This is a genomic window from Pseudomonas sp. B14(2017) (genome assembly GCF_002113255.1).
In the GTDB taxonomy this organism is placed as follows: Bacteria; Pseudomonadota; Gammaproteobacteria; order Pseudomonadales; family Pseudomonadaceae; genus Aquipseudomonas; species Aquipseudomonas putida_Z.
In genome coordinates this window covers 225985-340329 of the sequence record NZ_NEJY01000001.1, presented here as the reverse complement: position 1 = coordinate 340329, position 114345 = coordinate 225985, and the positions used below count along the sequence as shown (strand labels likewise).

Annotated in this window: 101 protein-coding genes (2 of these 101 cut by a window edge); 37 read left to right on the top strand and 64 right to left on the bottom strand. The window is 64.3% G+C overall.

All coding sequences use genetic code 11. From position 1 onward, the window contains the following. Nucleotides 1-321, top strand: the 3' portion of a protein-coding gene (locus CAG34_RS01630) for a type II toxin-antitoxin system HicB family antitoxin (protein WP_013971202.1). Its footprint begins 12 nt before the window's first position; only the last 321 of its 333 coding nucleotides appear in the window; the start codon falls outside the window, past its left edge; it ends in the stop codon at nt 319-321. Nucleotides 322-485: 164 nt separating this feature from the next. Here the strand turns inward: CAG34_RS01630 and CAG34_RS01620 are convergent, their stop codons facing one another. Continuing rightward, complete coding sequence (locus CAG34_RS01620) at nt 486-1592, bottom strand: NADH:flavin oxidoreductase/NADH oxidase (RefSeq protein ID WP_085587612.1); 1107 nt, start codon at nt 1590-1592, stop codon at nt 486-488. Between the two features lie 557 nt (nt 1593-2149). On the opposite strand from CAG34_RS01620, the gene CAG34_RS01615 reads away from it, so the two are divergent. Then, nucleotides 2150-2413, top strand: coding sequence for a DUF3077 domain-containing protein (locus CAG34_RS01615; protein WP_003258594.1), 264 nt, complete (start codon nt 2150-2152; stop codon nt 2411-2413). A 553-nt stretch (nt 2414-2966) separates the two neighbouring features. Here CAG34_RS01615 and recJ read toward each other — a convergent pair. Together recJ and CAG34_RS01600 are read right to left on the bottom strand one after the other, a co-directional pair. Next, nucleotides 2967-4676 (bottom strand): single-stranded-DNA-specific exonuclease RecJ, encoded by a 1710-nt coding sequence (gene recJ, locus CAG34_RS01605; RefSeq protein WP_085587610.1) that lies wholly within the window; start codon nt 4674-4676, stop codon nt 2967-2969. An 8-nt stretch (nt 4677-4684) separates the two neighbouring features. Continuing rightward, on the bottom strand, nt 4685-5227 hold the full coding sequence (locus CAG34_RS01600; protein WP_013971198.1) for a YaeQ family protein: 543 nt from the start codon (nt 5225-5227) through the stop codon (nt 4685-4687). 133 nt (nt 5228-5360) lie between these two features. Between CAG34_RS01600 and CAG34_RS01595 the strand changes: the two genes are divergently transcribed. After that, nucleotides 5361-6560: a CaiB/BaiF CoA-transferase family protein gene (locus CAG34_RS01595; protein ID WP_085587608.1), complete on the top strand. Its 1200-nt coding sequence runs from the start codon at nt 5361-5363 to the stop codon at nt 6558-6560. Between the two features lie 20 nt (nt 6561-6580). Beyond that, nucleotides 6581-7456: a TIGR02285 family protein gene (locus tag CAG34_RS01590; RefSeq protein ID WP_085587606.1), complete on the top strand. Its 876-nt coding sequence runs from the start codon at nt 6581-6583 to the stop codon at nt 7454-7456. A gap of 252 nt (nt 7457-7708) precedes the next feature. Here CAG34_RS01590 and CAG34_RS01585 read toward each other — a convergent pair whose 3' ends face one another. From CAG34_RS01585 to ffh, 12 genes are all read right to left on the bottom strand, one after another. Then, nucleotides 7709-7990 carry a DUF3509 domain-containing protein gene (locus CAG34_RS01585; protein WP_061303183.1) on the bottom strand — a complete coding sequence of 94 codons (282 nt, stop codon included), beginning with the start codon at nt 7988-7990 and terminating at the stop codon, nt 7709-7711. Between the two features lie 79 nt (nt 7991-8069). Beyond that, nucleotides 8070-8489, bottom strand: a complete 420-nt coding sequence (locus tag CAG34_RS01580) for a response regulator (RefSeq protein WP_085587604.1) — start codon at nt 8487-8489, stop codon at nt 8070-8072. Nucleotides 8490-8709: 220 nt separating this feature from the next. Next, nucleotides 8710-10119, bottom strand: a complete 1410-nt coding sequence (thrC, locus tag CAG34_RS01575; protein ID WP_010952565.1) for a threonine synthase — start codon at nt 10117-10119, stop codon at nt 8710-8712. 58 nt (nt 10120-10177) lie between these two features. Further along, the gene (locus CAG34_RS01570) at nt 10178-11482 is read right to left on the bottom strand and encodes a homoserine dehydrogenase (protein ID WP_046616085.1); all 1305 of its coding nucleotides are present in this window, start codon (nt 11480-11482) and stop codon (nt 10178-10180) included. A gap of 83 nt (nt 11483-11565) precedes the next feature. Then, on the bottom strand, nt 11566-12309 hold the full coding sequence (locus CAG34_RS01565) for a DsbC family protein (protein ID WP_046616084.1): 744 nt from the start codon (nt 12307-12309) through the stop codon (nt 11566-11568). A gap of 153 nt (nt 12310-12462) precedes the next feature. After that, nucleotides 12463-13359: a site-specific tyrosine recombinase XerD gene (gene xerD / locus CAG34_RS01560; protein ID WP_085587602.1), complete on the bottom strand. Its 897-nt coding sequence runs from the start codon at nt 13357-13359 to the stop codon at nt 12463-12465. Nucleotides 13360-13530: 171 nt separating this feature from the next. Beyond that, nucleotides 13531-13938, bottom strand: a complete 408-nt coding sequence (locus tag CAG34_RS01555) for an acyl-CoA thioesterase (protein WP_025337914.1) — start codon at nt 13936-13938, stop codon at nt 13531-13533. Nucleotides 13939-14032: 94 nt separating this feature from the next. Beyond that, nucleotides 14033-14383 carry a 50S ribosomal protein L19 gene (gene rplS / locus CAG34_RS01550; protein WP_003252148.1) on the bottom strand — a complete coding sequence of 117 codons (351 nt, stop codon included), beginning with the start codon at nt 14381-14383 and terminating at the stop codon, nt 14033-14035. 42 nt (nt 14384-14425) lie between these two features. Then, the gene (gene trmD, locus CAG34_RS01545; protein WP_003252146.1) at nt 14426-15178 is read right to left on the bottom strand and encodes a tRNA (guanosine(37)-N1)-methyltransferase TrmD; all 753 of its coding nucleotides are present in this window, start codon (nt 15176-15178) and stop codon (nt 14426-14428) included. A 3-nt stretch (nt 15179-15181) separates the two neighbouring features. Continuing rightward, nucleotides 15182-15718 (bottom strand): ribosome maturation factor RimM, encoded by a 537-nt coding sequence (rimM, locus tag CAG34_RS01540; protein WP_025337913.1) that lies wholly within the window; start codon nt 15716-15718, stop codon nt 15182-15184. A gap of 5 nt (nt 15719-15723) precedes the next feature. Continuing rightward, nucleotides 15724-15975: a 30S ribosomal protein S16 gene (rpsP, locus tag CAG34_RS01535; RefSeq protein WP_003259424.1), complete on the bottom strand. Its 252-nt coding sequence runs from the start codon at nt 15973-15975 to the stop codon at nt 15724-15726. A 259-nt stretch (nt 15976-16234) separates the two neighbouring features. Next, nucleotides 16235-17611 carry a signal recognition particle protein gene (gene ffh / locus CAG34_RS01530; RefSeq protein WP_013971189.1) on the bottom strand — a complete coding sequence of 459 codons (1377 nt, stop codon included), beginning with the start codon at nt 17609-17611 and terminating at the stop codon, nt 16235-16237. Between the two features lie 324 nt (nt 17612-17935). On the opposite strand from ffh, the gene CAG34_RS01525 reads away from it, so the two are divergent. The 3 genes from CAG34_RS01525 (at nt 17936) to CAG34_RS01515 (ending at nt 21537) form a co-directional block, all read left to right on the top strand. Beyond that, nucleotides 17936-18745 (top strand): inner membrane protein YpjD, encoded by an 810-nt coding sequence (locus tag CAG34_RS01525; protein WP_025337912.1) that lies wholly within the window; start codon nt 17936-17938, stop codon nt 18743-18745. Nucleotides 18746-18754: 9 nt separating this feature from the next. Beyond that, the gene (locus tag CAG34_RS01520; protein ID WP_085587600.1) at nt 18755-19960 is read left to right on the top strand and encodes a transporter associated domain-containing protein; all 1206 of its coding nucleotides are present in this window, start codon (nt 18755-18757) and stop codon (nt 19958-19960) included. Nucleotides 19961-20235: 275 nt separating this feature from the next. Continuing rightward, nucleotides 20236-21537 (top strand): MFS transporter, encoded by a 1302-nt coding sequence (locus CAG34_RS01515; protein WP_025337910.1) that lies wholly within the window; start codon nt 20236-20238, stop codon nt 21535-21537. A 139-nt stretch (nt 21538-21676) separates the two neighbouring features. On the opposite strand, the gene purT is transcribed toward CAG34_RS01515, so the two are convergent. The 5 genes from purT to CAG34_RS01490 all read right to left on the bottom strand — a co-directional run bounded on the left by purT (nt 21677) and on the right by CAG34_RS01490 (nt 24967). Beyond that, nucleotides 21677-22858 carry a formate-dependent phosphoribosylglycinamide formyltransferase gene (purT, locus tag CAG34_RS01510; RefSeq protein ID WP_025337909.1) on the bottom strand — a complete coding sequence of 394 codons (1182 nt, stop codon included), beginning with the start codon at nt 22856-22858 and terminating at the stop codon, nt 21677-21679. Nucleotides 22859-22934: 76 nt separating this feature from the next. After that, nucleotides 22935-23402, bottom strand: coding sequence for a VUT family protein (locus tag CAG34_RS01505; protein WP_003252131.1), 468 nt, complete (start codon nt 23400-23402; stop codon nt 22935-22937). Nucleotides 23403-23611: 209 nt separating this feature from the next. Next, entirely contained in the window at nt 23612-23806 is a 195-nt protein-coding gene (locus CAG34_RS01500) for a DUF1289 domain-containing protein (protein WP_024086383.1), read from the bottom strand. Then, the gene (locus CAG34_RS01495) at nt 23799-24323 is read right to left on the bottom strand and encodes a gamma carbonic anhydrase family protein (RefSeq protein WP_015269134.1); all 525 of its coding nucleotides are present in this window, start codon (nt 24321-24323) and stop codon (nt 23799-23801) included. Before CAG34_RS01495 ends, CAG34_RS01500 begins: the two co-directional genes overlap by 8 nt. 44 nt (nt 24324-24367) lie before the next feature. After that, nucleotides 24368-24967, bottom strand: a complete 600-nt coding sequence (locus CAG34_RS01490; protein WP_003252125.1) for a CoA pyrophosphatase — start codon at nt 24965-24967, stop codon at nt 24368-24370. A gap of 124 nt (nt 24968-25091) precedes the next feature. Here CAG34_RS01490 and CAG34_RS01485 point away from each other — a divergent pair, with 124 nt between their 5' ends. The 4 genes from CAG34_RS01485 (at nt 25092) to CAG34_RS01470 (ending at nt 32614) form a co-directional block, all read left to right on the top strand. Further along, entirely contained in the window at nt 25092-25643 is a 552-nt protein-coding gene (locus CAG34_RS01485) for an NUDIX hydrolase (RefSeq protein ID WP_085587598.1), read from the top strand. A 22-nt stretch (nt 25644-25665) separates the two neighbouring features. After that, nucleotides 25666-26220 carry a murein L,D-transpeptidase family protein gene (locus CAG34_RS01480; RefSeq protein ID WP_025337906.1) on the top strand — a complete coding sequence of 185 codons (555 nt, stop codon included), beginning with the start codon at nt 25666-25668 and terminating at the stop codon, nt 26218-26220. A gap of 160 nt (nt 26221-26380) precedes the next feature. Beyond that, nucleotides 26381-28063, top strand: coding sequence for a ShlB/FhaC/HecB family hemolysin secretion/activation protein (locus CAG34_RS01475; RefSeq protein WP_085587596.1), 1683 nt, complete (start codon nt 26381-26383; stop codon nt 28061-28063). A gap of 27 nt (nt 28064-28090) precedes the next feature. After that, nucleotides 28091-32614 carry a hemagglutinin repeat-containing protein gene (locus CAG34_RS01470; protein WP_085587593.1) on the top strand — a complete coding sequence of 1508 codons (4524 nt, stop codon included), beginning with the start codon at nt 28091-28093 and terminating at the stop codon, nt 32612-32614. Between the two features lie 207 nt (nt 32615-32821). Here the strand turns inward: CAG34_RS01470 and CAG34_RS01465 are convergent, their stop codons facing one another. The 12 genes from CAG34_RS01465 to CAG34_RS01395 form a co-directional block, all read right to left on the bottom strand. Beyond that, a complete protein-coding gene (locus CAG34_RS01465; protein ID WP_085587591.1) occupies nt 32822-33481 on the bottom strand; it encodes a general secretion pathway protein GspN in 660 nt (219 codons plus the stop codon). Next, nucleotides 33478-33864: a type II secretion system protein GspM gene (gene gspM, locus CAG34_RS01460; protein WP_085587589.1), complete on the bottom strand. Its 387-nt coding sequence runs from the start codon at nt 33862-33864 to the stop codon at nt 33478-33480. The genes CAG34_RS01465 and gspM overlap by 4 nt, the downstream gene beginning before the upstream one ends. Beyond that, a complete protein-coding gene (gspL, locus tag CAG34_RS01455; RefSeq protein WP_085587694.1) occupies nt 33861-34937 on the bottom strand; it encodes a type II secretion system protein GspL in 1077 nt (358 codons plus the stop codon). The genes gspM and gspL overlap by 4 nt, the downstream gene beginning before the upstream one ends. Further along, nucleotides 34934-35605, bottom strand: a complete 672-nt coding sequence (locus CAG34_RS01450; protein ID WP_085587587.1) for a prepilin-type N-terminal cleavage/methylation domain-containing protein — start codon at nt 35603-35605, stop codon at nt 34934-34936. Before CAG34_RS01450 ends, gspL begins: the two co-directional genes overlap by 4 nt. A gap of 459 nt (nt 35606-36064) precedes the next feature. Beyond that, the gene (locus CAG34_RS01430; protein WP_015269126.1) at nt 36065-36433 is read right to left on the bottom strand and encodes a type II secretion system protein GspI; all 369 of its coding nucleotides are present in this window, start codon (nt 36431-36433) and stop codon (nt 36065-36067) included. Continuing rightward, on the bottom strand, nt 36430-36867 hold the full coding sequence (gspH, locus tag CAG34_RS01425) for a type II secretion system minor pseudopilin GspH (protein ID WP_085587583.1): 438 nt from the start codon (nt 36865-36867) through the stop codon (nt 36430-36432). Before gspH ends, CAG34_RS01430 begins: the two co-directional genes overlap by 4 nt. Nucleotides 36868-36870: 3 nt before the next feature. Continuing rightward, on the bottom strand, nt 36871-37305 hold the full coding sequence (gene gspG, locus CAG34_RS01420) for a type II secretion system major pseudopilin GspG (RefSeq protein ID WP_013971171.1): 435 nt from the start codon (nt 37303-37305) through the stop codon (nt 36871-36873). Nucleotides 37306-37322: 17 nt separating this feature from the next. Continuing rightward, nucleotides 37323-38525 (bottom strand): type II secretion system inner membrane protein GspF, encoded by a 1203-nt coding sequence (gene gspF / locus CAG34_RS01415; protein ID WP_025337899.1) that lies wholly within the window; start codon nt 38523-38525, stop codon nt 37323-37325. A gap of 3 nt (nt 38526-38528) precedes the next feature. Continuing rightward, entirely contained in the window at nt 38529-39977 is a 1449-nt protein-coding gene (locus CAG34_RS01410) for a GspE/PulE family protein (protein WP_085587581.1), read from the bottom strand. Beyond that, nucleotides 39977-41740 carry a type II secretion system secretin GspD gene (gspD, locus tag CAG34_RS01405; protein WP_178080857.1) on the bottom strand — a complete coding sequence of 588 codons (1764 nt, stop codon included), beginning with the start codon at nt 41738-41740 and terminating at the stop codon, nt 39977-39979. Before gspD ends, CAG34_RS01410 begins: the two co-directional genes overlap by 1 nt. Before the next feature lie 3 nt (nt 41741-41743). Beyond that, entirely contained in the window at nt 41744-42169 is a 426-nt protein-coding gene (locus CAG34_RS01400) for a pilus assembly protein PilZ (protein WP_176240886.1), read from the bottom strand. After that, nucleotides 42166-43806, bottom strand: coding sequence for a lipoprotein UxpA (locus CAG34_RS01395; RefSeq protein WP_085587577.1), 1641 nt, complete (start codon nt 43804-43806; stop codon nt 42166-42168). The genes CAG34_RS01400 and CAG34_RS01395 overlap by 4 nt, the downstream gene beginning before the upstream one ends. 224 nt (nt 43807-44030) lie before the next feature. On the opposite strand from CAG34_RS01395, the gene CAG34_RS01390 reads away from it, so the two are divergent. Next, nucleotides 44031-46106, top strand: a complete 2076-nt coding sequence (locus CAG34_RS01390; RefSeq protein ID WP_085587575.1) for a PhoX family phosphatase — start codon at nt 44031-44033, stop codon at nt 46104-46106. 377 nt (nt 46107-46483) lie between these two features. On the opposite strand, the gene gspK is transcribed toward CAG34_RS01390, so the two are convergent. After that, a complete protein-coding gene (gene gspK, locus CAG34_RS01385; protein ID WP_085587573.1) occupies nt 46484-47449 on the bottom strand; it encodes a type II secretion system minor pseudopilin GspK in 966 nt (321 codons plus the stop codon). Nucleotides 47450-47594: 145 nt separating this feature from the next. On the opposite strand from gspK, the gene tatA reads away from it, so the two are divergent. Genes tatA through tatC form a run of 3 tightly spaced genes read left to right on the top strand, consistent with a single transcriptional unit; the run spans nt 47595 to nt 48891 of the window. Beyond that, nucleotides 47595-47828, top strand: a complete 234-nt coding sequence (gene tatA, locus CAG34_RS01380; RefSeq protein ID WP_013971163.1) for a twin-arginine translocase TatA/TatE family subunit — start codon at nt 47595-47597, stop codon at nt 47826-47828. Then, a complete protein-coding gene (gene tatB / locus CAG34_RS01375) occupies nt 47828-48133 on the top strand; it encodes a Sec-independent protein translocase protein TatB (protein WP_085587571.1) in 306 nt (101 codons plus the stop codon). Before tatA ends, tatB begins: the two co-directional genes overlap by 1 nt. Beyond that, the gene (tatC, locus tag CAG34_RS01370; protein ID WP_047594772.1) at nt 48130-48891 is read left to right on the top strand and encodes a twin-arginine translocase subunit TatC; all 762 of its coding nucleotides are present in this window, start codon (nt 48130-48132) and stop codon (nt 48889-48891) included. Before tatB ends, tatC begins: the two co-directional genes overlap by 4 nt. Nucleotides 48892-48994: 103 nt before the next feature. On the opposite strand, the gene CAG34_RS01365 is transcribed toward tatC, so the two are convergent. Further along, a complete protein-coding gene (locus CAG34_RS01365; RefSeq protein WP_085587569.1) occupies nt 48995-49306 on the bottom strand; it encodes an NGG1p interacting factor NIF3 in 312 nt (103 codons plus the stop codon). Between the two features lie 3 nt (nt 49307-49309). Then, nucleotides 49310-53209, bottom strand: a complete 3900-nt coding sequence (purL, locus tag CAG34_RS01360) for a phosphoribosylformylglycinamidine synthase (protein ID WP_085587567.1) — start codon at nt 53207-53209, stop codon at nt 49310-49312. Nucleotides 53210-53533: 324 nt separating this feature from the next. On the opposite strand from purL, the gene mltF reads away from it, so the two are divergent. Beyond that, the gene (gene mltF, locus CAG34_RS01350; RefSeq protein ID WP_085587563.1) at nt 53534-54991 is read left to right on the top strand and encodes a membrane-bound lytic murein transglycosylase MltF; all 1458 of its coding nucleotides are present in this window, start codon (nt 53534-53536) and stop codon (nt 54989-54991) included. Nucleotides 54992-55101: 110 nt separating this feature from the next. Here mltF and tadA read toward each other — a convergent pair whose 3' ends face one another. From tadA to CAG34_RS01320, 6 genes are all read right to left on the bottom strand, one after another. Next, entirely contained in the window at nt 55102-55581 is a 480-nt protein-coding gene (tadA, locus tag CAG34_RS01345; protein WP_075043916.1) for a tRNA adenosine(34) deaminase TadA, read from the bottom strand. Continuing rightward, nucleotides 55581-56963: a multicopper oxidase family protein gene (locus tag CAG34_RS01340; protein WP_085587561.1), complete on the bottom strand. Its 1383-nt coding sequence runs from the start codon at nt 56961-56963 to the stop codon at nt 55581-55583. Before CAG34_RS01340 ends, tadA begins: the two co-directional genes overlap by 1 nt. 89 nt (nt 56964-57052) lie before the next feature. After that, nucleotides 57053-58480, bottom strand: a complete 1428-nt coding sequence (locus tag CAG34_RS01335; protein WP_256573493.1) for a M48 family metallopeptidase — start codon at nt 58478-58480, stop codon at nt 57053-57055. 76 nt (nt 58481-58556) lie between these two features. Further along, nucleotides 58557-59255 (bottom strand): hypothetical protein, encoded by a 699-nt coding sequence (locus tag CAG34_RS01330; protein ID WP_256573492.1) that lies wholly within the window; start codon nt 59253-59255, stop codon nt 58557-58559. Beyond that, nucleotides 59215-59880 carry a hypothetical protein gene (locus CAG34_RS01325; RefSeq protein WP_354316173.1) on the bottom strand — a complete coding sequence of 222 codons (666 nt, stop codon included), beginning with the start codon at nt 59878-59880 and terminating at the stop codon, nt 59215-59217. The genes CAG34_RS01330 and CAG34_RS01325 overlap by 41 nt, the downstream gene beginning before the upstream one ends. Further along, on the bottom strand, nt 59877-60323 hold the full coding sequence (locus CAG34_RS01320; RefSeq protein ID WP_085587555.1) for a hypothetical protein: 447 nt from the start codon (nt 60321-60323) through the stop codon (nt 59877-59879). Before CAG34_RS01320 ends, CAG34_RS01325 begins: the two co-directional genes overlap by 4 nt. Nucleotides 60324-60500: 177 nt before the next feature. Here CAG34_RS01320 and CAG34_RS01315 point away from each other — a divergent pair, with 177 nt between their 5' ends. Then, the gene (locus tag CAG34_RS01315; RefSeq protein ID WP_085587553.1) at nt 60501-61445 is read left to right on the top strand and encodes a helix-turn-helix transcriptional regulator; all 945 of its coding nucleotides are present in this window, start codon (nt 60501-60503) and stop codon (nt 61443-61445) included. Between the two features lie 58 nt (nt 61446-61503). On the opposite strand, the gene guaA is transcribed toward CAG34_RS01315, so the two are convergent. The 4 genes from guaA to CAG34_RS01295 all read right to left on the bottom strand — a co-directional run bounded on the left by guaA (nt 61504) and on the right by CAG34_RS01295 (nt 66080). After that, entirely contained in the window at nt 61504-63081 is a 1578-nt protein-coding gene (gene guaA, locus CAG34_RS01310) for a glutamine-hydrolyzing GMP synthase (RefSeq protein ID WP_013971139.1), read from the bottom strand. A 78-nt stretch (nt 63082-63159) separates the two neighbouring features. Continuing rightward, nucleotides 63160-64629 (bottom strand): IMP dehydrogenase, encoded by a 1470-nt coding sequence (guaB, locus tag CAG34_RS01305; RefSeq protein WP_013971138.1) that lies wholly within the window; start codon nt 64627-64629, stop codon nt 63160-63162. A gap of 86 nt (nt 64630-64715) precedes the next feature. Then, on the bottom strand, nt 64716-65273 hold the full coding sequence (locus CAG34_RS01300) for a sugar ABC transporter ATPase (protein WP_075043909.1): 558 nt from the start codon (nt 65271-65273) through the stop codon (nt 64716-64718). Nucleotides 65274-65324: 51 nt separating this feature from the next. Next, complete coding sequence (locus CAG34_RS01295; RefSeq protein ID WP_085587551.1) at nt 65325-66080, bottom strand: sulfite exporter TauE/SafE family protein; 756 nt, start codon at nt 66078-66080, stop codon at nt 65325-65327. A 97-nt stretch (nt 66081-66177) separates the two neighbouring features. Between CAG34_RS01295 and CAG34_RS01290 the strand changes: the two genes are divergently transcribed. The 4 genes from CAG34_RS01290 (at nt 66178) to leuA (ending at nt 71508) form a co-directional block, all read left to right on the top strand. Further along, nucleotides 66178-67056 (top strand): LysR family transcriptional regulator, encoded by an 879-nt coding sequence (locus CAG34_RS01290; RefSeq protein ID WP_085587549.1) that lies wholly within the window; start codon nt 66178-66180, stop codon nt 67054-67056. A gap of 136 nt (nt 67057-67192) precedes the next feature. Next, nucleotides 67193-68572: an exodeoxyribonuclease VII large subunit gene (xseA, locus tag CAG34_RS01285; RefSeq protein WP_061303230.1), complete on the top strand. Its 1380-nt coding sequence runs from the start codon at nt 67193-67195 to the stop codon at nt 68570-68572. A 3-nt stretch (nt 68573-68575) separates the two neighbouring features. Then, nucleotides 68576-69403 (top strand): M23 family metallopeptidase, encoded by an 828-nt coding sequence (locus CAG34_RS01280; protein ID WP_085587547.1) that lies wholly within the window; start codon nt 68576-68578, stop codon nt 69401-69403. 431 nt (nt 69404-69834) lie between these two features. Beyond that, nucleotides 69835-71508, top strand: a complete 1674-nt coding sequence (gene leuA, locus CAG34_RS01275) for a 2-isopropylmalate synthase (RefSeq protein WP_085587545.1) — start codon at nt 69835-69837, stop codon at nt 71506-71508. Nucleotides 71509-71746: 238 nt separating this feature from the next. Here the strand turns inward: leuA and CAG34_RS01265 are convergent, their stop codons facing one another. The 3 genes from CAG34_RS01265 to zwf are packed head-to-tail and all read right to left on the bottom strand — an operon-like array spanning nt 71747 to nt 74614. Then, entirely contained in the window at nt 71747-72427 is a 681-nt protein-coding gene (locus CAG34_RS01265; protein WP_025337874.1) for a bifunctional 4-hydroxy-2-oxoglutarate aldolase/2-dehydro-3-deoxy-phosphogluconate aldolase, read from the bottom strand. A gap of 17 nt (nt 72428-72444) precedes the next feature. Continuing rightward, the gene (gene pgl, locus CAG34_RS01260) at nt 72445-73158 is read right to left on the bottom strand and encodes a 6-phosphogluconolactonase (protein WP_085587541.1); all 714 of its coding nucleotides are present in this window, start codon (nt 73156-73158) and stop codon (nt 72445-72447) included. Next, nucleotides 73145-74614: a glucose-6-phosphate dehydrogenase gene (gene zwf / locus CAG34_RS01255; RefSeq protein WP_085587539.1), complete on the bottom strand. Its 1470-nt coding sequence runs from the start codon at nt 74612-74614 to the stop codon at nt 73145-73147. Before zwf ends, pgl begins: the two co-directional genes overlap by 14 nt. Before the next feature lie 212 nt (nt 74615-74826). Between zwf and hexR the strand changes: the two genes are divergently transcribed. Then, complete coding sequence (gene hexR / locus CAG34_RS01250; RefSeq protein WP_169774905.1) at nt 74827-75690, top strand: DNA-binding transcriptional regulator HexR; 864 nt, start codon at nt 74827-74829, stop codon at nt 75688-75690. Here hexR and CAG34_RS01245 read toward each other — a convergent pair. From CAG34_RS01245 to edd, 11 genes are all read right to left on the bottom strand, one after another. Continuing rightward, nucleotides 75683-76537: a D-hexose-6-phosphate mutarotase gene (locus tag CAG34_RS01245; protein WP_013971129.1), complete on the bottom strand. Its 855-nt coding sequence runs from the start codon at nt 76535-76537 to the stop codon at nt 75683-75685. The two genes, hexR and CAG34_RS01245, sit on opposite strands and share 8 nt — an antisense overlap. 116 nt (nt 76538-76653) lie before the next feature. Next, nucleotides 76654-77946, bottom strand: a complete 1293-nt coding sequence (locus CAG34_RS01240) for a carbohydrate porin (protein ID WP_256573502.1) — start codon at nt 77944-77946, stop codon at nt 76654-76656. Between the two features lie 101 nt (nt 77947-78047). Further along, on the bottom strand, nt 78048-79202 hold the full coding sequence (locus tag CAG34_RS01235) for an ABC transporter ATP-binding protein (RefSeq protein ID WP_085587535.1): 1155 nt from the start codon (nt 79200-79202) through the stop codon (nt 78048-78050). 3 nt (nt 79203-79205) lie between these two features. Further along, on the bottom strand, nt 79206-80051 hold the full coding sequence (locus CAG34_RS01230; RefSeq protein ID WP_085587533.1) for a carbohydrate ABC transporter permease: 846 nt from the start codon (nt 80049-80051) through the stop codon (nt 79206-79208). Continuing rightward, complete coding sequence (locus tag CAG34_RS01225; RefSeq protein WP_085587531.1) at nt 80044-80952, bottom strand: carbohydrate ABC transporter permease; 909 nt, start codon at nt 80950-80952, stop codon at nt 80044-80046. Before CAG34_RS01225 ends, CAG34_RS01230 begins: the two co-directional genes overlap by 8 nt. 160 nt (nt 80953-81112) lie before the next feature. Beyond that, entirely contained in the window at nt 81113-82399 is a 1287-nt protein-coding gene (locus CAG34_RS01220) for an ABC transporter substrate-binding protein (RefSeq protein WP_085587529.1), read from the bottom strand. Nucleotides 82400-82503: 104 nt separating this feature from the next. Continuing rightward, nucleotides 82504-83754, bottom strand: a complete 1251-nt coding sequence (locus tag CAG34_RS01215; RefSeq protein ID WP_085587527.1) for an AGE family epimerase/isomerase — start codon at nt 83752-83754, stop codon at nt 82504-82506. 616 nt (nt 83755-84370) lie between these two features. Further along, a complete protein-coding gene (locus CAG34_RS01210; RefSeq protein ID WP_085587525.1) occupies nt 84371-85825 on the bottom strand; it encodes an ATP-binding protein in 1455 nt (484 codons plus the stop codon). After that, entirely contained in the window at nt 85806-86531 is a 726-nt protein-coding gene (gltR, locus tag CAG34_RS01205; protein ID WP_085587523.1) for a two-component system response regulator GltR, read from the bottom strand. Before gltR ends, CAG34_RS01210 begins: the two co-directional genes overlap by 20 nt. 170 nt (nt 86532-86701) lie before the next feature. Continuing rightward, complete coding sequence (locus tag CAG34_RS01200; RefSeq protein ID WP_075043897.1) at nt 86702-87661, bottom strand: glucokinase; 960 nt, start codon at nt 87659-87661, stop codon at nt 86702-86704. Continuing rightward, nucleotides 87658-89484: a phosphogluconate dehydratase gene (edd, locus tag CAG34_RS01195; RefSeq protein ID WP_015269093.1), complete on the bottom strand. Its 1827-nt coding sequence runs from the start codon at nt 89482-89484 to the stop codon at nt 87658-87660. The genes CAG34_RS01200 and edd overlap by 4 nt, the downstream gene beginning before the upstream one ends. 265 nt (nt 89485-89749) lie before the next feature. On the opposite strand from edd, the gene gap reads away from it, so the two are divergent. From gap to CAG34_RS01165, 6 genes are all read left to right on the top strand, one after another. Then, the gene (gene gap, locus CAG34_RS01190; protein ID WP_041506241.1) at nt 89750-90751 is read left to right on the top strand and encodes a type I glyceraldehyde-3-phosphate dehydrogenase; all 1002 of its coding nucleotides are present in this window, start codon (nt 89750-89752) and stop codon (nt 90749-90751) included. A 246-nt stretch (nt 90752-90997) separates the two neighbouring features. Further along, nucleotides 90998-91510, top strand: coding sequence for an RNA polymerase sigma factor (locus CAG34_RS01185; RefSeq protein ID WP_025337861.1), 513 nt, complete (start codon nt 90998-91000; stop codon nt 91508-91510). Nucleotides 91511-91581: 71 nt separating this feature from the next. Next, nucleotides 91582-92541: a FecR domain-containing protein gene (locus tag CAG34_RS01180; protein WP_085587521.1), complete on the top strand. Its 960-nt coding sequence runs from the start codon at nt 91582-91584 to the stop codon at nt 92539-92541. 267 nt (nt 92542-92808) lie between these two features. Continuing rightward, the gene (locus CAG34_RS01175; RefSeq protein ID WP_085587519.1) at nt 92809-95412 is read left to right on the top strand and encodes a TonB-dependent receptor; all 2604 of its coding nucleotides are present in this window, start codon (nt 92809-92811) and stop codon (nt 95410-95412) included. Nucleotides 95413-95633: 221 nt separating this feature from the next. Then, nucleotides 95634-96227, top strand: coding sequence for a biliverdin-producing heme oxygenase (locus CAG34_RS01170; protein ID WP_025337858.1), 594 nt, complete (start codon nt 95634-95636; stop codon nt 96225-96227). Between the two features lie 54 nt (nt 96228-96281). After that, the gene (locus CAG34_RS01165; protein ID WP_085587517.1) at nt 96282-96698 is read left to right on the top strand and encodes a YbaN family protein; all 417 of its coding nucleotides are present in this window, start codon (nt 96282-96284) and stop codon (nt 96696-96698) included. On the opposite strand, the gene arcD (CAG34_RS01160) is transcribed toward CAG34_RS01165, so the two are convergent. Further along, on the bottom strand, nt 96678-98105 hold the full coding sequence (gene arcD, locus CAG34_RS01160; protein WP_085587515.1) for an arginine-ornithine antiporter: 1428 nt from the start codon (nt 98103-98105) through the stop codon (nt 96678-96680). The genes CAG34_RS01165 and arcD (CAG34_RS01160) overlap by 21 nt on opposite strands. Before the next feature lie 436 nt (nt 98106-98541). Here arcD (CAG34_RS01160) and arcD (CAG34_RS01155) point away from each other — a divergent pair, with 436 nt between their 5' ends. The 7 genes from arcD (CAG34_RS01155) to gltS all read left to right on the top strand — a co-directional run bounded on the left by arcD (CAG34_RS01155) (nt 98542) and on the right by gltS (nt 107037). Then, nucleotides 98542-99969 (top strand): arginine-ornithine antiporter, encoded by a 1428-nt coding sequence (gene arcD / locus CAG34_RS01155; protein ID WP_025337855.1) that lies wholly within the window; start codon nt 98542-98544, stop codon nt 99967-99969. Between the two features lie 33 nt (nt 99970-100002). Then, the gene (gene arcA, locus CAG34_RS01150) at nt 100003-101256 is read left to right on the top strand and encodes an arginine deiminase (protein ID WP_085587513.1); all 1254 of its coding nucleotides are present in this window, start codon (nt 100003-100005) and stop codon (nt 101254-101256) included. 70 nt (nt 101257-101326) lie between these two features. Further along, complete coding sequence (locus CAG34_RS01145; protein ID WP_025337853.1) at nt 101327-102337, top strand: ornithine carbamoyltransferase; 1011 nt, start codon at nt 101327-101329, stop codon at nt 102335-102337. Between the two features lie 143 nt (nt 102338-102480). After that, a complete protein-coding gene (arcC, locus tag CAG34_RS01140; protein ID WP_003257953.1) occupies nt 102481-103410 on the top strand; it encodes a carbamate kinase in 930 nt (309 codons plus the stop codon). A gap of 55 nt (nt 103411-103465) precedes the next feature. Then, nucleotides 103466-103834, top strand: a complete 369-nt coding sequence (locus tag CAG34_RS01135; protein ID WP_025337852.1) for a DUF5064 family protein — start codon at nt 103466-103468, stop codon at nt 103832-103834. Between the two features lie 185 nt (nt 103835-104019). After that, nucleotides 104020-105528 (top strand): sigma-54-dependent transcriptional regulator, encoded by a 1509-nt coding sequence (locus tag CAG34_RS01130; RefSeq protein ID WP_025337851.1) that lies wholly within the window; start codon nt 104020-104022, stop codon nt 105526-105528. A 309-nt stretch (nt 105529-105837) separates the two neighbouring features. Beyond that, nucleotides 105838-107037, top strand: coding sequence for a sodium/glutamate symporter (gene gltS / locus CAG34_RS01125; protein WP_085587511.1), 1200 nt, complete (start codon nt 105838-105840; stop codon nt 107035-107037). Here gltS and CAG34_RS01120 read toward each other — a convergent pair. The 4 genes from CAG34_RS01120 to CAG34_RS01105 form a co-directional block, all read right to left on the bottom strand. After that, a complete protein-coding gene (locus CAG34_RS01120) occupies nt 107034-107666 on the bottom strand; it encodes a response regulator transcription factor (RefSeq protein WP_085587509.1) in 633 nt (210 codons plus the stop codon). The genes gltS and CAG34_RS01120 overlap by 4 nt on opposite strands. Nucleotides 107667-107698: 32 nt before the next feature. Continuing rightward, a complete protein-coding gene (locus CAG34_RS01115) occupies nt 107699-109045 on the bottom strand; it encodes a cache domain-containing protein (protein WP_085587690.1) in 1347 nt (448 codons plus the stop codon). A gap of 108 nt (nt 109046-109153) precedes the next feature. After that, nucleotides 109154-109357, bottom strand: coding sequence for a YbdD/YjiX family protein (locus CAG34_RS01110; protein WP_003257949.1), 204 nt, complete (start codon nt 109355-109357; stop codon nt 109154-109156). A 13-nt stretch (nt 109358-109370) separates the two neighbouring features. After that, nucleotides 109371-111428 carry a carbon starvation CstA family protein gene (locus CAG34_RS01105; protein WP_025337847.1) on the bottom strand — a complete coding sequence of 686 codons (2058 nt, stop codon included), beginning with the start codon at nt 111426-111428 and terminating at the stop codon, nt 109371-109373. Between the two features lie 473 nt (nt 111429-111901). Here CAG34_RS01105 and gcvH point away from each other — a divergent pair, with 473 nt between their 5' ends. Together gcvH and gcvP are read left to right on the top strand one after the other, a co-directional pair. Further along, nucleotides 111902-112285, top strand: a complete 384-nt coding sequence (gene gcvH / locus CAG34_RS01100; protein ID WP_003257943.1) for a glycine cleavage system protein GcvH — start codon at nt 111902-111904, stop codon at nt 112283-112285. Between the two features lie 11 nt (nt 112286-112296). Beyond that, on the top strand, nt 112297-114345 hold the 5' portion of the coding sequence (gcvP, locus tag CAG34_RS01095; RefSeq protein WP_085587507.1) for an aminomethyl-transferring glycine dehydrogenase. The gene runs 807 nt beyond the window's last position; the window shows 2049 of its 2856 coding nt (coding positions 1-2049); it begins with the start codon at nt 112297-112299; its stop codon lies beyond the right edge, outside the window.

Below are 114345 nucleotides of genomic sequence, written 5' to 3'. Positions count from 1 at the left end.
ACCTACCGCGGCTACGCCGCTCGTATCGAATACAGCGACGAAGACCAGTTACTGATCGGCCATGTCGCAGGTATTCGCGATGTGATCGGTTTCCATGGCGAATCGATCAGTGAGCTGCGCCAGGCATTTGAAGACGCCGTGGACGATTATCTTGAGACTTGCCAACGCCTGGGCCGTGAGCCACAGAAAACCTACTCCGGCAAGCTCAGCCTGCGCTTGGAGCCTACCCTTCATGCCAGTGTGGCGGCCAAGGCCGAGTTGGCCGAGAAGAGTATCAACCAGTGGGTAAGCGATATTCTCAGCAAGGCTGCCTATAGCTGAATTGAGATGCCGACGCGGTCGTTGCAGGAGCGGCCTTGTGTCGCGAAAGGGCTGCGAAGCGGCCCCAGGTTTTCAGCTCCGCCGCTGATATTGCCGGGGCCGCTTTGCGGCCCTTTCGCGACACAAGGCCGCTCCTACAACGACCGCGTAATGCTTGGGTCAGGTCAATCCCGCAGGTCCGACTCGTGAATCGGGTTGGCCCGGCTGGTGGCACGCTGGTATTGCGCAGGCCAGGTAGCTTTGTTGCCGCCCAGGTCGTCGTCGGCATGCAGCGGCCAGTACGGGTCGCGCAGCAGTTCGCGGGCGAGGAAGATGATGTCGGCCTGGCCGGTGCGCAGAATGTGCTCGGCCTGGGCCGGTTCGGTGATCATGCCCACGGTGCCGGTGGCGATTTCCGATTCCTTGCGCACACGCTCGGCGAAGCGGGTCTGGTAGCCGGGCCCGGTGGGGATTTCGGCGTTGACCGAGGTGCCGCCGGAGGACACATCGATCAGGTCGACGCCCAAGCCACGCAGGCGGCGGGCCAGTTCGACGGTTTCATCCGGGTTCCAGCCGTCCTCGACCCAGTCGGTCGCCGATACCCGCACGAACAGCGGTAACTCGGCAGGCCAGACCTTGCGCACGGCCTCGACCACCTCCAGGGTCAGGCGGATGCGGTTTTCGAAGCAACTGCCGTACTCGTCGCGACGCTGGTTGCTCAGCGGTGACAGGAACTGGTGCAACAGGTAGCCATGGGCGGCGTGGATCTCGACCACCTTGAAACCGGCCTTCAGGGCGCGCTCGGTCGAGGCGACGAAGGCGGCGATCACACCCTGAATCTCATTGTGGTTCAACTCGTGCGGCGTCGTGTGTTGCGGGTCGAAGGCGATTTTCGACGGGCCCACCGGCTGCCAGCCGCCCTCTTCGAGCTTGACGCTGCCTTGCTTGCCCAGCCACGGGCGATAGGTGCTGGCCTTGCGCCCGGCGTGAGCCAGCTGGATACCGGGCACGCCCCCCTGGGCGGTGATGAAACGGGTGATGCGTTGCAGCGGGGCGATCTGAGCGTCGTCCCACAGGCCGAGGTCTTCAGCGGTGATGCGGCCATCGGCGGTCACCGCCACGGCTTCAGTGATTACCAGGCCAGCGCCACCCACGGCGCGGCTGCCTAAATGGACGAGGTGCCAATCGTTGGCCAGGCCATCGACGGCGGAATACTGGCACATCGGCGAAACGGCGATGCGGTTGGGCAGGGTCAGCTGACGCAGGGTGTAAGGCTCGAGCAGCAGGCTCATGAGGGCACCTCCCAAGGACTCCAATGGTGATCCGGCCCGGACACTCAATTGCACGTCCCTGGCCCAGGTCCGGTCATAACTTCAGACTAGACCAGAATGGTTGGGGGGGAGGTTCCATGGGATTTGGTAGAGGTTGAACGGCTCTGTGTTACCAGCGCCATGTCTGATCAGAGTTTCAGATATCCCTTACGGCCCAGATCTGGTGAAGCCTAGGCTGAGGAAATAACCTACAAGTCCTGTCGACTCGCGTCTGATTGTTACTGGAATCCTGACTCTCTAGCCTTTGCTGGTCGCTGGCATTCAGCGGCCGGGGGTGGAATCCCGATCAATTACCGAGTAGCTGTCGTCATGGCAGTTGTGCGCGGAAGGCCGCAAAGCCTACCGGGTTTACTCGTAGCCTGGATTCCACACCGCGTACAACTGCCACCCTTCGTGTGGAATCGGAGAGGCGGTCAATCAGCAACCATACGAGTGATTGATATGAAAATGACAGTCCCTGATCCCCCCTCATTTCTTCTCCTTCGACAAAACGCTCAGAATGATCAGGAGAGGGATCAATGAACACAGACGACACCCAGTTCACCGTCGGCAAGACCACTTTTTTTCAGGGTGAAAACCAGACCCACCCATTATTTCGTATCGAAGCGGGCATTCCGTGCCGAGACGCCCGTGATCAGGCTTCGGAATTGATGGGCTATGTGCGGGAGTTGACCATCGTCGGGCTGATGGATGAGAAACCCATGATGATCTGGGCTGCGCACTATCTCAGTGCGATGGCCAAGGCGCTGATGGATGATGCCGAGTTAGGTATGGCGCGCTGAGTTTGATGTGATCATCGATCGCACATGGAGCACATTAGCCAGCCCGCCGCAGAGCCTTGTGGGAGCGGGTTTACCCGCGAAGCAGGCGACGCGGTGGATGGCACCGGCTTCGCCGGTGATCGCCGGCAAGCCAGCTCCCACAGGTACAGCGCAAGTCTCAAGCCCGCCGCAGGCCCTGTGGGAGCGGGCGTGCCCGCGAAGAAGGCGACTCAGTGGATGGCACCGGCTTCGCCGGTGATCGCCGGCAAGCCAGCTCCCACAGGTACAGCGCAAGTCTCAAGCCCGCCGCAGGCCCTGTGGGAGCGGGCGTGCCCGCGAAGAAGGCGACTCAGTGGATGGCACCGGCTTCGCCGGTGATCGCCGGCAAGCCAGCTCCCACAGGTACAGCGCAAGTCTCAAGCCCGCCGCAGGCCCTGTGGGAGCGGGCGTGCCCGCGAAGAAGGCGACTCAGTGGATGGCACCGGCTTCGCCGGTGTTCGCGGGCATGCCCGCTCCCACAGGGATCGCGCTTGGTTCACCGGCGATGGGCTGCAACGCTGCCCCGGAATTGGAGTCAGCGCGGCTCCATGTGGGCAATCATCAACTGCACACTTTCATTGCCACGGAACTCGTTCACATCCAGCTTGTACGCCAACTCGACCCAACGCACCGTCGGGTTCGGCCACACTTCGCGGTCAATGCCAAAGGCAATGCCGTCCAGCCGCACCGAGCCGCACTCGCTCTTGAGCACCACCTTCAGGTGCCGCTCGCCCACCACGCGCTGCTCCACCAACTGGAACACGCCATGGAACAGCGGCTCGGGGAAGTGCTGCCCCCAGGGCCCGGCATGGCGCAGGGCCTTGGCCAGGTCGAGGTGGAACTCCTCCACCGCCAGGCTGCCGTCGGACAACAGCCGACCGGTCAGGTCCTCTTCGCGCAGCTGGCGTCGCACTTCTTCGTCGAACGCCTCGGCAAATGCCGGGAAATTGGCCTCGGGCAACGACAACCCCGCCGCCATCGCGTGGCCGCCGAACTTGCTGATCAGTTGCGGGTGGCGCGCCGCCACAGCATCCAGCGCATCGCGAATATGGAACCCCGGCACCGAACGCGCCGACCCTTTGAGCATGCCCTCGCCAGCGTCGGCGAAAGCGATGGTCGGCCGGTGGTAACGCTCCTTCAAGCGCGAAGCCAGAATACCGATAACCCCCTGGTGCCAGTCGGCATCGAACAGGCACAGGCCATATGGCATCGACTCGACAGGCAGGTCCTTGAGCTGGGCCAGGGCCTCGCGCTGCATGCCCTGTTCGATCGACTTGCGGTCCTGGTTCAGGTCGTCCAGCTGCTGGGCCATGTCCTGGGCCAGGGCCGCGTCTTCACACAGCAGGCATTCGATGCCCAGGCTCATGTCGTCCAGGCGCCCGGCAGCGTTCAGCCGCGGGCCCAGGATAAAGCCAAGGTCGGTCGAAGTGATGCGCCGGTGATCGCGACGGGCCACTTCAAGAATGGCCTTGAGCCCCGGCCGGGCGCGGCCGGCGCGAATGCGCTCGAGGCCCTGGTGCACCAGGATGCGGTTGTTGGCATCCAATGGCACCACGTCGGCGACGCTGCCCAGGGCAACCAGGTCGAGCAATTCGCCGATGTTCGGCTGCGGCTGCGTTTCGTAGCGCCCCAGGCTGCGCAGGCGCGCACGCAGGGCCATCAGCACGTAGAAGATCACCCCTACCCCGGCCAGCGCCTTGCTCGGGAAACTGCAACCCGGCTGGTTGGGATTGATGATGGCGTCGGCGTCGGGCAACTCCGCACCCGGCAGGTGGTGGTCGGTGACCAGCACCTTGAGCCCGGCGGCCTTGGCGGCTGCCACACCGTCGACGCTGGAAATGCCGTTGTCCACGGTGATCAGCAGCTGCGGCTGGCGTTGCAGCGCCACCTCGACGATTTCCGGGGTCAGGCCATAGCCGTACTCGAAGCGGTTGGGCACAAGGTAGTCGACGTGGGCCGCGCCCAGCAGGCGCAGGCCCAGCACGCCGACAGTACTGGCAGTGGCGCCGTCGGCATCGAAGTCGCCGACGATGAGAATGCGCTGGCGCTGGTCGATAGCCTCGACCAGCAGATCCACACCGGCCTCGATGCCCTTGAGCTGCTGGTACGGCAGCAGGCGCGAGAGGCTTTTGTCCAGCTCGGCCTCGCTCTGCACGCCGCGCGCGGCGTACAGGCGGGTCAGCAAGGGTGGCAGGTTACCCAGGAATGGCAGGGTCGGCGGCAGCGGGCGAGGTTCGATACGCATGGGGTGCTTCAGCCGCGCTCACCAAGCAGCCACTCCAGCTGCACTTCGTGCTGGCCACGGTCGTCGGTGACGAACAAGGTGCCTTCACTGATCATCACGTCCCACTTGATGGTGCGGGGCATGTCGGTGGCGAGGGTTTCCAGCACCTCCTGCGGCACGGCGGCAATGCTCAGGTTCTTCAAGCCCTTGACCGCGTCCACCACCTTGTTCTGCCATACGCGCAGGCTGCCGTAGGCCAGCAGGCTGGTACGCTCGGTGCGGCGCGAGCACCAAGTCAGTCGGTCGGCGTCCGGCTGGCCCACTTCGATCCAGTGCAGGATGCGATCGTCCAGGCTCTTTTCCCAAAGCGCCGCTTCATCCACATCGGACAGGCCACGGCCGAACGACAGGTTCTCGTTGTACCACAGGGCGTAGGCCAGCAGGCGTACGGCCATGCGCTCTTCGGTTTCCGAAGGGTGGCGGGCGATGGTCTGACGGACGTTTTCGTACACGCCGCGGTCGAGGTCGGTCAGGTTCAGTTCGAATTTGTAGGTGGTGGACGGCTGGGCCATGGTCGACGGGCTTCTTGCGCAGAGAAAAAGTGACACAGTCTAACCGATACTGCCCTTCGTTGCCCCGCAGCAGTATCTGCCGCTTCGGACCTATGATAAAACCACGCATCTGCCCAGCTGCCACGGATGCCCCATGACTACGCCCAGCAAACCCCTCGCCGGTCTCAAGGTTGTCGAACTCGGCACCCTTATCGCTGGCCCGTTCGCCTCGCGCATCTGTGCCGAATTCGGCGCCGAGGTGGTCAAGGTCGAATCGCCCGATGGCGGCGACCCGTTGCGCAAATGGCGCAAGCTGTACGAAGGCACCTCGCTGTGGTGGTTCGTGCAGGCTCGCAACAAGCAGTCGCTCACCCTCAACCTCAAGCACCCAGAGGGCCGCGAGATTCTCAAGCGCCTGCTGGCCGACGCCGACATCCTGATCGAGAACTTCCGCCCGGGCGTGCTGGAAAAACTCGGCCTGGGCTGGGACGTGTTGCACGCGCTCAACCCGCGCCTGGTAATGGTGCGCCTGTCGGGCTTCGGCCAGACCGGGCCGATGAAGGACCAGCCGGGCTTCGGCGCCGTGGGCGAGTCGATGGGCGGCCTGCGCTACATCACCGGCTTCGACGACCGCCCACCGGTGCGCACGGGCATTTCCATCGGTGACTCGATTGCTGCCCTGTGGGGGGTGATCGGCGCACTGATGGCGCTGCGACACCGGGAAGTCAACGGCGGCCAGGGCCAGGTGGTGGACGTAGCCCTGTACGAAGCGATCTTCGCCATGATGGAAAGCATGGTCCCGGAGTTCGATGTGTTCGGCTTTATCCGCGAACGCACCGGCAACATCATGCCCGGCATCACGCCCTCCTCCATTCACACCAGCGCCGACGGCAAGCATGTGCAGATCGGCGCCAACGGCGATGCGATCTTCAAGCGCTTCATGCAGGCCATTGGCCGCACCGACCTGGCCGACGACCCGACCCTGGCCACCAACGATGGCCGCGACCTGCGCCGTGACGAGCTGTACGGGGTAATCGACCGCTGGGCCAACAGCCTGCCGCTGGAGCAACTGATACAGGTGCTGAACACCGCCGAAGTGCCGGCCAGCCGCATCTATTCGGCCGAGGACATGTTCAACGACCCGCAGTACCTGGCACGCGAAATGTTCCTGCAGGCCAAGCTGCCGGACGGCAAGCCATTCCGCATGCCGGGCATCGTGCCCAAGCTGTCGGACACCCCCGGCTCCACCGAGTGGGTAGGCCCGGCGCTGGGCGAACACACCGAGGCGCTGCTCGGCAACCTGGGCTACGACGCGGCGGCCATCGCCAGCCTGCGCGCAGCAGGCACGGTCTGACCCTGGCGCGGCCCTGGTCCATGCGCGCTGCCCGTTGCCTACGTCACCTGGTCCTGCTGTGCGGGCTGCTGCCCGCATTGCTGTTGCAGCCTGCCACTGCCAAGGAGCGCATCTTCTGGCTGGTGCGCGACCTGCCGCCGTTCACCATTCTGGAAGGGCCGGAAAAAGGCCAAGGGGTGATCGACCAGCTGTTGCCCCTGCTGATCAGGCAGATGCCCGAGTACGACCACAGCATCCTGCGGGTCAACCGCGCCCGCGGCATCCAGATGCTGCAGGACCTGAATAGCTTCACCTGCGACCCGACCCTGCTGTGGACGCCGGAGCGCGCCGAATATGTGCGGTTTTCCGTGCCCTCCCTGGGCGTGCTCAGTGGCGGCCTGGTGCTGCGCAAGGACAGCGAGGCGCTGGTGGCGCCTTACCTCGACGGCCAGGAGGTAGACCTGCATGCCCTGCTGAGCAAGACCCCGCTGAAGCTGGGGGTTGTCGCCGAGCGCAGCTATGGCACGCAGATCGACGCCATCCTGCGCCAGTTGCCCGACACCGCGTTCAGCCGCCACTACGGCAACGACGCCACCGCCAACCTGCTACAGATGCAACAGCTCGGGCGCCTGCGCATGGTGCTCGGCTACTGGCCCGAAGTGCGCTACCTGGTGGAGCAGCAAGGCGGGGCACTGACTGACTACCGGTTTCATCCTGTGCAAGGGGTGAACCGCTACCAGTTTCTGCATGTAGGTTGTTCGAATAGCGAGCTTGGGCGTGAAGCGATTGCGCACATCGACCAACTGCTGCCTGCCTTGCGCCGGGATGTGTTGCCGAGGTTGTATGCACGCTGGCTGGACCCGGCGTTGCAGGAAGACTACCTGGAAGAGAGCAAGCGCTTCTTCGAAGACCACTGATTGCCTGCACCGGCCCTATCGCCGGCAAGCCAGCTCCCACCTCGACCGAATCAACCTCAAGCCATGTGCAGTATCTGTGGGAGCTGGCTTGCCGGCGATAGGGCCGGTGCAGGCAACCCAAAAAAGAAACCCCGGGCGCTGGGGAAACACGCCCGGGGCCAAGCGAAAGCCCTTGGGGGCTTCCCGTGACAGCCTTGCCAGCGCCGGAGCAAAGCACTGGCCCGGCTGCCCCTACAGTGTCTGATAAACCACTCAGGCAAAGGTTCCATGGGGTTGCTGGCGCTGCTGCAATGCCGCGATCACACAGGGCTGCAAACGCCCTTCGGCGATCTGCAGGTCGCGGTGCAGGCCATCCACCAGGTCGATCAACAGGCTTTGTTCCTGCAACTGGCGCTCGCTGACCGTGCGCCGCAGGGTGATGCCGGCGAGGCGGTCATGAACGGTCAATTGGCGATTACCCTGGGCATCGGCGACGCCGAGGTGGGTCTGATAGGGGGTCAGGGCTTCGTTGAGCAGTCTGCAGATTCTTTCCATCCGGATCACTCGCTGCGTGGTGGGATATAGAGGAACTGACCAACAGACGCAGCGGAAAGTTCGTTACACCGCGGCTGCTTCAGTGAGCATGCGGGGCGGACGTGACAGTTTGAATACGCCGCCACGGGCGCGCCTGCAGTGCTTGCAGGGCACGCTGCAGGCTTGGCATCGACAGCGGCCAGGGCAGTTCGGCGAGCACCCACAGGCCCCGGTTTCTGGCCTCTTGGGCAAGGTTGTGGCGCTTGGGGGTAGCCTGGCCGACGAACAGCAAAGCGCGGGTTCGGTGCTGGTGTTCGAGCAAGGCAAGGCCGGCCCGGGTTGGCATGGCGTGGTCAAGGATCAACAGATCGGGGCGGTGATCGGCGTTCAGGCAGGCGTCGAGGTCTGCGCTGGTTTCGCTGATGCGCACATGGAACATGCCTTGGGCATTGAGGGCCTGGTGCAGGAGGATCTGATGGGATGGGCGAGCCTGGTGGATCAACACGTAGGGCTGGTACATGAGCCGCTCCTGATGGGAGGACCGGCTAAATTAGGCGTTGCGCTGGGCGGCCTGAATAGGATGTTTCTGATGGAGCAGTGGGAAGATTCGGACAATTAGGGCTGCTCCGCAGCCCATCGCCGGCAAGCCAGCTCCCACAGGGATTGCACATGACCTTGGGCCTATGCGGTCGGGGTGGGAGCTGGCTTGCCGGCGATGGGCCGCAGTGCGGCCCCGATGTTTACAGCGGCTTGCCGCGGTTGCCATGCTGGCTGACAAAGCCCTGCACAGCCTTCAGGTCATTGGCCAGCACCGTGCAACGCTCCTCACGGCTGAACAGGTCGCTGAGGTGCGCCGGCAGCTCCAGCGCCTTGCCAACACCGGCCTTCTCCACCGCTTCCGGGAACTTGACCGGGTGCGCGGTACCCAGCACCACCATCGGCGTGTCCAGGCTGCGGCGGCACTCGCGGGCGGCCTTGACGCCGATTGCGGTGTGCGGGTCGAGCACTTCGCCGGTAGCGGCGAACACTTCGGCGATGGTTTCGCAGGTCTGCTCGTCACTCACTGCCAGCGAGTCGAACAGCTTGCGCGCTTCGGTCCAGCGGTCTTGCTCGACGCTGAAGCCGCCACCTTGCTTGAAGTTGGCCATCAGTTCGGCAATGGCGCCGCCGTTGCGGCCGTGCAGGTCGAACAGCAGGCGCTCGAAGTTGGACGAGACCATGATGTCCATCGACGGCGACAGGGTCGCGTGCAGGGTTTCCTTGACGTACTGGTTGCCGCTCATGAAGCGGTGCAGGATGTCGTTGCGGTTGGTGGCGACGATCAGCTGGCTGACCGGCAGGCCCATGTTACGTGCCAGGTAGCCAGCGAAGATGTCGCCGAAGTTGCCGGTCGGCACCGAGAACGCCACGGAACGCGCCGGGCCACCCAACTGCAGGGCCGCGTGGAAGTAGTAGACGATCTGGGCCATGATCCGCGCCCAGTTGATCGAGTTGACCGCAACCAGGCGGGTGCCCTTGAGGAACGACTGGTCGGCGAAGCTGGCCTTGACCATTTCCTGGCAGTCGTCGAAGTTGCCTTCGATGGCGATGTTGTGGATGTTGTCGCCGAAGATGGTGGTCATCTGCCGGCGCTGCACTTCCGACACGCGCTGGTGCGGGTGCAGGATGAAGATGTCGACGTTGTCGCAACGGCGGCAACCTTCGATGGCGGCGGAACCGGTGTCACCGCTGGTGGCGCCAATGATCACCACGCGCTCGTTGCGCTTGGCCAGCACGTGGTCCAGCAGGCGGCCGAGCAGTTGCAGGGCGAAGTCCTTGAACGCCAGGGTCGGGCCGTGGAACAGCTCCAGCACCCACTCGTTGCTGTTCAGCTGACGCAGCGGGGCAACCGCGGCGTGGGCGAACTCGCCGTAGGTTTCTTCGAGGATCTTCTTGAAGTCGGCGTCGGCGATGCTGCCTTCGACGAACGGGCGCATCACCCGGAAGGCAAGTTCGTGGTACGGCAGGCCGGCCCACGAGGCGATTTCTTCCTGGGTGAAGCGTGGCAGGTTTTCCGGGACGTACAGGCCGCCGTCGCTGGCCAGGCCAGCCAGCAGGACGTCTTCGAAATTGAGGGCCGGAGCCTGGCCGCGGGTACTGATATAGCGCATGGGTGCAAACCTTCGATGCTGGGGCCGGGGCCGCACTGGCGGCCCGCCGGCACTATTGTTAGTTGAGCTGCTCGACGCGAATGCGCACGACCTTGCCGACCACGTCCTGCAGGGCTTCCAGGGCGACGATGGCGTCGTTGATACGCTGCTCGACCACGCGATGGGTCAGCAGGATCATCGGCACCAGGCCGTCCTGTTCCTCGGCTTCCTTCTGCATGATCGACTCGATGTTGATGCCACGCTCCGAGAGGATGCTGGCCACCTGGGCCAGTACGCCAGGGTGATCCTTGGCCTGGATGCGCAAGTAGTAGGCGCTTTCACAGGCCTCGATCGGCAGGATCGGGTGGGCCGACAGCGAATCCGGCTGGAAGGCCAGGTGCGGCACGCGGTTTTCCGGGTCGGAGGTCATGGCACGGACCACATCGACCAGATCGCCGACCACCGACGAAGCGGTAGGCTCCATGCCGGCACCGGCGCCGTAGTACAGGGTGGAACCGGCGGCGTCGCCATTGACCATGACGGCGTTCATCACGCCGTTGACGTTGGCGATCAGGCGGTCGGCCGGGATCAGCGTCGGGTGTACGCGCAGCTCGATACCTTCGGCAGTGCGGCGGGCCACACCCAGGTGCTTGATGCGGTAGCCCAGGGCCTCGGCATAATTCACGTCAGCAGTGGTCAGCTGGGTAATGCCTTCGGTGTAGGCCTTGTCGAATTGCAGCGGGATGCCGAAAGCGATCGAAGCCAGGATGGTCAACTTGTGCGCGGCATCGATGCCTTCAACGTCGAAAGTCGGGTCGGCTTCGGCGTAACCCAGCGCCTGGGCTTCGGCCAGCACGTCCGGGAAGGCGCGGCCCTTCTCACGCATTTCGGTGAGGATGAAGTTGCCGGTGCCGTTGATGATGCCGGCCAGCCAGTTGATGTGGTTGGCCGACAGGCCTTCGCGGATGGCCTTGATCACCGGGATGCCACCGGCCACGGCCGCCTCGAAGGCGACGATCACGCCCTTCTCGCGGGCCTTGGCGAAGATTTCATTGCCGTGCACGGCAATCAGCGCCTTGTTGGCGGTGACCACGTGCTTGCCGTTTTCGATGGCCTTGAGCACCAGTTCGCGGGCCACGGTGTAGCCACCGATCAGCTCGATGACAATGTCGATCTCCGGGTTGCTCGCAACTTCGAACACATCAGCGGTAATGGGGGTACCGGTAATCTGGCAGTTCGGGTTCTGCGAGCGCATGGCAATCTGTGCCACTTCAATACCGCGCCCGGCACGGCGGGCGATCTCCTCGGCGTTGCGCTGAAGTACATTGAAGGTTCCGCCACCGACGGTCCCCAACCCACAGATGCCTACTTTGACCGGTTTCACTGTGAACTCCCCATTGAACGGCCGACACCTATGCCGACCGTGAAACATGCCGTCACCCCATGACGACGGCGTACTGAATTGGATTACTTGGCCAGTGCCAGCTTGGCGACCTGCGGTGCCGGCTGGTAGCCCGGAATGACCTGGCCGCTTTCAAGGACGATCGCCGGCGTGCCGTTGACGCCGATCGACTGGCCCAGCTGGAACTGCTTGCTGACCGGGTTGGCGCACTTGGCGGCCTTGATTTCCTCACCCTCGACCATCTTGTCCATCGCCGCACGGCGGTCGCTGGAACACCAGACGGCCTGTAACTGCTGGTCACCCGGCGAACCGAGGCCCTGACGCGGGAAGGCGACATAGCGCACTTCGATACCGCGGCGGTTGAGCTCGGGCACCTCGGCGTGCAGCTTGTGGCAGTACGGGCAGGTGGTGTCGGTGAACACGGTGATGTGCGACTTGGTCTCACCCTTGGCAGGATAAACCACCATCTCGGCGGCTGGAATGCCGTTGATGAGCTTGGCAATGCCCAGGCGCTCGGTCTTCTCGGTGAGGTTGACCGGCTTGCCGTCCTGGATCTGGAACAGGTAGCCCTGCATCACGAACTGGCCGTCGCCGCTGGCATACAGCACGCGGCCGCCCTGCAGCTTGACTTCATACAGGCCGCTGACCGGGCTGCTGGCCACGCTTTCGACGGGCACTTCCAGCTCGAGGTTCTGCAACGACTTACGGATGGCCTGCTCGGCAGCGGCATTGCTGTCGGTTGCCGCAGCAACGGCAAAAGTACTGGCCAGCGCCAACGCGGCGGCGGCGAAAAACTGGGTCACGCGCATGGGAACTCCTGAAGGCGGACAGGGGCCGGAGGGCGCCACCTGCGGAAAATACGCGGTGACCGTGCGGCCCTTGGTGCAAACCGCCCAAGCCTACCACATCACACCGCCGGTGAAGGGCCTTGCAAGGACCGGTCGGCGGAACATGAAAAACATTCATCCACGCGGGTGGTGCTGGGCGTGCAATTGCTGCAGGCGGGCCTTGGCGACATGGGTGTAGATCTGCGTGGTCGACAGATCACTGTGGCCCAGCAGCATCTGCACCACGCGCAGGTCGGCGCCATGGTTGAGCAGATGAGTAGCGAAGGCATGGCGCAGGGTGTGCGGCGACAGCGGTTTGTCGATGCCGGCGACCCGGGCATGGTGCTTGATGCGATGCCAGAAGGTCTGGCGGGTCATCTGCTCGCCACGCTGGCTGGGGAACAAGACATCGCTGGGGCGGCCATTGAGCAGTTCGGCGCGGCCATCGCGCAGGTAGCGTTGCAGCCACACCACCGCCTCTTCGCCCATGGGCACCAGGCGCTCCTTGCTGCCCTTGCCCATCACCCGCAGCACGCCCTGGCGCAGGTTGACCTGGTCGAGGGCCAGGCTGACCAGTTCGGTGACCCGCAGGCCACAGGCGTAAAGCACTTCGAGCATGGCGCGGTCACGCTGGCCGATGGCTTCGCTCAGGTCCGGGGCCTGCAGCAAGGCTTCGACGTCGGCTTCGGACAACGACTTGGGCAGCGGCTTGCCCAGTTGCGGCATGTCCACTTGCAGGGTCGGGTCGATGGCCACCAGCTTTTCCCGCAGCAGGTAGCGGAAGAAGCCGCGCAGGCCGGACAGGAAGCGTGCCGTGGAGCGCGGCTTGTAGCCCTGGTCGAGGCGCCAGGCCAGGTGGTCGAGAATCAGGTCGCGGCCGGCGTCGGGCAAGCTGACGCCGTGTTCCTGCAACCAGCCGTTGAACAGAGCCAGGTCGCTGCGGTAGGACATTCGGGTGTTGTCGGACAGGCCCTTTTCAAGCCACAGGGCGTCGAGGAACTGGTCGATCAGGGGGTGGTCTAGGGCGGGCATTCGGGGCTGCTGGGTGTTGGAGGTGGGGCTAGTGTTTCACAGCACCTTGGGGGTTGTCTGTACCGGCCTCTTCGCGGGCACGCCCGCTCCCACAGGACCTCCACAGGCTTTGAATGCTTTGCAGTACTTGTGGGAGCGGGCGCGCCCGCGAAAGGGCCAGTGCAGGAGAACTCAGGCCTGGGGCAAAACCGGCACCGGCCGCTTGTCCTCGTCGATGGCGACGAAGCTGAACACCCCATGAATCGCTCGCTCGCGCCCATCCAGGTACATGTTCTCGACGAACACATCCACCTGCACCTGCAAGCTGGTATTACCCACCTTGATGACCGACCCCACCAACTCGACGATCGAGCCCGCCGGGATCGGGTGCTTGAAGTCGATGCGGTCAGTGGACACGGTCACCAGCGGCAGGCGGCAGAAGCGCGTGGCGGCGATGAACGACACTTCGTCCATCCAGGCCAGGGCGGTGCCGCCGAACAGGGTGTTGTGGTGGTTGGTGGTGTTGGGGAACACCGCCTTGGTCACGCGGGTCACCGACAGCTCGGTGCGGCGCAGGATTTCCTGGTCTCGGGTAGTCATGGCAATCACATCTTCGGGGGTTCAAAACGCAAAAAAGCAGCCCGAAGGCTGCTTTTTTCTCGCTAGGCGGCCTTGGCCACCGGGCAAACTGCACTCAGGACAGTTTTTCCTTGATGCGAGCGGCTTTGCCGGACAGGTCGCGCAGGTAGTACAGCTTGGCTTTACGCACGTCACCACGACGTTTCACGGCCAGGCTGTCGATTTGCGGGCTGTAGGTCTGGAAGGTACGCTCTACGCCAACGCCGCTGGAGATCTTGCGCACGGTGAAGGCGCTGTTCAGACCGCGGTTACGCTTGGCGATAACGACGCCTTCGAACGCCTGCAGACGGGAACGCTCACCTTCCTTCACTTTAACCTGAACGACAACGGTGTCGCCTGGTGCGAAGGTCGGGATTTCCTTGCTCATCTGCTCGGCTTCGAGCTGCTGGATGATCTTGTTGGTCATGCTGTGCTCCTAAGATGGATACGTGATCCACCATCGATACGTTTAACTATCGTCCCGCTCGCGGAGATATTCCTCGAGCAGCTTCTTCTCTTCTCCAGAAAGCGAGCGACTTTCCAGAAGATCGGCGCGTCGTTCGAAGGTCCTACCAAGGGACTGCTTCATTCTCCAACGCCGGATGTGTGCATGGTTGCCACTTAGCAACACGTCGGGAACACGCTGATCCGCATACACCTCAGGCCGGGTGTAGTGCGGGCAATCGAGCAGACCGTCGGTGAAGGAATCCTCTTCCGCCGAGTCCACATGCCCTAAAGCTCCGGGCAGCAGCCGTGTAACCGCATCGATCAGTACCATGGCCGGCAGCTCGCCACCGGAAAGCACATAGTCGCCAATCGACCACTCCTCATCGACATGAGCCTCGATAAAGCGCTCGTCGATGCCTTCATAACGACCGGCGATCAGGATCAACGATTCCTGTTCGGCCAGGCCTTTGACCGCCTGCTGAGTCAGCTTGCGGCCTTGTGGCGAAAGGTAGATCACCTTCGCCGCTGCTCCGGTCGCTTGCCTGGCGCTAACCAGGGCGTCTTCCAGAGGCTTGATTTTCATCACCATGCCCGGACCACCGCCAAACGGCCGATCATCCACCGTGTGGTGACGATCTGTGGTGTAGTCCCGCGGGTTCCAGCAAGTCACCTGAAGCAACCCCTGTTTCACCGCGCGGCTGGTAATGCCGTACTCCGTGATGGCCGAGAACATCTCGGGGAACAACGTGATGACGTCTACGCGAAGGTTACCCATCGTTTAGAAGTCCGCGTCCCATTCAACCCGCATCACGCCTGCTTCCAGGTCGATGTCGAGCACGCATTGCGCCGTATAGGGCAACAGACGCTCGCGATCATCCAGGCTGCCTGCGCAGGGCTTGACCACCATTACATCGTTCGCACCGGTCTCCAACAGGTGATCGACCTTGCCGAACAGTTGTTCGTCCTGGTTGATGACCTTCAGGCCCACCAACTGGTACCAGTAGTACTCGTCAGCAGCCAGGTTGGGCAAAAGGCTCCGCGGAATGCAGATTTCGTAACCGCTCAGAAGACGGGCTTCATCACGATCATCGAGGCCTTTCAGTTTCACGACCAGGCCCTTCTGGGAGCCACGACCGTTGACCAGCTCGACCTGCTTTACCTTGCCTTCGTGCCGAAGCGTCCAGCGCGGATAATCCAACAGGTTTTCAATCGGATCGGTAAAGGAATACACCTTCACCTCGCCGCGAACGCCGTGAACCGAAAAAATCTTGCCAACGACGATGAGGTCGTCAGCCTTTTCTGGCGTCGCGTTCATACTACTCAGGCAGCAGCCTTGGCAGCGTCCTTCAGCAGCTGAGCAACGCGCTCAGACGGCTGTGCACCCTGGCTCAGCCAGTAGTTGACGCGCTCTTGGTTGACCGACAGCTTGACTTCGGCGCCAGCAGCGATCGGGTTGAAGAAACCTACGCGCTCAACGAAACGGCCGTCACGGGCGTTACGCGAGTTGGTCACGGTCAGGTGGTAGAATGGGCGCTTTTTCGAGCCGCCACGGGCCAGACGAATGGTTACCATGTGAACATCGTTCCTATAGTCGGTGCTGCAGTTGATACAGCAGCTGGTACTGCAAATCTGAATGCCAAATAGGCACACGGGTGCCCAAAAGGCCGCATATTCTCGGGGAATACACGGACATTTGCAAATGACTTTTTCGGCAAGGCCCTGCCCTGCCGTCCAGATCTGCCGGTTGAGCCGCGAAATCCGCGGCCATTGCCCCGCCACGGCGGGGGTTCTGGGCGCCTGCCGGACAAACGGCAGGCCCCCGGAATAGGGTTTACAGCTTCGGCATGCCGCCGCCCGGCAGCATCCCGCCAAGGCCGCGCATCATCTTGGCCATGCCGCCCTTGGCGGAGAATTTCTTCATCATCTTCTGCATTTGCTTGTGCTGCTTGATCAGGCGGCCGACGTCCTGCACCTGGGTGCCGGAACCGATGGCGATACGGCGCTTGCGCGAGCCGCTGATCAGCTCCGGATCACGGCGCTCGGCCGGGGTCATGGAGTTGATGATCGCTTCCATCTGCTTGAACTGCTTCTCGGCGGCGCCCTGGGCGTTGCCCATCTGCGACAGGTTGACCCCGCCGATGCTCGGCAGCTTGTCCATCAGGCCACCGAGGCCGCCCATGTTCTTCATCTGCTGCAGCTGGTCGCGGAAGTCTTCGAGGTCGAAGCCCTTGCCCTTCTTCAGCTTCTTGGCCAGCTTGTCGGCCTTGGCCTTGTCGATGTTCTGTTCGGCCTGCTCGATCAGGCTGAGCACGTCACCCATGCCGAGGATGCGCGAGGCGACGCGGTCGGGGTGGAACGGTTCGAGGGCTTCGGTCTTCTCGCCCATACCGATGAACTTGATCGGCTTGCCGGTGATGGCACGCACCGACAGCGCGGCACCGCCACGGGCATCACCATCGACCTTGGTCAGCACCACGCCGGTCAGTGGCAGCGCCTCGCCAAAGGCCTTGGCGGTGTTGGCGGCGTCCTGGCCGGTCATGGCGTCGACCACGAACAGGGTCTCGATCGGCTTGACCGCGGCATGCAGCGCCTTGATCTCGTCCATCATGTCGGCGTCGATGTGCAGACGGCCGGCGGTGTCGACGATGACCACGTCGATGAACTTCAGCTTGGCTTCGCGGATGGCCGCTTCGGCGATGGCCACCGGCTTCTGGCTGATGTCGGACGGGAAGAAGGTGACGCCGATGTCGTTGGCCAGGGTTTCCAGCTGCTTGATCGCCGCCGGGCGGTAGACGTCGGCGGACACCACCATCACGCTCTTTTTCTTGCGCTCCTTGAGGAAGCGCGCCAGCTTGCCGGCGGTGGTGGTCTTACCGGCGCCCTGCAGGCCGGCCATCAGCACCACGGCGGGCGGGGCGGCGTTCAGCGCGAGGTCTTCGTTGGCCGCGCCCATCAGGCTTTCCAGTTCGGCCTGGACGATCTTCACGAACGCCTGGCCCGGGGTCAGGCTGCGCGACACTTCGGTGCCGACTGCACGGTCCTTGACGCTGTTGACGAAATCCTTGACCACCGGCAGGGCAACGTCGGCCTCGAGCAGGGCCATGCGCACTTCGCGCAGCGTGTCCTTGATGTTGTCTTCGGTCAGCTTGGCCTTGCCGGTGACATGGCGCAGCGTCTGTGACAGGCGGTCGGTCAGGTTTTCGAACATGGTGATCCTTTCAGGCCCAGTAAAAGCCGAGGTTTGTCAGGCGCCCAGGGGGGAATGCATACCCGCCGGGCACAGCAAGGCGGCGATTATAGCGAAGTGCGGCGGCGGCGCACACCTTGCTGGCGGCCTGGTAGATATTCGGTGGCTGTGCCGGCCTCTTCGCGGGCAAGCCCGCTCCCACAGGTACACCACCACCCTGAAGAGCGGCGCGATCCCTGTGGGAGCGGGCGTGCCCGCGAATGCCCCGACACAAGCGTGCAGTCTTCCTAGAGCGGCGGGATCTATGCCAAACTCCGTCTCTTTAAGGCTCGCCAACCAGGACTTATGTTCTCCTCACCCAGCCTCATCCCCAACCTGATCGCCGCCGGCCTATATATAGCTGCGGCAATCTACCAGGGCTCTTACCTTGCCCAGAACCGCAAGGCCGACAAGCGCCTGCTTGCCCTGCTGGGTGCCTTCGCGGTACTCGCCCAGGCCGGTGCGCTGTTCTTCCAGCTGATCACCCCGCTGGGCCTGAGCCTGGACTTCTTCAGTGCCGCCAGCCTGATCGCCGTGGCGGTCATCGCCCTGACTCTGCTGGCCTGCTTGCGCATACCCGTGGAAAACCTGCTGGTGCTGCTGTTCCCGCTGGGCGCGGTGACCGCGCTGCTGGCCCAGTTCGCGCCCCCTGGCACGGTGCCGCTGGTCAACGAAGAGCCGGGCATCCTCGCGCATATCCTGCTGTCGATCCTGGCCTACGGGCTGTTCACCATCGCGGTGTTCCAGGCACTGCTGTTGCTGCTGCAGGACCGCCAGCTGAAGAACAAGCACCCGTCCGGGCTGATCCGCAACTTCCCGCCGCTGCAAACCATGGAAAGCCTGCTATTCGGCTTCCTCTGGGCCGGCTGGTGCCTGCTGTCGCTGTCGCTGATCTCCGGCTGGCTGTTCCTCGACAACCTGTTCGCCCAGCACCTGGCGCACAAGACCCTGCTGGCCTGTGTCGCCTGGGTGGTGTTCAGCGTGCTGCTGTGGGGCCGCACCCGCCTGGGCTGGCGTGGCCACAAGGCCATCCGCTGGACGCTGGCCGGTTTCTGCCTGCTGATGCTGGCCTATTTCGGCAGCAAGCTGGTTCGCGAATTCATCCTGCATATCTGACGGCCGCCCATGGATACCCTGCCGTACGCACCGCTATTCGGCACCCTGGCACTGGCGCTGTTGTGGTCGGCGCTGTTTACCGCAGTGGATGCCGCCCGCCTGCAACTCAATGGCGCGCTGCGCACCGGCGAGGACGGCCAGCCCGTGCTGCCGGCCCAGGCCCTGGTGCTGTGCGCCAGCCTGGGCAAGCTGCTGGTGCTGGGCCTGGCCTGCCTGGTTGGCCAGCGCCATAGCGGCGAGCACGGCTTCTGGCTGGCCGGTTTGGCCGCCACCCTCGTCCTGCTGGTGTTTGCCGAATACCTGCCGCGGCGTCTGGCCCGGCGCAACCCGCAGGCGTTCGTCAGCCTCGGCACCAGCCTGCTGAAAGTCCCCCTCGCCCTGTTGCAACCGCTGGCCTACCTGCTGGATGGCATTGCCAAGCTGATCCTGCGTCCGTTCCGCGTGCAACCCACGGCCGTGGCCCTGCACCCGCAGGAAGCCGACGAGTTCGACGAGGATGAGGAACACGAAGCACCGCGTCACGGCCTGCTCGACGGCCTGCAGTCACTGGACAAGATGACCGTCAACGACATCCTGGTACCGCGCAACGAAGTGGACGGTATCAGCCTCGACGAGCCGATCGAGCGCATCATCGAGCAACTGATCGTCAGCCGCCACACCCGCCTGCCGGTGTACCACAGCGACATCAACCAGGTTGAAGCAATCCTCAATACCAAGCTGATCAGCCACCTGCTGCCCAAGGCCGAACTGACCTTGGAGATGCTGCTCGGCGCCTGCTACGAGCCCTATTTCGTGCCCGAGAGCACGCCCCTGCAAATGCAGCTGCTGAACTTCCACAAACAGCAGCGCCGCATGGGCGTGGTGGTGGACGAGTACGGCGAAGTGCTGGGCATCGTCACCCTGGAAGACATCCTCGAGGAGATCGTTGGCGAGTTCGAGGATGAACACAGCCTGGACAACCCTCACGTGCACCCGCAGCCCGATGGCACCTTCGTCATCGACGGCACCGCTTCGCTGCGCGAGATCAACCGCAGCCTGGGCTGGCACCTGCCCTGCGACGGCGGGCCGAAGACCCTCAACGGGCTGGTCACCGAAGCGCTGGAAAGCATCCCGGAAAGCGCCGTTTGCCTGAAGATCGGCCGCTATCGCCTGGAAATCCTCGAAACAGAGGACAATTGTGCCAGCAAGGTACTGGTGTGGACCGTGACCCGATAGCTATACTCGGGTCACGCTTACCCAGCCCCGCCGTCCCGCCTGCTACCCGCACCCGGCGCTCCACGGCCAGTCCGCTCCACTGACACGCCCTGCGGTCCTGCTTCAACACCCCGAACAGTGCCCGCCCCCGCCCCTATCCCCCTTGGGCTATCGTCAGTCGGGCGCACACAACAACAAAACGCTCCGGCGCCCGCGCCACCGTGCCTGCCCTTTTGCATTGCACGCCGCGGGGCTTATCCCAATGGAGCCGGACCAGACTGTCAGGGACCTATTCAATGACAACCAGCAGCACCTATGCCGAAGCGCCTGCCGCACCGGTCAACTCGCCCGCGCGGGTAGCCACCGCCAGCTTCATCGGCACCGCCATCGAGTTCTACGATTTCTACGTCTACGCCACTGCCGCCGCCCTGGTGATCGGCCCGGTGTTCTTCCCGTCCGGGTCAGGCACCGCGCAGATGCTGGCGGCCTTCCTCACCTTCGGTATCGCCTTCCTGGCGCGCCCGCTGGGCTCGGCACTGTTCGGCCACTTTGGCGACCGTATCGGCCGCAAGTCGACCCTGGTCGCCTCGCTGCTGCTGATGGGCGTGTCCACCACGGCCATCGGCGTGCTGCCGGGCTATGACAGCATTGGTGTATGGGCGCCGATCATCCTCTGCCTGTTGCGCTTTGGCCAAGGCCTGGGCCTGGGTGGCGAATGGGGTGGCGCGGCCTTGCTGGCCACCGAGAACGCGCCCGAAGGCAAGCGCGCCTGGTTCGGCATGTTCCCGCAATTGGGCCCGTCGATCGGCTTTTTGGCCGCCAACGGCCTGTTCCTGACCCTGGCCCTGGTGCTCAGCGACGAGCAGTTCCGCGAGTGGGGCTGGCGCATTCCGTTCCTGCTCAGCGCCGCGCTGGTACTGGTGGGCCTGTATGTGCGCCTGAAGCTTGAAGAAAGCCCGGTGTTCGCCAAGGCCGTCGCCCGCCACGAGCGGGTGAAAATGCCGGTGGTCGACCTGTTTTCCAGATACTGGCTGCCGACCCTGCTGGGCGCAGCGGCGATGGTGGTGTGCTACGCGCTGTTCTACATCTCCACGGTGTTCTCGTTGAGCTATGGCGTGACCACGCTGGGCTACAGCCGCGAGACGTTCCTTGGCCTGCTGTGCTTCGCGGTGGTGTTCATGGCCCTGGCCACACCACTGTCGGCCTGGCTCAGCGACCGCTACGGGCGCAAACCGGTGCTGATCGTCGGCGGCCTGCTGGCAGTGGCCTCGGGCTTTACCATGGAACCGCTGCTGACTTCGGGGTCGACCGCAGGTGTGGCGCTGTTCCTGGCCATCGAACTGTTCCTGATGGGCGTGACCTTTGCGCCGATGGGGGCACTGCTGCCTGAACTGTTCCCGACCCACGTGCGTTATACCGGCGCTTCGGCGGCATACAACCTGGGCGGCATCGTCGGCGCCTCGGCGGCACCGTTCTTTGCTCAGAAGCTGGTGAGCATGGGTGGGTTGAGCTGGGTGGGGGGTTATGTGTCGGTGGCGGCGGTGATCAGCTTGATTGCCGTGCTGTGCCTGAAAGAGACCCGCAATACCGAACTTTGAGAAAGCAGGGGCTGCTTTGCAGCCCATCGCCGGCAAGCCAGCTCCCACAAAGCCTCCACAGCCCTCAAGCCTTGTGGAGTCCCTGTGGGAGCTGGCTTGCCGGCGAAAGGGCCGCAACGCGGCCCCTTACGATCCCGGATCAGAACTCGACCTTGACCGCCTGCGAAGCACGGGTCGCCTTGGCACGCGCCGCTTCGACCGACTCGTCACGCGCCAGGCACACGCCCATGCGGCGGGTACCGTTGATTTCCGGCTTGCCGAACAGGCGAATGGCGGTATCCGGCTCGCTCAGCGCCGCACCCAGGTTGGCAAAGCTGGTCTGCTGCGACTGCCCCTCGGGCAAGATCACCGCCGAAGCCGAAGGGCCGAACTGGCGCACTACCGGAATCGGCAGGCCAAGAATGGCCCGGGCATGCAGGGCGAACTGCGACAGGTCCTGGGAAATCAGGGTCACCAGGCCGGTGTCATGCGGGCGTGGCGAGACTTCGCTGAACCACACCTGGTCGCCCTTCACGAACAGTTCCACGCCAAACAGGCCACGACCGCCCAAGGCATCGGTGACCGCCTTGGCCACCCGCTGCGACTCGGCCAGCGCCTTCGGGCTCATGGCCTGCGGCTGCCACGATTCCTGGTAGTCGCCCTTCTCCTGGCGGTGGCCGACAGGCTCGAGGAAGGTGGTGCCGCCAACGTGGCGCACGGTCAGCAGGGTGATTTCGTATTCGAAGTCGATGAAGCCCTCGACGATGACCCGGCCTTTGCCGGCGCGGCCGCCTTCCTGGGCGTAGTCCCACGACTTCTGCAGGTCGGCATCGCTGCGCAGCAGGCTCTGACCCTTGCCCGACGAGCTCATCACCGGCTTGACCACGCACGGGTAGCCAACATCGGCCACGGCCTTGGCGTAGTCTTCGTAGGTGTCGGCGAAGTGGTACGGCGAGGTTGGCAGGTCCAGCTCTTCGGCGGCCAGGCGGCGGATGCCTTCACGGTTCATGGTGAGCTGGGTGGCGCGGGCGGTCGGCACCACGTTGAAACCTTCGTTTTCCAGCTCGACCAAGGTGGCGGTGGCGATGGCTTCGATTTCAGGGACGATGTAGTGCGGCTTCTCGGCCTCGATCACCGCGCGCAGGGCCACGCCATCGAGCATGTTGACCACGTGGCTGCGGTGCGCCACCTGCATTGCCGGGGCATTGGCGTAGCGATCGACGGCGATCACTTCGACGCCCAGGCGCTGCAGCTCGATCACCACTTCCTTGCCCAGCTCGCCACAGCCGCAGAGCAGTACACGGGTCGCGGTGGGCGACAAGGGGGTTCCGATACGGGTCATTTCAGGTCCTCGAAGGCGTCCGGGGCCGCACCAGGCTTGGCGCCGCCCGCTGAAAAAGGACCGCTATTCTACACCATCAACCCGCCACGGCGGCCCGCCGGGCGCGAAATGCCATGGCCAGCCACACGGCGGTGACACCGGCGAATTTCGAGGCCATGGCGGTGCCGATCACGGCTGGGGTCAGGGCGCCGATCATGCCGAAGAAGATGAAGGTGTCCACCGGGATGCTCAGCGCCGAACTCAGCCACAAGCGGTCGCGCAGCGGCCGGCGGGTGATGCTGAACACCAGCCAGTCGATCAGTTCGGAAATGAAGAACGCGGTGGCGCTGGCCAGGGCGATGGCCGGTTCCGAAGTGACATAGGACAGCACCAGCGCCGCCAGCATGGCGACCAGGGCGCCATGGCCGAAGCGGGTCTGCACCATGTCGCGCAGGATGAACACCAGGCCGCCCCAGGCGGACCAGATGATGTCCAGGTGTGGCGCGCTGGAGAAGGCGTAGTTGATCAGCACTACGCTGCTGATGTAGGCAATCAGATAGAACATGGCGGGTAGTCTGTGGGCAAGCCGCACAGATTACCGCTGGCTGGTTCGCGGGTAAACCCGCAGGTACGGCACCAATCCATGCCTGGCGCACATCCTGTGGGAGCGGGCGGGCCCGCGAACACCGGCGAAGCCGGTGCCATGCACCGCGGTGTTTGCTTCGCGGCGGTTCGACGCCTCGACACGCCCGCTCCCACAGGGTACGCGTCAGCCTACAGGATGAGGCCGGCTTCTACTGCCCGCTCATGGCACAGCTTCAGCACCGCCCTGCGCTCGTCGTTGTCCATCCGCCCCCAGCGGCCGATCTCGGCCACGGTTCGCTGGCAACCGGTGCAGATATCCTGCTCGTCCAGCGCACAGATACTCACGCACGGCGAGGCCACCGGCCGCTCCACCACATCACTCATCGTCAACCACCAACTCCCGTGCATAACGCTGGGCATTGTGCACGTAATGCGCGGCGCTGGCTTCGAGCATGCGCTTCTGCTGTTCGGTCAGCTCGCGCACCACCTTGCCCGGCGAGCCCATCACCAGCGAACCGTCAGGGATCTCCTTGCCCTCTGCAATCAGCGCATTGGCGCCGATGATGCAATGCTTGCCGATGCGCGCTCCATTGAGGATCACCGCATTGATGCCTACCAGGCTGTAGTCGCCCACCGTGCAACCATGCAGCATGGCGTTGTGGCCAACGGTCACGCCCTTGCCCAGGGTCAGCGGCGAGCCCATGTCGGTGTGCATCACCGTGCCATCCTGCACGTTGCTGCCCTCACCAATGTCGATCAGCTCGTTGTCCCCGCGCAGCACCGCGCCAAACCACACGCTGGCATCGGCCTGCAGGCGCACCTTGCCGATCAGCGTGGCGTTGGGTGCGGCCCAACTGGTAGGGTGGCTCTCGACCCGCAGGTCGCCCAGGCGGTATTTCATGCTTGCTCCTCAGGCTGCAACGCAGACGACGGGGTTGGCCCCGCTCAGTTTTCGATGTAACGCTCAGGGGGCTGGTGCAGGCTGATGCCGGCATCGAACAGCAGGTTGACCAGTTCGACGATCATGATCGCCGACAACCCCCAGATCTTGTATTCGCCATAGCGATAGCTGGGCACATACCAGCTGCGCCCCTGGTAATCGATACGGTGGGTATGGTCGCGCGGGTCCTGGCGGAAGAATTCCAGCGGCACGGTGAATACTGCCGCGATCTCGGCATCATTGGCACGGTATTCGACAAAATCGGGGATAAGCCCGACGAATGGCGTCACTTTCAGGCCGTGCAGCGAAATCAGCGGGCTGAGTGGGCCGATCACTTCCACCAGGCCTGGCGGCAGGCCGATTTCTTCTTCCGCTTCACGCAGCGCGGTGAACACCAGGTCCGGGTCTTCCGGGTCGCGGCGGCCACCGGGAAAGGCCACTTCGCCGCCGTGGGTGGACAGGCCCTTGGCGCGCAGGGTCAGGACCAGTTCGGGCGCTTCGCTGCGGGTAATGGGCAAGAGGACCGCCGCTTCGGGGAACCGCCGGTCGGTTTCCAGTGATGCGGGTTGGTGGTTGCTCATTCGGCGAAGTAGCTCGTCCAGCATTGCGCACGCTCGTATCCAAGGCCTGCCTTGCATGATGCACCAAAGGCGCGAAGCACCCAAGCCCCGTGCGCTTGCGGCAGCACGGCCGGCGCGCCAAGATAGCCCAGAGCAAAAGGAACGACACATGAAATTCTGCAGCGCGTGCGGCCAGCCGGTCACTCAGCGGATCCCCGAGGGCGACAGCCGCCTGCGGTATGTCTGCGAGTCTTGCCAGACCATCCACTACCAGAACCCCAACATCGTCGCCGGCGTGTTGCCGACCTGGGGCAGCCAGGTGCTGCTGTGCCGGCGCGCCATCGAGCCACGCCGCGGTTTCTGGACCTTGCCTGCCGGTTTCATGGAAAACGGCGAAACCCTCGATCAGGCCGCCCGTCGCGAAACCGTCGAGGAGGCCTGCGCCCGGGTCGGCAGCATGAACCTGTACCAGCTGTTCGACTTGCCACACATCAACCAGGTGCACGTGTTCTTCCGCGCCGAACTGGCGGACCTTGATTTCGCGGTCGGTGTCGAAAGCCTGGAGGTGCGGCTGTTCGAGGAACATGAGATACCGTGGGGCGAGCTGGCTTTCCGCACCGTCACTCGCACACTAGAATGCTACTATCGCGATCGCATCGGGCAGCACTACCCCATAGGCCATGAATACCTGCCGCCGATGAACGTCTCGCCCATTACCTAGAAGCCTTCAGGGATACCGTTACATGCGCTGGTTGCTTGCCCTTTTCTGCCTTTGCGTTACCTCGGTGTCCCAGGCGGCCTTCACCGAGACCATCATCCGCAAGCCCCAGCCGGCAGCGCAAACCCCATCGCCTTCGCAGCAGGCCATGCAACCGCTGATCGACAAGGTACTGGTGATCAAGTCCGAGCGCCGCCTGCAGCTGATCAGCCGTGGCGAGCCGCTGAAAACCTACCGTATCTCGCTGGGCAAGCAGCCAAAGGGCGCCAAGGAGCGCGAAGGCGACAAGAAAACCCCCGAGGGCCTGTACTGGCTGGACTGGCGCAAGCAGAGCGACCGCTTCAACCTGGCCATGCACATCAATTACCCGAACATCACCGATGCCGCCCGTGCCACCCGCGAAGGGGTGAGCGCCGGCAGCATGATCATGATCCATGGCACGCCGATCAACGACGAGTATCCGGAGTGGTACTTCCACACCCTGGACTGGACGGACGGCTGTATTGCCATGCGTAACCGCGACATGCAGGAAGTGTGGGACCTGGTGCGGGATGGCACGTTGATCGAAATTCGGCCCTGATAGCGGGCCTTTCAACTGATGCTGTAGGAAGCTTCCCACCTCCAGGCAAGAACGCGCCTTACAAGCGCTTAGGCCGGGTACTGCATCCAGGCGAACCCCTTAGTTTTTAGCATCCACGCAGACGAGTACGAAATCCGTACATCATTTGCGGGGTGCTTCAATGCCGTTCCACATTCACCGCGCCACCTGCTGGGCGCTCACCTGCTGCCTGTCCGGTTTGCTGGCCGCGCCCCAGGCGCTGGCCGACGACCCCGCCAGCCAGCAACTGCGCGATCAGCAGCGCGGGCTGCAACAGCTGGAACAGCAACAGCGGCTGGAACGCTGGCAGCGCCAGCCCGCCCCGGCTGAAAGCCACGACACCACCGCCCCCCTCCCGCACGACCAGCGCTGCTGGGCCATCACCGGCGTACGCGTGGCCGGCAACCGCAAGCTTTCCGACTCGGCGCTAACGCCAACCCTTCGCAGGTTCATCACCCCGTGCATGGGCATTGCGGAAATCAACGGGCTGCTGAAAGCCATCACCCAGCGCTATGTGCAAGCCGGATACCCAACCAGCCGGCCTTACCTGCAGCAACCGCCACAAGACGGCACACCACTGAACCTGGTCATCGTCGAGGGGTTCGTCGAGTCCATAGAAATGGCCGGCCCCGAATTGCCCCTGTCCCTCCCCGGCGCCTTTCCCGGCCTGCTCGGGCAGCCACTGTACCTGCCAGCCCTGGAGCAAGGCCTCGACCAGCTCAACCGCCTGCGCGCTTATGACCTGTCCGCAGAATTGCTGCCCGGCGAACTGCAGGGCGGCACCCGGGTTGTCGTGCAGCCGCGCAAGGTGGCCTCGCGCGGGCACCTGGACAGCCGCTTCGACAACCGCGGCAGCGACCTGACCGGGCGTCATCGCCTGAACCTCGGCTTCGGCCTGGACAGCCCGCTGGGCCTCAATGATGACCTGCGCCTGTCGCTGAACGGCACGGTGCTCGATGCGCCCGGGCAAAGCCAAGGCATCTCGCTGTACTACAGCATCCCCTACGGCGCCTGGACCTTCGCGCTCAGCGCCAGCGAGCTGCGCTACGAGGCGCCGCTCCCCCACAGCCGCCAGATAGCCGACGGCAGTAGCAGCTACCAGGGCCTGAGCGTCGAGCGGGTGCTGTGGCGCAACCAGCAAGGCATGCTCAGCGCCAGCGCCCGGCTGGACCGCAAGCAAATGGTCAACCGCAGCGCTGGCGCGGTGATCGTCCAGCAGAGCCCCACCCTGGTCTCCGTGGAGGCGGGTATCAACCTGCTTTGGCTCCAGGGAGGCCTGTGGAATGGCTACCTCGGTGTCGCCCAGGGTATCGACGCCTTCGGCGCTGACCGCTCACCGCTGGGGGCGGAACGCCTGCGCCCGGATTTTCGCAAGTACCGCGCCAACCTGCTGCACCTGCGCCAGGGCCCGGCCAGCCGCCCATGGCGCTGGCAGAGCGAGCTGGCTCTGCAATTCAGCAATGACCCACTACCCGCCGTCGAGCAGTTGCTGGTCAGCGACGATTCGGCCGTGCGCGGGTTTCGCCTGCGTACCTACTCCGGTGCCAGCAGCGCCGCCTGGCGCAACACCGTCAGTCAGCCGCTGCCGGAGGGCTGGACCGCTCCCCTGCAAGTACGCCCCTACATCGGCCTGGACCTGGGCTGGACCCGCACTGCCGAAGGCAAGCCTTCACAACGCCTTGCCGGGGCCACCGCCGGTGCCGAACTGAGCCTGCCCGGCAGCCACCTGCGCCTGGGCTACCAACGCGCGCTGTACGCCAGCGACCTGCCCCGCCCGCTGCTGGAACCTGGCTTCTGGGTAGTGGAACTGGCCCTGAACATCTGATTCACCCACAACAAAGAGAACGAGAACATGCAAACACTCTCGCAGTCGTCTTCCCGCCCAGATACCTTGCGCTGGGCCATCTTCCTCGCCCTGCTCGGGCCCGGCGCCGCACTGGCCCAGGGCGGCCTGACCGCAACCAGCGGCCCCGGCGGCACACCGGTCATCAACGACGGCCACGGCGTCCCGGTCATCGATATTGTCGCGCCAAACACCAACGGGCTGTCGCACAACCAGTTCCTCGATTACAACGTCGACCGCTCCGGGGTGGTGCTGAACAATGCCACCCAGTCCGGGCAGTCGGAGCTGGCCGGTGCCCTGGCGGCCAACCCGCAATTCCAGGGCCAGGCCGCCTCGACCATCCTCAACGAGGTGGTCAGCCGCAACGCCTCGCTGATCGAAGGGCCGCAGGAAATCTTCGGCCGCCCGGCCGACTACATCCTGGCCAACCCCAATGGCATCACCCTCAACGGCGGCAGTTTCATCAACACCACACGCGCCGGCTTCGTGGTGGGCAGCCCCCAGTTCGAGGGCCAGCAACTGAAGTACCTCGACACGCTGAACGCCAGCGGTACCCTGCAAGTGCTCGAGGGCGGCCAGCGAAACCCCAACGGCGCCCTCGAGCTGATCGCCCCGCGCGTGGACGGCAAAGGGCTGCTGATGGCGCGCAACTCCATCGATATCATCGTCGGTCGCAACCGCATCGACAGCACCAGCGGCGAAATTGTCGAACACCTGCCCGCCAACCCGTCCAGCATCGATGCCAGCCTGTTCGGCGCCATGCGCGCCGGGCGCATTCGCGTGGTGAGCACCGCAGAAGGTGCCGGTGTGCGTGTGGGGGCATCGCAGCTGCTGGGTATCGACGGGGTCGACATCCAGTCGGCCGGCGCCCTGCAGGTCAGCGGCAAGGCCGACAACCCCGTCGAACTGCACAGCGAACAGGGCGATCTGCGGCTGACCGCTGCCGATGACCTGACCCTTGAAACCGTCGATGGGCAAGCTCGGCGAATCGAGGCCAAGGCCGGCAAGAAGCTCACGCTGGATGCCACGACCCGCGAGAACATCGAGCGCGACAGCGACAGCTGGAACAAGAAATTCCTGTTCGTCACCCGCGAAACCTACAACCGCGAAACCACCACCACCCAGCAGCAGCAACAGGGCAGCAGCTTGCAAGGCAAGGACGGCGTGCTGCTGCAATCCGCTGACGACATGCGCCTGGTGGCTGCCAAGGTGGATGCTGGCAATGAGCTGACCCTCGACAGCGGCGCCAACCTGGCCATCGCTGCCGGCATCGACAGCCAGCAAACCGAAGAGCAGGTTCGCCACCGCAAGGACTTGTGGCGCGGTGACAGCGATACCGACCAGTACAAGGAAACCGCGCAAGGCAGTGCGCTCCAGGCCCAGCGCATGACACTGAAGGCCAAGAATACCGTCGATGTGCAGGGCAGCAGCCTGCACAGCCGCGGCGACATGGCGATCGAAGCCAAGGACGCAACCATCGGTACCACCGCCCTGCAGGAGCGCGGTACCCGGCGCGACTATCGCGGCGACCTGGTATCCGGCACCTTCTTTGGCGACCGCAAGGGTAACGACAGCGAAGGCCAGGCCGTTGCCGGCAGCAGTGTCACGGCGGATGGCAAGCTGGCCGTGGTAGCTGACCAGGTTGCCATCAAGGGCAGTACCGTGCACGGCAAGAAGGACGCGGTGCTCTACAGCACAAAAGGTGCACTGGCCATCGAAGCCGACCATGGCCGCACCACCTCCACCGACCGTACCAGCGACAGCAAGCTGTTCGGCCTGATTGGCAGCGACCACGAGAACACCGAGCGTACGCAACAGGTACTTACCAGCGACGTCAGCTCGGCCACCAATCTGCGCCTGGCCAGCGCCGAGGAAATGCGCATCCAGGGCGCCAAGGTCGCAGCGGGCGGGCACCTGCAGGTAGAGGCCAAGGGCGACCTGCTGATTACCAGCGCGCAAGCGGTTGACGAGCGCGAAACCCGCAACCAGCAACGTGGTTTCACCGCCAGCGCCAAGCAGACCCAGGAGGCCGAGGATGGCAAGCCCGAGTCCCGCCAGTACTCGGCCGGCATTGCCTATGACGTCGCCACCACCAGCAGCAAGCAGCACACCACCAGCCAGGTCGCCAGTGAGCTAGAGGGCGCGTCGGTGAGCCTTGGCAGCGGGGCCCACCTGCAAGTCAACGGTTCCACGGTGAAGGCTGCCGCAGGCGACCTCGATATGCAGGCCCAAAAGGTGACCCTGGGGGCAACCCGCAACGACCGCGACAAAACCACCAGCACCACCAACAGTGGCGGCGGCCTGACGGTGACCGGTGGCATCGACCGGCTGGGCAGCTTGTTCGAAGGCCATCACAACCGCCAGGTGCAGACCGAACGCGACAGCAAGGTGCAACGCAGCACATTGCAGGCCAGCGGCGACCTGAAGCTGAATGGCGATGAACTGGTCACAGAGGCCGCAAGCGTCAGGGCCGGCAACACCCTGCAGGTAACGGCCAAACGCATCGACAACCGCGCGGTGCAGGATACCGAGGAACGTGAACAAAGCCGTGACGACTGGTCGGGCAGCCTCGGCGCCAGTGTCGAGTACCGCGACCTTACCCGCCCCATCGAACGCCTGGTGCTGGGCGAAGAAGCCGCGCGCTTCCAGCAAGCCTCCCCCGAAGACGCCATGGCGCCGCCCAGCGTTGGCGCCGACATGACCGTGGAACACCTCAAGCGCCTGGAAAACCAGCGCCGCGGCTTTGCCCAGGTGAGCGAGTTGGCCGGGGCCAAGGTCGAAGTCAAGGCCGACACCATCACCGACCAGGGCACCGCCTGGCGCGCCAACGCCGGCAAGCTGCAGATCGAGGCCCGACAACACCAGATGCAGGCGGCCGAGAACACCCAGGAAAATACCGTGCAACGCCTGGCCTACGGCGGCGATGTGCGCCTGGACACCAGCACCGGCGAAGACCTGAATGCACGCGCCGCCGGCAAAGGCGGCTCGCTGGACAAGAAGGACAGCACCAGCAGCGCCGTACCCGGCAGCCTGTATGGGCAACAGGGCATCCAGGTGCAACTGGGCAGCTCTGGCCATTATGAAGGTACGCGCATCGATGGCGGTGAAGGCAGCGTGGTCATCAGCAGTGCCGGTTCGCTGACATTGCCACAGGCAAACGACCAGACCGAACAGCAGTCACGCCAGCTCGACGGCAATGCCTGGGCCAAGGTCGGTAACCGCCCGGGCAGCACCGGCGTTGATGGCCGGGGCTACCTCGACCACGGCCAGAACCAGAGCACACAGCGCAAGGCCCAGGTGGCGCAGATCGACGCCAAGGGCCAGGTACAGCTGAGCAGTGGCGGCGACCTGTTGCTCGAAGGCACCCGCATTGGCAGCCGTGAGGCCAAGACCGGCGACATTCAACTGCAAAGCGGTGGTCGGCTGCAGGTCAAGGCGGCCAGCGATACCCAGAACGCTACCGGCGCCAAGATGGGCGGCGGCGTGGAGCTGGCGGTCAAGGCTGGCAACACCAAGGGCGGTGCCATCGGCGGCCACTTCAGCCACGGCAAGCAGGACGAAGAGGCACGCCAGGCGGTGAATGCCCTGTTCGCCAGCAACGGCACAGTGACCCTGGGCAGCAGCGCCCGCGAGGATATCGCCCTGCACCTTGAAGGTCTGCAGGCCTCGGCCGAACAGATAACCCTCGACGCATCGAATGGCGGCATGCTGGTGGAAGCGTCCTCCAGCCGGGAGCGACGTGACAACCTCGACATCACCGCCGGGGCCGGCTTCGACATGGCCAAGGGCGCGCTCGACACCCGCGGCCTGCATGGCCGCCTCAAGGTGGAGCTCGACAAGCGCGACAACCTCACCTGGAACGCCAGCGACCTGCGCGCCGAGCGCATCGACCTGCAAAGCCGTGGCGATACCCGCCTCGAAGGCGTCACCCTGGAGACGGGGCGTATCGATGGAGTGATCGACGGCGACCTGCGCATCGCCAGCCGCAAGGACAACGTCAATACCCTGAGCGTGAAAGGCGATGCCCGGCTGAGCCAGGAGAAAAACCCGCGAGGCTACGTCAACGCGGCCACTTCGGTGGCAGGGCCGCTGGGGAGCAAGGTGAATGAAAAAGCTGGCTCCGCCCTGAGCAAGGCAGACCCGGGGCTCTCGCCTACCTTCAGCCTCGACGTGTCGCACGCGCAGCGCGACAGCGTAGGCCAGCAGACCACGCTCAAAGGTAGCGACGGTATCGACCTGCAGGTTGGTGGCAACGCTCACGTGGTGGGGGCACGCTTGCAGTCGGCCAAAGGCGATGTGGTGCTCGACGCCAACTCGGTTACCCGCGAAACACTGAGCGGTAACGACTACCGCCGGGATGTGTCGATCGATGCGTCCAACTCACCGGTGGACCTGGGCACGGCGGTGGCCGAGCTGGCCAAGGGCAAGGGTGCGGCGGATGGGGAAAATGCACTGGACCTGGGGTTGTTGAGGACCAGTGGGCACAATCGCAGTGAGCAGTGGGCTTCGAGTGTGCAGGGCAAGAAAAACTGAAGCAGGCGCCGCGCTGGAGGGCACGGGCTTCGTGCCCTCTATTAGAGTTGATTGGTTGTAGGAGCGGCCTTGTGTCGCGAAAGGGCTGCAAAGCAGCCCCCGGGTTTCAGCGCATATGCACAAATTGCTGGGGCTGCTTTGCAGCCCTTTCGCGACACAAGGCCGCTCCTACACACGCCGAGCCAGCTTGCCGGCGGTAACACCTGTCTACCAGCGCAGATCCCGCTGCCCTGCCAGCGCCTGCGGCCCAAGCCACTGCACCCCACGCAGCAAAGGCGTCAGCGCCGCCTCCGGCTGCAACTCGACGACCACCTGCGCCCGTCGCGCGGGCAGGTCGACATCCACGGCCAATTCATGCTGCCCCTGCTGCGCCAGCTGCCCGCGCAGGTGCCAGCCGCTGCGGCAGTCCATTTCCAGCCAGCCCTGCCCCAGGCCCAGTGACCAGGGCTCGCTCAGGGCAAGATCGGTTACCGTCATGCGGCCTTCGCTGGCACGGCATTGCCGCCCTGCCCCCTGCACCCGCAACGTGCCCTGCCACTGGCCGACCAAGCGGTAGTCCGTCGCCACCGTCGCCTGGGCCCCCATGGCCGTCGCCTCCAGCCGCCAGCCCCATGGCCAGCCATCGGCGCGCAGCTGCCAGGCCTGGCCCTGGAAGCCGAGCTGCGCGTTCGCCTGCAAGCGCCAGGGCTGCACCGCCCAACGCAATGGCCCGACCGGCCCCAGTTGCTGCGCCTGGCCTTGCCACAGGCTGCCGCTGACCTCACGCGCTGGCAGGCCTATCCCGCGCACCACCCAACTGGCCGGCAGCTCCACCAGCAATGTCACGGCGAAAACCAGCAGCACCCACGCCACACTTCTTCGGCTCATGGCCGCACCACCAGGTCGAAGCGCAATCTCTTTTCATGCTGTTCCAGCCCCCACTGCAATGGCTGTACGCCTTCTGCACGCAGGGTCTGCAACCAGCCCTGCAGCACTCGCTCGTCGGCCACCTGCCCCCGCAGTTGCCAGGTCTTGCCCTGCGCATCGACCTCGGCCAGTTCGATCTGCCGCGCCTGGGCCGACTGTCGGAGCCGCTCCAGGTTCAACCCCGGGCCGCCTTGCAGACTGGCGGCCTGTTCGGCCAGCCCGCGCCACTGGCTGAGCTCGCGCCATTGCGCAAGGCCTGTGCGCAGGGCCAGGAAGGCCAGCAACAGGGCAATCAGTGCCCAGGCGAACTTCAAGCGATGACGCTGTATCCAGCCCCGGTTCATGAGGCTGCCCCCAGGTCGAACACCACTTGGCCGTCCTGCACCTGGACAGTGGCCCCGGCGGCTGTCGCCATGTCGCTCCATGGCGGCGAACCGCCCTCGCCCTCCAGCTGCAAGTGCCAGCGCTGGCCATCGAAGCGCACCGCTTGCAGGCGCCAGCCGGGGTGGTCACGCAGCCAGGCCTGCAACGCCGCCTGCAGGTCTTCGAGCTGGCGCGTGCGCAGCTGCTGTTGCAATTCACTTTCGCGCAGGCGCTTGAGGGCCTGCGCGGCGTGCCGGGGGCTGGCCTGCTCACCGGTCACGGCGATGACCTGGCTGCGCCAGAGTTGCGCCTGGGCCCACTGCTTGCTCAACCACAGCCCGCCCCAGACGGTAGCCAGTACCAGACAGGCCGCGAGCAGCCGTTGCTGCGGCCGGGACACCACCGGCAGCGAGCGCACCTTGCGGGTACGCTCGAACAGGCCGGGCAATGAATCGAGCGGTGCCAGCGTACTGGGCCAGTCGCCGCTCAGCGGAACCTTTTGCAGCTCCGCCCACGGTTGTTGTGGCATCTCGCCCAGTGCATCCGGCCAGGCCAGCCAGTGCTCCTGCCTGTCTTCGGCCAGCCCTTTGTACAAATACATGCCGGGTGTGCGCTGCCATTGCCAGGCATGTCCCGACTCGGGGGGCGGCAGCAGCTGTAGTTCTGCCCAGCAACGTGCCACCTGCAAGCCCCATTCGGCGCACTGCCCGCGCCAGTCCTCCAGTTGCTGACGGGCCACTACCAGTAACCGAAGATGGCCGCGCTCGCGGGCCAGGCAGGCGCATGTCACCTCGTCGATGGCCTGCAGCAATCGGTCTTCGAGCAACAACGGCCATTCTTCACGCTTGAGCCCCGGCGGTGCCGGCACGCGGAAGTAGCTGCAGGCCTCGGCAGGCAGGATCAACGCCACACGGGCCTGCAAGTTCGCCGGGGGCTCGCCCTGCCCATGGCGTTGCACAAGGCCGCCCTCGGCCAGCGCCCAGTGCCAGACAACGCCCGGTCGCAGCAACAACCACGACTGGGCCGGGCTACGCCGCCGCCATTCAAACTTCATGAGCGCCCCCACGGGAGGGCGAAGGTGCAGACATAGGGTGCTCCGTCACGCTGCAGTTCCAGACGCACGCCACGGCCGGGGTGCGCAGGTTGGTCGGAAGGCCAGGCCAGCCAGCGGCCGCCCTGGTAATAAAGAACATTCATGGCGCTGACCCGGTCGAGCCGCTCGCGCTGGACCCAGCGTGGGGTGGCGGCGGCATAGAGATCGGCCGAGCTTTCCAGCAGCAGGCGTTGCTCGCGGGCCTCGAAGCGCAGGCGCTGGCGCTGCAGGCGCGAGCCGCCCTCGGCTTCCGGCATGCCGGTGATGGCGACCCAGAGCAACTGGTTGCTTGCCGGTTGCCAGTCCAGCCAGCGGCTGGCCAAGGGCAGGCGCTGGTCGTAGACACGGCGCATTACCGGGCTATCGAAGCGACGCTCCAAGGCCAGGCAGAAATCCAGCACCGAGGTTTCCTGGGTGGTGACCTGCAGGCGCTCGCGAACCTTGAGCCAGCCGTTGACCAGGGCGGCGAGCATGATGCCGAGCACAGCAGTGAGTGCCAGGGCGACCATCAGCTCGATCAGGGTAAGGCCGGCCTGGCGGTGCTTGCTCGGCAGGGTCCAAGGCTGACGGGTATGCGCCCTCCCTGTGGGAGCGGGCGCGCCCGCGAACACCGGCGAAGCCGGTGCCATGCACCGAGTCGCCTGCTTCGCGGGCATGCCCGCTCCCACAGGGACCGCGCAAGCTTCACAATCTCTGTAACTCATGGCCGCTCCAGGGGCAGGCCGGCCTGGCGCTGCTTCACAGGCTGGATACAGGGCTGACGGGTATGCGCCCTCCCTGTGGGAGCGGGTTCACCCGCGAACACCGGCGAAGCCGGTGCCATACACCGAGTCGCCTGCTTCGCGGGCATGCCCGCTCCCACAGGGACCGCGCAAGCTTCACAATCTCTGTAACTCATGGCCGCTCCAGGGGCAGGCCGGCCTGTCGCTGCTTCACAGGCTGGATACTGGGCTGACGGGTATACGCCCGCCCTGTGGGAGCGGGCGCGCCCGCGAACACCGGCGAAGCCGGTGCCATACACCGAGTCGCCTGCTTCGCAGGCATGCCCGCTCCCACAGGGGCCGCGCAAGCTTCACGGTTTCTGTAACTCATGGCCGCTCCAGGAACACGGTGTACTGGCCAAGCGGCAGGCGCTGGTCGCGGTCGGCGAACAGCAGCAGCTCGCCGCGGCGCAGGTCGCGTACGCCGGTGCGGCGCAGCTGCAGTTGCCAGTGGCAGCGCTGGCCGCCCTGGCTCAGTTCACCGCCAACCTGGTTTTCAGCTGGCCAGTACTGCTCTACGGCAAAGCGGGTTTGCAGTTCTCGCGCGCATAGCAGGCCAAGGCGGTGTTGCTGCAGGTTGTCCTGCACCGCCAGGCGCTGGCGCAAAACCTGGCTGGTGATCACCGCCAGCACCGCAGCGATCGCCAGGGCCACGGTCACCTCCAGCAGGGTAAAGCCACGCTGATGCCGCTTCATGGGGCGACCACCACCTGCAAGCGGCCATCGCGGCTCCAGGCCCATTGCTGGCTGCCATCAGCCCAGCGCCAGCGCACGTTGCCCGGTTGCGCCCAGCCATGCGGGGTGAACAACAGGCGCGGCTGTGGGCTGGCCGGCCAGTCCGGGCGCAGCCCCTTGGGCCAGTCACCAAGGGCAACTGCTTCGACCACCCAGCCATTACCCTCGCGCCGGACGAACTCCGGGCGCTGGCCATTCCAGCGCAGCCCGCGCAGCTGCCCGGCATGCCGGGCCAGCGCGGCCTGCGCCCGGGTCTCGCTCGCCAGCCGTTGCAGCGCCTGGTCGACACTGGCCTGGCTGTTGCCGAACCCGGCCACCGCCAATCCGGTCATCAGCCCGGCGATGGCCAGCACCACCAGCAATTCGATCAGGCTGAAGCCCCGCTGACGACGCACCCGTTACAGCTCCCAGTTACCCAGGTCGGCATCCTGGCCTTCGCCGCCCGGCAGGCCGTCGGCGCCCAGCGAGTACACGTCGACCCGGCCATGCTCGCCGGGCATGCGGTACTGGTACGGGGTGCCCCACGGGTCTTCCGGCAGGCGGCGCACGTAGCCGTCGCTGCGCCAGGCCCGTGGCAGCGGTTCCTGGGCCGGCTTTTTCACCAGCGCGGCCAGGCCCTGCTCGCTACTGGGGAAGCGCAGGTTGTCCAGGCGGTACATGTCCAGCGCCTGCTCCAGGGTGGCCAGGTCGGCCATCACTTTCTGCTTCATGGCCTTGTCCTGGTTGCCCAGCACGCTGGGCGCGACCACGGCGATCAGCAGGCCGATGATGAAGATCACCACCATGATTTCCATGAGGGTGAAACCGCGCTGGCGGTTACGTCGATGCTGCATGGCAGTACTCCTTGTCGTCACAGTTGCAGGCCCTGGTTGAGTTGCATGATCGGCAACAGCACCGCCAGCACGATGAACAGCACCACGGCGCCCATCACCAGGATCATCAGGGGTTCGAACAGCGCCATGGCAGTATCGACCTGGCGGGCGAAGCCGCGCTCCTGGTCGTCGGCCACGCGCTCGAGCATGTCGGCCAAAGTGCCGCTGGCTTCGCCGCTGCCGACCATGTTCACCAGCAGCGGCGGGAACTGCTGGCTGGCATCCAGCGCGCGATGCAGGCTGGTGCCGCCCTGCACCTGCTGGCGCACCTGCTCCATGGCCAGGCGGATACGCCGGTTGCCGACGGTTTCGGTGGCCACTTGCAGGGCTTCGAGCAGGGCCACGCCGCTGCCGCTGAGGATTGCCAGGCTGCGTGCCAGGCGCGCGCTTTCCAGCACCTGAAGCAGGCTGCCGATATGTGGCAGGCGTAGCAGCAACTGGTCGCGGCGCAGGCACCAGTGCGGCTTGCGCAGCAACCAGCCGCCGAGCGCGCCGAGCAACAGGGCCAGCCCCAAAAGCCAGGGCCCGGCCTGCACCAGCCCTTGGCTCAGGCCGATCAGCAGCGATGTAATGAGCGGCAGGCTTTGCCCGGCATGGGCGAATTGTTCGGTGAGCTTGGGTACGACGAAGGTCATCAGGCCTACCACCACGGCAAGCGACACCCCCATCAACACGGCGGGGTAGATCAGCGCGGTACGTGCCTTGTGCTGCTGTCGTTGAACCTGCTCCAGGTGGTCGGCGAGGCGGGTCAGCACCTGGGCCAGGCGGCCGGACCGCTCGCCGGCCTCGACCAGCGCGCAGTACAGGCCGGTAAACGGTGCCCCCTGACGTGCCAGGCTGCGAGCCAGGCCCAGGCCTTCGGCCAACGAGCCGCGCAAGGCCACCAGCACACCGTGCAGGGCGGGCTGGCGCAGTTGCCGTTCCAGGGTTGCCAGGGCGTCGACCAGAGGGATGCCAGCACCGGTCAGGGTGGCCAGCTGACGAGTCAGTTCGCACAGCTGGGCGCGGCTCAGGCGCTGGCGCCGGGGTTGCCGGGTGCCGGCTTCGTGACGCTGCAAGCGGCGGGCGAACAAGCCCTGCTCACGCAACAACTGACGGGCATGACGTTCGCTGTCGGCCTGCAAGCTGGCCTTGTGGGTCTTGCCGGCGAGGTCGACGGCCTGGTAGCGATAGGTCGGCATGGCTCAGCCCTGCACCACGCGCAGTACTTCGGCCAGGCTGGTCTCGCCACGGGCCAGGCAGTCGCTGGCCATCGCCACCAGGCTCTGCCGGCGTCCGGCCAGGTAGTCCTGCATGGCCAGTTCACTGGCGCCGTCGTACAACAGGCCGATCAGCCCGGCATCCAGCTCGATGAATTCATACAGGCCTAGGCGCCCGACATACCCGCTGCTCTGGCACTGCTCGCAGCCCACCGCGTGGTAGCTGCTGCGCAGCGCCGCCAGCTCGGGCCACAGGTCGCGTTCCGCCGGCTGCAGCGGGTGCGCCACGGCGCAACTGCACAGGCGCCGCACCAGGCGCTGGGCCAGTACGCCGCGCAGGCACGAGGCGATCAGGAACGGTTCGATGCCCATGTCGCGCAGGCGGGTCACCGCGCCCACCGCACTGTTGGTGTGCAGCGTGGACAACACCAGGTGGCCGGTGAGGCTGGCTTGCACGGCGATCTGCGCGGTCTCCTGGTCACGGATTTCGCCGAGCATGATCACGTCCGGGTCCTGGCGCAGGATGGCGCGCAGGCCGCTGGCAAAGGTCAGCCCGGCACGCGGGTTGATGGCGGTCTGGCCGATGCCGGCGATAGCGTATTCCACCGGGTCCTCGACCGTGAGGATGTTGCGGCTGCCGTCGTTGAGGCTGTTGAGGCTGGCATACAGGGTCGTGGTCTTGCCCGAACCGGTCGGCCCCGTGGACAGCACGATGCCGTTGGGCCGCGCCAGGCAACTGCGCAGGCCCTGCAACACCGCCGCCGGCATGCCCAGGTTGCCCAGCGCCAGCAGGCTGGCTTGCTTGTCGAGCACGCGCATCACCACCCGTTCGCCGTGGATGCCGGGCAGTGTCGAGACCCGCACATCCACTTCGCGCCCCGCCGCACGCAGGGTGATGCGGCCATCCTGTGGCTGGCGCTTTTCGGCGATGTCCAGACGGGCCATGACCTTGATCCGCGACACCAGCATGGCCGACAGCGCACGCGGTGGGCGCAACACTTCGCGCAGGTGGCCATCGACCCGCAGGCGCACCACCAGGCTCTGCTCGAAGGTTTCTATGTGGATGTCCGAGGCACGCAGGCGCAGGGCCTGGCCGAACAGGCCGTTGATCAGGCGGATCACCGGGGCTTCGTCGTCGCTTTCCAGCAGGTCCTCGATGCGCGGCATTTCGCTCATCAGGCTGTCCAGGTCGACCTGGTCGCCGATGCCTTCGATCAGCGCCTCGGTGGCAGCATCGCCGGCCTGGTACAGCTGGCCGAGGCGTTCGTCGAACAGTGCAGGCTCCAGGTATTCGAGCAGGCTGGGCTGGCCGTGCACGCGCAGCAGCTCCTGCAATTGGGCGCTATCGGCGTCGTGCCGCAACCATAGCTGCCAGCCCTGCTCCGCAGGGGCCATGGCCACCCCGCTCTGCCGTGCCTGGCGATAAGGCAGCATCACCAGTCACCGCCTTCCAGCCGTGCGCGGCTGGAGGGGAACACCTGCAGCAACGGCGTAGCGTTTTGCGCATCCGCAAGGTCGGGCAACTGCAGCGGTGTGGTCTGCTGCAAGGTGCGGTACTTGTCTTCACTGAGCCCGGCCAGGCTCGGCCCATCACGCAGGATGCGCGGGCGGATGAACACCATCAGGTTCTGCTTGGTGTTCTTGGTGGCGTCGGAGCGGAACAGCCGGCCCAGGTAAGGGATATCGCCAAGCAGCGGCACGCGCTGGTCGCTGGTGCTCAGTTCGTCGCTGATCAGGCCGCCAAGGATCACCAGGCCGTTGTCCTCGACCATGACCTTGGTCTTGATCTCGCGCTTGTTGGTGATCACGTCGCTGGCAGCTGTAGACTCGGCAATCGACGACACTTCCTGGACAATGTCCAGCCGTACGCTGTTGTCGATGTTGATCTGCGGCTTGATGCGCAGCTTCACTCCGACTTCCTTGCGCTCGATGGTCTGGTACGGGTTGGCGTTGCTCTGCGTCACCGATCCAGTGACGAAGGGCACTTCCTGGCCGACCAGGATCGACGCCTCGGCGTTGTCCAGGGTCAGCAGGGTGGGCGTGGACAGCAGGTTGAAGCCGCTCTTGCCCTTCAGCGCGTTGACCAGCATGGCGAAGTTGAAGCCGCCGCCGAAATGGCCAATACCCGCCATGGCGCCGGTGGTGCTGGACAGCAAATCGCCAAGGGCCTCGTTGTCGCCGCTGGCAGCGGCCCCGCCGATGCTGGCGATGTTTACCCCGTTGCTGCCGAAATTGACGATGCCGGCACCGAACTTCTCGTCAGCGAACAGCCACTGCACGCCCAGTTCCTGGGCGCTGCTGTCGGACACCTCGGCGATGATCGCTTCCACCACTACCTGGGCACGGCGGATGTCCAGCTGCTCGACGATGGCGCGGTAGGCGGCCAGCTCGCTGTCGGGGCCGACCATGACCACGGCGTTGGTGCCTTCTTCGTATTCCAGGCGGATGCCCGAGCCACCGGCGACAGGCACTACGGGCCTGTCCTTGCCCTCTGCTTCGCCCGCACCTTCAGAGGGCGCCATGCCTTCCTGGCTGAGCCCGCGCAACACCTTGACCACTTCGCCAGCATTGGCATGGCGCAGGTAGATGACCTGGGTACTGCCGCTGCCTGGTGCGTCCTGGGGGCGGTCGAGCTGGCGCAGCAAGCTGGCGATACGTTCCAGGTTGCTGCGCCAGTCGGTAACTACCAACTGGTGCGCCGCCGGATAAGGTGTGATCACACCGACCCGTGGGTCGATCAGGGGTTTGAGAATGCCCAGCACCTGCTCGCTGGCGGCGTTGCGCACATTGAATACCCGCGTGGCCACGCTGTCGCTGCCTTCCCCCTGCTGCCCTCCCGCCTCCACCGGCACCGGCTCCAGGCGAGCGGCCTGGTCGGGAACGATCTTCACGCTGCCGTTGGGCAGGTCGACAGTGGCGTAGCCCTGGGCGCGCAGCTGGGCCAGGAAGATGTCGTAGATGGCATCGGCGTCGTGCAGGTCGACGGTGCGCACGGTGACCTTGCCCTTGACCCGGGGGTCGACGATGAAGGTGGTGCCGGTGATGCGCGACACGCTGTCGATGAACTCGCCCAGTTCGGTGTCGACGAAGTTCACCTCGTACATCGGCGTACCGTTGTCGTCGAATACTGGCTCTTCAGCACAGGCCATGGACAGGGCCAGGCTCAGCGCGGCCGCCACGCAATATCTAACAGGCATCGTTCATCCTTGCCGCTTGAAGCCGGTCACGGCGGGGCGTGGCGGCCAGGGCAGGCGTTCACGCCGCCCCTGGTTGTTGAAAATCAGGCCATCGCTGTCGATGTCCTGCAGCACGATCCCTGGTGCCAGGCGCTGGCCGCGGGCCAAGGTGCGCACCTGCTCGCCATAGCGCAGCACCACCACGCTGGAGGCCAGCGGCTGGGCCTTGAGGCCACCCAGGTATTGCAATGGCAGGCGGGTGATGGCAATGGCACCGTCGTCGACGGGTACCTGCCAATGGCCGACCATCAAGCCAGGCAGCGGCTTGTCGGGCGCGGCGGGCGCAGTGGCCGGTTGCGGCTGGCGGCCCAGTTGCAGCACGCACTGGGCGGCCAGCCAGCCGGCCAGGGTCAGGCCAGCGCCAGTCAGCAGGCGCGAGGCGAGCATCACGAGGCCAGTTGCCTTGGGTGCCAGCCCGGGTGCCCCTGCACATAGCGCACTTCGGGCAGTTGCAGCGGCGCCAGTTGCCAGTCGCTCGCCTGGCGGGCGAGCCAGGCTTCGACCCGTTGCCACAGCGGCTCGCCGGCCTGGGTTTCGAATTGCAGGCCAAAGGTGCGGCACAGGCCCTGCACCGGTTCCAGGCCACTGATGCGCTTGCCTTGCGGGCTGTAGCTGACACGCCAGGCCTGGCCCTGCCAGCGCGGCAGGTCCTGGCTGTTGTCCAGCAGCAGCGGGTCACCGAACAGTTGCTCCGCGGCGTTTTCCAACACTTGCTCGACCTGCCGGGCCGGCGCTTCGACCACCGGTGCCGGGTAGCCACCGGTGAGGCTGATCAGGTGTTCGCGGGTAATGGCCGCCCCGGCGGGCAGCGGGTAGTCGTAACGCAGGCCCGGCAGCAACACCGGCATGCTGCTGTCGTCGGCCAGGGCCTGATGCAGCAGGCGATCCCAGCTGCCGCCTCGGGTATCGCGGCGCCACAGCGCCTGGGGCGCGCGGGCCAGCGGTTGATCGAGCCAGGCCGCGTGGCCGGCGCGCTGCTGGCGCAATTCTGCCTGTAATGCCCCGACACGCTGTTGCGCGGCGGGTGCCAGCTGTTGCTCAAAGGCCGGGAAGAAACGCCCGTTGAACTGCCACAGCCCGGCCACGCGCTGACAGCGCAGGCGGAAGGCGCCGCTGCCCCGGCAACCGGCGAACAGCACCGGCACGCGGCGGCCGCTGGCCTGGCTCACCTCGACCGGCGCCGGCCACAGGTCCTGGCCGCGGGCGCACAGCAGCACGTCGATCTGCGGCACCCGCTCGGCCAGCCACAGACCCGGCCCGGTACCGACATCGGCCATGGCCACCACCAGGTCGGCCTCGCGCCGGGCTTGTTCGAACACCGGCTGCAATGACTGGTACCACTGTTTAAGGGAGGCTTTCTGGTCCTGGGCGTAGGGGTCGGTCACGCCGACCACGGCAATACGTGCACCGCCGCGTTCGAAGACGTGCAAGGCTTCCAGGCCCAACGCCCGGCGTTGCGTGTCTGCCAGCCCGGCGCCCAGGGTAACGGCGCCAGCCTGGCGATACAGCGCCGGGCTGCGCTGTGGCCACAGTACGCGCTCGTCGCTGCTGACCCGCGCTTCGCTGCCCAGCAGTTGGCTGCCCTGCAGGCCGCTTTCGCCCTGGGTCAGGTAGGCCAGGCCACTGCCATTCCAGCCCTGGCCGTTTTCCAGGGTCAGGCTGTTGCCCGCCCCAGCCTCGCCGCGCAGCTGCTCGAGCAACGCCGCCAGCACCGCATAGCCGCCCAGCTGGGCAGATGCAGCCTGGCTGGCATCGAGCAGTGGCGCCAATTGCGGGTAGGCGATGCTGGCACTGCTGCCGGTCATCCATGGGGCGCGGCCCAGGTGGCTGACCGGCCCCAGGCGGGTGGCCGGCACCACCGCCTGGCCAGGCTGGCGGGCATCGAGGGTATCGGCCACATACAGCAGGTCGAGGCTGGCGTTGCCGCCCTGCTGCCCAGGGAAGGCGGAGCAGGCGCCGAGCAACGGAGCCAAAGCACCGATACCCATCCAGCCGATCACTTCGCGCCTGTGCACACTGCTTGCCATCGAACCCGCCATCCTTATCCATGTTCATTCAGGGCCCCGGATGTTGCGGCGTTGGCATTACAGTTTGATGGCAGAAATCCGACAGCCATTCCAAAGTGATCTGTACAGCACGCTTCTAAGAGCGAGTTGTTTTAAAACCCCCTTAACATTTCTGCCAATGAATCATCATATTTGCGCACTAAAGTCGCGGTTTCCTCTAACTCAGCCAACATAAGGACACCCTGATGAGTCGAGATACCGGCGACAACCTGGACCGGAACCAAAGCGGCAACCTGCCGATGGCCAACGTCATGGACGCCTACCTGAGCCGCCGCAGCGTGATGCGCGGCAGCCTGGGCGCCGCCATCGCCATGATTGCCGGTACCGGCCTGACAGGCTGCTTCGACGGTGGTGGTTCCGATCACGATGATCCGGTCACCGAGCCGCCGGTCACCGAGCCACCCGTGACTGAGCCGGAAGTGCCGAAACTGGCACTGGGCTTCCAGTCCATCCCGGGCTCGCGCACCGACGCCTGCGTGGTTGCCGCCGGCTACAGCGCCTACGTGCTGGCGCCCTGGGGCACGCCGATCAACAGCAACGGCAACCCGTGGAAGTCCGACGGCAGCAACACCTCGACCGACCAGGCCAACGCCATGGGCATGCACCATGACGGCATGCACTTCTTCCCCATCAATGGCAGCTCCGAAGACGGCCTGCTGGCGATCAACTTCGAGTACATCGACACCGCCGCCCTGCACCCGGCCGGCCCGACCACCGATGTGAACGGCAAGCGCCCGGTCGAGGAAGTGCGCAAGGAAATCAACGCCCACGGCGCCGGCGTGGTGCGCCTGCAGAAAATCGGCGGCCGCTGGCAGGTGGTCGACAACGACCCGCTCAACCGCCGCTTCACTACCGCCTCGCGCATGGAAATCACCGGCCCGCTGCGGGGTACCGAACACGTCAAGACCAAGTACTCCACCGCTGGCACCCACTGCCGCGGCACCAACAACAACTGCGGCAACGGCTACACCCCGTGGGGCACCTACCTGACCTGTGAAGAGAACTGGCCAGGCATCTTCGTCAACAAGGGCACCCGCCCCGAAGACCAGCGCCGCATTGGCGTGGGCACCTCCAGCGGCCAGTACAAGTGGGAAACCGCGGCCGGTGACAGCAGCGAAGTGGCCGACGAATTCGCCCGTTTCGACGTCACCGTCAAAGGCGCCAGCGCCACCGACGACTACCGCAACGAAGCCAGCACCTACGGCTATATCGTCGAAATCGATCCGTACAACAGCAACACCCTGGCCACCAAGCGCACGGCGCTGGGCCGCTTCCGCCACGAAGGCTGCGCCCCGGGCCTGCCCGTCGCCGGCAAGCCGCTGGTGTGGTACATGGGTGACGACTCGAACAACGAGTACCTGTACAAGTGGGTGTCCACCGCGGTGTGGGACGCCGCCGACGCCAACCCGGCCGACCGCCTGGCCACCGGTGCCAAGTACCTCGACCAGGGCAAGCTCTACGTGGCCCGCTTCAATGCCGACGGCACTGGCGTATGGCTGCTGCTGGACGTGGCCACCGCCACCACTGGCGGCAGCACTTTGGGCGCACTGTATGGCGACCTGCCGGGCATCATCCTCAACACCCGTGGTGCTGGCGATGCCGTGGGCGCAACGCCGATGGACCGCCCGGAATGGACCACGGTCAACCCGCTCAACGGCGACGTGTACCTGACCCTGACCAACAACAGCGCGCGCACACCAGAAAAGGTCGATGCAGCCAACCCACGCGGCCCGAACCGTCACGGCCACATCATCCGCTGGCACGACAGCGACGACCAGCTGAGCTTCACCTGGGACATCTTCGTGTTCGGCGCCAACGCTGCCGGCACTGCCGACATCAATCGCTCCGGCCTGACCGAACTGAACCAGTTCGCCAGCCCGGACGGCATGAGTTTCGATAGCCGTGGCGTGCTGTGGTTCGAGACCGACAACGGCGAGAGCACCGTGACCGACTACACCAACGACCAGCTGCTGGCAGTGATCCCCACCAACCTGGTGGATGCCAGCGGCAAGCAGGTGCCGGTGAACGCACAGAACCAGGTGGACCTGCGCCGCTTCTTCGTCGGGCCGAATGGCTGCGAAGTGACCGGGATTACCTTTACCCCGGACAACAAGACGCTGTTCGTCAACATCCAGCACCCGGATAACTGGCCGTATACCGACAAGGCCACCGATGCCACCCCGGCAGGTGCCACGGTAAGGCCGCGGGCTGCGACGGTGGTGATCCAGCGTATCGATGGCGGGGAGATCGGCACCGCCTGATCGATCTGCGCACGGGGGCCGCTTTGCGGCCCTATCGCCGGCAAGCCAGCTCCCACAGGTACAGCGTTGCTCTCGAGGTTGTCGCTGTACCTGTGGGAGCGGCCTTGTGTCGCGAAAGGGCCGCAACGCGGCCCCAGGATTGATGCGCAATAGTTGTAATTGCTGGGGCTGCTTTGCAGCCCTTTCGCGACACAAGGCCGCTCCCACAGGGAATTGCGCCAACTTTTAGAATTTGAGCAAGACAGTTGCTCCCACCTCGACCACATCGGATTCAAGTCATGTGCAGCTCCCATCACAGCTTCTGAATGCTGTGGTAACCCTGTGGGAGCTGGCTTGCCGGCGATAGGGCTGCAAAGCAGCCCCGGCAATCTCAAGCCCTACCACACCATCGGCTCCCGGCTGCGCACCCGCACCTGCTGCGCCGGCACTCGGGCATGCCATTGCACCACCCCCAGCGCCTCCACCTGGAACTCGCTGCGTATCACCCGCCCCTCCTCCGCGAACGACAGCTGCAACAGGAAATACCCGCTGTTCAGCAGCAGCCCTTCGCTCAAGCGCTCGAAGGTTTCGTCATCCACCGCCCCCAGGGCCTGGCGTAGCGCAGTTGCATCCACATACCCCGACGCCGGGCGACCGCTGATGATGCGGCTGAGCAACGAGCGCGGATAGCGCCCTTCATACAGCGCCTCCAGCAATGGCAGATGCTCCAGCCCAAGGGCATTGGCATTCAGCCGCCAGCCGGTGGTCTGCGGCAAGGCGCACAGCATCGGGTAACGGCTTTGGCGGCTGGCGTCCGGCTCCAGTAGCAGGTTCAGCTCGCTGGTATCGAGCATTGGCTGGTTGGCCGCCAGGCGCGGTGGTTGCTGGCGCAGGTACTGGGCGCTCTCGGCGCCCTGCAGGCGGGTATCGCTGTCGGCATCCAGCCAGTCGGCCAGGGCATCGACCAGGCGCTCGGCAGCCATGTCGTCGCCCAGCAGGTAACGCAACTGGCGCGCAGCACGCTCGCCGTCAGCGCCAAGCAGCGCATTGACGTTGAAACAGGTGTGCTGGTCGCGCACCCGCAACTGCGCCTGGCCGGCGCCAAAATCGTAGTTCAACGGCTGCCCGCGCAAGGCTTGCCAGAACAGCGGGCTAAGCCGCCAGCTGGGGTCACGCAGGGCCTGCTCGGCATAGGCCAGGCCGGCCTGCTCCATCGCTCGCGCCTGCACCCGCTGGTGCAACAGGCGCACGTCATCGACCTGGCGGCGGCCATCTTCCACCAGCCAGGCCATGCCCGCCGCCAGCATCGCCAGCACTACCATCACCATCAGCAGGGCCGCGCCCTGCTGTTGCCTGCCACCCATCCTTGCCTGCCTCTGTCGCCGAATAAAGACGCCAGTCAACACGCCCGGTGTTGCAGGTAGATGGCAGTGGCCGTTCGTCATGTGTACGTCATCTGCGCGAGGCAGGATTGTCTTTCCTTTTCATGACCTTACAGGAGTGGTCGCAATGGGTGGCATTGGAATCTGGCAACTGGTGATCGTACTGCTGATCGTATTCCTGCTGTTTGGTACCAAGCGCCTCAAGGGCCTGGGCAGCGATGTGGGCGAGGCTATCCAGGGTTTTCGCAAGTCCATGGGCGGTGACACTGACGCCACTCCCCCAGCGCATACGCAGGTGCAGCAACAGTGTCCGCTGACCGGTCAGGGTACCCAGCAACCGCAAGCGGACCGTCAGCCCTGATGTTCGAGGTAGGCTTCAGCGAGTTGCTGCTGGTCGGCATCGTCGCGCTGTTGGTTTTAGGCCCGGAGCGCCTGCCGGTGGCGGCACGCACCCTCGGGCGCGGCCTGGGCCAGGCGCGCAGGGCCATGCACGCCCTGCGCACGCAGGTGGAGCGGGAGATCGAACTGCCCGCTGTCGAGCTACCCACTCTCGACAGTGCGCCTTTGCAGCGCCTGGAACAGGAGATCCGCCAAGGCATCAGCCTGAAAGCGGAGCCGGCCAATGATGCGGCCACGGTCGCTCCCCCCAAGGAAAACCTTTCATGAGCATTGCCATGGACCCGGCGGCGAGCATGCCGCTGACCGAACACCTGCGCGACCTGCGCAAACGCCTGGTGCGTTGCCTGGCGCTGGTGGCGCTGGTGTTCGCCGGGCTGTTCCCCTTCGCCCAGACGCTGTACACGCTGATTTCCGAACCGCTGCGGCGCTTCTTGCCGGAAGGCGCGAGCATGATCGCCACCAGCGTCACTTCGCCGTTCCTGACACCGTTCAAGCTGACCGCGATGTGTGCAGTGTTCGTCGCCATGCCGCTGCTGCTGCACCAGGCCTGGGGCTTTCTGGCACCGGGGCTGTACCGCCGTGAACGGCGCATTGCCCTGCCGTTGCTGGTGTCGAGCATCGTGCTGTTCTACGCCGGCATGGCCTTCGCCTTCTTCCTGGTGTTCCCGATGATGTTCGGCTTCTTTGCCAGCGTTACACCGGAGGGCGTGGCGATGATGACCGATATCAGCCAGTACCTGGACTTCATCCTGGCGCTGTTTCTGGCGTTCGGGCTGGCGTTCGAGATACCGGTGGCGACGTTTATCGTGGTCTGGGTGGGGTTGGCCGATGTGGCTACATTGCGGCGCAGCAGGCCCTACGTGATCGTCGGCTGCTTTGTGGTGGGGATGATCCTGACGCCGCCGGATGTGTTTTCGCAGACGATGCTGGCGGTGCCGATGTGGGTGCTGTTCGAGGTGGGGTTGCTGGCCTGTGGGTGGTTGAAGCGGCCTGGGCAGGGCAAGGAGATTGTGGCTGGATTGTAGGGCCCTATCGCCGGCAAGCCAGCTCCCACAGAGATATCACAGGTTCTGACGACTGCGATATTCCTGTGGGAGCGGGCTTGCCCGCGAATAGCCTTGATGCGGTCTAGAACTCGGCGAGCCGCCAGACTTCGTAGGCTGGCGTCTCGTACGGGTGGCTCTGCTTGAGTGCAGCGACGACCTGGGCAATCAGGTCGTCAGCCACCACCAGCTCCACCTTCCACTCTTCCACCACCTCGACCTGGCCGGTTTGCCCGAGGAACGGCTGGCTGCCGTCCAGCGGGCGGAACTGGCCCTGGCCCAGCGTCTGCCAGGCGCAGTGGTCATAGTCGCCGATGCGCCCGCCACCCGCGGCGAACACAGCGGCCTTGACCACTTCGACGTGGCTGGCGGGGACGAGGAAGGCGAGCTTGTACACGCCTTAGTTCACCCACACCCGTGCGTTACGGAACATACGCATCAGCGCGGCATCTTCCTGCCACTCATCCGGGCGCCAGGAGTTCTGCACGGCACGGAACACACGCTCCGGGTGCGGCATCATGATGGTCACGCGGCCGTCGCGGCTGGTGAGGCCGGTGATACCACGCGGCGAGCCGTTCGGGTTGGCCGGGTAGGCTTCGGTGACCTTGCCGTGGTTGTCGACGTAGCGCAGGGCCACGCAACCGGACAGGTCGGCTGCCAGCAGTGCTTCTTCGCTGGCGAACTCGGCATGGCCTTCACCGTGGGCGATGGCGATCGGCATGCGCGAACCGGCCATGCCCTGCAGGAAGATCGAGTTGGACTTCTGCACTTCGACCATGGCCACACGCGCTTCGAACTGCTCCGAGCGGTTGCGCACGAAGTGCGGCCAGTGCTCGGTGCCCGGGATCAGCTCGTGCAGGTTGGACATCATCTGGCAACCGTTGCACACGCCCAGGGCGAAGCTGTCGGTACGCTCGAAGAAGGCCTGGAAGGCGTCACGGGCGCGGCTGTTGAACAGCGCCGACTTGGCCCAGCCTTCACCGGCACCCAGCACGTCGCCGTAGGAGAAGCCACCGCAGGCGACCAGGCCCTTGAAGGCTTCGAAGTCGACACGGCCAGCGAGGATGTCGCTCATGTGCACGTCGATGGCGGCGAAGCCGGCACGGTCGAAGGCGGCTGCCATCTCGACCTGGCCGTTGACGCCCTGCTCGCGCAGGATGGCCACTTGCGGGCGCACGCCCTTCTTGATGTACGGCGCGGCGATGTCGTCGTTGACGTCGAAGCCCAGCTTGACCGACAAGCCCGGGTTGTCTTCCTCGAGCAGCAGGTCGAATTCCTGGTCGGCGCAGTCGGCGTTGTCGCGCAGGCGCTGGATCTGGTAGCTGGTCTCGGCCCACTGGCGCTGCAGCATGCGGCGGTCGTCGTCGAACAGCACTTCGCCGTTCAGGCTGATGGACACTTCACCGTTGTTGACCGGCTTGCCGATCACCGCGACGCAGCCTTCACCCAGGCCAGCGGCGCTGAACTGTGCCAGTACGTCGGGGGTGGCATCCTGGCGAACCTGGATGACCGCGCCCAGCTCTTCGTTGAAGAGGATGGCCGGCACGTCGCCCTTGCTGTCGGTCAGCGGGTCGAGGTGCAAGTCGAGGCCGCAGTGGCCGGCGAAGGCCATTTCCAGCACGGTGGTGACCAGGCCGCCGTCGGAGCGGTCGTGGTAGGCCAGCAGGTGGCCATCTTCGTTCAGGCCCTGGATCACGGCGAAGAACGCCTTCAGGTCTTCGGCGTCGTCGACGTCAGGTGCCTGGGCAGCGATCTTGCCGTAGGTCTGTGCCAGGATCGAGGCGCCCATGCGGTTCTTGCCGCGGCCCAGGTCGATCAGGATCAGGTCGGTCTCGCCCTTGTCCATGCGCAGTTGCGGGGTCAGGGTCTTGCGGATGTCGGTGACCGGGGCGAAGCCGGTGATGATCAGCGACATTGGCGAGGTAACGCTCTTCTCGACGCCCTCGTCGCTCCACTTGGTCTTCATCGACATCGAGTCTTTGCCGACCGGAATGGTAATGCCCAGTTCCGGGCACAGCTCCATGCCGACAGCCTTGACGGTATCGTACAGGCGGGCGTCCTCACCTGGGTGGCCGGCGGCAGACATCCAGTTGGCCGACAGTTTGATGTCGGACAGCTTCTCGATGCGCGAGGCAGCCAGGTTGGTCAGTGTCTCGCCAATTGCCATGCGGCCGGACGCCGGGGCATCCAGCAGAGCCAGCGGGGTACGCTCGCCCATGGCCATGGCTTCACCGGTGTAGACGTCGAAGCTGGTGGCGGTGACGGCGCAGTCGGCCACCGGTACCTGCCACGGGCCGACCATCTGGTCACGAGCTACCAGGCCGGTGATGGTGCGGTCGCCGATGGTGATCAGGAAGCTCTTGCTGGCCACGGCCGGGTGGCTGAGGACGCGCTGAACGGCATTGTCCAGGTCCAGCTTGCTCGGGTCGAAGTCATCGCCCAGCTCGGCTTCGCGGGTAACCGAACGGTGCATGCGTGGCGGCTTGCCCAGCAGCACGTCGAGCGGCATGTCTACCGGCGTGTTGCCGAAGTGGCTGTCGCTTACGGTCAGGTGTTGCTCTTCAGTCGCTTCACCCACTACGGCAAACGGGCAACGCTCACGCTCGCAGATTGCCTTGAAGCGCTCGAAGTCGACGGCGCTGACCGCCAGCACGTAACGCTCCTGCGATTCGTTGCTCCAGATTTCGTGCGGGGCCATGCCCGGCTCGTCGTTGGGCACGTTGCGCAGTTCGAAGCGGCCACCACGGCCACCGTCGTTGACCAGCTCAGGGAAGGCGTTGGAGATACCGCCGGCGCCAACGTCGTGGATGAAGGCGATCGGGTTGTTGTCGCCCAGCTGCCAGCAGCGGTCGATGACCTCCTGGCAACGGCGCTCCATTTCCGGGTTTTCGCGCTGTACCGAAGCGAAGTCCAGGTCAGCCGAGCTGGCACCGGTAGCCACCGACGAAGCGGCGCCGCCGCCCAGGCCGATCAGCATGGCCGGGCCACCGAGCACGATCAGCTTGGCGCCGACAGTGATCTCGCCCTTCTGCACGTGGTCTTCACGGATGTTGCCCATGCCACCGGCCAGCATGATCGGCTTGTGGTAGCCGCGCACTTCTTCACCGTGCGGGGTGTTGATGGCCTGCTCGAAGGTACGGAAGTAGCCGGTCAGCGCCGGGCGACCGAATTCGTTGTTGAACGCAGCGCCACCCAGCGGGCCTTCGATCATGATGTCGAGGGCGTCGACGATGCGCTCAGGCTTGCCGTAGGCATGCTCCCACGGCTGTTCGAAGCCCGGGATACGCAGGTTGGACACGGTGAAGCCGGTCAGGCCTGCCTTGGGCTTGGCGCCACGGCCGGTCGCGCCTTCGTCGCGGATTTCACCGCCGGAGCCGGTGGAGGCGCCGGAGAACGGGGCGATGGCGGTCGGGTGGTTGTGCGTCTCGACCTTCATCAGGATGTGCACCGGCTCCTGCACCGCGCCGTACTGGCGGGTTTCAGGGTTCGGGAAGAAACGGCCGGCAACGTTGCCGACGATCACCGAGGCGTTGTCCTTGTAAGCAGACAGCACACCTTCGTTGTGCATCTGGTAGGTGTTCTTGATCATGCCGAACAGGCTCTTTTCCTGAGCCTGGCCGTCGATGTCCCAACTGGCGTTGAAGATCTTGTGGCGGCAGTGCTCGGAGTTGGCCTGGGCGAACATCATCAGTTCGATGTCGTTCGGGTTGCGCTTGAGGCCCTGGAAGGCGTTGACCAGGTAGTCGATCTCGTCTTCGGCCAGGGCCAGGCCCAGGTCGATGTTGGCCTTGGCCAGGGCGTCACGGCCACCGGCCAGGATGTCCACCGAGGTCATCGGCTTGGGCTGGGCATGGCTGAACAGGTCAGCGGCCTGCTCCAGCTGGCCGAGCACGCGCTGGGTCATGCGGTCGTGCAGCTCGGCGGCGATCAGTTCGGCGTCGGCTTCGCTCAGGTTGCCGGCAACGTAGTAGGCGATACCGCGCTCCAGGCGCTGGATCGACTGCAGGCCGCAGTTGTGGGCGATGTCGCTGGCCTTGCTGGCCCACGGCGAAATGGTGCCCAGGCGCGGCACGACCAGGAACAGGCGGCCGCTCGGCTCCTGTACCGGCACGCTCGGGCCGTACTTGAGCAGACGCCCCAGCACCTGCTGCTGGTCGGCGGTCAGCTCGCCGTCGACATCGGCGAAGTGGGCAAATTCGGCATACAAACCAGTAACAGCGGGGACTTTCTGGCTCAGTTGCTCGAGTAATTTACCGTGGCGAAAGGCAGAAAGGGCAGGAGCGCCGCGCAGGATCAACATCGTCGGGACAGCCTCAGGAAGGGGTGTGCTTAGAGGCCGTGCATTCTAGCCTAATTCGAAGGGTTTCGGCACCCGCTCTAAGCCACGGCTGCCGGGCGGCGGAACCGGACTTTCGGGTCAAAAAAAATTGCCTTGTGTTGCCTGCTCCGGCCCTATCGCCGGCAAGCCGGCTCCCACAGGTATACCACCACCCTCAAGGCCTGCGTTGTACCTGTGGGAGCCGGCTTGCCGGCGATAGGGCCGGTAAAGCACAGAACCTGCTACCAGACAAGCTAACAGTTGTCGAGATATGGTTGGGCCAGTCCTTTGCGTATACTGCAACCTATGTTCGCCCACACTGCTTTGCGCCAGCGTTGCGCCAGATGGCTTTTCGCAACCGGACTCTTTCTGCTGCTCGGTGCCTGCGTTGAAAAACCCAGCACCCTCGAGCGCGTGAAGGAGGATGGCGTGCTGCGCGTGATCACCCGCAACAGCCCGGCCACCTACTTCCAGGACCGCAACGGCGAAACCGGCTTCGAATACGAGCTGGTCCAGCATTTCGCCGAGGATCTCGGCGTAAAGCTGCAGATCGAGACCGCCGACAACCTCGACGAGCTGTACGACAGCCTCGGCAAGCCCTCCGGCCCGGTGCTGGCAGCGGCCGGCCTGGTCACCAGCGAACGGCGCAAGGCCCAGGTCAGGTACTCCCACCCTTACCTGGAAGTGACCCCACAGGTCATCTACCGCAACGGCCGCACGCGCCCCACCAACGCCAAGGGCCTGGTCGGCAAGAAGATCATGGTGCTCAAGGGCAGCAGCCACGCCGACCAGCTGGCCGAGCTGAAAAAGCAGTACCCGGGCCTGGAATACGAAGAATCCGACGCCGTCGAGGTGGTCGACCTGCTGCGCATGGTCGACGAAGGCCAGATCGACCTGACCCTGGTCGACTCCAACGAGCTGGCGATGAATCAGGTGTACTTCCCCAACGTGCGGGTTGCCTTCGACCTGGGCGACACCCGCGACCAGCGCTGGGCAGTGGCGGCCGGTGAAGACAACAGCCTGCTCAACGAGGTCAACGATTTCCTCGACAAGGCGCAGAAGAACGGCACCCTGCAACGCCTGAAGGACCGCTACTACGGCCATGTCGACGTACTGGGCTATGTGGGGGCCTACACCTTCGCCCAGCACCTGCAGCAGCGCCTGCCCAAGTACGAGAAGCACTTCAAGAGCTACGCCAAGGTCGAGCAGGTGGACTGGCGCCTGCTGGCCGCCATCGGCTACCAGGAATCGATGTGGCAGCCCGAGGTCACCTCCAAGACCGGCGTGCGCGGCCTGATGATGCTGACCCAGCGCACCGCCCAGGCGATGGGCGTGTCCAACCGCCTGGACCCGAAGCAGAGCATCCAGGGCGGCGCCAAGTACTTCATGAAGATCAAAGAAGAGCTCGACGACAGCATCCAGGAACCGGACCGCACCTGGTTCGCCCTGGCCGCCTACAACGTCGGCACCGGCCACCTGGAAGACGCCCGCACCTTGGCCAAGCGCGAGAAGCTCAACCCGAACAAGTGGCTGGACGTGAAGAAGATGCTGCCGCGGCTTTCGCAGAAGCAGTGGTATCGGCAGACCAAATACGGTTATGCACGTGGCGGCGAGCCGGTGCATTTCGTGGCCAACATCCGTCGCTACTACGACATCCTCACCTGGGTGACCCAGCCGCAGCTCGAAGGCCAGGTGGCCGAGGGCAGCCTGCATGTGCCCGGGGTGAACAAGGACAAGCCGGCAGAGCAGTCGCCGCCGATGTAGGCCTGTCAGGGCCCTATCGCCGGCAAGCCAGCTCCCACAGGTTCTCCACTGTCCCCAGGCCTGCAGATATCCTGTGGGAACTGGCTTGCCGGCGATAGGGCCCTGACAGGTTACCCCTTGGCCCGGCGGGCCTTGAAGAAGTCACTGAGGATCTGCCCGCACTCCTCCGCCAGCACTCCGCCCTCCACCATCACCCGGTGGTTCAGGAAGCCCTGCCCGAAGAACTGCCCCTGGCTCTGCACGATCCCCGCCTTGGGCTCCAGCGCGCCGTACACCACCCGCATCACCCGCGAATGCACGATCAACCCCGCACACATGCTGCACGGTTCCAGGGTCACATACAGGGTGCTGCCGGGCAGCCGGTAGTTGCTGGCGGATTTCGCCGCCGCGCGAATGGCCACCATCTCGGCGTGCGCACTGGGGTCACTGTCGATGATCGGCCGGTTGAAGCCCTGCCCGATCACCTGCCCATGCTGCACCAGTACCGCGCCCACCGGCACCTCGCCCATGGCCGCGCCTTCGGCAGCCAGGTCCAGGGCCAGGCGCATGAATTCCTGATCGCGGCTGCGATCGATGATCTGCGGGCGCATCAGACCACCGCGATCGCGGCCATCAGGCCGGTTTCCATGTGGTCGATGACGTGGCAGTGGAACATCCAGGTGCCCGGGTTATCCGCGACCAGCGCCACCTGGGCGCGCTCGTTCTTGCCCAGCAGGTAGGTATCGGTGAACCACGGCTCCTTGATGTCATGGCGGTTGGAGGCGATCACCTTGAAGCTCATGCCGTGCAGGTGGATCGGGTGCTGGTACTGGGTCATGTTCTTCAGCTCGAAGATGTAGCTCTTGCCCTTCTTCAGCGTGGCAATCGGCCGCTCGGCGCAAGTCTTGTCGGTGATATCCCAGGCCTGGCCGTTGATCTGCCACATGCTCGACGGCCTATCCTGGTCCGTAGTGACCGAGACTTTCGCCGCCCACTCGAAATTGAAGTTGAGCTTTTCGGCATTCTCCAGGTCCGGCTCGGCGATCGGGTTGGGCGGTAGCGCCGGCGGCCAGTCGCTCGGCGCGTCGTTACTGGCCACCGAACGCAGGGTGCCCAGACGCACGAAACCGTCGCGCAGGGAGATCTCCTCCCCCGCCTCGGGAATACGGATAGCCAGGCATATACGCATGCCTGGGCCGAGCCAGTAGTCATCGTCCAATGGGCGCGGGGTTACCGGGTTGCCGTCCAGAGCATAGATTCTTGCCTCGCAGTTGCCCTTGAGGTTGAGGCGGTAGGTCCAGGTGTTGTCCAGGTTAAGCAGACGCACCCGCACAACCTGGCCGGCTGGCAGCTCGGTGACCGAATCGGCCTGGCCATTGATGGTGATCAGGCGCCCGGCGGTGCCGTTGCGCGCCGCCTCACGCGGGATGCTGAACGGCAACCAGGCGCCCTGCTCGTCCACGTGCCAGTTCTTCAGGCTGAGCGTGCGTTCATGCTGGAAGCCGGTCGGCTCGCGCTCCTCGACGATCAGCGGGCCGACCAGGCCACGGCCCAGCTCTTCGGAGCTGCTGACGTGCGGGTGGTACCAGTAGCTGCCGGCATCCGGCACACGGAACTTGTAGTCGAAATACTCGCCGGGCTTGACCGGCAGCTGCGACACATAGGGCACGCCGTCCATTTCCAGCGGCAGGCGGATACCGTGCCAGTGGATGGTGGTTTCGACCGGCAGGTGGTTGATGAAGCGCACCCGCAGCCAGGTACCCTGGCGCACGCGCAACTCGGTACCCGGTGCCGACGGGCCGAAGGCCCAGGCCTCGGTCTTGTGCCCAGGCACCAGTTCGACGTCCAAGGGCGCTGCGATCAGCTCATAGTCGTGGCCGGCGTTCTCATCTTCGACCTTGCCCAGCCAGTAACGCGCCGCGCCACCGGCGCCCAGGCCAACCACAACCAGGCCGGTCAGGCCCTTGAGCATTTGTCGACGGGTGAAGGACATCGGTGCGGGTACCTCGTGTTCTGCGCAATCAAGCTGCCAGCATGGCTGACGATGAAGGGCGAATACGATACACCTGCAAATGGGAAATATTAAGTGAAGTCTCTTTGGATGCTGCCAGCAGCCTTGCTATCGCACGTGCTGTCGGGGCCCAGACAAAGGTCGTTGAACCATTGCTGGTCCCCACCGGACGGCACGCGCAAGGCCGCCTGCAGCAATTGCGGGTCGAGCAGGATGTCCAGGTTGTTCAGGCGCGTGGCGAGGTCGGGGTGCGTATCGAACGGATGGGTAGTGGCCAGCCCCAGCACTTCCTCGCCCAGTTGCAACGGCGTGCCTTGCAGGTGCGCCGCCAGCGCCTGCAAAAGGTTGCTGCCACCGTGTGCGACCAACAAGCCGTCGATCACCTGACCCAGGGCAATCACCCGTAACAGTGCCTGTACGAACAGCTTCGGGCCAGCGACCTCGGCACCTGCCCGATCAGCCAGCAATTCCTGTGCACGCCCCCAGTGATGAACCGCAAGCTGGAAATGGTGCAAGAACTGCCCGGCCAGCCACAAGGTGGGCCGAACCACCCAGCGCGGAGCATCCTCGTCGCCGACCATGGCCGAATAATGCGCGCACATCAGGCTGAATCGCGCACTGGTTTCGCTGCCCCGCTCCGTATCACGGCGCCTGAAATGGCCCAGTTCGTGACCGATGATCGAGGCCGCCTCGGCCTGGCTCAAGGCGGCCAGGCAAGGTAGAGGCAGATACAATGTGCGCCCCCTGAGGACCTGCCCGTCGGGCTGCAGCAGAATCGGAACGCTGGTGACGAAAAACCCTTGGTCAAGCCCGACCACGATATGGTCCGGGGCCGGCGCGTGCAGTTGCGCTGCCAAGGTCTCGATCCACTGCCACACCGCTGGGGTCGCCTGCCTGCCGAGCGGGCGGGCTAGAAAACTGGCGGTCGGAGACTGCATCAGCGGCCACTGCCGACGCATTCGCCAGACCTGGCGAACACACACAACCAGAACAGAGGCCAGCGGCAGCACCACGATCAGCACCGTCATGCCGCCCTGCGCTGCGCGGCTCGCTCCGGAACTGGCCTCGTAGAGCAACGACAGGCAAAGCGAACCGGCAAGCATGATCATGTAAATGCTCAAGCAACAGCCCAGGCCCTGCCAGCTGGCCATCATGCACTCATGCAGGTAGGCCGCAGAACGCAGCGCCCGCCAGGCGTCCAACTTCAGCTTGAGCCAGGCCCAGAGGCCTGCCAGCAAAGCGGCCACCGCCAGCCAGCAGCTCACACTGGCCATAATCTTGCGTACGCTTACCCAGTGGCGATCCGCATCGAGCAGGTCCAGATGGCGCTGCAGGGCCTGTCGCGGATCGACATACGTGGCAAGCTGCTTGCGGGCTTCCCACGGCAATTGCCGTAACAACGTCTCACTGGGGGCAGCCAGCCATTGCCGTATGGTCCGGGCCTGATCCTGCGCCGTGTCAGCCCGCCAGTACTGCACTTTACCCCAGCCGAACAGCACCAGTGGCAGCAGCAGCAGGATCAGGCCCCAACCGAAGCGCCTCATTGCCCCATAGCGCCAATGGTCACGATCAGGCTCATCTGGCCGCTTCACCCAGACGCGCCACGCCCGGATACAACTGCGCCAACGTACGCCTGGCCTGGGCCGCTTGCACATAGGCATAAAGCAGATCCACCAGTTCCTGCAGGCCAAGGCGTCGCCCGGCCACGACGGGCGTGCACAACCACAGCCTGACGCGCAAGCCGCCCGCGACAACTACCGCGTCAGGCGAGGCCAGCGCCCTGAAACAGGCCGGTGCCAGCGCTGGTGCATGGCTGAACGCCGACACGGTAAAGATCAGCCGGGTGGTGAAGTAACCCTGCTCGACCTCGAAACCGTCGAAGGAATGCAGTGGGGTCGGCGCCTGCGCGTTGGCGAAGCACAGGGTATCTGGCGTTACGCTCAGCACCCGCTTGCCGTGCCGGCGGTATAGCACGACGGCGCAGGCTAGCCCCGCCACCCCGACGCCGGCCAGGCCGAGACCGAAACCAGACATCAGCCAGATGACACCGCTGCTGGCACCGGGACTGAACTGCACCGCCAGAGCGGTCAGCCATATTCCCAGTGCGCCGAACAGCAGGCCAATCACAGCACAGGCCAGCGCCTTGCCGAGCGAGCGCTCCAGCAGTACGAAGCTGTCGGTGGGGCCATCAGCCTGCTCCTGCAGGTACGCGAGGTGGGCTTCGCGTTCGCCGTTATCCATCGGTCTGCAACAGATCCAGTTGCCGTTGCGCATGTGCCGCATCGCGGTAGGCCGCCAGCAGGGCGAGCACTTCCTCGTTCCCCAGCTTGCGTCCGTTGCTGGCCAGGCCTGCGGACATGATGCGGATCTGCGGTCGCGGTTTCTTCAACACCATGGCCTGGTTACCGAAGAACTGCAGTTTCACCACATGATGCTTTGGCAGGACGGCTTCGCTGCTCATTTCCAGCGTCTGCACCATGACCAGCCCTTCATCCTTGACCGAAACGTCTTCTACTTCCGCCAGGTCTACCGGTGCATCCAGCGTATCGACAAACAATTGCCGGCGGGTCAGGCGCATGAATACCTGGGTACCGGCATTACGGTGTTGCCAGGTCACCGCTGCTGCAATCAAGGTGATGAAGACACCGGCTGCAACCGCCCCCAAGCGTTCAGGGTTGAATGTCACGGCCGTGATGATCAGGGAACCCAGCAACAATACTGGCCCCCAGACCCGGTAACGCCGGGAGTTGGTGAACTCGCTCTGCTCGGGCACGCGCTCGATCACTTGCTTGAGCTCAGCGATCACTCGGTCGCGCTGGGCGGCACGGCTTTGCTCATAGTCCTGGCCGAGCGAGCCAGACAGCTCGGACAGCGGGTCGTTGAACTCGCCCATGGTCATTGCGCCTCCGTGTTCTGTGCTGCCAGGTAATCGGTAAGGAATGCCTGGGCATTGCCCTGATGCGACAGCCCTTCCGAATAGCCGACCTGCATTGCCTGAGCCTCACCCGGCAGATACAGTTCGCCGCCCCAGTTGCCCTGGATGATCAGCACAACGTATTTCTTGCCATTCACGGTGGTGGAGTAACGGGTATCCCTGCTGGTTTTTTCCACCTGCATTTTCTGGATGCGCATGTTCCAGTCGTGATCGACGCCCTCGATTTGTACCAGCGCTTCGTTGGCGGCGCGTTCACCGATGCGCAGCGTCCACACCTTGGTACCTTGCGTCCCCGTGTAGGCAACTACCTGGTCAGCCACTTCCGGCCGTTCTTCAGCGTGAACCTGGCCCAGCCACAGGCTGAGCGCAGCCACCAGAAGGGCAGTCCATTTGCGATAAGCGAGCATGTCTTTTCCATCCTGAATCGGAACAAACGCCCATTGAAATAAGCCTGGTCCGAATAGCCAACCCCGCTGACCGGTTCGCACAACAGACAGCGCCGTGCGCACAATGGCTGTCGCTGAAAATGTGCACGCGTTACCATTTCCGGCCATGCCGCCCTCAGCCAAGGATGCCTAGCGCACATGCGATCGATCAGCCCCTACCTCGACACCGACTTTTCATTCGATAGCCCCGGCTCACTCGCCGAGGCCGGTGTGCTGGACGCGAACAGCGCGCGGGTGATGGGCAGCGCGTCCGGCCACTATCGGGCGCAGACGGTACACGACGGGTTGCAGTACTTCGATTGCAACCTGCAATTTCCGGAGCCGCTGAAGATCGACAAAGTGCTGCCGCAAAGCCTGTGCATCGTGCAGGTGTTCGACGGGGCGTGGCAGCACACGGTGGACGGAAGGCTCAACAGTTATGCCTCTGGCCAATTGCACATGCTGGGCCTTGGTGAAAGCCTGGAGGCGCAGGACCAATTGCCCGCCAACAGTCACGCCCGTATGGCCGGGGTACGTATTGCTGGCGATTACCTGCACGAGCTGGCCCGGGACGACGCGCAGCTGAAGCCTCTGCTGGCGCTGGTCGCCGATGGCATGCGCTTCGACCAGTTGCCGCAGTGCCCAGCGGTAAGCCGCCTGTTCCAGCAGCTCTATCTGTCGCCCTACACCGGCGGGCTCAGGCGCCTGCATTGCGAGAGCCTGAGCCTGGCCATCGTGCTGGAGCTGGCCAGCCACCTGATCGGGCACAGGTCTGCCGAGAAGATTCAGGACCGGGGGCGCCGCGATCTGGCCGTTGAAACGCGCCGCCAGCTCGACGAAAACCTGAACGCCCCGCCCACTGCTGCAGCCCTCGCTCGCCAATTGGGGGTGAGCGAAACCACCATGCGCCGCGCATTCAGCCACGAATACGGCCGGTCGCTCCTGCAATACGTTCGGCAACAAAGAATGGAACTGGCCCGCGCCCTTCTGCTGGAGCGTCGATGGCAGGTATCGCAGGTTGCCTACCATGTCGGCTACGCCAACCCTGCCAATTTCTGCCATGCCTACAAGGCGTATTTCGGGCATTCTCCCGGGGCCGAGTAGGGTTTGGCAAAAAAAAGGGCCTGCAATGCAGGCCCGTTTCATTAACCGCGAGGCGGGATCATTCCCACTCAATGGTCGCTGGCGGCTTGCTCGACACGTCGTAGGTAACGCGCGAGATACCGTCGATTTCGTTGATGATACGGCCGCTGACGGTTTCCAGCAGCTCGTACGGCAGGTGCGCCCAGCGCGCGGTCATGAAGTCCACGGTCTCGACGGCACGCAGGGCCACGACCCAGGCGTAGCGACGGCCGTCGCCAACGACGCCGACCGACTTGACCGGCTGGAACACCACGAATGCCTGGCTGGTCTTGTGGTACCAGTCGGCCTTGCGCAGCTCTTCGATGAAGATGTGGTCAGCGCGACGCAGGATGTCGGCGTATTCCTTCTTCACTTCACCGAGGATACGCACGCCCAGGCCCGGGCCCGGGAACGGGTGGCGGTAGACCATGTCGTACGGCAGGCCCAGCTCCAGGCCGATCTTGCGCACTTCGTCCTTGAACAGTTCACGCAGCGGCTCGACCAGCTTGAGGTTCATTTCCTCAGGCAGGCCACCGACGTTGTGGTGCGACTTGATCACGTGGGCCTTGCCGCTCTTGGCGCCAGCCGATTCGATCACGTCCGGGTAGATGGTGCCCTGGGCAAGGAACTGGATGTTTTCCAGCTTGCTGGCTTCGGCATCGAACACGTCGATGAAGGTGCGGCCGATGATCTTGCGCTTCTTCTCCGGGTCGGCTTCGCCGGCCAGGTTGTCGAGGAACTGCTTTTCAGCGTCGGCGCGGATGACCTTGACGCCCATGTTCTCCTTGAACATGGCCATCACCTGGTCGCCTTCGTGCAGGCGCAGCAGGCCGTTGTCGACGAATACGCAGGTCAGCTGGTCGCCGATGGCGCGATGCAGCAGTGCGGCAACGACGGAGCTGTCGACGCCGCCGGACAGGCCCAGCAGGACGTTGGCCGAACCGACCTGCTCACGCACCTGGGCAATGGCGTCTTCGACGATGTTGGACGGAGTCCACAGGGCTTCACAGCCGCAGATGTCCTGCACGAAGCGGGACAGGATGCGACCGCCCTGCTTGGTGTGGGTCACTTCCGGGTGGAACTGCACGCCGTAGTAGCCGCGCGCGTCGTCGAACATGCCGGCGATCGGGCAGCTCGGGGTGCTGGCCAGCACGTGGAAGTTGCCCGGCATCTGGGTGACCTTGTCGCCGTGGCTCATCCACACGTCCAGGCCCAGTACGCCGTCGGCGTCGATGTGGTCTTCGATGCCGTCGAGCAGGCGGCTCTTGCCGACCACGTCCACGCGGGCATAACCGAATTCACGCAGGTCGGAACCTTCGACCTTGCCGCCCATCTGCTCGGCCATGGTCTGCATGCCGTAGCAGATGCCCAGCACGGGTACGTTCAGGTCGAACACCGCCTGCGGAGCACGCGGGCTGTTGGCTTCGTGGACCGACTCGGGGCCGCCGGCGAGGATGATGCCGCGCGGGTTGAATTCGCGGATCGCTTCATCGTCCATGTCGAACGGATGCAGCTCGCAGTACACGCCGATTTCGCGCACGCGGCGGGCGATCAGCTGGGTGTACTGGGAACCGAAATCGAGGATCAGGATGCGGTGAGCGTGAATGTCGAGGGCCATGACTCAATCTCGTCAGTGGAAATCGGAAACGACGCGGGGCTGTCATGACAGCCCCGCATGCTTGTATTGCTTGAAGCCTCAGCCTACGCGGTAGTTAGGGGCTTCTTTGGTGATCTGCACGTCATGCACGTGGGACTCGGCCATGCCGGCACCGGTGATGCGCACGAATTCCGGCTTGGTGCGCATCTCTTCGATGGTTGCGCTGCCGGTGTAGCCCATGGACGAACGCAGGCCGCCCATCAGCTGGTGGATGATCGCGGCCAGGGCGCCCTTGTAGGGAACACGGCCTTCGATGCCTTCCGGTACCAGCTTCTCGGCGCCGGCCGAGGAGTCCTGGAAGTAGCGGTCGGACGAGCCTTGCGCCTGTGCCATGGCACCCAGCGAGCCCATGCCGCGGTAGGCCTTGTAGGAACGGCCCTGGAACAGTTCGACTTCACCCGGAGCCTCTTCGGTACCGGCGAACATCGAACCCATCATCACGCAGGAAGCACCGGCGACGATGGCCTTGGACAGGTCACCCGAGAAGCGGATGCCGCCGTCGGCGATCAGCGGCACGCCAGTGCCTTCCAGTGCAGCGGCAACGTTGGCGATGGCGCTGATTTGCGGCACGCCGACGCCGGCAACGATACGGGTGGTGCAGATCGAGCCCGGGCCGATACCGACCTTGACCGCGTCAGCGCCAGCTTCGGCCAGAGCCTTGGCGGCAGCGCCGGTGGCGATGTTGCCGCCGATCACCTGCACTTGCGGGTAGGTTTCCTTGACCCAGCGAACGCGATCGATCACACCTTTGGAGTGACCGTGGGCGGTGTCGACCACCACCACGTCAACGCCAGCAGCCACCAGGGCGGCAACGCGCTCGCCGGTGTCCTTGCCGGTGCCGACCGCGGCGCCGACGCGCAGGCGACCCTGGTCGTCCTTGCTGGCCAGCGGGTAGGCCTTGGCCTTTTCGATGTCCTTGACGGTCATCATGCCCTTGAGGTTGAACTTGTCGTCAACGATCAGGACTTTTTCCAGGCGGTGCTTGTGCAGCAGCTCGCGGACTTCGTTCTTGTCGGCGCCTTCGCGGACGGTGACCAGACGCTCTTTCGGGGTCATCACGTCGCGGACCTTGGCGTCCAGGCGGCTTTCGAAGCGCACGTCACGGGAGGTGACGATGCCGACCAGGTCGCCGTTCGCCAGCACCGGAACGCCGGAGATGTTGTTCAGGCGGGTCAGGTCGAACAGGTCGCGCACGGTGGCGTCGGCGTCGATGGTGATCGGGTCCTTGACCACGCCAGCCTCGAACTTCTTGACCTTGCGGACTTCGCTGGCCTGCTGTTCGATGGTCATGTTCTTGTGGATGATGCCGATGCCGCCTTCCTGGGCCATGGCAATGGCCAGGCGCGCTTCGGTCACGGTATCCATGGCGGCGGAAACCAGCGGAATGTTCAGCTCGATGCCGCGGGTCAAACGGGTCTTGAGACTGACTTCATTGGGCAGTACCTCGGAATAGCCAGGTACAAGGAGGATATCGTCGAAGGTCAGGGCTTCTTGGCTGATACGCAGCATCGCGGGGGCTCCCGGGCGGGAAAAATGGAAGCGCGCCATTATACTCATGCACGGCGCGCCGCTCAATGCAAAATAAGGGCCTTCGGTCAGCCTTGTGGCAGTTTTACCTGTACCACGGTCACCGGCTGGTCGAGCCAGTCGGCGAAGCTGTCGAGAAAGGCCTGGGTGAACCCGGCCTCGCCCCAGTTGTTGAAGATGAACCCCAGGTTGGAAAAGGCACATGGCTGCAGGTAAATGAAGCCATTGATGTCATCTTCGAAGCCGCACAACGGGCAGGTGAAGTTGTCGCTCACCGCCGGCATCCATTCTTCCAGGCTTTCGAACAGCGGCTCACCCACCTCGCGCCGGCACTCGGGGCAACCGGCCTCTTCGAGGAAACCTTCGGTAGGGGTATAGATGCAGCGCTTGAGCATCACCTCCAGGCCGTTGACCTGCTCGCCGAAGGGCAGTTTCTGCGGGTGCAGGGCCACTTTGCGGGCACCTTCGGCCAGGGCATGGCCCATGCGGTTGCCGGTGCGGCCACAGGTGGTCAGCTGTTCCTCGACGACTTTCTCGCGCACCAGCCAGCGCAGGATGGCGCGGGCCCGGGCTTCGTGCACCGGGACGGTAGACAGCTTGGGAACGATGATGCTCTGGGTGTTCATGAACGGGACAAGCCTGAAAAACTGCGGTATTGGCGCAATTCTACCGCCTGCTCAGGCGCTCAGGTAGCGACCGATCAGCGCCAGGCCGCTGGCCAGCACCAGCCAGGTGACCAGGCGCACGAAAGCTTCGCGGGACAGCCGGTGGGTGAGCCTGCGCCCTACCCAGAGGCCGACGAGCATGACCGGCAACAGGCAGGCCGCGAGCAGCAGCAGGTTCTGGTCGGCATAGACGCCTGCGATCAGGAACAGCGTCAGGCGCACCACCGTACTGCAACTGATCAGCGCGCTCTGGGTAGCGCGCACCTGCTCCTTCACCTCCAGCCGCGCGCTCAGGTACAGGGCATAAAGGAAGCCGCCGCTGCCGAACAAGGCACCGAACAGCCCGCCTGCCGTGCCCATCGGCATTGCCCAGAAACCCGACAAACTGGCCGGCCGCACCTTCACCGCCAGCCCGTACAGGGCATAGGCCGTGACGAACAGGCCCATCAGCAGCAGCAACAGGTCGGACTTCAGCAGTAGCAGGAATACCACGCCCAGCGTGCAGCCAATGGCCATGAACGGCAGCAGCCGCAGCAGTTCGCCGCGCACGACATCGCGGCGTGAGGGCAGCAGGTTGCCGAAGGCGGCGACGAAATCCAGCAGCACCAGCAGCGGAATGATCCGCGACAGCGGCATGAAGTGGATCAGCACTGGGCCGGCCACCAGCGCGGTGCCGAAACCGGCGATGCCGAAGACGATGTAGGCAGCGCCGACACCAAGCAGGATGGGCAGCCAGTCAAGGCCGGAAAACGACAGTTGGGCGAGCATGGCAGCAGTTCCTGGGAAGACAGGCAAAGGTTAGCCAGCCATGAGCCATGCCGACTAATATGCCTTTGTCGCCACACTCATCTCGAAAAGGCATGACATGACGTCGATCCGCCAATTGCGTTACTTCGTGGAAATCGCCGAATGCGGCAGCTTCAGCGCTGCCGCCGAGCGGCTGTACATCGCCCAGTCGGCGCTGAGCCGGCAGATCAAGGAACTGGAGCAGCAACTGGGCACGCCGCTGTTCGAGCGCACCGCGCGCCTGCCGCGACTGACACTGGCTGGCCAGGCCTTCCTGGAACGGGCGCGGCGCTTGCTGGCCGACCTGGCGCAGGCCGAGAGGGTTACCCGCGATATTGGCGAAGGGTTGCAGGGCAGCCTGCGCCTGAACCACTCCAGTACCGTACCGCTGACCGGCTCGTTGCTGGCTCGCCTGGGCGGCTACTTGCGCGACAACCCAGGGGTTTCGCTGGAAATTGCCCAGCAGTCGTCGGAGGCTCAACTGGAGGATATCGCTGCCGGGCGGTTGGATATCGGCCTGCTGCGCTTGCCGGTGCTGCGCCAGCATGAAGGGGTGGTGCTGCATGAACTGTTCAGCGAACCCCTGCTGCTGGCGGTCGCCGCCGCGCATCCCTTGGCCAGCGCGCCACAGGTGAAACTGGAACAACTGCGGGAAGAGCGCTTCATTTCCATTCCGCACCGGGACCGTGGCGGGCTGAGCTACCTGTCGGCCTCGATGTGCATGGAGGCAGGCTTTTTCCCGCGCGCGGCGCAGGTGCTGTCGCGCAAGACCACCCAGTTGCAGCTGATACAGGCGGGGTTTGGGGTGGCGTTGTTGCCGGAATGCATGCGTGAGATTGCGCCAGCCTCAGTCAGCTTCGTGGCGCTGGAGGGGGGGTGTGAGAGTACTGTGGCGATGGCTTGCAGGCGGGATGCAGGTTCGATGGTGCGCCAGTTCGTGACGGCGATGCAGGCCTGAAAGGCCCCATCGCCGGCAAGCCGGCTCCCACAGGGACAGCATGAGGCCCAAGCCAGCGCGATACCTGTGGGAGCCGGCGTGCCGGCGATAGGGCCGGGACAGACAACCGGGTCCGATGTCCTTTATGATGCCCGCCATGATCAGAGACCCTTTCGAACGACTCGGCCTGGACCGCGAGGTCCTTACCGTCAGCCAACTCAACGGCCGCGCCCGCGTGCTGCTGGAAGACGTGTTCCGCAGCGTGTGGGTGGAAGGCGAGATTTCCAACCTCGCTCGCCCGGCGTCCGGCCACATGTACTTCACCCTCAAGGACAGCGGCGCACAGGTGCGTTGCGCGCTGTTCCGGCAGAACGCCACGCGGGTGCGCCAGGCCCTGCGCGACGGCCTGGCGGTGCGGGTACGCGGCAAGGTTTCGCTGTTCGAAGGGCGTGGCGACTATCAGCTGATTCTCGACACCGTCGAGCCGGCCGGTGATGGCGCCCTGCGCCTGGCCTTCGAAGCACTGAAGGAAAAGCTCGGTGCCGAGGGGCTGTTCAGCGCCGAACGCAAGCAGCCGCTGCCAGCCCACCCGCAGCGCATCGGCATCATTACCTCGCCCACCGGTGCAGTGATCCGCGACATCATCAGTGTGTTCGGTCGCCGCGCCCCGCAGGTGGAGCTGAACCTGATCCCCACCGCAGTGCAGGGCCGCGAAGCCATTGCACAGATCGTGCGCGCGATCCGCCTGGCCGATAGCCTGGGGTTCGATGCGCTGATCCTGGCCCGGGGCGGCGGCTCGCTGGAAGACCTGTGGTGCTTCAACGAAGAAGCCGTGGCGCGGGCCGTGGCCGCTTGTGTCACGCCGATTGTCAGCGCCGTGGGCCATGAGACCGATGTCTCGATCAGCGACTTTGTCGCCGACGTGCGCGCGCCCACACCCTCTGCCGCTGCCGAGCTGCTGGCCCCCGACAACAGTGGCCTGCAGCAACGCCTGGATGGCCTGCAACGGCGCCTGCTGTTGCGCATGCAGAACCGCCTGACCCACGACCGCCTGCGCCTGGAGTCGCTGACCCGGCGCCTGCGCCACCCGGGCGAGCGCCTGCGCCAGCAGGCCCAACGCCTGGACGACCTGGACATGCGCTTGCGCCGCGCGTTCATGCTCAACCTCAACCAGCGCCACGAACGCCTGGCACGCCTGGATACCCGCCTCGCCGCGCAGCACCCGGGGCGCACCCTGAAACTGCTGGGCCAACGCCTGGACAGCCTGGCCGAGCGCCTGCCACGGGCCATGCGCGAGGTGCTCAAGGACCGCCGCCAGCGCTTCCAGGCCCAGTTGCAGACGCTGCAGGTGGTCAGCCCGCTGGCCACCCTCGCCCGCGGCTACAGCATCCTGCTGGACGAACAGGGCCAGGCCATCCGCAGCGCCGAACAGACCCGCAATGGCCAGCGCCTGACCGCCCGCCTGAACGAAGGCGAGCTGTTGGTGCGGGTCGAAGACAACCACCTGACCCCGGTCACCCTCTCACTTCTGGACTGACACATGCCCCGCCTGCTCGCGCCCCTGCTTGCCCTTTCCCTCCTGCTGCTGGCCGGCGGCGCCCAGGCCAGCTACATCACCCGCACGCTGAACAAGCCGGTACCCGGCGGCGTGGCGGTGGTCGCCCTCGGCCCCGCCGCCAGCGCGCCCAGCGCCCGCTTCGACGGCAAGCCGGTGCTGGTGGTGAAAGAACAGGACAACTGGCTGGCCATCGTTGGCATCCCGCTGACCCAGAAGCCCGGCACCGCGGTGCTGAGCCAGGGCGGCCGTACCCTGCCCTTCACGGTCGGTAGCAAGAAATACCCCGAGCAGCGCATCACCCTGAAGAACACCCGCCAGGTCAACCCGAACCCGGCCGACCTCAAGCGCATCGACCGTGAGCTGGCCGAGCAGATCAAGGCCTATCGCAGCTTCAGCCCGACCCTGCCGAGCAACCTGATCCTCGACAAGCCGGTCAGTGGCCCGCTGTCGAGCAAATTCGGCGTGCGCCGTTTCTTCAATGGCGAAGAACGCAACCCGCATGCCGGGCTGGACTTCGCGGTGCCGGCCGGCACGCCGATCAAGACCCCGGCCAATGGCAAGGTGATTCTGGTGGGCGATTACTTCTTCAATGGCCGTACGGTGTTCGTCGACCACGGGCAGGGCTTTATCAGCATGTTCTGCCATATGTCGAAGATCGATGTGCAGGTGGGGCAGCAGTTGCGCCGGGGCGAGGTGGTGGGGCGTGTGGGCTCGACCGGGCGGGCTACCGGGCCGCACATGCACTGGAACGTCAGCCTGAACGATGCGCGGGTGGATCCGGCGATTTTCATTGGCGCGTTCCAGCCCTGAGATCGCGGCGTCCGCATCGCCGGCAAGCCAGCTCCTACAGGTCCCGCGCAGGATTCGAGGCCTGTGGTAATCCTGTGGGAGCTGGCTTGCCGGCGATTAGGCCAGAGCAGGTCAACTCGCTTCCAAGGTGTTGCGCCATCGAAAAATACTGCGCAAAAATCGAGAAGCACTCAGAAAATTACAGCGATAAAATCTCGCCTTTCAGCTTTTTTTAAGCATTCCTCTCAATTTTTCCTGAACGCTTGCCATCCCCCACCCCACTGGTTAGGGTTGAAGGCATGAAAACCTTCAGCACCCTCATCCTGCTCCGACAACATCGCAGCCTCTGCCTGGTCAGCGCCCGACTACCAGGCTGAATCGCGTCGCCTCGCCTTTCATCTCGTTATCGCTCGGCAGGCCCGATCTCGGCCGCACACAAAAGGATTGCTTCCATGACCATGCTCAAAGACCCTTCGAAGAAATACCGCGCTTTCCCGACCATCGACCTGCCTGACCGTACCTGGCCGTCGAAGACCATAACCGCCGCGCCAATCTGGTGCAGCTCCGACCTGCGTGATGGCAACCAGTCGCTGATCGAGCCGATGGATTCGGAGAAGAAACTGCGCTTCTGGAAGACCCTGGTGCAGGTTGGCGTGAAGGAAATCGAAGCCTCGTTCCCGTCCGCTTCGCAGACCGATTTCGACTTCGTGCGCATGCTGATCGAAGACGGCCACATCCCGGACGACACCACCATCCAGGTGCTCACCCAGGCCCGTGAAGACCTCATCGCCCGCACCTTCGAGTCGCTGCGCGGGGCGAAGAAGGCCATCGTCCACCTGTACAACGCCACCAGCCCGTCGTTCCGGCGCATCGTCTTCAACCAGGACAAGCAAGGCGTGAAGGACATCGCGGTGAACGCGGCCAAGCTGTTCGTCAAGTACGCCGCCCAGCAGCCGGAAACCCAGTGGACCTTCCAGTACTCGCCGGAAACCTTCAGCGCCACCGAGATGGAGTTCGCCAAGGAAGTCTGCGACGCGGTCATCGAGGTGTGGAACCCTACCCCCGAGCACAAGATCATCCTCAACCTGCCGGCCACCGTGGAAGTGTCCACCCCGAACATCTACGCCGACCAGATCGAATGGTTCTGCCGTAATGTCAGCCGTCGCGACAGCGTGATCATCAGCCTGCACTGCCACAACGACCGTGGCACCGGCATTGCCGCCACCGAACTGGGCCTGATGGCCGGTGCCGATCGCGCCGAAGGCTGCCTGTTCGGCAACGGCGAGCGTACCGGTAACGTCGACCTGGTGACCCTGGCGTTGAACCTCTACACCCAGGGTATCGACCCGCTGCTGGACTTCTCCGACATCGATGGCGTGCGCAAGGTGGTCGAAGAGTGCAACCAGCTGCCGGTGCACCCGCGCCACCCGTACGTGGGCGACCTGGTCCACACCGCGTTCTCCGGCTCGCACCAGGATGCCATCCGCAAGGGCTTCGCCAAGCAGCAGGAAGGCGAGCTGTGGGAAGTGCCTTACTTGCCGATCGACCCGGCCGACATCGGCCGCAGCTACGAGGCGGTAATCCGCGTCAACAGCCAGTCGGGCAAAGGCGGCATCACCTACCTGCTCGAGCAGGAATACGGCATCAGCCTGCCGCGCCGCATGCAGATCGAGTTCAGCCAGGTAGTACAGGGTGAAACCGACCGCCTGGGCCTGGAAATGACTGCCCAGCAGATCTACAGCCTGCTGCACAAGGAATACCTCCAGGCCAACGCCCCGTACGCGCTGGTCAGCCACCGCCTGCAGGAAGAGAACGGCCACAGCGCCGTGGAAGTGGAAGTTGCCGGTGAAGGCGAAACCACCCTGCACTGGCGCGGCAAGGGCAACGGCGCGCTGGAAGCACTGGTGGCCGGCCTGCCGATTGCCGTGGAGATCATGGACTACAACGAGCATGCCATTGGCGCCGGTACCAATGCCAAGGCCGCGGCCTATATCGAACTGCGCGTGGCCGGTGGCCGCCCGGTGCATGGTGTGGGTATCGATGAAAACATCACCACGGCCAGCTTCAAGGCACTGTTCAGCGCGCTGAACCGCTCGCTGAGCCTGCAGGAAGCCAAGGCGGCCTGAGCCGTACCGCAATGAATGAGAAAGCCCGCATCGTTTGATGCGGGCTTTTTTGTTGGCCTGTGCCGGCCTCTTCGCGGGCTTGCCCGCTCCCACAGGTACTGCACAGCTCCCGAGAGCGGCGCAATCCTGTGGGAGCGGGCAAGCCCGCGAAAGGGCCGGTACAGGCGCTGCAAGATCTCCAGGCAAAAAAAAGGGGCGCCGACCAAGCGCCCCACAAGCCGTAAAGCACACAACAAATTCAGTTGGCGTCCAGCAGCGCCATCGCTTCCGCACTGCACGCTTCGATCCGCGCCCAGTCGCCGTTCTTGATCCAGCTGCTGTCGAGCATCCAGGTACCACCCACGCACATCACATTGGGCAGCGCCATGTAATTGCGCACGTTGGCCGGGTTCACACCGCCCGTAGGGCAGAAACGAATATCGCCGAACGGGCCGCCAAAGGCCTTGATCGCCGCCACGCCGCCGCTGATCTCCGCCGGGAACAGCTTGAAGCGGCGGTAGCCCAGGGCGTAGCCCATCATGATTTCGGACGGTGTGCTGATGCCTGGCAGCAGCGGGATCTCGCTGTCCACACCGGCTTCGAGAATGTCCTGGGTAATGCCTGGGGTAACGACGAATTGCGCACCCGCAGCTTCAACGGCGGCGAACATACCGCGATCGAGCACGGTGCCGGCGCCGACACAAAGCTCCGGGCGCTGCTCGCGCAACACCTGGATGGCCTTCAGGCCATATTGCGAGCGCAAGGTCACTTCCAGGGTACGGATACCGCCGGCGGCCAGGGCGTCAGCCAGCGGCAGGATGTCTTCCTCACGGGCGATGGTGATCACCGGCAGGATGCGCGCCTTTTCGCAAATGGCGTCGATCCGTGCGGCTTTGTCGGCCATCGAGAGCTTGGGCTGTGGGCGTTCGAGGGTGGTCATGACTGTGGATCCTTGGCTCATGGGCACCAGTAGATGTCCAGGGGGGCGTGAAGAAAAGCGCGAATCGGCATTTCGGTAAGGTCGTTGCCAGCCAGCGCGGCGCGCAGGGTAGCGAGTTTGCCCTGCCCTTGTACGGACAGCGCGGTAAAGGCGGAGCTGGCCAGCAGCGAGCGGGTCATCGACAGGCGCTGGTGCGGCACGCTCGGTGCCAGCAAGGGCAGGCAGCGGCGTGGGTTGGCCAGGTCGAGGCCTGCCTCCAGGTTGGGACTGGCAGGGAACAGCGAAGCGGTATGGCCATCATCCCCCATGCCCAGCACCAGTACGTCGATCGGCGGCAGCTCGGCCAGGGCCTGATCGGCCTTGCCCGCGGCGGCATCGAGGTTCTCCGCCTGCTGGTAAAGGCCAACGAAGCGGGCCTTGGCCGCCGCGCCCTTGAACAGGTGGCGGGCCAGCAGGCCGGCGTTGCTGTCGGCGTGCTCCACCGGCACCCAGCGCTCATCGGCCAGGCTGACGGTGACCTTGGCCCAGTCGAGGTTTTCGCTGGCCAGCTGCTCGAGGAACGGCACCGGGCTGCGGCCACCGGACAGCACCACGCAGGCCTGGCCCTTGGCGGCAATGGCCGCACGCAGGCGCTCGGCCACGTCATGGGCCTGGGTTGCGGCCAGAGCTTTGGCATCCGCCAGCTCGTGTACCTTCACAGCCGCTGGCAGTTTCAGTTCAGATATCCCCATACCACGCCCTCCCATCGCGTGTGATCAGTGCAATCGAGCTCATCGGCCCCCAAGAGCCTGCCGCGTATGGCTTGGGCGCATCGCCCGCGTTACGCCAGCCGGCGATCAGCTGGTCGCACCACTTCCACGCATACTCGATTTCGTCCTTGCGCACGAACAGGTTCTGGTTACCGCGCATCACTTCGAGCAACAGCCGCTCGTATGCATCCGGAATCCGTGCACTGCGCCAGGTATCGGAGAAATTCAGCTGCAACGGGCCGCTGCGCAGTTGCATGCCTTTGTCCAGGCCCTGCTCCTTGGTCATCACCCGTAAAGAGATGCCTTCGTCCGGTTGCAGGCGGATGATCAGCTTGTTACCGATCTGCAATCGCTGTTCCGGGGCGAAGATGTAGTGCGGCGTTTCCTTGAAGTGGATGACGATCTGCGACAGCTTCTGCGGCATGCGCTTGCCGGTACGCAGGTAGAACGGCACCCCCGACCAGCGCCAGTTGCGGATGTCGGCACGCAGGGCGACGAAGGTTTCGGTGTCGCTCTGGGCGTTGGCGTTGTCTTCTTCCAGGTAACCAGGCACCGGCTTGCCATCGCTGTAGCCGGCGATGTACTGGCCGCGCACCACACGGGTGCTCAGCCCTTCACCGGTGATCGGTGCCAGGGCCTTGAGTACCTTGACCTTCTCGTCACGGATGGCATCGGCCGACAGTTCGCTGGGCGGGTCCATGGCGATCAGGCACAGCAGCTGCAGCAGGTGGTTCTGGATCATGTCGCGCAGCTGGCCGGCCTTGTCGAAGTAGCCCCAGCGGCCTTCGATACCGACCTTCTCGGCGACGGTGATCTCCACATGGGAGATGGAATTCTGGTTCCACTGGGTTTCGAACAGGCTGTTGGCGAAACGCAGGGCGATCAGGTTCTGCACCGTTTCCTTGCCCAGGTAGTGGTCGATGCGGTAGACCCGGCTCTCTGGGAAGAACCGCGCCACGGCATCATTGACCCGGCGCGACGACTCCAGGTCGTGGCCAATGGGCTTCTCCAGCACCACCCGGGTGCGTTCGGCCAGCCCGGCCTTGTCGAGGTTTTCGCAGATGGCCCCGTACACCGCCGCAGCGGTGGCGAAGTAGGCGATCAGCGGCAGCTTGCCCGGCAACTGCTCGGCCAGGGCCTGGTAGCCCTCGGGCTGGAGGAAGTCCAGGTGCTGGTAGCTCAGCCTGGCGAGGAAACGGCCCAGCGCGGCGGGCTCGATATCGGCCTCGGGCACATGCCGGCGCAGGTGCGCTTCGATACTGTCCAGGTGGCCCTGCGCACTACCGGCCTCGCGGGCCAGCGCCAGCAGGCGGGTTTCCGGGTGCAACAGGTTGGCCCGGTCGAGCTGGTAGAGCGCAGGAAACAGCTTGCGCAATGCCAGGTCGCCGAGGGCGCCAAACAGGGCAAAGGTGCAAGGTTCGACACTGATCGCAGCCATGATGTTGGTTCTTTCCTAAAGTTGGTCTAGGAATACCGCTTTCACATACGGTTTTCAAGGGATAATGTAGTAAAAACCACAACATTACACACAAGTGTTACAGACAAGTGGTACGTCAACCGCGCCGACAGTACGATAGACGACCGTGCAAAAAGCCTGCTGCTCCCACAGCCGGCTGTCTTCCCGACCCAAGGACACACCCCATGGACCGCGTGCGAAACCTCCTGGAACAGATCCAGGGCCGCCTCGACGAGCTGAACAAGGCCGAACGCAAAGTCGCCGAAGTCATCCTGCTCAACCCGCAACAAGCCACCCGTTTCAGCATCGCTGCGCTGGCCCAGGCGGCCAAGGTCAGCGAACCGACCGTCAACCGCTTCTGCCGCTCGTTCGGCGTCAGCGGCTACCCCGAGCTCAAGCTGCAGCTGGCGCAGAGCCTGGCCAGCGGCGCCGCCTACGTCAGCCGCGCGGTGGAGGCTGACGACGACCCGGCCGCCTACACCCAGAAGATCTTCGCCAGTGCCATCGCCTCGCTCGACAGCGCCTGCCAGCAGCTTGACCCGCAGCAGGTCAGCCGTGCCGTGGACATGATGATCCAGGCCCGGCAGATCCACTTCTTTGGCCTGGGCGCCTCGGCCCCGGTGGCGCTGGACGCCCAGCACAAGTTCTTCCGCTTCAACCTGGCAGTATCGGCCCACGCCGATGTGCTGATGCAGCGCATGCTGGCCTCGGTGGCACACACCGGCGACCTGTTCGTGATCATCTCCTACACCGGGCGCACCCGCGAACTGGTCGAGGTGGCCCGCCTGGCCCGGGAAAACGGCGCCTCGGTGCTGGGCCTGACCGCTGCCGGTTCGCCACTGGCCAATGCCTGCAGCCTGAGCCTTCACATTCCGCTGCCGGAAGACACCGACATCTACATGCCGATGACCTCGCGGATCATCCAGCTGACCGTGCTCGATGTGCTGGCCACCGGCATGACCCTGCGGCGCGGCGTGGACTTCCAGCCGCACCTGCGCAAGATCAAGGAAAGCCTCAACGCCAGCCGCTACCCGATCGAGGACGACGAGCTCAACTGAGCCGGTGTGCCTGCAGGCGCAGGTGGGCACGCTGCCCCGGCGCCAGGCTCAGGCCCTCGCCACTGCCGCTGGCGGCCTCGACACAGACGAAGCGCTGGCATTCACGCCCGGTCACGCCCATCAGCGGGCGGTTGCCCGGGTGCCAGACCACCGTGTCGTCGCTGTCACCGGTATCGATGCACAGCTCGCGCTGCCAGGCCGGGTCCTGCAGTTGCACCCGCGGCGTGCCGGGGTAGACCTTCTGGCAGCCGCCCTTGAGCTTCAGCGCGCCATCCTCACGGCAGGCCTGGCGGTTCAGGCGGTCGTAGCCTTCTATATCCTCCAGCCCGGACAGCGCTATCTCGGACACGTCACTGATGCGCCAGTAGGCCAGCAGGGCATGGCTCAGCTGGCAGGGTTCGCTGTCCTGGTGCTCGGTGCTCAGGCTCAGCTCCATGCGGCTACCCAGCCGGGCATGCAGGTCGACCTGCCAGTCGCACAGGTCCAGCCGCCATTTCAGGGTTACCCCCTCCTCGTCCTCGCGGCTGTCCACCAGCTTCCAGTCGAGCAGGCGCGCCCAGCCATGGGCCGGCCACAAGTCCTCGCTGGGGTGGCGGCCATACCATGGCCAGCACACCGGCACACCACCGCGGATCGCCCCCACCTGCGGCCACTGCTCGGCGCACCACAGCCAGGGCCGTTCACCCGCTGGTTGAAAATGCAGCAGTTGCGCTCCCTGGCGGCTGAACACCGCCTGGCAACGGGGATGGTCGATGATCAGCACATCGCGCTGCTGGTAACGCTCCCACTCGAATGTCGGCCGGGGCCGCTGCGAGGTAAAGAAGCGATGGAGCGGATGTTCGGGCATGGTTCAGAGCTCTTGTTGTTTGAGATAGCGCTGTCTCGGCCTATCCCCGACAACCACTGAAGGCCAGTGGCTGCCGGGTACCGAAGTGGATTGGCGTAAATTTACAACAATTGCTCTCAGAATGACGACTGAATCTTCAAACCCGCGACCAGCGCGTTGTCCACCTCATCCACCCCGCCGGGGCTCTTGATGTACTGCAGGTTGGGCCGCACGGTCAGCCAGTTGGTGACGTGGAAGCCGTAGTAGAGCTCGGCGTTGTACTCGGTACGCTGCAGCGGCACGAAGCCTGGGTTGTCGTAATCGCTGATGCCGCTCTGGGCGTTGAGCAGTTCGGCGCGCTTCTTCACGTCGTCATTGACATGAATGCGCGCCACGCCGAAGCCGATATCGTCCTTGGGCCGGGCGTCGAATGCGCCTTTGTAGACCAACCCCAGCTGCTGGTAGTTGTCGACCACGTTGGTGGCCTTGTCGTGCACGGTGAAGTTGGCGAACAGGCTCAGGCCACGGTTGATGTCGCCACCATGGGCGGTGACCTGCTGCTGCGCCACCACCCACCAGCCATGCTTGCTGGAGTGCGACTTGAAGGCTTCGCCCGTCAGCGCCTGCGGGTTGCCGTTGACGTCATCGAACACATCGTCGGCCTTGGCCGTGCTGTAGTAGTAACCCAGGCGGTACTCGCCCGGCAGGCCGTTGACCTTGGGTGACCACACCGCTTCCACCGGCAGGATCGCGCCCTTGGTGCCGCTGCCACTGAGTTTGAAGCCGTTGCCGGTTTCCAGGTTGGAAGGGTTCTGCTCGAAGGCGCCGACCTGGACGAAGAATTCCGGGGTGATGTTGTATTTCACCCGCAGCGCCCACTGGCTGACCGGCCAGTTGTACCAGATGCCGCCGACCCAGTTGCCCACCTGCGAGCCGCAGAAGGCCAGGTTCTGGAAGTCGCAGGGGAAGCTGTTGAAGTCCTCGCCCTCGCCGAAGCGGCCAAATTTCACGTCCAGTGCGCCGTCGAAGTACTTCTGCTTGACCCACATCTGGGTCAGGCGCCAGGTCTGGCCGCGGCCCCACACCTCCTGCACCGAGCTGAACTGCCCGGCGCGCGGATCGCTGATGCGGTCGTTGGACAGGTTGCGGCCGCTGCGCTCGGTGATCGCCAGTTTGAACTCGGCGTCATGCCAGCCAAAGATTTTTTGCAGGTCCAGGTGCGCGCCCAGGGCGAACTGGTCGCTATAGCGCGCGGTCTTGTCGTCGTTGTAACCACCGTGCAGGTTACCGGCAACCTCACCGACATAATCGAGGGTGAAGTCATAGCCCTTTTCCAGCAGCTCGGTGCGGGTGCCGCCCCAGTCGCCGGTCATCCACTTCGATTCGCTGGAAAAAGCCTCGGCAGCCTGCGCGCCGCTGCCAGCGGCCATCGCCAGCGGTGCGAGCAAGGCGAGCGAACCTAATGTCCTGATGCGTTTGCGCTGTTCCATCCCTTTGCGTCCTCTTTGTTCTTATTGACGGTGTAGACGAGTTATCGGCCTTTGAAGTGCGCCACATTGTCTTTCATGGTTGCGGCAGTAGTGGCAAGGTGCAGGCGCTCGCCGCTGGCGGCGTCGAACAACAGCACCCGGGCCGGGTCGAATTGCAGGTTCAGGCTGTCGCCGACCCGGCACGCCACATCCGGCGCCAGGCGGCAGCAGACCTTGGTCTGGTTGAGGGTGACGAACACCAGCAGGTCTGGCCCGGTGGGCTCGGTCACCTGCACCTCGGCGCGAATGCCGGGCAGGCCATTGCCCTCGGCTGCACCCAGGGCAATCTGCTCGGGGCGGATGCCCAGGATGATCTCGCGGCCATCCAGCTCGTCAGCGGCTACCCCCAGGGGCAGTTCGCAACGCGCCTGGCCGCTGTCGAGCACGGCCAGCAGGCGCCCGTCCTGTTGCGTGAGGCGCACCGGGATGAAGTTCATCGGCGGCGAACCAATGAAGCTGGCGACGAACTGGTTGGCCGGATCGTTGTAGATCTGCTGCGGGGTGCCGAACTGCTGGATGATGCCGTCCTTCATCACCGCCACCTTGTCGCCCAGGGTCATGGCCTCGATCTGGTCATGGGTGACGTACACGGTGGTGGTCTTCAGCCGCTGGTGCATCAGTTTCATTTCGGTACGCATCTCGACGCGCAGCTTGGCATCGAGGTTGGACAGCGGTTCATCGAACAGGTAGATCTTCGGCCGCCGCGCCAGCGCCCGGCCCATGGCCACGCGCTGCTGCTGGCCACCGGACAGCTGCGCCGGCTTGCGCGCCAGCAGGTGCTCGATCTGCAACAGCTTGGCCACCCGCGCCACTTCCTCGTCAATCGCGGCCTGGGGCAGCTTGCGGATCTTCAGGCCGAACTCGATGTTCTCGCGCACGCTCATGGTCGGGTACAGCGCGTAGGACTGGAACACCATGGCGATGTCGCGGTCCTTGGGGCTCATGCCGCTGACGTCCTGCTGGTCGATGAGTATCGCGCCGCCGGTGATCTGCTCCAGCCCGGCGATGCAGTTCATCAAGGTCGACTTGCCGCAACCCGACGGGCCGACCAGGATCAGGAACTCGCCATCCTTGATCGACAGCTGGATGTCCTTGAGGGTGTCCGGCAGGCCGCTGCCGTAGGTCTTGTTCACATTGCGAAGTTCGAGCGTTGCCATGACTTACCCCTTTACCGCGCCAGCAGTCAGCCCGCGGACGAAATATTTGCCTGCCACCACGTAGACCAGCAGGGTTGGCAGGCCGGCGATCATCGCCGCCGCCATGTCGACGTTGTATTCCTTGGCCCCGGTGCTGGTATTGACCAGGTTGTTCAGGGCCACGGTAATTGGTTGCGAATCGCCGCTGGAGAACACCACGCCGAACAGGAAGTCGTTCCAGATCTGGGTGAACTGCCAGATCAGGCAGACCATGATGATCGGCGTGGACATCGGCAGGATGATGCGGCGGAAGATGGTGAAGAACCCGGCACCGTCCAGGCGCGCAGCCTTGACCAGCGCATCGGGGATGCTCACGTAGAAGTTGCGGAAGAACAGCGTGGTGAAGGCCAGGCCGTAGACCACGTGCACCAGCACCAGGCCGGTGGTGGTGCTGGCCAGGCCGAGCTTGCCGAGGGTGAACGAGGCCGGCAGCAGTACGGTCTGGAACGGCAGGAAGCAGCCGAACAGCAGCAGGCCGAAGAACAGCTGCGAACCGCGGAAGCGCCACATCGACAGCACATAGCCGTTCAGCGCGCCGATGGCGGTGGAGATGAGCACCGCTGGCACGGTGATCATGATCGAGTTCCAGAAGTAACCGCTGACCGTGCTCCAGGCCTTGACCCAGCCGATGCCGGTAATTGCCGCCGGCCAGCTCAGCAGGTTGCCGGTGCTGATGTCTTCCGGGGTCTTGAAGCTGGTCAGCAGCATCACCACCAGCGGCACCAGGTACAGCAGCACCGCCAGCAACAGCACCGCGTGGATGGCGATGCGGCTCGGGCTAAGCACCGCTTTGTCGAGAGGGCTATGCATGGCGTTTGCTCCGCAGCTCCGAGTACAGGTAAGGCACGAGGATCGCCAGGATCGCCCCGAGCATCAGGATCGCGCTGGCCGAGCCCATGCCCATCTGGCCGCGGCTGAAGGTGAACGAATACATGAACATCGCAGGCAGGTCGGACGAGTAGCCAGGGCCGCCGGCAGTCATGGCCGCCACCAGGTCGAAGCTCTTGATGGCAATGTGCGCGAGGATCATCAGCGAGCTGAAGAACACCGGGCGCAGGCTGGGCAGTACCACGCGCCAATAGATGCGCGGCAGGCTGGCGCCGTCGATCTGCGCGGCGCGGATGATCGACGGGTCGACGCCACGCAGGCCGGCGAGGAACATTGCCATGATGAAGCCCGAGGCCTGCCACACGGCGGCGATCACCAGGCAGTACACCACCCGGTCGGGATCGATCAGCCAGTCCAGGCGAAAGCCCTCCCAACCCCAGTCACGCAGCAGCTTGTCCAGGCCCATGCCCGGGTTGAGCAGCCACTTCCAGGCGGTGCCGGTGACGATCATCGACAGCGCCATGGGGTAGAGGTAGATGGTGCGGATGAAACCTTCGCGACGGATGCGCTGGTCCAGCAAGACTGCCAGCACTACGCCGATGACCAGGCTGATGGCGATGAACAGGCCGCCGAACAGCAGCAGGTTCTTGCTTGCCACCCACCAGCGGTCGTTGTCGAACAGCCGGGCGTACTGCGCCAGGCCGGCCCATTTGTAGGTCGGCAGGAAGGTCGAGGTGGTGAAGGACAGGACGAAGGTCCAGAGGATGTAGCCGTAGAAGCCCACCAGGACGATGAACATGCTCGGGGCCAGCACCAACTTGGGCAGCCAGAGCTGTAGCGCGTCCAGGGGTGAGGCCCGCAGTTGGGCGGTTGCTGTGGTCATGATTTGGTACCCAAAGCCCAGGCAGTGTGGGGCACTGCCTTTTGTGTTGTCGGTACTGGCCCTATCGCCGGCAAGCCAGCTCCCACAGGTAACCCACAATTTTCAAAGGCAATGAAAATCCTGTGGGAGCCGGCTTGCCGGCGATAGGGCCGTCAGCGTTTTACTGGGCAGCCTGGATCGCCGCCGCCAGCTTCTTCGCCGCATCGGCCGGGTCGGCCTTGGGGTCGTTGATGTAGTTGGTCACCACATCGAAGAACGCGCCCTGCACGGCCAGCGTGGTGGCCATGTTGTGCGCCATGCTCGGCTGCAGGCCGCCATTTTTGGCATCGGCCAGGAAGTCCTTGGCGGAGGTTTGCGCGCAGGCGTCGAAGCCATACTTGCCCATGTCGGCCAGCATGTCGTTGCGCACCGGGATCGACCCCTTGTTGCTGCTGAAGACCTTCTGGAAGTCCTCGCCCAGCACCTTGCGGGCAATATCCTGCTGGCCGGCAGACGTGCCGGCGTCGTTCTGCTTGAACACCACCAGCGAGTCGATGTTGTACAGGAACGCCTTGTCGGTACCGGGGAATGGCACGCACTGGTAGTCCTTGCCGGCGGTTTTCTTCGCCAGGGTCCATTCGCTCTTGGCCCAGTCGCCCATGATCTGCATGCCGGCCTTGCCGTTGATGACCTTGGCCGCTTCCAGGTTCCAGTCCTGGCCTTTGCCGTCCGGGTCCATGTAGGTGGCGACCTTCTTCAGTTCGGTCAGCGCCTTGACCATCTGCGGGCCGGTCAGGGCCGCGCTGTCGAGGTCGACCAGGGCCTTCTTGTAGCCATCGGCCCCCATCACCGCCAGCACCACGCTTTCGAACACGGTGCTGTCCTGCCACGGCTGGCCGCCATGGGCGAGCGGGATGAAGCCGGCGGCCTTGAGCTTGTCGGCGGCGGCGTAGAATTCGTCGAGGGTGGCTGGCGCCCTGTCGATACCGGCCTTCTTGAAGACGTCGGGGTTGATCCACAGCCAGTTGATGCGGTGGATGTTCACCGGCACGGCGACATAGTCACCGTCGTACTTCACGGTGTCCGCGACCTTCTTGTCGAGCAGGGAGTCCCACTTTTCGTCCTTGGCCACGCCCTTGAGCACATCGGCGTCGAGCAGGCCGGTGGCCGCCCAGTCCTGGATGTCCGGGCCCTTGATCTGCGCGACACCCGGCGGATTGCCGGCCACGGCGCGGCTCTTGAGCACGGTCATGGCGGTGGCACCACCACCGCCGGCGACGGCGCCGTCCTTCCAGGTGAAGCCATCTTTTTCGACCTGGGCCTTGAGCACATCGACCGCCGCTTTTTCACCACCGGAGGTCCACCAGTGCACCACCTCGACACTGCCTTTGGCATCGGCAGCCAAGGCACTCAGCGGGAACAAGGAGGCCAGTGAGATTGCGGCAGCGAGACGGAGCGTGGAATTCATCGAAGCACCTTTCTTGTTGTTATGCCGTGCAAGTCGATCGCTTGCGTTGCATGAAGTCTAAACAGCGTGCTCGCCTCGCCAGGTAACGAAGCGATGCGTGAATGTCATCGTTTGGTTACATTGCCGGCCAAGCTGCTGGCCAGGCTGGGTGCTAGTGGCAAGCCTGGCAGCAGCAGCGCCTGGTAGGCATGGTAGAGGTCGGGCTTGCCTGGCCAGATGGTCGCGGCCGTCTGGTTGTGCGCATCGAGCTCGTGGTGCCAGCTGCCAGCGCCATGGTCAATGAAATGGTTGGCGATGAAGTCCCAGCAACGGCGGTACCACTGCTCGTAGTGCGCCTCGCCCGTGCGCTGCAACAGGGCCGCGGCGGCGGCGCAGGCTTCGGCATGCACCCAGTGCAGGCGTGCGCGCACCACCGGGCGATCGTCCCAGTCCAGGGTGTAGACGAAACCGGGCGCGCCATCGACGTTCCAGGCCTGCTGGCAGGCTGTATCGAATAATGCGCGGGCACAGTCTGGCAGCCACTGCGGGGCATGCAGGCCGGCCCGTTCCAGGCTGGCTTCCAGATGCAGCAGTAACCGCGCCCACTCCAGGGCATGCCCGGGCGTGGAACCATAAGGCCGGAAGTGGTCGGCCGGGTGCGCCTGGTTGTAGTGCGGCAGTGGCTGCCAGAGGGCGTCGAAATGCTCGATGACCCGGTAGCCGTTGGCGGCGGCATGGGTATGGATGATGCGTTCGGCGATGCGCAAGGCGCGTTGCAGCCACAGGCTGTCGCCAGTAACGTCTGCCAGGGCCAGGAAGGCCTCGACCGCATGCATGTTGCTGTTGGCGCCACGGTACTGCTCGGGCAACTGCCAGGCACGGGAGAAGGCTTCCCGCAGGGCACCCTCCTCTTCGCTCCAGAAATGCGCTTCGAGCACCTGCACAGCGTCTGCCAGCAGGGCTGGTGCACCGCCAGCACCTGCCATCACCGCCGAGCTGGCGGCCAGGGCGACAAAGGCATGCAGGTAAGCCGCCTTGCCGCTGTCGTCATGGCCACCGGGGTGGGCGAACCAGCCGCCGTAGGTGGCATCCTGCAGCGCGCCACGCAGGGCGGCCACACCGTGTTCGGCATAGGCCAGGTAGCCGGGCACGCCCTGCAGGTGGGCCAGGGCGAAACAGTGGGTCATGCGGGCGGTGATCAGGGTTTCGGCGCGGGCACCGGGGGCAAGCAGGCCTGCTGCGTCGAGGCTGCCGAAGCCATCGGGCAGTTTCGAAGCCGTGGCGAAGGCCAGCAGGCGCTGCCCTTCGGCCATGCGCCAGGCGGTGTGCGCCGGGGCGTCGAGCCAGCGGGTGGAAGCCAGGTTGGAGGTGCTCATGGGCCAGCTTGATCCTTGCCAGTCGTCTGCGAATTCTAGCCAGCGGGGTTGGGTGGGTTGTCACGAAGGACAGTGGGTTTGTCACCGGGTAGTTACATTTGTGTGACCCGCAATGGCCCTATCGCCGGCAAGCCAGCTCCCACCTCGACCGCATCGACCTGAAGCCATGCGCAGTCCCTGTAGGAGCCTGGCTTGCCAGCGATGAGGCACTGACAGGCAACACAAGACAGTTGCTTCAACAAGGCCCGCAAAAATCTCAAGGCTTGCGCTGTACCTGTGGGAGCCTGGCTTGCCAGCGATGAGGCACTGACAGGCAACAAAAGACAGTTGCTTCAACAAGGCCCGCAAAAATCTCAAGGCTTGCGCTGTACCTGTGGGAGCCTGGCTTGCCAGCGATGAGGCACTGACAGGCAACACAAGACAGTTGCTTCAACAAGGCCCGCAAAAATCTCAAGGCTTGCGCTGTACCTGTGGGAGCCTGGCTTGCCAGCGATGAGGCACTGACAGGCAACACAAGACAGTTGCTTCAACAAGGCCCGCAAAAATCTCAAGGCTTGCGCTGTACCTGTGGGAGCTGGCTTGCCGGCGATAGGGCCGGTACAGGCAATACAACCCTTCAGTCCATGCCCCGCGGCAGATACAAGGTCACCCGCAACCCGCCCTCACGCAGGTTCAGCAAACTCACCTCCCCCCCATGGCTATGGGCAATGTTGCGCGCAATCCCCAACCCCAGCCCGTACCCCTGCTGCTGCCCGGCCAGACGGAAGTGCGGCTCGAACACCTGTTCCAGTTGCTGCTGCGGCACCCCCGGCCCCTGGTCATCCACCTGCAGCACGAACCCCTCGGCACTGTCGATGATGCGCAACCGTGCCCGCTCGCCGTACTTGATGGCGTTGTCGATCAGGTTGCCGATGCAGCGCCGCAGCGCCAGCGGCTTGCCCGGGTACGGCGCCAGCGCCCGGCCTTCGAGCGTGATGCGGCCATCGCCCAGGTAAGGCTCGGCCAGGATTTCCAGCACCTGGTTGAGATCGACCGGCTCGATGTTCTCGTGGATGTCGGTGTCCTTCACGCACTGCAACGCGCCTTTGACCAGCAGCTCCAGCTCGTCCAGGTCCTGGCTGAACTTGGCCTGCAGGCGCTCGTCCTCCAGCAGCTCGACGCGCAGGCGCAAGCGGGTGATTGGCGTGCGCAGGTCGTGGGAAATGGCACTGAACAGCTGGCTGCGCTCGGTCAGGTAGCGGCTGATGCGTTCGCGCATACTGTTGAACGCACGCCCCACCTCGACCACCTCGCTGCCACCACCTTCGGCCACCGGCGCCACATCGGCGCCCAGCGACATCTCCCGCGCAGCCCGCGCCAGGCGCTTGAGCGGCCAGCTTTGCCAGTGCACCAGCAAGCCGATGAACAACAGCAGCAAGGCCGTGGTCAGCACGATGAAGCCGATCTGCTGACGCGGCAGGCGCTCGGCCTCCAGGCTGGTGTAGGGCTCGGGCAGCAGCGAGGCGATGTACAGCCACTCACCCTCGCCCAGGCGGATCTGGGTGACCAGCACCGGCGGGTTGAGTGGCTCCAGGGTCAGCGAGTAATGCGCCCAGGAGCGTGGCAGTTCGTCGAGCTTCAGGCCGCTGTTGAAGATACGCAGGTCGTCCGGCCCGACGAACTCCACGGAAATTTCCATCTGCGAACCCAGGCGCTCATGCAGCACTTGCTGGAACACATCGATCACTGCCTGCTTGCGCGGGGTAACGGGCAGTAGCGGCATGTCCAGCGGCTTGGCGTTGAGCGACACGAAAAAGCGCGTGCCGCCCATGCTGCGCAGCTGGTCGAGGACCATCGGCCGGTAGGCCACCGGCAACGAACGGAAGTAGCTGACACTGGCACTCATCGAATGAGCCAGGCTGCTGGCGCTGGCACGCAGGCCCTGCAACTGGCTGGCGCGCAATTGGGCAACCCAGATGATGCTCGACAACCCCTGGGCCAGCAGCACTACCAGCAAGGTCAGCAGCAGCATGCGCCCCAGTAGCGAGCGCGGCAGCAGTCGCCAGCGCCGCTCAGGGCGCATTACAGACATGGGCAGCCAACAGGTAGCCGCTGCCGCGTACGGTGCGGATCAGCCGGGGGGGTTTGTCGGTATCGCGCAGGCGCTGGCGCAGGCGACTGACAGCCATGTCGACGATGCGGTCAAGCGGCATCGGCTCGCGGCCACGGGTGGCGTTGCCGATGGTGTCGCGGTCGAGGATCTGCTGTGGGTGGTCGAGGAACAGCTTGAGCAGGGCGAAGTCGGCGCCGGAGAGAATCACCTCCTCACCGTCGCGATGGAACAGGCGGTGGCTGACCGTGTCCAGGCGCCAGTCGTCGAAGGCCAGCACCGCACTGCTCGGCGCCGCCTGGCCAAACTCGGCGCGACGCAGCAGGGCCTTGATCCGCGCTTGCAGTTCGCGGGGGCTGAACGGCTTGCCCAGGTAGTCGTCGGCGCCCAGCTCCAGGCCGATGACCCGGTCGGTTTCGTCGGAGCTGGCGGTGAGCATGATGATCGGTACCCGTGCCTGGCGCGGGTGCTGGCGTACCCAGCGGCACAGGCTGAAGCCGTCTTCGTCGGGCAGCATGACATCAAGGATGACCAGGTCGCAGGGGGTGGACTCCAGCGCGCGGCGAAAGCCCTTGCCGTCGGCTTCGGCATGCACCTGGAAGCCGGAGCGGCTCAGGTAGGTTTGCAGCAGTTCGCGGATTTCCTGGTCGTCGTCGACCATCAGGATCGATTTGCCGGCAGTGCTCAAGGTGGTCCGTCCTTTTGTTAGTTACAGGTCTTTGTTGCCTGTTTCTTATTGGGGCCGCTTTGCGGCCCTTCGCGGGCTTGCCCGCTCCCAAAGGTGTGTCGCTATGCCCATGACTTGTGCGATCCCTGTGGGAGCGGGCAAGCCCGCGAAGGGCTGCAAAGCAGCCCCAGTCAGTGATCCAGCGCCTGCTGCAAGGCTACCCCAGCCCCCAGCAACCCGGAAAACTCCGCCGTCACCAGCCAAACCGGTACGCCAGCGAAATAGCCACTCATGCAGCCCTTGTCGGAAAAACTCGCGGCAAACCCGCTGCGCACGAACAGCTCGGCAAAGCGCGGGATCACGCCGCCGACAATATAGACCCCACCCCGCGCGCCCAGCGTCAGAACATTGTTACCAGCGACTCGGCCGAGGAACCGGCAAAACTGCTCGATCACCGCCAGCGCCCGCGGCTCGCCGCCGAGCGCGGCATCGGTGATCTGTGCCGGGGTCTTGTGTCGGGGTGTGTCGCCGTCCAGCGCGCAGATTGCCTGGTACAGGCGCAGCAGGCCACCGCCACTGAGCACGGTTTCGGCGCTGACATGGCCGATCTGCCCGTGAATCTGTTGGTGAATCGCCGCTTCGCGGGCATTGCCCACCGGCAGGTCGACGTGCCCGCCCTCGCCCGGCAGGGCATGCCAGTGCTGTTCGCCCAGGCGCAATAGCGCACCCACGCCCAGCCCGGTACCCGGGCCGATGACCAGGGCCGGCCGCGACAAGTCCGCCTGGCCTGGGCACACTTCGCGGAACTCGCCGGGGCGCAGGCGGGTCATGCCCAGCGCCATGGCGGTAAAATCGTTGATCAGCAGCAGCCGCTCGACCTGCAATGTCTGGCAGAAGGCCACGCGGCTGAGGCGCCAGTGGTTGTTGGTGAAGCGGAACTCATCGCCATCGACCGGCCCAGCCACCGCCAGGCAGGCAGCAGTCACGCCGCCGCGGGTAATGCCCAAGCCTTCAAGGTAAGCCTCGATGGCCTGTTCCGGGCTGGTGTAGTCCTCGGTGGCGAAGACCTTCACTTCGTGCAGCTGGTTGTCACGCCACAACGCAAATCGGGCATTGGTGCCGCCGATGTCGCCAACCAGCAGGTCCTTCATTTGAGGTTCTCCAGGGCCGAGGTGAACGCACTGGCGCCCTGCTCTGCCGGGCTGAACGCCATGCGCATGAAGCCGAACAGCTCGCGCCCGCAGCCCAGGTCGTTGCCCTGTGGCGCTGGCGGCAGGTCGCGGCTGGCCAGTTCTTCAGCCGACACCATTACCCGCAGCGTGCCTTCGACACCATCGACCCGCACCATATCACCATCGCGCACTCGTGCCAGCGGGCCGCCGTCATAAGCCTCGGGGCAAACGTGAATGGCCGCCGGGATCTTGCCCGAGGCACCGGACATGCGCCCGTCGGTCACCAGCGCCACCTTGAAGCCACGGTCCTGCAGCACGCCGAGGAACGGTGTGAGCTTGTGCAGCTCGGGCATGCCGTTGCAGCGCGGGCCCTGGAAGCGCACCACGGCGACGAAGTCACGCTCCAGCTCGCCGGCCTTGAACGCATCGGCCAGCGACTGCTGGTCGTGGAACACCCGCGCCGGGGCCTCGACCACCTGGTGCTCGGGGGCGACAGCGGACACCTTCATCACGCCGCGGCCAAGGTTGCCCTCCATCACCCGCAGGCCGCCTTCGGCCGAGAACGGCCGCGCCACCGGGCGCAGGATGCTTTCGTCCAGGCTGTGCTGCGGCCCTTCGCGCCACACCAGCTTGCCGTTGTCGAGGAACGGCTCCTGGGTGTAGCGGCGCAGGCCATGGCCGGCCACGGTGTTGACGTCTTCGTGCAGCAGCCCGGCATCGAGCAGCTCGCGGATCAGGAAGGCCATGCCGCCCGCGGCCTGGAAGTGGTTGATGTCGGCCTTGCCGTTGGGGTAGACGTGGGACAGGGTCGGTACCACCTCGGACAGGTCGGCCATGTCCTGCCAGGTCAGCTGGATACCCGCGGCCTGGGCAATCGCCGGGATGTGCAGGGTATGGTTGGTCGAACCACCGGTGGCGTGCAGGGCGACGATGGAGTTGACCAGCGCCTTCTCGTCGACGATTTCACCCAGCGGCATGAAGCTGCCGCTGGCCTTGGTCATGCGCGTGACCTGCTGCGCGGCCTCGGCGGTGAGCGCGTCGCGCAGCGGTGTGTACGGGTTGACGAACGAGGCGCCCGGCAGGTGCAGGCCCATCACTTCCATCACCAGCTGGTTGGTGTTGGCAGTGCCGTAGAAGGTACAGGTGCCAGGGCTGTGGTAGGACTTCATCTCCGACTCCAGCAGCTCTTCGCGGCTGGCCTTGCCTTCGGCGTAGCGCTGGCGCACGTCGGCCTTCTGCTTGTTGGAAATGCCGGAGACCATCGGCCCGCCCGGAACGAAGATGGTCGGCAGGTGGCCGAAGCGCAGCGCCCCCATCATCAGGCCGGGGACGATCTTGTCGCAGATGCCCAGCATCAGCGCGGCGTCGAACATGTTGTGCGACAGGGCCACGGCGGTGGACATGGCGATCACTTCGCGGCTGGCGATGGCCAGCTCCATGCCCGGCTCGCCCTGAGTCACGCCATCGCACATGGCCGGCACGCCACCGGCGAACTGGCCGACCGAGCCGACCTCGCGCAGGGCTTGCTTGATCTGCTCGGGGAAGTGCTGGTACGGCTGGTGCGCCGAAAGCATGTCGTTGTAGGCCGAGACGATGGCCACGTTGGCCGCGTTCATCAGGCGCAGGGTCTGCTTGTCGTCGCTGCCGCAACCGGCCACGCCATGGGCGAAGTTGGCGCATTGCAGGCTGGCACGCATGGGGCCATCACTGGCCGCGCCGCGAATCAGTTGCAGGTAGCGTTCGCGGGTGGCACGGCTACGTTCGACCAGCCGCTGGGTGACCTCAAGGATGCGCGGATGCATGTACTGGACTCCAGGCTAATTGTAAGGGCGGTTTACCGGGCATTTCCCCTCCAAACGATTGCGGCCTAGGCTCAAGGTAGAGGAGCCCGCTGCATCGGTGGAGGCACGTCGCCCAACCACTCGTTGTATGTTTAAACAAAATACTGCCACTAAAAAGGCTTGTTTTCTATCGGCAGGTGAATAATCTTGTAATTCCAACAACAAAACCGTTTCAGTGAAGCTCCTTTGTGCCACAGGTTTCACTCGGACTGCCAGAGGTACTGCCATGACCCTACGCATCGCCATCAATGGATTCGGCCGCATCGGGCGCAACGTCCTGCGCGCACTGTATACCCAAGGCTACCGCCAGGACCTGCAGGTCGTCGCCATCAACGACCTGGGCGACAGCGCCATGAATGCCCACCTGCTCAAGTACGACAGCGTGCACGGCACCTTCGACGCCAGCGTCGAGGCCGACCACGAAAGCCTCACGGTCAATGGTGACCGTATCGCGGTCAGTGCCATCCGCAACCCGGCCGAACTGCCCTGGAAGGCCGAGGCGATCGACGTGGTGTTCGAATGCACCGGGCTGTTCACCGAGCGCGCCAAGGCCGCCGCACACCTGGCTGCGGGGGCTGGCAAGGTGATTGTCTCGGCACCGGCCAAAGGCGCCGATGCCACCGTGGTGTACGGGGTCAACCATGACATCCTGCGGGCCTCGCATCAGATCATTTCCAATGCCTCCTGCACCACCAACTGCCTGGCACCGATTGCCCAGGTGCTGCACCGCGAGTTCGGCATCGAACAGGGCCTGATGACCACCATCCATGCCTACACCAACGACCAGGTGCTGACCGATGTGTACCACGGCGACCCGTACCGAGCGCGCTCGGCGACCCAGTCGATGATCCCGAGCAAGACCGGCGCTGCCGAGGCCGTGGGCCTGGTGCTGCCGGAGCTGGCCGGCAAGCTTACCGGCATGGCGGTACGGGTGCCGGTGATCAACGTGTCGCTGGTGGACCTCACCGTCAACCTCAAGCGCGAGGCCACGGCCGAGCAGGTCAACCAGCTGTTCCTCGAGGCCAGCAAGCATTCCAGGGTATTGGGCTACAACGCCTTGCCACTGGTTTCCTGCGATTTCAACCACAACCCGCTGTCGTCGATCTTCGATGCCAACCATACTCGGGCCAACGGGCGCATGCTCAAGGTGCTGGCCTGGTATGACAACGAGTGGGGGTTCTCCAACCGCATGCTGGATAACTGCCTGGCGTTGTGCCGCGCCCGCTGAGCTTCGGCACGCTCCCTGTAGGATCGGCCTTGTGTCGCGATGGGCTGCGCAGCAGCCCCCTGCAATCTGTGCCACGGCCAAAATCCTGGGGCTGCTGCGCAGCCCATCGCGACACAAGGCCGCTCCTACACGGGGACTGCGCAAGGCTGGGACTCACAATCTTTACCTTTTCCTAACATTTCCAGGCTTGACCTTCGATATGGATGATAAGCATTATCATTAACCTTTCGTCGGCCAGGTCCCCCAGTGAGTCAGTCCCGGTTCAACTCTGTCTTCCTCGTCCAGCGCCTTACACTGCTGCGCACCTTGCAGCGCATGGTGGGCAACCCCAATACGGCCGAGGACCTGCTGCAGGAAACCTACCTGCGGGTGTCCCGCGCCCTCGGTGAGCGGCCCATCGAACACATCGAACCGTTCGTGTTCCAGACCGCACGCAACCTGGCCCTCGACCACCTGCGCGCGCGCCGGGTGCAATCGCGCATGCTGGTCGACGACGTGCCCGACGAGGTCCTGCACAGCGTGGCCGCGCCGGCCACCAGCAGCGAGGATGCGGCCCATGCCGAGCAGTTGCTCAAGCACCTGAGCATCAGCCTCAACCAGTTGAGCGAACGCCAGCAGCGCATCTTCATCCTCAGCCGCCTGCATGGCGCCACCTACCTGGAAATCGCCGAACAACTGAATGTTTCGCCCAGCACGGTACAGAAGGAACTGAAACTGATCATGGCGATCTGCATGGGTGTCGCCGACCGCCTCAAGTGAGGCAACGCAAAGCCCTTGCCACGCCCCGCCTCAGCCTTGATCATTCGCAAAAAACCATTCAAGGATTCACCGTGACCGACAGCCCCCCTCGCCCGTCACCCGCCGGGCCCAGCGCCCGTGCTCGTGCCATGGACGAGGCGCTGGACTGGCTGGTACGCCTGCAATGCGCCGACGCCGAGGACACCCAGGCCTTCGAAGCCTGGCTGAGCGCAGCGCCGGAAAATGCCGAGGCCTATGTCGAGGCAGAAGCCCTGTGGAACGGCGCACCGCTGCACCAGGTGGCCGTGCAGATGCATCAGCAACAGCGCCGCTCGTGGCGCGGGCGCCTGCGCAGCCACTGGAAACCCCTGGCCACGGCGGCGCTGCTGCTGGTCGGGCTGTTCACCCTCGGCAACCTGCCCATGCGCCTGCAGGCCGACCACCTGACGGTGGTGGGCGAGCGCCAGCGCCTGCAGCTGGAAGACGGCGCGAAAGTGCTGCTCAACACCAATTCGGCATTTGCCAGCGAGCAGCGTGACGGCCGCCGGATTGCCCGCCTGCTACAGGGCGAGGCCTATTTCCAGGTCCCCGAGGGCGCGCTGCTGCCACTGGAAGTGCAGGCCGGGCCGTTGCGCGCGCAGGTGCGCGACACCGACTTTGCCGTGCGCTACCTCGACGGCGAGGCACAGGTGCGGGTGCAGCGCGGCGATGTCGACCTGCAGGGGGCCCGCGACCAGCGCATCCGCCTGAGTGCCGGCGACAGCATCAGCGTCGGCCCCCAGGGGTTCGGCCAGCGCCAGCGCCCCGACATGCACAAGGACCTGGCCTGGGTCGACGGCCGCCTGGTGTTCGAGAACTGCCCGCTGAGCCAGGTGCTGGCCGAGGTGCAGCGCTACTACCCGGGCTGGATCATCAACCGCAACGCGCAGCTGGAAGACATGGCGGTCACCGGCAACTACCGCCTCGACCAACCGCTGGAAACCCTTCGCGCGCTGGCCCACATCACCTCGGCACAGCTGCATGAGTACCCGGCGCTGGTCATCCTGAACTGATCCGCAAATCTGAAACCCGACACGGTCCCTGTGGGAGCGGGCGTGCCCGCGAACACGGGCAACGCCCGTGCCATCCACCGCGGTGCCTGTTTCGCGGGCATGCCCGCTCCCACAGAAATCGCGATACAGATCGCCAGACCGCAATCCAACTTTTTTTACGCAGTCACGCTACCCCGCCCGTCTCGTTATAGCCAATGCAACTGATTCTCGTTTGAAAACGAGGACAGCCATCACCTATAACAGTCCGCGCGTCAGGGAGCGCTTCCGATGTTCACAGGTCCTACCCGCCCCTCCACTCTTCCTCGCCATGGAGGGCAACTGCCCCTCCTGAGCCTTTCCCTACTGAGCCTAGCCCTGCTCGCCAGCGGCGCCATCAGCCTGCCGGCACTGGCCGCCGAGCCGGCACAGGCCAGCAGCCCGCGCATGGGCGACTACCGCTTCAGCATCGGCCAGCAGCCGCTGGTTTCGGCCATCAATGCTTTCAGCCAGGTCACCGGCTGGCAGGTCGGCTTCAGCGCCGAACTGGCCGACGGCGTGGCATCGCCAGGGGTGCAGGGTTCGCTACCGCCGGAAGCCGCACTCAAGCGCCTGCTGCACGGCACCGGCCTGGGCTTTCGCAAGATCAGCAACGGCAATGTGGTGCTCGAACGCCAGGCCAGCGCCAATGTGATTGCCCTGCAGCAGGTGACCGTCAGCGCCACCCGCAGCGCCCAGGACGTCAGCCAGGTGCCGAGCACCGTCAGCGTGCAGACCCGCGAGCAACTGGACCGGCAGAACGTCAACAACATCCAGGACCTGGTGCGCTACGAACCGGGCGTGTCGGTAGCCGGCACCGGCCAGCGCAGCGGCCTGAACGGCTACAACATCCGTGGCATCGACGGCGAGCGCATCCTCACCCAGGTCGATGGCGTGTCGATCCCCGACAGCTTCTTCTTCGGCCCCTTCGCCCAGACCCAGCGCAACTACGTGGACCCGGAGATCGTCAAGCGTGTGGAAATCCTCCGCGGCCCGGCTTCGGTGCTGTACGGCAGCAACGCCATTGGCGGCGCGGTGAGCTACTTCACCCTCGACCCGGACGACATCATCAAGCCCGGCAAGGACGCAGGCGCCCGCCTGAAGACCGGCTACAGCTCGGCCGACGAAAGCTGGCTGACCTCCGCCACCGTCGCCGGCCGCCAGGGCGACTTCGACGGCCTGTTGCACCTGAGCCAGCGCAACGGCCACGAAACCGAGACCCACGGCGGCCACAGCGGTGACGGCCTGGCCCGTACCGAAGCCAACCCGATGGACGTGCGTACCACAAACGTGCTGGCCAAACTGGGCTGGAACTACGCCGACGACGCGCGCCTGGGCTTCACCTACGAACGCTACAAGGATGACCGCGACCAGAACATCCTCAGTGCGGTGGGCGGGCCGTTCATTCCTGGCCTTGGTGCCTCGGGTTACTACAAGGCGCGCACTGGCAACGACACCATCACCCGCGAACGCTTTGGCATCAACCATGAATTCGGCCTGGATTCGCTGGTCGCCGACCATGTGAAGTGGAGCCTGAACTACCAGATCGCCAAGACCGACCAGCACACCGAGGAAGTCTATGTGCCGCCTGGCCGTCAGGTGCTGCGTACCCGCGACACCCTCTACAAGGACCGCCAGTGGGTATTCGACGCCCAGCTGGACAAGGCCTTCAGCCTCGGCGCCACCGACCACCTGCTGACCTACGGCACCACCCTCAAGCACGAGAAAGTCACCGGTTCGCGCAGTGGCACCGGCACCTGCCTGGCCGTTGGCTCAGATTGCTCCGGCGCTGGCGCCGAGCGCCCGGCAGACGGCCAGGCCCTGGTCAGCGACTTCCCGGACCCGACCGTGAACACCTACAGCCTGTTCGTGCAGGATGAAATCCGCTGGAACAACTGGACCTTCATGCCTGGCGCTCGTTACGACTACACGCGCATGGAGCCCAGGTTCACCAAGGAGTTCCTGCGTGGCCTGGAGTCCACCGGTACCGCGCCTACCTCTCAGGACGACTCGGACAAGAAATGGCACCGCGTCTCGCCCAAATTCGGCCTGACCTATGCATTCAACGACAACTACACCTGGTATGGCCAGTACGCCGAAGGTTTCCGCACCCCGACTGCCAAATCCATGTACGGCAAGTTTCAGAACATCGAGCAGGGCTACCGGGTAGAAGGCAACCCGGGGCTGGAGCCTGAAAAGAGCAAAAGCTATGAAACCGGCCTGCGTGGCAACTTCGACGCTGGCAACTTCGATGTGGCGGTGTTCTACAACAAGTACCGCGACTTCATAGACGAGGACGCCGTGAAAAGCGCCAACCTGGAGCAGACATTCAAGGCCAACAACATCAAGCACGCCACCATCAAGGGTGCCGAGGTCAAGGGCCGCCTGAACCTCGACCACTTCGGTGCGCCGCAGGGCCTGTTTACCCAGGGCTCGATCGCCTACACCTATGGCCGCAACGATGACACCGGCGAGCCACTGAACAGCGTCAACCCGCTCAAGGGCGTGTTCGGCCTGGGTTACGAACAACAGCACTACGGCGGCCTGCTGAGCTGGACACTGGTCAAGCGCAAGACCCGCGTCGACGACAGCACCTTCTACTCGCCCGACGGCTCGAGTTCCAAGTTCCGTACCCCCGGCTATGGGGTGCTGGACCTGACCGGTTACTACAAGGTCACCGACGACGTGACCATCAACGCCGGCCTGTACAACCTCACCGACAAGAAGTACTGGCAGTGGGATTCGGTACGCAGCTACGACGGCCAGGGTGAAGCGGCCGTGACCCAGCCGGCCAACATCGACCGCCTGACCATGCCGGGGCGCAACTTCGGCATCAATGTGGTTTGGGATATCTGACCTGGATTATCGCTGACAGGTTTGTTTCGTCAGTGCCGGCCTCTTCGCGGGTGAACCCGCTCCCACAGGTATTGCGCAGACCTAGGGGCTGTAATGTCCCTGTGGGAGCGGGTTTACCCGCGAAGAGGCCAGCACTACCAGCACAAATACCAGCTTTTTTTACTGTCCCGCCCTCGCTGTTTCGTCTTGTCTCTAGACGCCCCTTTTCCAAGGACTGCCCCATGACCGACCGCCCAGCCCTGCGCTCCCAGCGCCTCAACCAGATCACCCACGCCCCCCACGCCGAACTGGATGCCCTGGTCAAAGCCCACGCGCCCTTCGACAGCCGCGAAAGCTTCGCTCGCTTCGTGGTCGCCCAGTACCTGTTCCAGGCCGAGCTGCAGGCCCTGTACAACGACCCGCAACTGATCGCCATCGTCCCCGACCTGGCGGAGCGCTGCCGCGCCGAACAGGCCCGCCTGGACCTCGCCGACCTCGACACCGAAGTACCGCCAGCCGTGCCGGGGGCCCTGCGCAACCCGAGCCTGGGCGAGGCAATGGGCTGGATCTTCGTCTCCGAAGGCTCCAAACTGGGCGCTGCGTTTCTGATCAAGCGTGCCGTGGCCCTGGAACTGTCCGACAGCTTCGGTGCCCGACACCTGGGCGAACCGGCCGGTGGCCGTGCCGAAGGCTGGAAGCAGTTCACCCGCATTCTTGATGGCCTGGCCCTGTCGGCCGAAGAGGAAGCCGCTGCCGAACGCGGCGCAGTTGCTGCCTTCGAGCGCTTCACCGAGCTGCTCAAGCACGCCTATGCCGCGGATGCCGCGCTGGTTTGACACGCCGTAGCCGGCCACCCTACCGGTGGCCGAACCGTTTTATGCAGTGAGACCATGACCCGACCCGCCCGCTCGAAACTCGCCCACCTGCTGTATGCGCTCCTGGCTTACGTGAGCCTGGGCGTGGGCCTGGTCGCGATCGTCATTCCAGGCCTGCCGACCACCGAATTCATCCTGCTGGCGGCCTGGGCGGCCACGCGCAGTTCGCCGCGCCTGTCTGCCTGGCTGGAGAACCACCGGCTGTTCGGGCCGATCCTGCACAACTGGCGCAATGGCAAGGTGATCCAGCGCCGGGCCAAGGTCAGCGCGACCCTCAGCATGCTGTTGTGCGCGGGCCTGATGCTGACGTTCCTGGAACACCGCTGGCCGGTGTTCCTGGCCATTGCCGGCATGACCCTGGGCAACCTGTGGATCTGGTCCCGCCCCGAGCACGCCCCCTGCCCTGCCCCGTCACAAGCTCAGCAGCCCTGAGTACAGGGCATAGGCCGCCAGCGCGGCACCTGCCAGCACGGCGGCGAAGATCAGCTTTTCCCAGGTGGTGAACAAGGTTTTTCCCTGCTCATGCTTGGCCCTGGCGAACAGGATCACGCCCGGCGCGTACAGCAGCGCCGACAGCAACAGGTACTTGAGCCCGCCGGCGTACAACAGCCACACGGCATACACCAGGGCAACCAGCGCCACCAGCAGGTCCTTGCGGCGCAGGGCCGGCTGCCCGTCGTAGGTTTCTGCACGCACCGCCAGCAGCACGGCGTAGGCCGCCGACCACAGGTAGGGCACCAGGATCATCGACGAGGCCAGGTAGATCAGGCTGGTATAGGTACCGGCGGAAAACAGCGTGATCAGCAGGAAGCCCTGGATCATGCAGTTGGTCAGCCACAGGGCGTTGGCCGGCACATGGTTGGCGTTTTCCTTGGCCAGGAAGCGCGGCATGGTCTTGTCCCGCGCCGTGGCAAAGAGGATCTCGGCACACAGCAACGCCCACGACAGCAGCGCGCCAAGCAGCGAAACCGCCAGGCCGATACTGATCAGCAAGGCGCCCCAGGGCCCGACGATATGCTCCAGCACCGAGGCCAGTGACGGGTTCTGCAGCCCGGCCAGTTCCGGCTGGGTCATCACCCCCAGCGACAGCACGTTGACCAGCACCAGCAGCGCCAGTACCCCCAGGAAACCGATCACCGTGGCCTTGCCCACATCCGAGCGGCGCTGGGCACGCCCGGAATACACGCTGGCGCCCTCGATGCCGATGAACACGAACACGGTTACCAGCATCATGTTGCGCACCTGCTCCAGCACGCTGCCGAACTGCGGGTTGCTCAGGCCCCAGATGTCACGGGTGAAGATGTCGGCGCGGAAGGCAAACGCGGCGATCACCACGAAAATCAGCAACGGCACCACCTTGGCCACGGTGGTCACCTGGTTGATGAACGCCGCTTCCTTGATGCCGCGCAGCACCAGGAAATGCACCGCCCACAGCAGCAGCGAGGCGCAACCGATGGCGATTGGCGTGTTGCCTTCGCCGAAAACCGGGAAGTAGAAGCCCAGGGTGCTGAACAGCAGCACGAAGTAGCCGACGTTGCCCAGCCAGGCACTGATCCAGTAGCCCCAGGCCGAGGAAAAGCCCATGTACTCGCCAAAGCCGGCCTTGGCGTAGGCGTACACCCCCGAGTCCAGCTCCGGCTTGCGGTTGGCCAGGGTCTGGAACACGAACGCCAGGGCCAGCATGCCGACCGCGGTGATACCCCAGCCGATCAGCACCGCCCCCACATCGGCACGCGCCGCCATGTTCTGCGGCAGCGAGAAGATCCCGCCACCAATCATCGAGCCGACCACCAACGCGATCAGCGCGCCCAGGCGCAGCTTCTGTCCCGGTTCGCTCATGAGCCTTCCTTTTTTTTGCGCGCTGTCATGGGCTTGAAACAGCCATGCGGGCCATACAAATGTTGTTACTTATAATGATCCTGATCAATGAAGCTATAGCACTAATAACTGCTTTGTCTATGCCACCCTTTGACTAAAAACTAGCAGCTCCCGAGCAACTAGAAAAGAATCCGATAAAACTCGAAATTCTTGTGAAAAATTTGCGAAAGCGGCAAAAACGGCTAGCGTCAAGCATCGCAGGCTGAACAGAGCGTTTGCTCTAGAAGGACATGGAGGTGCCAGCGTGCAAGGCCTGCAGCAGAAGTTGTCGGCACTCTCCAGGAGCTTCGTGAAGGAATTTTCCTACTTCACGTCGCCATGAACTGACCCAAGTCAGCGAATGGCAGCGGCGTCGGATTTACTCTGTCGTCAACTTTCTCCTGGCAGGAGTTGTTAAATGTCTGATACATCCGGAAAACTAAAGCTCGGCGCGTTAGTTGCACTTGTGGTCGGTTCGATGATTGGTGGCGGGATCTTCTCGCTGCCGCAAAACATGGCTGCCAGTGCAGGGGTTGGCGCTGTACTGATCGGCTGGGCAATCACCGCGGTCGGCATGCTGACCCTGGCGTTCGTGTTCCAGACCCTGGCCAACCGCAAGCCTGACCTGGATGGCGGGGTGTATGCCTACGCCAAGGCCGGTTTCGGCGACTACATGGGCTTCTCCTCGGCCTGGGGCTACTGGATCAGTGCCTGGCTGGGCAACGTCGGCTACTTCGTGCTGCTGTTCAGCACCCTGGGCTACTTCTTCCCGATCTTCGGCGAAGGCAACACCCCGGCCGCCATCATCGGCGCGTCGGTGCTGCTGTGGGCCGTGCACTTCCTGGTGCTGCGCGGTATCAAGGAAGCGGCGTTCATCAACCTGGTCACCACCGTGGCCAAGGTGGTGCCACTGCTGCTGTTCGCCCTGATCTGCCTGTTCGCTTTCAAGCTCGACATCTTCACCGCCGACATCTGGGCCTTGGGCACACCAGAGCTTGGCAGCGTGATGAACCAGGTGCGCAACATGATGCTGGTCACCGTGTGGGTGTTCATCGGCATCGAGGGTGCGAGCATCTTCTCGTCGCGGGCGGAAAAACGCTCTGACGTGGGCAAGGCCACGGTCATCGGCTTCGTCACCGTGCTGCTGTTCCTGGTGCTGGTCAACGTGCTGTCGCTGGGCATCATGACCCAACCGGAACTGGCCAAGCTGCAGAACCCGTCGATGGCTGCCGTGCTGGAGCATGTGGTCGGCCACTGGGGCGCGGTGCTGATCAGCGTCGGCCTGATCATCTCGCTGCTCGGGGCCCTGCTGTCGTGGGTGCTGCTGTGCGCCGAGATCATGTTCGCCGCCGCCAAGGACCACACCATGCCGGAGTTCCTGCGCCGCGAGAACGCCAACCAGGTACCGGCCAACGCCCTGTGGCTGACCAACGCCATGGTGCAGATCTTCCTGGTGATCACGCTGTTCTCCAACAGCACCTACCTGTCGCTGATCTACCTGGCCACATCGATGATCCTGGTGCCCTACCTGTGGTCGGCAGCCTATGCCGTGCTGCTGGCAGTGCGTAGCGAAACCTACGAGCAGGCCCTGGCCGAACGGCAGAAGGACCTGGTGATCGGTGGTATCGCCCTGTTGTACGCCGTCTGGCTGCTGTACGCCGGTGGCGTGAAATACCTGCTGCTCTCGGCCCTGCTCTACGCACCTGGCGCAATCCTGTTCGCCAAGGCCAAGCGTGAGGTCGGCCAACCTGTCTTCACCAACGTGGAAAAACTGATCTTCGCAGCCGTGGTCATCGGCGCCCTGGTGGCAGCCTTTGGCCTGTACGACGGCTTCCTGACTCTTTGACCCACGTCTTCGTTCAACTGGAGGAATGAAATCATGTCCGCTGAAAAACAGAAGTACGGTGTCCACTCCGAAGCCGGCAAACTGCGCAAGGTCATGGTTTGCTCGCCGGGCCTGGCGCACAAGCGCCTGACGCCGAGCAACTGTGACGAGCTGCTGTTCGACGACGTGATCTGGGTCGACCAGGCCAAGCGAGACCATTTCGACTTTGTCACCAAGATGCGCGAACGTGGCGTGGATGTGCTGGAGATGCACAACCTGCTGACCGATATCGTCCAGCAACCCGAAGCACTGAAGTGGATCCTCGATCGCAAGATCACCCCCGATACTGTCGGCGTGGGCCTGACCAATGAAGTGCGCAGCTGGCTCGAAGGCCTCGAGCCCCGCCACCTGGCCGAGTTCCTGATCGGCGGCGTCGCCGGGCAGGACCTGCCGCAGAGCGAAGGTGCCGAGGTGGTCAAGATGTACAACGACTACCTGGGCCACTCCAGCTTCATCCTGCCACCGCTGCCCAACACCCAGTTCACCCGCGACACCACCTGCTGGATCTACGGCGGCGTCACGCTCAACCCGATGTACTGGCCGGCGCGACGCCAGGAAACCCTGCTGACTACCGCCATCTACAAGTTCCACCCACAGTTCACCAACGCCGACTTCCAGGTGTGGTATGGCGACCCGGACAAGGAACATGGCCAGTCCACCCTTGAGGGCGGCGATGTCATGCCGATCGGCAAGGGCATCGTGCTGATCGGCATGGGCGAGCGTACCTCGCGCCAGGCTATCGGCCAGCTCGCGCAGAACCTGTTCGCCAAGGGCGCCGTCAAGGAAGTGATCGTCGCAGGCCTGCCGAAATCGCGCGCCGCCATGCACCTGGATACCGTGTTCAGCTTCTGCGACCGCGACTTGGTCACGGTCTTCCCGGAAGTGGTGAAAGAGATGGTGCCGTTCATCATCCGTCCGGACGAAAGCAAGCCTTACGGCATGGACGTGCGCCGCATCAACAAGTCGTTCATCGAAGTGGTGGGCGAGCAGCTTGGGGTCAAGCTGCGCGTGGTCGAAACCGGTGGCAACAGCTTTGCCGCCGAGCGCGAACAGTGGGATGACGGCAACAACGTGGTGGCCATCGAGCCGGGCGTGGTCATCGGCTACGACCGCAACACCTACACCAATACCCTGCTGCGCAAGGCCGGGATCGAAGTCATCACCATCAGCGCCGGCGAACTGGGCCGGGGCCGTGGCGGCGGCCACTGCATGACCTGCCCGATCGTGCGCGACCCGATCGACTACTAACGACCATTACCCCCCGGCCGCCCTCACAAAGCGGCGGCCGGTGTGCTCACCAAACTCAAGGAGAAAAGTCATGGCGTTCAATATTCACAACCGCAACCTGCTCAGCCTGGAACACCACAGCACCCGCGAGCTGCGCTACCTGCTGGACCTGTCCCGCGACCTCAAGCGTGCCAAGTACACCGGCACCGAGCAGCAGCACCTGAAAGGCAACAACATCGCGCTGATCTTCGAAAAAACCTCTACCCGTACCCGCTGCGCCTTCGAAGTGGCCGCCTATGACCAGGGCGCCAATGTCACCTACATCGACCCGACCTCCTCGCAGATCGGCCACAAGGAAAGCATGAAGGACACCGCCCGCGTGCTCGGGCGCATGTACGACGCCATCGAGTACCGTGGCTTCAAGCAGGAAATCGTCGAAGAGCTGGCCAAGTTCGCCGGCGTTCCGGTGTTCAACGGCCTGACCGACGAATACCACCCCACCCAGATGATCGCCGACGTGCTGACCATGCGTGAGCACAGCGACAAGCCGCTGCACGACATCAGCTACGCCTACCTGGGCGACGCCCGCAACAACATGGGCAACTCGCTGCTGCTGATTGGCGCCAAGCTCGGCATGGACGTGCGCATCGCCGCGCCCAAGGCGCTGTGGCCGCATGATGACCTGGTCGAGCGTTGCCGCAAGTACGCCGAGGAAAGCGGCGCGCGCATCACCCTCACCGAAGACCCGGTTGCCGCGGTCAAGGGTGTGGACTTCGTGCACACCGACGTGTGGGTATCGATGGGTGAGCCGATCGAAGCCTGGGGTGAGCGCATCAAGCTGCTCAAGCCGTATCAGGTGAATGCACAGCTGATGAAGTCCACCGGCAACCCGCGGACCAAGTTCATGCACTGCCTGCCGGCGTTCCACAACTCCGAAACCAAGGTAGGCAAGCAGATCGCCGAACAGTACCCGGACCTGGCCAACGGTATCGAAGTGACCGACGACGTCTTCGAGTCGCCGGCCTGCATCGCCTTCGAGCAGGCGGAAAACCGCATGCACACGATCAAGGCGATCCTGGTGTCGACACTGGCTGACCTCTGACAACCACCTCGATCCTGTGGGAGCTGGCTTGCCGGCGATACAGGCAACTCGGTGCATGGCACCGGCTTCGCCGGTGATCGCCGGCAAGCCAGCTCCCACAATGGATCGAGGCGCTCACCCTATATCCGCAAAGGACATTCCCCATGCGTATCGTTGTTGCATTGGGCGGCAACGCCCTGCTGCGTCGCGGCGAGCCCATGACCGCTGACAACCAGCGCGCCAATATCCGCACCGCCACCGAACAGATCGCCAAGATCCACCCAGGCAACGAGCTGGTCATCGCCCACGGCAACGGCCCGCAAGTTGGCCTGCTGTCGCTGCAGGGCCTGTCCTACAAGCCCGACGAGGCCTACCCGCTGGACGTGCTGGGTGCCGAGACCGAGGGCATGATCGGCTACATGATCGAACAGGAACTGGGCAACCTGCTGGCCTTCGAAGTGCCGTTCGCCACCTTGCTGACCCAGGTCGAAGTGGACGCCAACGACCCCGCCTTCAAGGACCCGACCAAGTTCATCGGCCCGGTCTATGGCAAGGAAGAGGCCGAGCGCCTGGCCAAGGAAAAGGGTTGGGTGGTCAAGGCCGACGGCGACAAGTACCGTCGCGTGGTGGCCAGCCCGAAACCCAAGCGCATCTTCGAGATCCGCCCGATCAAGTGGCTGCTGGAAAAGAGCAGCATCGTGATCTGCGCCGGCGGCGGCGGTATCCCCACCATGTACGATGAGAACCGCAAGCTCAAGGGCATCGAGGCGGTGATCGACAAGGACCTGTGCTCGGCCCTGCTGGCAGAGCAGCTGGACGCCGACCTTCTGATAATCGCCACCGACGTCGATGCGGCGTATGTTGACTGGGGCAAGCCCACACAAAAGGCCATTGCCCAGGCCCACCCCGACGAGCTCGAACGCCTCGGCTTCGCCGCCGGCTCCATGGGGCCGAAGGTGCAGGCGGCCTGCGACTTTGCCCGCAACACCGGCAAAGTGGCAGTGATCAGTTCGCTGGAGAACATCGAAGACATCGTCAAAGGCACCGCCGGCACGCGGGTTTCCACCGCGAAGCCGGGGATCAGCTACCGTTGAATGCAGTAGGCGGGCGCCAGCGCCCGCCATTTTCGACCTTCCAAAGGAGCTTGCCATGGCCCAGTACCAGCCCGGTCATGTACACATCGAGCGCACCGCGCTGAACCAGAACGACCACAGCTATGACCTGAACATCGAATACGAGGCAGTGTCGGACCCCAAGGAAGGCAGAGGCATCCAGTTCAAGATGCATGGCAGCATCGAAGGCAAGCCAGTGGAAGAAAAGTTCTTCCTGGCCAAGGACCAGGTTTTGCCCAGCTTCCTCATGCAGCTGAGCCGAAGGGCGCAGTCGTACCTGAAGCCACCGAAGAAATTCGAGAGCCTGGGTTCGCCGCACAAGCTTTATGACCATATGTTCGCGGACATTCGCGAAAAGCTGGATGTGAAGTCGGGCGATCCGATCAAGCCTGAACATCTGGAGTGATTTCAAGAACCGGGGGCTGCTTTGCAGCCCTTCGCGACACAAGGCCGCTCCTACAGGGATCGCGCCAATTTCGGGCGTGGCGCTGTACCTGTAGGAGCGGCCTTGTGTCGCGATGGGCCGCAAAGCGGCCCCGACAATGTTGAGGCATACTACCGCCCTCCCCCGGCCACAACCGCACCGTCCCCATGCGCATCCACGTCAGCTTCATCGACCGCGTCGGCATCACCCAGGAAGTCCTCGCCCTGCTCGGTGCCCGCAACCTCAACCTGGACGCCGTGGAGATGGTCCCGCCGAACGTCTACATCGACGCCCCTACTCTCAGCCCCGCCGTGCTCGAAGAACTGCACGACGCGCTGTTCGAGGTACATGGCGTGCAATCGGTGGACGTGGTCGACATCCTCCCTGGCCAACGCCGGCACCTGCAGCTCGATGCCCTGCTGGCGGCGATGAGCGACCCGGTGCTGGCTGTGGACAGTGCCGGCAAGGTGCTGCTGGCCAACCCGGCACTGATCGAGCTGTGCGGCCGCGAATCCGCCGGGCGCTCGGTGGGTGAACTGTTCGGCGACCCGGCGCTGCTGCAGGCCCTGCTGGACAACAACTTCCACCTGCCCATGCGCGAGATGCAGCTCAACGGCCAGAGCCTGCTGCTGGATGCCATGCCGATCACCAACGCCGGTGGCCTGCTGACGCTGTACCCACCCACGCGCATGGGCGAACGCCTGTCGGCCATGCACCACGACCATGCCGAAGGCTTCGATGCCCTGCTCGGCGAGTCACCGGCCATCCGCACCCTCAAGGCCCGCGCCTTGCGCGTGGCGGCGCTCGATGCACCGCTGCTGGTGCATGGCGAAACCGGCACCGGCAAAGAGCTGGTAGCCCGCGCCTGCCACGCCATCAGCAGCCGCCACGCGGCGCCATTCCTGGCCCTGAACTGCGCCGCGCTGCCCGAGAGCCTGGCCGAGAGCGAACTGTTCGGCTACGCCCCCGGCGCCTTCACCGGCGCGCAACGGGGCGGCAAGCCCGGGTTGATGGAACTGGCCAACCAGGGCACGGTATTTCTCGATGAAATCGGCGAGATGTCGCCATACCTGCAGGCCAAGCTGCTGCGTTTTCTCAGCGATGGCAGCTTCCGCCGGGTGGGTGGCGACCGCGAAGTGAAGGTGGATGTACGCATCATCAGCGCCACCCACCGCGACCTGGAGCGCATGGTCGCCGAAGGCAGCTTCCGCGAAGACCTGTTCTACCGCCTGAACGTGCTCAACCTGCAAGTGCCACCGCTGCGCGACCGTGGCCAGGACATCCTGATGCTGGCGCATTTCTTCATGCAGCAGGCCTGCACGCAGATCCAGCGCCCACCGTGCCGGCTGACTCCGGCCACCCATTCGGCACTGCTGGCCAACCCTTGGCCGGGCAATGTGCGCCAGCTGCAGAACGTGATATTCCGCGCTGCAGCCATCTGCGAGGGCAACCTGGTGGATATCGGTGACCTGGACATCGCCGGCACCTCGGTGGCCCGTGGCCAGGACGGCGAAGTGGCCAGCCTGGAACAGGCCGTGGGCGATTTCGAGCGCGAGCTGCTGCAACGCCTGTACGCCAGCTACCCATCGACGCGGCAACTGGCCGGGCGCTTGCAAACTTCACATACCGCCATTGCGCAGCGCCTGCGCAAATATGGAATACCGGGCAAAGCCTGATACCTGCCAGATAGCGTCAACCGGGGCTGCTACGCAGCCCATCGCAGGCAAGCCAGCTCCCACAGGTACGGCGTTGCTCTCGAGGTTGTCTCGGTAATTGTGGGAGCTGGCTTGCCTGCGATGGGCCGCAAAGCGGCCCCTGATAGTTATTGTAATAATCCGGTTGTTATTCAGGCTTTTCCTACGCCAGTGAAAGATACTCTCCCACGGATGCCTCGTAGAATGGTGACAGTGTATTCCCACCTGTCACCCCACTTGTCCGCCCCATAGCGGGAAGTGGTCCGCTACTGGATATAACGAGAGCACCTGATGTTTGAACTCGATTTTTACGGGACGCTTGTAGCCGCCTCTTTGGTACTGTTATTGGGGCGCGGCCTGGTCGCGCGTATTGGTTTCTTGCGCACTTACAATATTCCTGAACCTGTCGCTGGCGGCCTGGTAGTGGCCTTGGCGCTCTTGGCGTTGCGCAGATTCGATATCCACGTGCAATTCGATACTTCACTGCAAACCCCTCTGATGCTGGCATTCTTCGCCACCATTGGTTTGAGTGCAGACTTCGCCAGCCTGAAAAAAGGTGGCCGCGTGGTTAGCGTGTTCCTGCTGGTGGTAACCGGCTTGCTGCTGGTCCAGAACGCCATGGGTATCGGCCTGGCAACGGCACTGGGCCTCGACCCGCTGATGGGCCTGCTGGCCGGCTCTATTACCTTGTCCGGCGGTCACGGTACAGGCGCCGCATGGGGGGCCACTTTTACCGAAAAGTTTGGCCTGGCCTCAGCCTCCGAGCTGGCAATGGCATCAGCTACATTCGGCCTGGTACTGGGCGGCCTGATTGGTGGCCCGGTCGCTAGGTTGCTGATCAAGCGGGTATCGACGCCTGGTATCGAAGAAGCAGCACCACAACTGCCCAAAGGTTTCGAACAACCGGACAAAGAGCGTCTGATTACACCGTTTTCATTTATCGAAACACTGGCGCTGATCGCTGTCAGTTTGCTCGCTGGCTCGTTACTTAACGGTTTGCTGAAAGGCACTGCATTTGAACTGCCAACGTTCGTTTGCGTACTGTTCGTGGGCGTGGTGTTGCGAAACGGCCTTTCGGCGCTCGGCTTTTATCAAGTTTTCGAACGGGAAGTCTCGGTATTGGGCAATGTGAGCTTGTCGTTATTCCTGGCCATTGCCTTGATGTCGCTCAAGTTGTGGGACCTTTCAGCGTTGGCATTACCGTTCGTTGCATTGCTCGCCGCACAGACATTGGTCATGGCACTGTTCGCGATATTCGTCACGTTCCGGGTCATGGGCCGCAACTATGATGCAGCGGTACTGGCTGCAGGGCACTGTGGTTTCGGCCTGGGCGCAACGCCAACGGCAATCGCCAACATGCAAGCGGTGACCCAGCGCTACGGAGCCTCGCGCATTGCCTTCCTGGTGGTGCCGATGGTGGGGGCGTTCTTCATCGACATCATCAATGTCATCGTCATCAAGCTGTATCTGGCGCTGCCCTGGTTTGCCTAGATCGAGGTCAGGCCATGTTCCAGGGCGTATTTCACCAGTGCCGCAGGCGTATCGATGTTGAGCTTGCGCCTGATGCTCAGCCGGTAGGTTTCAACTGTTCGGACACTGATATCCAGCTCTCGGGCCATTTTCTTGTTGTTGTGCCCCTTGGCGATCATTGACAGCACTTGTAGTTCACGGGGTGTCAGTTCGTGCTCGTCCCGGTTGCTCCCGGCGAGCTTGCGAGTGATTTCCGAGCTGTAGAAGCGTCCTCCCGCAGCAATGGCCTCGATGGCCGCGATAAGCTCTGCGGAGGGCGCGTTCTTCAGCACGTAGCCTAGCGCTCCGGAACTGATTGAAGTGCGCACGTACTCCTGGTTGTCGTACATGCTCAGCATGAGGATCCTGATATCCGGGTAGAGTTCGCGCAGCTTGCGCGTGAGCTCCAACCCATTCATGTCCTGAAGCCCTACATCGACCAGGAGGATGTCCAGTTCAGTGCTTGCTACCAGCTCGATTGCCTGGGCCGCTGACTCGGCCTGGCCGACCACCTCGAAATGCGGGATCGCGCACAGCAGAGCCTTGACGCCATCACGCACAAGGACGTGGTCGTCGACCAGGGCGATTCTGACCGGATGGGTTACGCTCATGGGGGCCTCGAGGGTTGGAGTGGCAAAGCTGCTCAGCTGATCGTAACCGGTATCTGCACTTGTAGTTCGGTACGGCCGTAAGAGGATGCGATGTTGACGCTACCCGAGTGGTGCTCCACTCGTTCGCGAATGTTCCTCAGGCCGATACCGTGGCATTCGTCTGCTGCACGGGTGTCGAACCCTACCCCGTTGTCCTCGACACGCAACACGATCATGCCCTGCTGTTGCGTGACGGAAACGATCGCTGCAGTGGCTTTGGCATGACGCTCCACGTTCGCCAGGGCCTCTTGAATGATGCGGAACAGCGTCAACCTGAGGCTGGTATCGATGTCCGCCGCATCCATTTCACATTCATACTGAGTGTGAATCGAAGTACGTTGCTCGAACTCACTGACATGTTGCTCGATGGCAGGCGACAACCCCAACGTGTCCAGAAGCGAGGGGCGCAGATCATGGGAAATGCGGCGTATCTCACCGATCGCCGCGCCAAGTCTGCAAGTACCTTTGCGCAGGTTTTCCAGGCCCTCGCTTCGGCCGTTGGCCAGTTCGATGGCGGCCAGCTCATACTGGAACTTGATCGACACCAGCTCCTGGCTGATCCCGTCATGCAGTTCACGCGAAACCCGCGAGCGCTCCTCCTCCTGCAGGTTCACGATCCGCTGGTTGAGCGTGGAAAGCTTACGGTCCGCCAGGCGATGTTCACTGACGTTCAGCATCAGGCCACCGGTAAAAATCACCAGTACGGCAATCAACGAGAACGAGGCGATCGCCAGAACCGTGGTCAGTACCCCGGTAGCGACCTCTTGCCGAGACTTGCGGGTCGCCACCTCCACATCGTCGATGTATATGCCTGTGCCAAGCATCCAGCCCCAGCGGTCCAGCATCACGACATATGACAGTTTCCCGGTAATCTGCCCGGAAGAAGGCTTCTGCCAGTCGTACAGCTGGTAACCATCGCCCTCCCTGGCGCTCTTGAGTAGCGCCTGGATGACCGGTAGCCCGTTCTTGTCGGTCAGCGTAATGAGTTGCTTGCCAACCAGCTCGGACTGCCTCGGGTGCATCAGGTTCTTGCCCTGCTGGTCGTACACGAAGAAGTAGCCGTCGAGGCCGAAGTTGGCTTGGGACAGGATCTCCAGTGCACGCTGCCGAGTTGCTTCATCATCGGTGCTGCCTTCATACAACGGCGCGATGAGGCTCATCGCCAGGCCCAGGTAGTTTTTCAACTCGGCCTTCTTTGCTGCCATGATGCTGCTTTCAACCAGGCGTGCCTGTTCCTCCTCCAGCTTGCGGCTCTGGGCAAACACGAGGACACAGATGAACAGGACCGAAAGGATGAGTGGAAGCACACTGAGGGTGACGATCTTGTGCTTGAGTTGCATGGTCATTTCCAATGCAGGAGCGGGCCGGCAACAGCACTATGCCTGCTGCCGGCCTTCCAATGCGAGAGCACCACGATGAACGTTGCGCCTGCCGGGGCTTGTCAGCGCTCAGCAGCAACGAACAGGGCGTCCCTTCCCACCACCGTAACGTGCCTCCTGTCGCTCCCGGAAAAACGCCTCGTAGGACATCAGCGGCTTTTCCGGGTGCTTGAGCTGCATGTGCTCCACATAGGCGTCGTAGTCTGGCATGCCGACCAGCATCCGGGCGGCTTGCCCCAGGTACTTACCCATCTTGCTCAGGTCATTGAACATTCCGGGCGCCCCCTCAGGCGTCCGGCTGTGGCTGGAACGGTGATTCCTTGTCGGTGCGCTCGGGCATGACCCAGGCACGGCGCCCAACCTTCACGGCAAAACAAAGAATGCTCAGGACCACCAACAGGAACAGTGCTGTCAGCGTCGCGTTGGTATAGGCATTGAACACAACGTGCTGCATTTGCATCAGATCCTTCGCAGGCGCCAGTACCTGGCCTGCGGCGGCAGCATCACTGTACTTCTTGGCAAGCGCCAGGAAGCCCATCGAGGGGTCCTTGTCCAGCAGCTTGATAAGACCGGCCGTAGTGGTGCAGATCAGCAGCCAGACGGCTGGAATCAAGGTAACCCAGACGTATCGCTGACGCTTCATGCGGATAAGCACCACACAGCCGAGCATGAGCGCGATCCCGGCCAGCATCTGGTTGGAGATGCCGAACAGCGGCCACAGGGTATTGATGCCACCCAGCGGGTCGATCACCCCTTGGTACAGCAGCCAGCCCCACATGGCCACGCAACCTGCGGTAGCGATCAGGTTCGCTGTCCAGGAGTCGGTCTTCTTCAGTGCCGGCACGAAATTGCCGAGCAGGTCCTGCAGCATGAAGCGTCCCGCACGGGTGCCGGCATCGACGGCAGTGAGGATGAACAGTGCCTCGAAGAGAATTGCAAAGTGGTACCAGAACGCCATGGTGTTCTCGCCTGGCAGCGCCTGGTGCAGGATCTGGGCAATCCCCACGGCCAAGGTCGGCGCTCCGCCAGCGCGAGCCAGGATGGTGTGCTCGCCAATGTCGGCGGCAGTCTGTTGCAGGATCTCCGGCGTTATGGTGAAGCCCCAGCTGCTCACGGTAGCCGCCACGGTCGCGACATCGCCACCCACCACGGCGGCCGGGCTGTTCATGGCGAAGTAGATCCCAGGTTCGATGACCGATGCCGCGACAATGGCCATGATCGCGACAAAGGACTCCATCAGCATCGCGCCGTAGCCGATGTAACGGGCATGACTTTCATTGGCCAACAGCTTGGGTGTGGTACCCGAGCTGATCAACGCGTGGAAGCCAGACACCGCGCCGCAAGCCACGGTAATGAACAGGAATGGGAACAGGGCGCCCTTCCAGACCGGGCCCGTGCCATCGATGAAGTGGGTAACGGCTGGCATTTTCAGGTCGGGGGCGATGACCAGGATGCCGATTGCCAAGGCGACGATGGTCCCGATCTTGAGGAAGGTCGAAAGGTAGTCCCGTGGCGCCAGGATCAGCCAGACGGGCAGTACCGCGGCAACGAAGCCATAGCCGATGAGCATCCAGGTAATCTGCAACCCGGTAAAGGTGAACGCAGGCCCCCAGACTGGGTCGGCGGCGACCAGGCCACCGCACCAGATGGACGCCAGCAGCAGGACCACGCCGATCACGGAGATCTCACCGATACGCCCTGGGCGCAGGTAGCGCATGTAGACGCCCATGAACACTGCAATCGGCAACGTGGCCATTACCGTGAACATGCCCCAGGGGCTCTCCGCCAGCGCCTTGACCACGATCAGCGACAACACCGCGAGGATGATGATCATGATCAGGAAGGCACCGAACAAGGCGATGGTACCGGGGATGGAGCCCATCTCTTCGCGTACCAGTTCGCCCAGGGAGCGACCGTTGCGACGGGTAGAGATGAACAGCACCATGAAGTCCTGGACAGCACCCGCCAGGACCACACCGGCGATCAGCCAGAGCGTGCCGGGCAGGTAGCCCATTTGTGCGGCAAGCACCGGGCCAACCAGAGGGCCCGCGCCGGCAATGGCAGCAAAGTGGTGCCCGAAGAGAATGTGCTTGTTGGTCGGTACGTAGTCCAGGCCGTCGTTGTTGAGTACGGCGGGCGTGGCGCGTGCGGCGTCCAGTTGCATCACCTTGTTGGCGATGAACAGGCTGTAGTAACGGTAGGCAATGAGGTAGATGGCAACTGCTGCGGTCACGATCCAGAGGGCGTTGATGGCTTCGCCCCTGCGCAGGGCAAGCGTGCCCAGCGCAAATGCACCAAGCAAGGCAACGGCAAACCAGGCAATTCGGGTAGCCAGTGTGGTCATCGAATTTTCTCCTGTCGCGGATGGTAAACCTGCGACGGCTTTTGTTGTTGTATGTGTCCGGATAAGGACGGCGACACTTTCGCCATCCCGGGTCCACAAGAAAATTCGCAGTACTACGGGCGCGATCTACGTAGAACTACGTAGACCAGGCATCGCAAAAAGGGCTGCCTGAAGGGCTGGCGGCTGAAACTCGCGCCCTGCAGGCAGGGCCGTATTGATTTCAATACACCGTATTCAAATCGATACACGCCCATTCGGATACGGCTGTGCAAGGGTTTGATCCCCAAACCCTTTTCCATCCCCCACCCGCTGTAGCGTTTTCATTCCACAAGGATGACAAAATGATTACGCAAAATAGTTAACACATTGATTTATAACGATTTTTAATGATTGGCCGCATTTTTGCTAAGGGAATCCCAACCCCAAGAGCGCGGAGCCACTGCGCCTAACGCCCTGCTTCCCGAGGATTCCCCATGAGCGAGTTGCGTTTCACTGAAGATCACGAATGGCTGCGCGTCGAAGCCGATGGCAGCGTCACCGTGGGCATCACCGCCTACGCCCAGAACGCCCTTGGCGATGTGGTTTTCGTGCAACTGCCAGAGTTGCAGCAGTATGAGAAAGGCAGCGAAGCGTCCACCGTCGAGTCGGTCAAGGCCGCCAGCGGTGTGTACATGCCCCTGACTGGCGAAGTGGTCCAGATCAACGACCAACTCGAAGACAGCCCGGAACTGGTCAACGAAGACCCGATGGGCGAAGGCTGGTTCTTCCGCTTCATTCCCGCCGACGCCAGCGCCGTGGCCGCCCTGCTCGACCAGGACGCCTATGACCGCCTGATCAAAGCCAACGACGACGCCTGAGGAACCCCGCCATGACCATCAACCTCGGCACCGCCAACGAATTCATCGCCCGCCACATCGGCCCGCGCGCCGCTGACGAGCAGGCCATGCTGGCCGCCCTCGGCTTCGACTCGCTGGAAGCCATGACCGCCGCGGTCATTCCCGACAGCATCAAAGGCACCAGCGTGCTCGGCTCGCACGACGGCCAGAGCGAAGCCGACGCGCTTGCCGCGCTCAAGGCCATCGCCGGCAAGAACCAGCTGTTCAAGAGCTACATCGGCCAGGGCTACTACAACACCCACACTCCGGCGCCGATCCTGCGCAACCTGCTGGAAAACCCGGCCTGGTACACCGCCTATACCCCGTACCAGCCAGAAATTTCCCAGGGCCGCCTGGAAGCGCTGCTGAACTTCCAGACCCTGATCAGCGACCTGACCGGCCTGCCGATCGCCAACGCCTCCCTGCTCGACGAAGCCACCGCTGCGGCCGAGGCCATGACCTTCTGCAAGCGCCTGTCGAAGAACAAGGCCAGCCACGCCTTCTTCGCCTCCGTGCACTGCCACCCGCAAACCCTCGACGTGCTGCGCACCCGTGCCGAGCCGCTGGGCATCGAGATCGTGGTCGGCGACGAGCGCGAGCTGGTCGATGTCAGCGCCTTCTTCGGCGCCCTGCTGCAGTACCCGGCCAGCAACGGTGAAGTGTTCGACTACCGCGAAGTGGTCGAGCGCTTCCACGCCGCCAACGCCCTGGTCGCCGTGGCCGCCGACCTGCTGGCCCTGACCCTGCTGACCCCGCCGGGCGAGTTCGGCGCCGACGTGGCCATCGGCAGCGCCCAGCGCTTCGGCGTGCCACTGGGCTTCGGTGGCCCGCACGCGGCCTACTTCTCCACCCGTGACGCGTTCAAGCGCGACATGCCGGGCCGCCTGGTCGGCGTGTCGATCGACCGCTTCGGCAAGACCGCCCTGCGCCTGGCCATGCAGACCCGCGAGCAGCACATCCGCCGCGAAAAGGCCACCAGCAACATCTGCACCGCCCAGGTGCTGCTGGCCAACATCGCCAGCATGTTCGCCGTATACCACGGCCCGGCCGGCCTCAAGCGCATCGCCGAACGTACCCATGCCCTGACCGCGATCCTGGCCGCCGGCCTGAAGACGCTGGGCGTGCAGGTGGTGGGCGCCAGCGCCTTCGACACCCTGACCCTGGCCACCGGCAGTGCCACTGCCAGCCTGCATGACAAGGCGCGCGCCCAAGGCATCAACCTGCGCCAGATCGACGCTGCCCACGTGGGCCTGTCGCTGGACGAAACCAGTAGCCAGGCCGATATCGAGGCCCTGTGGCAGCTGATCGGTGGCGACCAGGCCCAGCCGGACTTCAACGCCCTGGCCGCCAGCACCGGCTCGCTGCTGCCTGCCGCCCTGCTGCGCCAGTCAGCCATCCTCGCCCACCCGGTATTCAACCGCTACCACAGCGAAACCGAGCTGATGCGCTACCTGCGCCGCCTGGCCGACAAGGACCTGGCGCTGGACCGCAGCATGATCCCGCTGGGCTCGTGCACCATGAAGCTGAACGCCGCCAGCGAAATGATCCCGGTCACCTGGGCCGAGTTCGGCAACCTGCACCCGTTCGCCCCGGCCGAGCAGAGCCAGGGCTACCTGCAGATGACCACCGAGCTGGAAGCCATGCTCTGCGCCGCCACCGGCTATGACGCCGTGTCGCTGCAGCCCAACGCCGGTTCCCAGGGCGAGTACGCGGGCCTGCTGGCCATCCGCGCCTACCACCGCAGCCGTGGCGAAGGCCACCGCGACATCTGCCTGATCCCGTCGTCGGCCCACGGCACCAACCCGGCAACCGCGCACATGGCCGGCATGCGCGTGGTGGTCACCGCCTGTGATGCCCGCGGCAACGTCGATGTCGAGGACCTGCGCGCCAAGGCCATCGAGCACCGCGAGCGCCTGGCCGCGATAATGATCACCTACCCGTCGACCCACGGCGTGTTCGAGGAAGCGATCGGCGAAATCTGCGCGATCATCCACGACAACGGTGGCCAGGTGTACATCGACGGCGCCAACATGAACGCCATG

Excerpts from the sequence above, each read along its gene's own strand:
- CAG34_RS01235 (WP_085587535.1), bottom strand. The coding sequence starts at position 79,202 with ATGGCAACGCTCGAACTTCGCAATGTGAACAAGACCTACGGCAGCGGC.
- CAG34_RS01620 (WP_085587612.1), bottom strand. The coding sequence starts at position 1,592 with ATGAGCCTGCTGCTCGAGCCTTACACCCTGCGTCAGCTGACCCTGCCC.
- CAG34_RS01470 (WP_085587593.1), top strand. The coding sequence starts at position 28,091 with ATGCAAACACTCTCGCAGTCGTCTTCCCGCCCAGATACCTTGCGCTGG.
- CAG34_RS01430 (WP_015269126.1), bottom strand. The coding sequence starts at position 36,433 with ATGAAGCGGCATCAGCGTGGCTTTACCCTGCTGGAGGTGACCGTGGCC.
- gspL (WP_085587694.1), bottom strand. The coding sequence starts at position 34,937 with ATGAAGTTTGAATGGCGGCGGCGTAGCCCGGCCCAGTCGTGGTTGTTG.
- guaB (WP_013971138.1), bottom strand. The coding sequence starts at position 64,629 with ATGCTGCGTATCAGCCAAGAAGCCCTGACCTTCGACGATATCCTCCTT.
- CAG34_RS01520 (WP_085587600.1), top strand. The coding sequence starts at position 18,755 with ATGGATACCCTGCCGTACGCACCGCTATTCGGCACCCTGGCACTGGCG.
- CAG34_RS01390 (WP_085587575.1), top strand. The coding sequence starts at position 44,031 with ATGAGTCGAGATACCGGCGACAACCTGGACCGGAACCAAAGCGGCAAC.
- CAG34_RS01245 (WP_013971129.1), bottom strand. The coding sequence starts at position 76,537 with ATGCCCGAACATCCGCTCCATCGCTTCTTTACCTCGCAGCGGCCCCGG.
- CAG34_RS01115 (WP_085587690.1), bottom strand. The coding sequence starts at position 109,045 with ATGCAACTCAAGCACAAGATCGTCACCCTCAGTGTGCTTCCACTCATC.
- CAG34_RS01495 (WP_015269134.1), bottom strand. The coding sequence starts at position 24,323 with ATGAAATACCGCCTGGGCGACCTGCGGGTCGAGAGCCACCCTACCAGT.
- CAG34_RS01465 (WP_085587591.1), bottom strand. The coding sequence starts at position 33,481 with ATGAGCCGAAGAAGTGTGGCGTGGGTGCTGCTGGTTTTCGCCGTGACA.
- CAG34_RS01165 (WP_085587517.1), top strand. The coding sequence starts at position 96,282 with ATGACCCGACCCGCCCGCTCGAAACTCGCCCACCTGCTGTATGCGCTC.
- tatA (WP_013971163.1), top strand. The coding sequence starts at position 47,595 with ATGGGTGGCATTGGAATCTGGCAACTGGTGATCGTACTGCTGATCGTA.
- CAG34_RS01290 (WP_085587549.1), top strand. The coding sequence starts at position 66,178 with ATGACGTCGATCCGCCAATTGCGTTACTTCGTGGAAATCGCCGAATGC.
- tatB (WP_085587571.1), top strand. The coding sequence starts at position 47,828 with ATGTTCGAGGTAGGCTTCAGCGAGTTGCTGCTGGTCGGCATCGTCGCG.
- gcvH (WP_003257943.1), top strand. The coding sequence starts at position 111,902 with ATGAGCGAGTTGCGTTTCACTGAAGATCACGAATGGCTGCGCGTCGAA.
- arcC (WP_003257953.1), top strand. The coding sequence starts at position 102,481 with ATGCGTATCGTTGTTGCATTGGGCGGCAACGCCCTGCTGCGTCGCGGC.
- CAG34_RS01480 (WP_025337906.1), top strand. The coding sequence starts at position 25,666 with ATGCGCTGGTTGCTTGCCCTTTTCTGCCTTTGCGTTACCTCGGTGTCC.
- arcA (WP_085587513.1), top strand. The coding sequence starts at position 100,003 with ATGTCCGCTGAAAAACAGAAGTACGGTGTCCACTCCGAAGCCGGCAAA.
- CAG34_RS01340 (WP_085587561.1), bottom strand. The coding sequence starts at position 56,963 with ATGTCCTTCACCCGTCGACAAATGCTCAAGGGCCTGACCGGCCTGGTT.
- CAG34_RS01135 (WP_025337852.1), top strand. The coding sequence starts at position 103,466 with ATGGCCCAGTACCAGCCCGGTCATGTACACATCGAGCGCACCGCGCTG.
- recJ (WP_085587610.1), bottom strand. The coding sequence starts at position 4,676 with ATGCGTATCGAACCTCGCCCGCTGCCGCCGACCCTGCCATTCCTGGGT.
- CAG34_RS01300 (WP_075043909.1), bottom strand. The coding sequence starts at position 65,273 with ATGAACACCCAGAGCATCATCGTTCCCAAGCTGTCTACCGTCCCGGTG.
- CAG34_RS01175 (WP_085587519.1), top strand. The coding sequence starts at position 92,809 with ATGTTCACAGGTCCTACCCGCCCCTCCACTCTTCCTCGCCATGGAGGG.
- CAG34_RS01330 (WP_256573492.1), bottom strand. The coding sequence starts at position 59,255 with ATGCGCAACGGCAACTGGATCTGTTGCAGACCGATGGATAACGGCGAA.
- gspD (WP_178080857.1), bottom strand. The coding sequence starts at position 41,740 with ATGCCTGTTAGATATTGCGTGGCGGCCGCGCTGAGCCTGGCCCTGTCC.
- zwf (WP_085587539.1), bottom strand. The coding sequence starts at position 74,614 with ATGGCTGCGATCAGTGTCGAACCTTGCACCTTTGCCCTGTTTGGCGCC.
- tatC (WP_047594772.1), top strand. The coding sequence starts at position 48,130 with ATGAGCATTGCCATGGACCCGGCGGCGAGCATGCCGCTGACCGAACAC.
- CAG34_RS01145 (WP_025337853.1), top strand. The coding sequence starts at position 101,327 with ATGGCGTTCAATATTCACAACCGCAACCTGCTCAGCCTGGAACACCAC.
- CAG34_RS01500 (WP_024086383.1), bottom strand. The coding sequence starts at position 23,806 with ATGAGTGATGTGGTGGAGCGGCCGGTGGCCTCGCCGTGCGTGAGTATC.
- CAG34_RS01110 (WP_003257949.1), bottom strand. The coding sequence starts at position 109,357 with ATGTTCAATGACCTGAGCAAGATGGGTAAGTACCTGGGGCAAGCCGCC.
- CAG34_RS01600 (WP_013971198.1), bottom strand. The coding sequence starts at position 5,227 with ATGGCCCAGCCGTCCACCACCTACAAATTCGAACTGAACCTGACCGAC.
- CAG34_RS01210 (WP_085587525.1), bottom strand. The coding sequence starts at position 85,825 with ATGTCTGTAATGCGCCCTGAGCGGCGCTGGCGACTGCTGCCGCGCTCG.
- CAG34_RS01225 (WP_085587531.1), bottom strand. The coding sequence starts at position 80,952 with ATGACCACAGCAACCGCCCAACTGCGGGCCTCACCCCTGGACGCGCTA.
- xseA (WP_061303230.1), top strand. The coding sequence starts at position 67,193 with ATGATCAGAGACCCTTTCGAACGACTCGGCCTGGACCGCGAGGTCCTT.
- CAG34_RS01280 (WP_085587547.1), top strand. The coding sequence starts at position 68,576 with ATGCCCCGCCTGCTCGCGCCCCTGCTTGCCCTTTCCCTCCTGCTGCTG.
- CAG34_RS01525 (WP_025337912.1), top strand. The coding sequence starts at position 17,936 with ATGTTCTCCTCACCCAGCCTCATCCCCAACCTGATCGCCGCCGGCCTA.
- leuA (WP_085587545.1), top strand. The coding sequence starts at position 69,835 with ATGACCATGCTCAAAGACCCTTCGAAGAAATACCGCGCTTTCCCGACC.
- gspK (WP_085587573.1), bottom strand. The coding sequence starts at position 47,449 with ATGGGTGGCAGGCAACAGCAGGGCGCGGCCCTGCTGATGGTGATGGTA.
- CAG34_RS01240 (WP_256573502.1), bottom strand. The coding sequence starts at position 77,946 with ATGGCCGCTGGCAGCGGCGCGCAGGCTGCCGAGGCTTTTTCCAGCGAA.
- CAG34_RS01315 (WP_085587553.1), top strand. The coding sequence starts at position 60,501 with ATGCGATCGATCAGCCCCTACCTCGACACCGACTTTTCATTCGATAGC.
- CAG34_RS01555 (WP_025337914.1), bottom strand. The coding sequence starts at position 13,938 with ATGACTACCCGAGACCAGGAAATCCTGCGCCGCACCGAGCTGTCGGTG.
- CAG34_RS01200 (WP_075043897.1), bottom strand. The coding sequence starts at position 87,661 with ATGAAGGACCTGCTGGTTGGCGACATCGGCGGCACCAATGCCCGATTT.
- CAG34_RS01595 (WP_085587608.1), top strand. The coding sequence starts at position 5,361 with ATGACTACGCCCAGCAAACCCCTCGCCGGTCTCAAGGTTGTCGAACTC.
- gltS (WP_085587511.1), top strand. The coding sequence starts at position 105,838 with ATGTTTGAACTCGATTTTTACGGGACGCTTGTAGCCGCCTCTTTGGTA.
- gspG (WP_013971171.1), bottom strand. The coding sequence starts at position 37,305 with ATGCAGCATCGACGTAACCGCCAGCGCGGTTTCACCCTCATGGAAATC.
- CAG34_RS01410 (WP_085587581.1), bottom strand. The coding sequence starts at position 39,977 with ATGCTGCCTTATCGCCAGGCACGGCAGAGCGGGGTGGCCATGGCCCCT.
- CAG34_RS01450 (WP_085587587.1), bottom strand. The coding sequence starts at position 35,605 with ATGGCACCGGCTTCGCCGGTGTTCGCGGGCGCGCCCGCTCCCACAGGG.
- gspF (WP_025337899.1), bottom strand. The coding sequence starts at position 38,525 with ATGCCGACCTATCGCTACCAGGCCGTCGACCTCGCCGGCAAGACCCAC.
- xerD (WP_085587602.1), bottom strand. The coding sequence starts at position 13,359 with ATGCCCGCCCTAGACCACCCCCTGATCGACCAGTTCCTCGACGCCCTG.
- thrC (WP_010952565.1), bottom strand. The coding sequence starts at position 10,119 with ATGCGCTATATCAGTACCCGCGGCCAGGCTCCGGCCCTCAATTTCGAA.
- CAG34_RS01475 (WP_085587596.1), top strand. The coding sequence starts at position 26,381 with ATGCCGTTCCACATTCACCGCGCCACCTGCTGGGCGCTCACCTGCTGC.
- CAG34_RS01295 (WP_085587551.1), bottom strand. The coding sequence starts at position 66,080 with ATGCTCGCCCAACTGTCGTTTTCCGGCCTTGACTGGCTGCCCATCCTG.
- purT (WP_025337909.1), bottom strand. The coding sequence starts at position 22,858 with ATGACCCGTATCGGAACCCCCTTGTCGCCCACCGCGACCCGTGTACTG.
- CAG34_RS01515 (WP_025337910.1), top strand. The coding sequence starts at position 20,236 with ATGACAACCAGCAGCACCTATGCCGAAGCGCCTGCCGCACCGGTCAAC.
- arcD (WP_025337855.1), top strand. The coding sequence starts at position 98,542 with ATGTCTGATACATCCGGAAAACTAAAGCTCGGCGCGTTAGTTGCACTT.
- CAG34_RS01230 (WP_085587533.1), bottom strand. The coding sequence starts at position 80,051 with ATGCATAGCCCTCTCGACAAAGCGGTGCTTAGCCCGAGCCGCATCGCC.
- purL (WP_085587567.1), bottom strand. The coding sequence starts at position 53,209 with ATGTTGATCCTGCGCGGCGCTCCTGCCCTTTCTGCCTTTCGCCACGGT.
- CAG34_RS01585 (WP_061303183.1), bottom strand. The coding sequence starts at position 7,990 with ATGGAAAGAATCTGCAGACTGCTCAACGAAGCCCTGACCCCCTATCAG.
- arcD (WP_085587515.1), bottom strand. The coding sequence starts at position 98,105 with ATGAGCGAACCGGGACAGAAGCTGCGCCTGGGCGCGCTGATCGCGTTG.
- CAG34_RS01220 (WP_085587529.1), bottom strand. The coding sequence starts at position 82,399 with ATGAATTCCACGCTCCGTCTCGCTGCCGCAATCTCACTGGCCTCCTTG.
- rimM (WP_025337913.1), bottom strand. The coding sequence starts at position 15,718 with ATGAACGCGACGCCAGAAAAGGCTGACGACCTCATCGTCGTTGGCAAG.
- trmD (WP_003252146.1), bottom strand. The coding sequence starts at position 15,178 with ATGGGTAACCTTCGCGTAGACGTCATCACGTTGTTCCCCGAGATGTTC.
- guaA (WP_013971139.1), bottom strand. The coding sequence starts at position 63,081 with ATGGCCCTCGACATTCACGCTCACCGCATCCTGATCCTCGATTTCGGT.
- CAG34_RS01170 (WP_025337858.1), top strand. The coding sequence starts at position 95,634 with ATGACCGACCGCCCAGCCCTGCGCTCCCAGCGCCTCAACCAGATCACC.
- ffh (WP_013971189.1), bottom strand. The coding sequence starts at position 17,611 with ATGTTCGAAAACCTGACCGACCGCCTGTCACAGACGCTGCGCCATGTC.
- tadA (WP_075043916.1), bottom strand. The coding sequence starts at position 55,581 with ATGCGCCCGCAGATCATCGATCGCAGCCGCGATCAGGAATTCATGCGC.
- CAG34_RS01265 (WP_025337874.1), bottom strand. The coding sequence starts at position 72,427 with ATGACCACCCTCGAACGCCCACAGCCCAAGCTCTCGATGGCCGACAAA.
- CAG34_RS01215 (WP_085587527.1), bottom strand. The coding sequence starts at position 83,754 with ATGAGCACCTCCAACCTGGCTTCCACCCGCTGGCTCGACGCCCCGGCG.
- CAG34_RS01590 (WP_085587606.1), top strand. The coding sequence starts at position 6,581 with ATGCGCGCTGCCCGTTGCCTACGTCACCTGGTCCTGCTGTGCGGGCTG.
- CAG34_RS01325 (WP_354316173.1), bottom strand. The coding sequence starts at position 59,880 with ATGACCATGGGCGAGTTCAACGACCCGCTGTCCGAGCTGTCTGGCTCG.
- CAG34_RS01120 (WP_085587509.1), bottom strand. The coding sequence starts at position 107,666 with ATGAGCGTAACCCATCCGGTCAGAATCGCCCTGGTCGACGACCACGTC.
- CAG34_RS01105 (WP_025337847.1), bottom strand. The coding sequence starts at position 111,428 with ATGACCACACTGGCTACCCGAATTGCCTGGTTTGCCGTTGCCTTGCTT.
- CAG34_RS01615 (WP_003258594.1), top strand. The coding sequence starts at position 2,150 with ATGAACACAGACGACACCCAGTTCACCGTCGGCAAGACCACTTTTTTT.
- CAG34_RS01580 (WP_085587604.1), bottom strand. The coding sequence starts at position 8,489 with ATGTACCAGCCCTACGTGTTGATCCACCAGGCTCGCCCATCCCATCAG.
- CAG34_RS01395 (WP_085587577.1), bottom strand. The coding sequence starts at position 43,806 with ATGGCAAGCAGTGTGCACAGGCGCGAAGTGATCGGCTGGATGGGTATC.
- rpsP (WP_003259424.1), bottom strand. The coding sequence starts at position 15,975 with ATGGTAACCATTCGTCTGGCCCGTGGCGGCTCGAAAAAGCGCCCATTC.
- CAG34_RS01490 (WP_003252125.1), bottom strand. The coding sequence starts at position 24,967 with ATGCTGGACGAGCTACTTCGCCGAATGAGCAACCACCAACCCGCATCA.
- CAG34_RS01320 (WP_085587555.1), bottom strand. The coding sequence starts at position 60,323 with ATGCTCGCTTATCGCAAATGGACTGCCCTTCTGGTGGCTGCGCTCAGC.
- CAG34_RS01505 (WP_003252131.1), bottom strand. The coding sequence starts at position 23,402 with ATGTTCTATCTGATTGCCTACATCAGCAGCGTAGTGCTGATCAACTAC.
- CAG34_RS01485 (WP_085587598.1), top strand. The coding sequence starts at position 25,092 with ATGAAATTCTGCAGCGCGTGCGGCCAGCCGGTCACTCAGCGGATCCCC.
- pgl (WP_085587541.1), bottom strand. The coding sequence starts at position 73,158 with ATGGGGATATCTGAACTGAAACTGCCAGCGGCTGTGAAGGTACACGAG.
- CAG34_RS01565 (WP_046616084.1), bottom strand. The coding sequence starts at position 12,309 with ATGCGCGTGACCCAGTTTTTCGCCGCCGCCGCGTTGGCGCTGGCCAGT.
- mltF (WP_085587563.1), top strand. The coding sequence starts at position 53,534 with ATGTTCGCCCACACTGCTTTGCGCCAGCGTTGCGCCAGATGGCTTTTC.
- gspM (WP_085587589.1), bottom strand. The coding sequence starts at position 33,864 with ATGAACCGGGGCTGGATACAGCGTCATCGCTTGAAGTTCGCCTGGGCA.
- rplS (WP_003252148.1), bottom strand. The coding sequence starts at position 14,383 with ATGACCAACAAGATCATCCAGCAGCTCGAAGCCGAGCAGATGAGCAAG.
- gap (WP_041506241.1), top strand. The coding sequence starts at position 89,750 with ATGACCCTACGCATCGCCATCAATGGATTCGGCCGCATCGGGCGCAAC.
- CAG34_RS01130 (WP_025337851.1), top strand. The coding sequence starts at position 104,020 with ATGCGCATCCACGTCAGCTTCATCGACCGCGTCGGCATCACCCAGGAA.
- edd (WP_015269093.1), bottom strand. The coding sequence starts at position 89,484 with ATGCATCCGCGCATCCTTGAGGTCACCCAGCGGCTGGTCGAACGTAGC.